Origin of the sequence: Mycobacterium sp. ST-F2 (assembly GCF_001905655.1) — a bacterium.
GTDB lineage: Bacteria > Actinomycetota > Actinomycetes > Mycobacteriales > Mycobacteriaceae > Mycobacterium.
In genome coordinates, this window is sequence record NZ_JMHT01000017.1 from 54,397 (window position 1) to 155,340 (window position 100,944).

At 67.2% G+C, this 100,944-nt stretch carries 98 protein-coding genes and 2 pseudogenes; 37 read left to right on the forward strand and 63 right to left on the reverse strand.

Translation table 11 applies throughout. From position 1 onward, the window contains the following. Positions 1-174 precede the first annotated feature (174 nt). Both EB75_RS07840 and EB75_RS07845 read left to right on the forward strand, forming a co-directional pair. On the forward strand, positions 175-1,134 hold the full coding sequence (locus tag EB75_RS07840) for a sigma-70 family RNA polymerase sigma factor (protein WP_020101848.1): 960 nt from the start codon (positions 175-177) through the stop codon (positions 1,132-1,134). Between the two features lie 186 nt (positions 1,135-1,320). Next, complete coding sequence (locus tag EB75_RS07845; RefSeq protein ID WP_073694865.1) at positions 1,321-2,010, forward strand: iron-dependent transcriptional repressor DtxR; 690 nt, start codon at positions 1,321-1,323, stop codon at positions 2,008-2,010. Positions 2,011-2,027: 17 nt separating this feature from the next. Here the strand turns inward: EB75_RS07845 and EB75_RS07850 are convergent, their stop codons facing one another. After that, positions 2,028-3,092, reverse strand: coding sequence for a DUF4192 domain-containing protein (locus EB75_RS07850; RefSeq protein WP_073694866.1), 1,065 nt, complete (start codon positions 3,090-3,092; stop codon positions 2,028-2,030). A gap of 178 nt (positions 3,093-3,270) precedes the next feature. On the opposite strand from EB75_RS07850, the gene sthA reads away from it, so the two are divergent. Then, positions 3,271-4,677, forward strand: coding sequence for a Si-specific NAD(P)(+) transhydrogenase (gene sthA / locus EB75_RS07855; protein ID WP_168176005.1), 1,407 nt, complete (start codon positions 3,271-3,273; stop codon positions 4,675-4,677). On the opposite strand, the gene EB75_RS07860 is transcribed toward sthA, so the two are convergent. Beyond that, positions 4,674-5,483, reverse strand: a complete 810-nt coding sequence (locus EB75_RS07860; protein ID WP_286150115.1) for a trypsin-like serine peptidase — start codon at positions 5,481-5,483, stop codon at positions 4,674-4,676. The genes sthA and EB75_RS07860 overlap by 4 nt on opposite strands. A 197-nt stretch (positions 5,484-5,680) precedes the next feature. Between EB75_RS07860 and EB75_RS07865 the strand changes: the two genes are divergently transcribed. Both EB75_RS07865 and EB75_RS07870 read left to right on the forward strand, forming a co-directional pair. Next, on the forward strand, positions 5,681-6,622 hold the full coding sequence (locus EB75_RS07865) for a proteasome assembly chaperone family protein (RefSeq protein WP_073694941.1): 942 nt from the start codon (positions 5,681-5,683) through the stop codon (positions 6,620-6,622). A 45-nt stretch (positions 6,623-6,667) separates the two neighbouring features. Then, positions 6,668-7,690 carry an alpha/beta fold hydrolase gene (locus EB75_RS07870; RefSeq protein ID WP_073694867.1) on the forward strand — a complete coding sequence of 341 codons (1,023 nt, stop codon included), beginning with the start codon at positions 6,668-6,670 and terminating at the stop codon, positions 7,688-7,690. Positions 7,691-7,706: 16 nt separating this feature from the next. On the opposite strand, the gene nrdR is transcribed toward EB75_RS07870, so the two are convergent. Both nrdR and EB75_RS07880 read right to left on the reverse strand, forming a co-directional pair. Continuing rightward, complete coding sequence (gene nrdR / locus EB75_RS07875) at positions 7,707-8,171, reverse strand: transcriptional regulator NrdR (RefSeq protein ID WP_073694868.1); 465 nt, start codon at positions 8,169-8,171, stop codon at positions 7,707-7,709. Between the two features lie 111 nt (positions 8,172-8,282). Further along, entirely contained in the window at positions 8,283-8,756 is a 474-nt protein-coding gene (locus EB75_RS07880; protein WP_073694942.1) for a LysM peptidoglycan-binding domain-containing protein, read from the reverse strand. A 251-nt stretch (positions 8,757-9,007) separates the two neighbouring features. Between EB75_RS07880 and lexA the strand changes: the two genes are divergently transcribed. Beyond that, positions 9,008-9,718 carry a transcriptional repressor LexA gene (gene lexA / locus EB75_RS07885; protein ID WP_073694869.1) on the forward strand — a complete coding sequence of 237 codons (711 nt, stop codon included), beginning with the start codon at positions 9,008-9,010 and terminating at the stop codon, positions 9,716-9,718. Between the two features lie 66 nt (positions 9,719-9,784). On the opposite strand, the gene EB75_RS07890 is transcribed toward lexA, so the two are convergent. The 3 genes from EB75_RS07890 to EB75_RS07900 all read right to left on the reverse strand — a co-directional run bounded on the left by EB75_RS07890 (position 9,785) and on the right by EB75_RS07900 (position 14,827). Next, entirely contained in the window at positions 9,785-12,025 is a 2,241-nt protein-coding gene (locus tag EB75_RS07890) for an LGFP repeat-containing protein (RefSeq protein WP_073694870.1), read from the reverse strand. Between the two features lie 174 nt (positions 12,026-12,199). After that, entirely contained in the window at positions 12,200-13,357 is a 1,158-nt protein-coding gene (locus EB75_RS07895) for an acyl-CoA dehydrogenase family protein (RefSeq protein ID WP_073694871.1), read from the reverse strand. Positions 13,358-13,462: 105 nt separating this feature from the next. Next, a complete protein-coding gene (locus EB75_RS07900) occupies positions 13,463-14,827 on the reverse strand; it encodes a DEAD/DEAH box helicase (RefSeq protein WP_073694872.1) in 1,365 nt (454 codons plus the stop codon). A 409-nt stretch (positions 14,828-15,236) separates the two neighbouring features. Between EB75_RS07900 and EB75_RS07905 the strand changes: the two genes are divergently transcribed. Then, positions 15,237-16,811 (forward strand): PE-PPE domain-containing protein, encoded by a 1,575-nt coding sequence (locus EB75_RS07905; RefSeq protein ID WP_073694873.1) that lies wholly within the window; start codon positions 15,237-15,239, stop codon positions 16,809-16,811. Position 16,812: 1 nt separating this feature from the next. On the opposite strand, the gene hflX is transcribed toward EB75_RS07905, so the two are convergent. From hflX to EB75_RS07925, 4 genes are read right to left on the reverse strand one after another with little or no spacing between them, the layout of a single operon-like run. After that, positions 16,813-18,222, reverse strand: a complete 1,410-nt coding sequence (gene hflX, locus EB75_RS07910) for a GTPase HflX (RefSeq protein WP_073694874.1) — start codon at positions 18,220-18,222, stop codon at positions 16,813-16,815. Between the two features lie 27 nt (positions 18,223-18,249). Further along, positions 18,250-19,140: a diaminopimelate epimerase gene (gene dapF / locus EB75_RS07915; RefSeq protein ID WP_073694943.1), complete on the reverse strand. Its 891-nt coding sequence runs from the start codon at positions 19,138-19,140 to the stop codon at positions 18,250-18,252. A 4-nt stretch (positions 19,141-19,144) separates the two neighbouring features. Beyond that, the gene (gene miaA / locus EB75_RS07920; protein WP_073694875.1) at positions 19,145-20,059 is read right to left on the reverse strand and encodes a tRNA (adenosine(37)-N6)-dimethylallyltransferase MiaA; all 915 of its coding nucleotides are present in this window, start codon (positions 20,057-20,059) and stop codon (positions 19,145-19,147) included. Next, positions 20,056-20,739: a class III extradiol ring-cleavage dioxygenase family protein gene (locus tag EB75_RS07925; protein ID WP_073694876.1), complete on the reverse strand. Its 684-nt coding sequence runs from the start codon at positions 20,737-20,739 to the stop codon at positions 20,056-20,058. The genes miaA and EB75_RS07925 overlap by 4 nt, the downstream gene beginning before the upstream one ends. A 140-nt stretch (positions 20,740-20,879) precedes the next feature. On the opposite strand from EB75_RS07925, the gene EB75_RS07930 reads away from it, so the two are divergent. Beyond that, positions 20,880-22,208 carry a DUF349 domain-containing protein gene (locus EB75_RS07930; protein ID WP_073694877.1) on the forward strand — a complete coding sequence of 443 codons (1,329 nt, stop codon included), beginning with the start codon at positions 20,880-20,882 and terminating at the stop codon, positions 22,206-22,208. Here the strand turns inward: EB75_RS07930 and EB75_RS07935 are convergent. Both EB75_RS07935 and miaB read right to left on the reverse strand, forming a co-directional pair. Then, a complete protein-coding gene (locus tag EB75_RS07935) occupies positions 22,198-22,806 on the reverse strand; it encodes an Rv2732c family membrane protein (RefSeq protein WP_082762343.1) in 609 nt (202 codons plus the stop codon). The genes EB75_RS07930 and EB75_RS07935 overlap by 11 nt on opposite strands. Further along, positions 22,794-24,344: a tRNA (N6-isopentenyl adenosine(37)-C2)-methylthiotransferase MiaB gene (miaB, locus tag EB75_RS07940; protein ID WP_073694878.1), complete on the reverse strand. Its 1,551-nt coding sequence runs from the start codon at positions 24,342-24,344 to the stop codon at positions 22,794-22,796. Before miaB ends, EB75_RS07935 begins: the two co-directional genes overlap by 13 nt. A 163-nt stretch (positions 24,345-24,507) precedes the next feature. Between miaB and EB75_RS07945 the strand changes: the two genes are divergently transcribed. The 4 genes and pseudogenes from EB75_RS07945 (at position 24,508) to EB75_RS07955 (ending at position 27,652) form a co-directional block, all read left to right on the forward strand. Next, positions 24,508-25,236: an amino acid ABC transporter ATP-binding protein gene (locus tag EB75_RS07945; RefSeq protein WP_073694944.1), complete on the forward strand. Its 729-nt coding sequence runs from the start codon at positions 24,508-24,510 to the stop codon at positions 25,234-25,236. Positions 25,237-25,301: 65 nt separating this feature from the next. Then, positions 25,302-26,060 (forward strand): annotated as a pseudogene (locus EB75_RS29895) (glutamate ABC transporter substrate-binding protein); the annotation flags it as partial. A 33-nt stretch (positions 26,061-26,093) separates the two neighbouring features. Next, positions 26,094-26,774, forward strand: coding sequence for an amino acid ABC transporter permease (locus EB75_RS29900; RefSeq protein WP_286150123.1), 681 nt, complete (start codon positions 26,094-26,096; stop codon positions 26,772-26,774). Beyond that, the gene (locus EB75_RS07955; RefSeq protein ID WP_073694879.1) at positions 26,774-27,652 is read left to right on the forward strand and encodes an amino acid ABC transporter permease; all 879 of its coding nucleotides are present in this window, start codon (positions 26,774-26,776) and stop codon (positions 27,650-27,652) included. The genes EB75_RS29900 and EB75_RS07955 overlap by 1 nt, the downstream gene beginning before the upstream one ends. On the opposite strand, the gene EB75_RS07960 is transcribed toward EB75_RS07955, so the two are convergent. Further along, positions 27,622-28,239 (reverse strand): TetR/AcrR family transcriptional regulator, encoded by a 618-nt coding sequence (locus EB75_RS07960; protein WP_073694880.1) that lies wholly within the window; start codon positions 28,237-28,239, stop codon positions 27,622-27,624. The genes EB75_RS07955 and EB75_RS07960 overlap by 31 nt on opposite strands. 119 nt (positions 28,240-28,358) lie before the next feature. Here EB75_RS07960 and EB75_RS07965 point away from each other — a divergent pair, with 119 nt between their 5' ends. Together EB75_RS07965 and EB75_RS07970 are read left to right on the forward strand one after the other, a co-directional pair. Further along, positions 28,359-29,114 carry a 3-oxoacyl-ACP reductase family protein gene (locus EB75_RS07965; protein ID WP_073694881.1) on the forward strand — a complete coding sequence of 252 codons (756 nt, stop codon included), beginning with the start codon at positions 28,359-28,361 and terminating at the stop codon, positions 29,112-29,114. 106 nt (positions 29,115-29,220) lie between these two features. Then, on the forward strand, positions 29,221-30,066 hold the full coding sequence (locus EB75_RS07970) for a hypothetical protein (RefSeq protein WP_073694882.1): 846 nt from the start codon (positions 29,221-29,223) through the stop codon (positions 30,064-30,066). Here the strand turns inward: EB75_RS07970 and recX are convergent. The 7 genes from recX to EB75_RS08005 form a co-directional block, all read right to left on the reverse strand. Further along, positions 30,063-30,596 carry a recombination regulator RecX gene (gene recX / locus EB75_RS07975; protein ID WP_073694946.1) on the reverse strand — a complete coding sequence of 178 codons (534 nt, stop codon included), beginning with the start codon at positions 30,594-30,596 and terminating at the stop codon, positions 30,063-30,065. The two genes, EB75_RS07970 and recX, sit on opposite strands and share 4 nt — an antisense overlap. Next, complete coding sequence (gene recA / locus EB75_RS07980) at positions 30,565-31,617, reverse strand: recombinase RecA (RefSeq protein ID WP_020101876.1); 1,053 nt, start codon at positions 31,615-31,617, stop codon at positions 30,565-30,567. The genes recX and recA overlap by 32 nt, the downstream gene beginning before the upstream one ends. Positions 31,618-31,783: 166 nt before the next feature. After that, positions 31,784-32,557 (reverse strand): SDR family oxidoreductase, encoded by a 774-nt coding sequence (locus EB75_RS07985; protein WP_073694947.1) that lies wholly within the window; start codon positions 32,555-32,557, stop codon positions 31,784-31,786. 17 nt (positions 32,558-32,574) lie between these two features. Next, positions 32,575-33,369: an SDR family NAD(P)-dependent oxidoreductase gene (locus EB75_RS07990; RefSeq protein ID WP_073694883.1), complete on the reverse strand. Its 795-nt coding sequence runs from the start codon at positions 33,367-33,369 to the stop codon at positions 32,575-32,577. Further along, positions 33,366-34,727, reverse strand: coding sequence for a WS/DGAT/MGAT family O-acyltransferase (locus tag EB75_RS07995; protein ID WP_073694884.1), 1,362 nt, complete (start codon positions 34,725-34,727; stop codon positions 33,366-33,368). Before EB75_RS07995 ends, EB75_RS07990 begins: the two co-directional genes overlap by 4 nt. 119 nt (positions 34,728-34,846) lie before the next feature. Beyond that, positions 34,847-35,041: a DUF3046 domain-containing protein gene (locus tag EB75_RS08000; protein ID WP_073694885.1), complete on the reverse strand. Its 195-nt coding sequence runs from the start codon at positions 35,039-35,041 to the stop codon at positions 34,847-34,849. A 9-nt stretch (positions 35,042-35,050) separates the two neighbouring features. Next, the gene (locus EB75_RS08005; RefSeq protein WP_073694886.1) at positions 35,051-36,226 is read right to left on the reverse strand and encodes a glycosyltransferase; all 1,176 of its coding nucleotides are present in this window, start codon (positions 36,224-36,226) and stop codon (positions 35,051-35,053) included. Between the two features lie 60 nt (positions 36,227-36,286). Here EB75_RS08005 and EB75_RS08010 point away from each other — a divergent pair, with 60 nt between their 5' ends. Beyond that, on the forward strand, positions 36,287-36,724 hold the full coding sequence (locus tag EB75_RS08010; protein WP_061006862.1) for a limonene-1,2-epoxide hydrolase family protein: 438 nt from the start codon (positions 36,287-36,289) through the stop codon (positions 36,722-36,724). Positions 36,725-36,745: 21 nt separating this feature from the next. After that, positions 36,746-37,186 (forward strand): DUF5313 domain-containing protein, encoded by a 441-nt coding sequence (locus tag EB75_RS08015; RefSeq protein ID WP_061006852.1) that lies wholly within the window; start codon positions 36,746-36,748, stop codon positions 37,184-37,186. Between the two features lie 6 nt (positions 37,187-37,192). On the opposite strand, the gene pspM is transcribed toward EB75_RS08015, so the two are convergent. The 4 genes from pspM to pgsA all read right to left on the reverse strand — a co-directional run bounded on the left by pspM (position 37,193) and on the right by pgsA (position 40,071). Continuing rightward, on the reverse strand, positions 37,193-38,017 hold the full coding sequence (gene pspM, locus EB75_RS08020) for a phage shock envelope stress response protein PspM (RefSeq protein ID WP_073694887.1): 825 nt from the start codon (positions 38,015-38,017) through the stop codon (positions 37,193-37,195). A gap of 24 nt (positions 38,018-38,041) precedes the next feature. Continuing rightward, on the reverse strand, positions 38,042-38,851 hold the full coding sequence (pspA, locus tag EB75_RS08025) for a phage shock protein PspA (RefSeq protein WP_061006850.1): 810 nt from the start codon (positions 38,849-38,851) through the stop codon (positions 38,042-38,044). A gap of 181 nt (positions 38,852-39,032) precedes the next feature. Next, positions 39,033-39,356, reverse strand: a complete 324-nt coding sequence (gene clgR, locus EB75_RS08030; RefSeq protein ID WP_061006849.1) for a transcriptional regulator ClgR — start codon at positions 39,354-39,356, stop codon at positions 39,033-39,035. A gap of 130 nt (positions 39,357-39,486) precedes the next feature. Beyond that, a complete protein-coding gene (pgsA, locus tag EB75_RS08035) occupies positions 39,487-40,071 on the reverse strand; it encodes a CDP-diacylglycerol--glycerol-3-phosphate 3-phosphatidyltransferase (RefSeq protein ID WP_073694948.1) in 585 nt (194 codons plus the stop codon). Positions 40,072-40,126: 55 nt separating this feature from the next. Between pgsA and EB75_RS08040 the strand changes: the two genes are divergently transcribed. After that, complete coding sequence (locus EB75_RS08040) at positions 40,127-40,648, forward strand: amino-acid N-acetyltransferase (RefSeq protein ID WP_061006848.1); 522 nt, start codon at positions 40,127-40,129, stop codon at positions 40,646-40,648. Here EB75_RS08040 and EB75_RS08045 read toward each other — a convergent pair whose 3' ends face one another. Then, positions 40,649-41,167: a DUF4282 domain-containing protein gene (locus EB75_RS08045; RefSeq protein WP_073694888.1), complete on the reverse strand. Its 519-nt coding sequence runs from the start codon at positions 41,165-41,167 to the stop codon at positions 40,649-40,651. A 109-nt stretch (positions 41,168-41,276) separates the two neighbouring features. Continuing rightward, entirely contained in the window at positions 41,277-43,913 is a 2,637-nt protein-coding gene (locus EB75_RS08050; RefSeq protein ID WP_142239482.1) for a DNA translocase FtsK, read from the reverse strand. A gap of 180 nt (positions 43,914-44,093) precedes the next feature. Between EB75_RS08050 and EB75_RS08055 the strand changes: the two genes are divergently transcribed. From EB75_RS08055 to EB75_RS08065, 3 genes are read left to right on the forward strand one after another with little or no spacing between them, the layout of a single operon-like run. Then, positions 44,094-44,414, forward strand: a complete 321-nt coding sequence (locus EB75_RS08055) for a putative quinol monooxygenase (protein ID WP_073694889.1) — start codon at positions 44,094-44,096, stop codon at positions 44,412-44,414. Positions 44,415-44,416: 2 nt separating this feature from the next. Beyond that, positions 44,417-45,244, forward strand: coding sequence for a mycofactocin-coupled SDR family oxidoreductase (locus tag EB75_RS08060; protein ID WP_073694890.1), 828 nt, complete (start codon positions 44,417-44,419; stop codon positions 45,242-45,244). A 1-nt stretch (position 45,245) separates the two neighbouring features. After that, positions 45,246-46,118, forward strand: coding sequence for an SAM-dependent methyltransferase (locus EB75_RS08065; protein WP_073694891.1), 873 nt, complete (start codon positions 45,246-45,248; stop codon positions 46,116-46,118). Here the strand turns inward: EB75_RS08065 and EB75_RS08070 are convergent. Together EB75_RS08070 and dapA are read right to left on the reverse strand one after the other, a co-directional pair. Further along, positions 46,115-47,794, reverse strand: a complete 1,680-nt coding sequence (locus EB75_RS08070; protein WP_168176003.1) for a ribonuclease J — start codon at positions 47,792-47,794, stop codon at positions 46,115-46,117. The two genes, EB75_RS08065 and EB75_RS08070, sit on opposite strands and share 4 nt — an antisense overlap. Next, positions 47,791-48,693, reverse strand: a complete 903-nt coding sequence (dapA, locus tag EB75_RS08075) for a 4-hydroxy-tetrahydrodipicolinate synthase (RefSeq protein ID WP_073694892.1) — start codon at positions 48,691-48,693, stop codon at positions 47,791-47,793. Before dapA ends, EB75_RS08070 begins: the two co-directional genes overlap by 4 nt. A 133-nt stretch (positions 48,694-48,826) precedes the next feature. Between dapA and EB75_RS08080 the strand changes: the two genes are divergently transcribed. After that, positions 48,827-49,225, forward strand: coding sequence for a VOC family protein (locus EB75_RS08080; RefSeq protein WP_073694893.1), 399 nt, complete (start codon positions 48,827-48,829; stop codon positions 49,223-49,225). Positions 49,226-49,439: 214 nt separating this feature from the next. Then, positions 49,440-49,838 carry a histone-like nucleoid-structuring protein Lsr2 gene (locus EB75_RS08085; RefSeq protein ID WP_073694894.1) on the forward strand — a complete coding sequence of 133 codons (399 nt, stop codon included), beginning with the start codon at positions 49,440-49,442 and terminating at the stop codon, positions 49,836-49,838. A gap of 170 nt (positions 49,839-50,008) precedes the next feature. On the opposite strand, the gene EB75_RS08090 is transcribed toward EB75_RS08085, so the two are convergent. From EB75_RS08090 to EB75_RS08130, 9 genes and pseudogenes are all read right to left on the reverse strand, one after another. Beyond that, entirely contained in the window at positions 50,009-50,392 is a 384-nt protein-coding gene (locus tag EB75_RS08090; protein WP_073694895.1) for a hypothetical protein, read from the reverse strand. Positions 50,393-50,420: 28 nt separating this feature from the next. After that, the gene (locus tag EB75_RS08095; RefSeq protein ID WP_073694896.1) at positions 50,421-51,644 is read right to left on the reverse strand and encodes a hypothetical protein; all 1,224 of its coding nucleotides are present in this window, start codon (positions 51,642-51,644) and stop codon (positions 50,421-50,423) included. After that, positions 51,644-51,943 (reverse strand): type VII secretion target, encoded by a 300-nt coding sequence (locus EB75_RS08100; protein ID WP_073694897.1) that lies wholly within the window; start codon positions 51,941-51,943, stop codon positions 51,644-51,646. Before EB75_RS08100 ends, EB75_RS08095 begins: the two co-directional genes overlap by 1 nt. Positions 51,944-52,189: 246 nt before the next feature. Beyond that, a pseudogene (locus tag EB75_RS08105) lies at positions 52,190-55,366 on the reverse strand (type I restriction endonuclease subunit R); the annotation flags it as partial. After that, a complete protein-coding gene (locus EB75_RS08110; RefSeq protein ID WP_073694898.1) occupies positions 55,363-56,415 on the reverse strand; it encodes a PDDEXK nuclease domain-containing protein in 1,053 nt (350 codons plus the stop codon). The pseudogene EB75_RS08105 and the gene EB75_RS08110, both read right to left, overlap by 4 nt. Then, on the reverse strand, positions 56,402-57,406 hold the full coding sequence (locus tag EB75_RS08115) for a 5'-nucleotidase (protein ID WP_073694899.1): 1,005 nt from the start codon (positions 57,404-57,406) through the stop codon (positions 56,402-56,404). Before EB75_RS08115 ends, EB75_RS08110 begins: the two co-directional genes overlap by 14 nt. Beyond that, positions 57,407-58,558: a restriction endonuclease subunit S gene (locus tag EB75_RS08120; RefSeq protein ID WP_073694900.1), complete on the reverse strand. Its 1,152-nt coding sequence runs from the start codon at positions 58,556-58,558 to the stop codon at positions 57,407-57,409. It lies immediately after the preceding gene. Continuing rightward, positions 58,551-60,161: a class I SAM-dependent DNA methyltransferase gene (locus EB75_RS08125; protein ID WP_073694901.1), complete on the reverse strand. Its 1,611-nt coding sequence runs from the start codon at positions 60,159-60,161 to the stop codon at positions 58,551-58,553. The genes EB75_RS08120 and EB75_RS08125 overlap by 8 nt, the downstream gene beginning before the upstream one ends. Next, positions 60,161-62,029 carry a hypothetical protein gene (locus EB75_RS08130; RefSeq protein ID WP_286150116.1) on the reverse strand — a complete coding sequence of 623 codons (1,869 nt, stop codon included), beginning with the start codon at positions 62,027-62,029 and terminating at the stop codon, positions 60,161-60,163. Before EB75_RS08130 ends, EB75_RS08125 begins: the two co-directional genes overlap by 1 nt. Before the next feature lie 185 nt (positions 62,030-62,214). On the opposite strand from EB75_RS08130, the gene EB75_RS08135 reads away from it, so the two are divergent. Further along, complete coding sequence (locus tag EB75_RS08135; protein ID WP_073694902.1) at positions 62,215-63,633, forward strand: Fis family transcriptional regulator; 1,419 nt, start codon at positions 62,215-62,217, stop codon at positions 63,631-63,633. A 32-nt stretch (positions 63,634-63,665) separates the two neighbouring features. Continuing rightward, entirely contained in the window at positions 63,666-64,106 is a 441-nt protein-coding gene (locus tag EB75_RS08140) for a hypothetical protein (RefSeq protein ID WP_073694903.1), read from the forward strand. Positions 64,107-64,327: 221 nt separating this feature from the next. Here the strand turns inward: EB75_RS08140 and EB75_RS08150 are convergent, their stop codons facing one another. Continuing rightward, positions 64,328-65,524 carry a winged helix-turn-helix domain-containing protein gene (locus EB75_RS08150; RefSeq protein ID WP_073694952.1) on the reverse strand — a complete coding sequence of 399 codons (1,197 nt, stop codon included), beginning with the start codon at positions 65,522-65,524 and terminating at the stop codon, positions 64,328-64,330. A gap of 140 nt (positions 65,525-65,664) precedes the next feature. Here EB75_RS08150 and EB75_RS08155 point away from each other — a divergent pair, with 140 nt between their 5' ends. The 3 genes from EB75_RS08155 to EB75_RS08165 are packed head-to-tail and all read left to right on the forward strand — an operon-like array spanning position 65,665 to position 71,091. Beyond that, positions 65,665-67,698, forward strand: coding sequence for a toprim domain-containing protein (locus EB75_RS08155; protein WP_073694905.1), 2,034 nt, complete (start codon positions 65,665-65,667; stop codon positions 67,696-67,698). A 12-nt stretch (positions 67,699-67,710) separates the two neighbouring features. After that, positions 67,711-69,852 carry a DNA gyrase subunit A gene (locus EB75_RS08160; protein ID WP_073694906.1) on the forward strand — a complete coding sequence of 714 codons (2,142 nt, stop codon included), beginning with the start codon at positions 67,711-67,713 and terminating at the stop codon, positions 69,850-69,852. A gap of 6 nt (positions 69,853-69,858) precedes the next feature. After that, positions 69,859-71,091 (forward strand): DUF4303 domain-containing protein, encoded by a 1,233-nt coding sequence (locus tag EB75_RS08165; protein ID WP_073694907.1) that lies wholly within the window; start codon positions 69,859-69,861, stop codon positions 71,089-71,091. On the opposite strand, the gene EB75_RS08170 is transcribed toward EB75_RS08165, so the two are convergent. Next, positions 71,079-71,537: a dihydrofolate reductase gene (locus EB75_RS08170; RefSeq protein WP_073694953.1), complete on the reverse strand. Its 459-nt coding sequence runs from the start codon at positions 71,535-71,537 to the stop codon at positions 71,079-71,081. The two genes, EB75_RS08165 and EB75_RS08170, sit on opposite strands and share 13 nt — an antisense overlap. Positions 71,538-71,683: 146 nt before the next feature. Further along, positions 71,684-72,484, reverse strand: coding sequence for a thymidylate synthase (locus tag EB75_RS08175; protein WP_073694908.1), 801 nt, complete (start codon positions 72,482-72,484; stop codon positions 71,684-71,686). A gap of 42 nt (positions 72,485-72,526) precedes the next feature. Here EB75_RS08175 and EB75_RS08180 point away from each other — a divergent pair, with 42 nt between their 5' ends. Continuing rightward, a complete protein-coding gene (locus EB75_RS08180) occupies positions 72,527-73,267 on the forward strand; it encodes a dienelactone hydrolase family protein (RefSeq protein WP_073694909.1) in 741 nt (246 codons plus the stop codon). Positions 73,268-73,311: 44 nt separating this feature from the next. Then, a complete protein-coding gene (locus EB75_RS08185; RefSeq protein WP_073694910.1) occupies positions 73,312-74,229 on the forward strand; it encodes an HpcH/HpaI aldolase/citrate lyase family protein in 918 nt (305 codons plus the stop codon). Here the strand turns inward: EB75_RS08185 and EB75_RS08190 are convergent. Genes EB75_RS08190 through dapB form a run of 4 tightly spaced genes read right to left on the reverse strand, consistent with a single transcriptional unit; the run spans position 74,223 to position 76,423 of the window. Further along, positions 74,223-74,702 (reverse strand): hypothetical protein, encoded by a 480-nt coding sequence (locus EB75_RS08190; RefSeq protein WP_073694911.1) that lies wholly within the window; start codon positions 74,700-74,702, stop codon positions 74,223-74,225. The genes EB75_RS08185 and EB75_RS08190 overlap by 7 nt on opposite strands. Before the next feature lie 59 nt (positions 74,703-74,761). Next, the gene (locus EB75_RS08195) at positions 74,762-75,211 is read right to left on the reverse strand and encodes a flavodoxin family protein (RefSeq protein WP_073694912.1); all 450 of its coding nucleotides are present in this window, start codon (positions 75,209-75,211) and stop codon (positions 74,762-74,764) included. Continuing rightward, complete coding sequence (locus tag EB75_RS08200) at positions 75,208-75,678, reverse strand: tetratricopeptide repeat protein (protein ID WP_073694913.1); 471 nt, start codon at positions 75,676-75,678, stop codon at positions 75,208-75,210. Before EB75_RS08200 ends, EB75_RS08195 begins: the two co-directional genes overlap by 4 nt. 10 nt (positions 75,679-75,688) lie before the next feature. Beyond that, complete coding sequence (dapB, locus tag EB75_RS08205) at positions 75,689-76,423, reverse strand: 4-hydroxy-tetrahydrodipicolinate reductase (RefSeq protein WP_073694914.1); 735 nt, start codon at positions 76,421-76,423, stop codon at positions 75,689-75,691. A 36-nt stretch (positions 76,424-76,459) separates the two neighbouring features. Here dapB and EB75_RS08210 point away from each other — a divergent pair, with 36 nt between their 5' ends. Beyond that, complete coding sequence (locus EB75_RS08210; RefSeq protein ID WP_073694915.1) at positions 76,460-77,362, forward strand: NAD-dependent epimerase/dehydratase family protein; 903 nt, start codon at positions 76,460-76,462, stop codon at positions 77,360-77,362. On the opposite strand, the gene aldR is transcribed toward EB75_RS08210, so the two are convergent. Beyond that, positions 77,363-77,887: an HTH-type transcriptional regulator AldR gene (gene aldR, locus EB75_RS08215; protein ID WP_073694916.1), complete on the reverse strand. Its 525-nt coding sequence runs from the start codon at positions 77,885-77,887 to the stop codon at positions 77,363-77,365. It lies immediately after the preceding gene. Positions 77,888-77,974: 87 nt separating this feature from the next. On the opposite strand from aldR, the gene ald reads away from it, so the two are divergent. Both ald and EB75_RS08225 read left to right on the forward strand, forming a co-directional pair. Further along, positions 77,975-79,081 (forward strand): alanine dehydrogenase, encoded by a 1,107-nt coding sequence (gene ald / locus EB75_RS08220; RefSeq protein WP_073694917.1) that lies wholly within the window; start codon positions 77,975-77,977, stop codon positions 79,079-79,081. Positions 79,082-79,191: 110 nt separating this feature from the next. Continuing rightward, positions 79,192-79,731, forward strand: coding sequence for a DUF4334 domain-containing protein (locus EB75_RS08225; RefSeq protein ID WP_073694918.1), 540 nt, complete (start codon positions 79,192-79,194; stop codon positions 79,729-79,731). Between the two features lie 51 nt (positions 79,732-79,782). Here the strand turns inward: EB75_RS08225 and EB75_RS08230 are convergent, their stop codons facing one another. The 4 genes from EB75_RS08230 to EB75_RS08245 all read right to left on the reverse strand — a co-directional run bounded on the left by EB75_RS08230 (position 79,783) and on the right by EB75_RS08245 (position 85,052). Continuing rightward, a complete protein-coding gene (locus tag EB75_RS08230) occupies positions 79,783-81,135 on the reverse strand; it encodes a M16 family metallopeptidase (protein WP_286150117.1) in 1,353 nt (450 codons plus the stop codon). Further along, positions 81,113-83,386 carry a polyribonucleotide nucleotidyltransferase gene (locus tag EB75_RS08235; protein WP_073694920.1) on the reverse strand — a complete coding sequence of 758 codons (2,274 nt, stop codon included), beginning with the start codon at positions 83,384-83,386 and terminating at the stop codon, positions 81,113-81,115. The genes EB75_RS08230 and EB75_RS08235 overlap by 23 nt, the downstream gene beginning before the upstream one ends. 331 nt (positions 83,387-83,717) lie before the next feature. Further along, positions 83,718-83,987: a 30S ribosomal protein S15 gene (gene rpsO / locus EB75_RS08240; protein WP_020101924.1), complete on the reverse strand. Its 270-nt coding sequence runs from the start codon at positions 83,985-83,987 to the stop codon at positions 83,718-83,720. Positions 83,988-84,077: 90 nt separating this feature from the next. After that, entirely contained in the window at positions 84,078-85,052 is a 975-nt protein-coding gene (locus tag EB75_RS08245) for a bifunctional riboflavin kinase/FAD synthetase (protein WP_073694921.1), read from the reverse strand. Positions 85,053-85,132: 80 nt separating this feature from the next. Here EB75_RS08245 and mntR point away from each other — a divergent pair, with 80 nt between their 5' ends. Then, positions 85,133-85,843 carry a manganese-binding transcriptional regulator MntR gene (gene mntR / locus EB75_RS08250; RefSeq protein WP_073694922.1) on the forward strand — a complete coding sequence of 237 codons (711 nt, stop codon included), beginning with the start codon at positions 85,133-85,135 and terminating at the stop codon, positions 85,841-85,843. Between the two features lie 4 nt (positions 85,844-85,847). Here the strand turns inward: mntR and EB75_RS08255 are convergent, their stop codons facing one another. Genes EB75_RS08255 through pptH form a run of 4 tightly spaced genes read right to left on the reverse strand, consistent with a single transcriptional unit; the run spans position 85,848 to position 89,331 of the window. After that, the gene (locus EB75_RS08255) at positions 85,848-86,825 is read right to left on the reverse strand and encodes a DUF2804 domain-containing protein (RefSeq protein ID WP_073694923.1); all 978 of its coding nucleotides are present in this window, start codon (positions 86,823-86,825) and stop codon (positions 85,848-85,850) included. Between the two features lie 9 nt (positions 86,826-86,834). Continuing rightward, complete coding sequence (truB, locus tag EB75_RS08260) at positions 86,835-87,737, reverse strand: tRNA pseudouridine(55) synthase TruB (protein WP_073694924.1); 903 nt, start codon at positions 87,735-87,737, stop codon at positions 86,835-86,837. Next, the gene (gene pptT, locus EB75_RS08265) at positions 87,734-88,393 is read right to left on the reverse strand and encodes a 4'-phosphopantetheinyl transferase PptT (protein WP_073694925.1); all 660 of its coding nucleotides are present in this window, start codon (positions 88,391-88,393) and stop codon (positions 87,734-87,736) included. The genes truB and pptT overlap by 4 nt, the downstream gene beginning before the upstream one ends. After that, positions 88,390-89,331 (reverse strand): ACP phosphodiesterase PptH, encoded by a 942-nt coding sequence (pptH, locus tag EB75_RS08270; RefSeq protein ID WP_502689347.1) that lies wholly within the window; start codon positions 89,329-89,331, stop codon positions 88,390-88,392. The genes pptT and pptH overlap by 4 nt, the downstream gene beginning before the upstream one ends. Positions 89,332-89,495: 164 nt before the next feature. On the opposite strand from pptH, the gene EB75_RS08275 reads away from it, so the two are divergent. Then, positions 89,496-90,071, forward strand: a complete 576-nt coding sequence (locus EB75_RS08275; RefSeq protein ID WP_073694954.1) for a DUF3558 domain-containing protein — start codon at positions 89,496-89,498, stop codon at positions 90,069-90,071. Between the two features lie 30 nt (positions 90,072-90,101). On the opposite strand, the gene EB75_RS08280 is transcribed toward EB75_RS08275, so the two are convergent. From EB75_RS08280 to EB75_RS29905, 3 genes are read right to left on the reverse strand one after another with little or no spacing between them, the layout of a single operon-like run. Next, the gene (locus tag EB75_RS08280; protein WP_073694927.1) at positions 90,102-90,503 is read right to left on the reverse strand and encodes a type II toxin-antitoxin system VapC family toxin; all 402 of its coding nucleotides are present in this window, start codon (positions 90,501-90,503) and stop codon (positions 90,102-90,104) included. Then, the gene (locus EB75_RS08285; RefSeq protein WP_073694928.1) at positions 90,500-90,745 is read right to left on the reverse strand and encodes a type II toxin-antitoxin system VapB family antitoxin; all 246 of its coding nucleotides are present in this window, start codon (positions 90,743-90,745) and stop codon (positions 90,500-90,502) included. The genes EB75_RS08280 and EB75_RS08285 overlap by 4 nt, the downstream gene beginning before the upstream one ends. A 50-nt stretch (positions 90,746-90,795) precedes the next feature. Further along, positions 90,796-91,623: a hypothetical protein gene (locus EB75_RS29905; protein WP_286150118.1), complete on the reverse strand. Its 828-nt coding sequence runs from the start codon at positions 91,621-91,623 to the stop codon at positions 90,796-90,798. A 241-nt stretch (positions 91,624-91,864) separates the two neighbouring features. On the opposite strand from EB75_RS29905, the gene EB75_RS08295 reads away from it, so the two are divergent. Both EB75_RS08295 and EB75_RS08300 read left to right on the forward strand, forming a co-directional pair. Further along, positions 91,865-92,437, forward strand: coding sequence for a Uma2 family endonuclease (locus EB75_RS08295; protein ID WP_073694956.1), 573 nt, complete (start codon positions 91,865-91,867; stop codon positions 92,435-92,437). 56 nt (positions 92,438-92,493) lie between these two features. Next, the gene (locus EB75_RS08300) at positions 92,494-94,137 is read left to right on the forward strand and encodes a CocE/NonD family hydrolase (RefSeq protein ID WP_286150119.1); all 1,644 of its coding nucleotides are present in this window, start codon (positions 92,494-92,496) and stop codon (positions 94,135-94,137) included. On the opposite strand, the gene EB75_RS08305 is transcribed toward EB75_RS08300, so the two are convergent. Next, entirely contained in the window at positions 94,126-94,674 is a 549-nt protein-coding gene (locus EB75_RS08305; protein WP_073694929.1) for a DUF1802 family protein, read from the reverse strand. The genes EB75_RS08300 and EB75_RS08305 overlap by 12 nt on opposite strands. After that, a complete protein-coding gene (locus tag EB75_RS08310; protein ID WP_073694958.1) occupies positions 94,671-94,937 on the reverse strand; it encodes a DUF2277 domain-containing protein in 267 nt (88 codons plus the stop codon). Before EB75_RS08310 ends, EB75_RS08305 begins: the two co-directional genes overlap by 4 nt. Before the next feature lie 71 nt (positions 94,938-95,008). Here EB75_RS08310 and EB75_RS08315 point away from each other — a divergent pair, with 71 nt between their 5' ends. After that, positions 95,009-95,758 (forward strand): enoyl-CoA hydratase, encoded by a 750-nt coding sequence (locus tag EB75_RS08315; protein WP_073694959.1) that lies wholly within the window; start codon positions 95,009-95,011, stop codon positions 95,756-95,758. A 204-nt stretch (positions 95,759-95,962) separates the two neighbouring features. Here the strand turns inward: EB75_RS08315 and EB75_RS08320 are convergent, their stop codons facing one another. The 4 genes from EB75_RS08320 to infB all read right to left on the reverse strand — a co-directional run. Beyond that, positions 95,963-97,261, reverse strand: coding sequence for an MATE family efflux transporter (locus EB75_RS08320; protein ID WP_073694960.1), 1,299 nt, complete (start codon positions 97,259-97,261; stop codon positions 95,963-95,965). 91 nt (positions 97,262-97,352) lie between these two features. After that, positions 97,353-98,360, reverse strand: coding sequence for a DHH family phosphoesterase (locus tag EB75_RS08325; RefSeq protein WP_286150120.1), 1,008 nt, complete (start codon positions 98,358-98,360; stop codon positions 97,353-97,355). Next, positions 98,329-98,805, reverse strand: coding sequence for a 30S ribosome-binding factor RbfA (rbfA, locus tag EB75_RS08330; protein WP_073694930.1), 477 nt, complete (start codon positions 98,803-98,805; stop codon positions 98,329-98,331). The genes EB75_RS08325 and rbfA overlap by 32 nt, the downstream gene beginning before the upstream one ends. A 33-nt stretch (positions 98,806-98,838) precedes the next feature. Continuing rightward, positions 98,839-100,944 (reverse strand): translation initiation factor IF-2 (gene infB, locus EB75_RS08335; RefSeq protein WP_073694962.1); only part of this gene is annotated, 2,106 nt, incomplete at its 5' end.

Consider the following 100,944-nt stretch of genomic DNA (forward strand, 5'->3'; position numbering starts at 1 on the left):
CCGCCCCGGCCGACCCTGAGTTTCATTCTTTCTCCTTTCTAAGGACATTCTCAGGTCGACGCGAGAAAACCGCAGGTCAGAGGCCATGAGCGGAGAGCGCCTCGGGAACTTCTCCTGCCGCTCGGGCGTTGAAGCCAGTGACAGTTCGAGCTGAGCACGAGCAGGAGGCCGCAAATGGCAAAAGCCACCACAAGCCGTATCGATTCCGACCTTGACGCCCAGAGTCCCGCCGCGGACCTGGTGCGCGTCTACCTGAACGGCATCGGTAAGACCGCCCTGCTCAACGCCGAGGACGAGGTGGAACTGGCCAAGCGCATCGAGGCAGGCCTGTACGCGGCCCACCTGCTCGAGACGAAGAAGCGTCTCGGCGACAACCGCAAGCGTGACCTGGCGGCCATCGTTCGCGACGGTGAAGCTGCGCGCCGGCACCTGCTCGAAGCGAACCTGCGCCTCGTGGTCTCGCTCGCCAAGCGCTACACCGGCCGGGGCATGCCGCTGCTGGACCTGATCCAGGAAGGCAACCTGGGCCTCATCCGCGCCATGGAGAAGTTCGACTACGCCAAGGGCTTCAAGTTCTCGACCTACGCGACCTGGTGGATTCGTCAGGCGATCACCCGAGGCATGGCCGACCAGAGCCGCACCATCCGGCTTCCCGTCCACCTGGTGGAGCAGGTGAACAAGCTGGCCCGGATCAAGCGTGAGATGCACCAGAGCCTGGGACGTGAGGCCACCGACGAAGAGCTCGCCGAAGAGTCGGGCATCCCCGTCGAGAAGATCAACGACCTGCTCGAGCACAGCCGCGACCCGGTGAGCCTGGACATGCCGGTCGGCACCGACGAGGAAGCTCCGCTCGGCGACTTCATCGAGGACTCCGAGGCGCTCTCCGCCGAGAACGCCGTCATCTCGGAGCTGCTGCACACCGACATCCGGCACGTGCTCGCCACCTTGGACGAGCGCGAGCAGCAGGTGATCCGGCTGCGGTTCGGCCTGGACGACGGGCAGCCCCGCACCCTGGATCAGATCGGCAAGCTGTTCGGCCTGTCCCGCGAGCGGGTCCGCCAGATCGAACGCGAAGTCATGTCGAAGCTCCGCAACGGCGAGCGTGCCGAGCGACTGCGGGCCTACGCGAGCTGATTGTTCCGCCACACAACTGCACCCCACTGGTGCCCGCCGGATTACCCGGCGGGCACCGTTTTTTGTGGCCGGCACGCCCGCGGTTGCGCGCAGCGCGAATCGCACCGCCGATCGGCCGTGCTGGATGCCTGTTGACCCGGTCAAACCGGTAAGCTGGGCACCGGCGGAGGCCTGGAGGAATTTGGCATGAACGATCTGATCGATACGACCGAGATGTACCTGCGGACGATCTACGACCTCGAAGAAGAGGGCGTGGTGCCGCTGCGTGCGCGCATTGCCGAACGCCTCGAGCAGAGTGGCCCCACCGTCAGCCAGACGGTGTCGCGGATGGAGCGCGACGGACTGCTGCATGTCGCCGGTGATCGCCACCTGGAACTGACCGAGAAGGGCCGCTCGCTGGCGGTGTCGGTGATGCGCAAGCACCGGCTGGCCGAACGGCTGCTGGTGGACGTCATCGGCTTGCCTTGGGAGGAAGTCCACGCCGAGGCATGCCGCTGGGAGCACGTCATGAGCGAGGACGTCGAGCGCCGGCTGGTGCAGGTACTCGACAACCCCACCACGTCGCCGTTCGGTAACCCGATCCCCGGCCTGGCCGAGCTCGGCGTCATGCCGACCGGCGACTCCGACGTCAGCCTGGTTCGGCTCACCGAGCTGCCCACCGGATTGCCGGTCGCGGTCCGGGTGCGTCAGCTGACCGAACACGTCCAGGGTGACGCCGAGCTGATCGCCCGGCTCAAAGATGCCGGCGTCGTGCCGGATGCCCGCGTCACGGTGCAGGCCACCGAGCACGGCAGCGTCCTGATCGTCATCCCCGGACACGAGCAGGTCGAGTTGCCGCACCAGATGGCGCACGCAGTCCGGGTCGAGAAGGTCTGATCCCGGGCCCACCAGGCTCACGCCGACCTGCCGAAGACTCTGCGCGGCGGCATCTGCACGCCGAGCCGCTCGGCCAGCTTGTACCCGGTGAGCGCCAATTCGCGGATCTTGTCCGGACGCATGCCGGATTGCAGGGCGGAATCGAGCATGCCCGCCATCCGGTGCCCGCTGTCCACGTCCAGCGCGGCCTGCAGCGCCACCCCGGCGAGCGGCCCGTCACCCCGGGCATAGGCACTGAACGCCAACAACACCAGCGCCTCCACCCGCCACGGCGCAGGCAGCGTTCGAGCCAGCGATGCCCACACCGCCTCGGCTGACGCGGCGTTCTCGCCGACCGCCAGCGCATACAACGCGTCCCGCACCCGCGAATCGGCGACCGCGCAGGCCAGGCGTACCGCGTCGTCATCGGGCAATGGCGTGCCGTCCACCTGGCGGCCCGCGCAGGCCACCGCGTGCTCGACGTCGGCACGCACCGCGGCCTCGGGGCGACCAGGGGCATGCAGCGTGGCAGCACGCTTTTCGAGCGCCGGCCGCAGCGCCTCGGCACGCCGCGCATCGGTGACGGCGACAACCTCGACGAGGTCCGCACGCCGCGCGTAGAGGCGGCGGCCGTCGAGCACCGCGGCCATGGTGACCGGCGACGACTCGGGATCCTCGACGACGCCGACGTTGCCGCAGCCGTCGGCGCAGTACCAGCGGCCACCGGCGGCCACCCGGTCGACGACGTGGACCGCGAACAGTTCGATGCCGTGATCGGCCAGCGCTTCCTCGAGTTCCTGACTCACGTCGCGGTACATGTCGGCGCACACCAGGCAGTCGACGCTGTGCTCGTCGACGACCACGCCGATGGCCGCGTCGGCGTCCGCCGCGGCGGCCATGTCGGACAGATGCCCGAGCGCGTCGGGCAAGGCATCGAAGAATCCTTCCGACAGGTCCACCCGCAGGACCGCGCCCATCTCACCGCCGACGACGGTGACGAGCACCAGGGATTTCTCCGGCGCAAACCCCAGCACCGCGGGTACCGCCGCGATCAGGGCGCCGGGCCGGTTCAGTTGGAAATCGAATGAGCTGAAAGTTGTCATGACCAGAACGTGGCAGCACGGTCCGTCAGGAATCGCCGGGCGAGCAGACCGGCGAGCCGGTCTGTGGATGAACTCGGATCTGTGGATAACCGGCGAGTTCGAGGTGTTTCCGCAAAGTTCGCCGGTGATCGGGCTGCGTGATCGGGCGCACCGTGCCAACCTGGCTGTCATGGGTTCCATGCAGGAGTTCGACCTCGTCGTCATCGGGTCCGGTCCAGGTGGCCAGAAGGCCGCCATCGCCGCGGCCAAGCTGGGAAAATCCGTCGCTGTCATCGAACGCGGGCGGATGCTCGGCGGCGTCTGCGTCAATACCGGCACCATTCCGTCCAAGACGCTGCGCGAGGCGGTCGTCTACCTCACCGGGATGAGCCAGCGCGAACTGTACGGCTCCAGCTACCGAGTGAAAGAACGGATCACGCCCGCCGATCTGCTGCGCCGGACCACCCATGTCATCGGGCGCGAGCAGGACGTGGTGCGCAACCAACTGCTGCGCAACGGCGTCGAGCTGTTCGAAGGGCACGGCCGGTTCCTCGACGCCCATACCCTGGTCATCGAGGACCCGACGCGCGGCGAGAACATCACCATCCAGGCGCGCTACGTCGTCATCGCGACCGGGACCAAACCGGTGCGCCCGGCCGGCGTGAAGTTCGACGAGGAACGCGTGCTGGATTCCGACGGCATCCTCGACCTGAAGAGCCTGCCGCAGTCGATGGTGGTCGTCGGCGCGGGCGTGATCGGCATCGAGTACGCGTCCATGTTCGCCGCGCTGGGCACCAAGGTCACCGTGATCGAGAAACGACCGACGATGCTGGACTTCTGCGATTCGGAGATCATCGAGTCCCTGAAATTCCACCTGCGCGACCTGGCGGTGACATTCCGGTTCGGTGAAGAGGTGACCGCGGTCGACGTCGGACCGGCAGGCACCTTGACCACTCTGGCCAGCGGCAAGCAGATCCCCGCCGAGACGGTGATGTACTCCGCCGGCCGCCAGGGCCAGACCGAGCACCTCGACGTCCAGCAAGCCGGCCTCGAGATCGACAGTCGGGGAAGGATTTTCGTAGACGACAACTACCAGACCAAGGTCGACCACATCTACGCCGTGGGTGATGTCATCGGCTTCCCCGCGCTCGCCGCGACCTCCATGGACCAGGGCCGGTTGGCCGCGTACCACGCGTTCGGCGAACCCTGTAAAGGCATGACCGATCTACAGCCGATCGGCATCTACTCCATTCCGGAGGTGTCGTACGTCGGGGCCACCGAGGTCGATCTCACCGACAGCTCGATCCCCTACGAAGTCGGCGTGTCGCGCTACCGTGAATTGGCGCGTGGCCAGATCGCCGGTGACTCGTACGGCATGCTCAAGCTGCTGGTGTCCACCGAGGACCTCACCCTGCTCGGCGTGCACATCTTCGGCTCCAACGCCACCGAGCTTGTCCACATCGGCCAGGCCGTGATGGGCTGCGGCGGCACCGTGGAGTATCTGGTCGACGCGGTGTTCAACTACCCGACCTTCTCCGAGGCCTACAAGGTCGCCGCCCTCGACGTGATGAACAAGCTGCGGGCGCTGAACCAGTTCAAGAGCTAGGGGCCGCAGCCGTCATCGGGTGCACCGCCGGCGCGGTCGGCGGGCCCGCCCTCGAGCGCGCGCTGATACAGCAGCTGGACCTGCACGTCGAACGGCGCGGAGTACGACAGGTCGTTGCCGCTGCAGCCGCCACCCTGCAGACCGCCGACCACTCCCCTGACCGTGGCCCCGGACACCCACGGCGATCCGCTGGTGCCGTCGACCAAGCCGGGGCAGCGCAGCGCCGGGTACCCACGGTCGGGGCGTGACGTCGGCCCGCTACACCTGACCTGCACCCCACCATCTCCGAGCGGGTATCCCGTCACCGTGATCGGAACGTCCGGGCCCGGTGCCGCGCCGAGCACGAAGCCGCCGCCGGTGCGGCGTTCCAATGTGTCGGTCGCCGCCAGTCCGCCATGGCTGACCCGGGCGATCGCGAAATCCGCGGCCGGGTCCTGCCGCCGCACCCACCGGGGATCCAGGTACACCGCGTCGATGTGCCAGAAGTCGCCGGGCACGCCGGCGCCGCGGTAGCCGGGCGCGAACGTCGCGTCGTACGAGGCATCCAGGCAGTGGGCGGCGGTGATGATCAGGTTCCCCGCCAGCGAATCGAGTACCGCGCCAGTGCAGGTGTGCACCGAGTCGCTGCCGAGGAACACCGCTCCGACGCGCGGGTCCGGAGCCGCGTCGATCTCGGCGGCGCGCGGGGCCGTCTCGATCGCGGGCACATTGCACGCCGTGGCCAGCAGCGCGACGAATGCGCTCACAGCCAGTCGCGTGCCGAGCATCTCTCGGATCTTGCCCGATACCACCTGCCCGAGCAGCACCTGGTGCACCATGGGCGTTCAGCGGGGTGGCACTGGGAACAACGCAAGAATGCGCGACACTTGTAGGAGAGACGCATCCCGCGGCGCAATGCGGGCGAGGCAGTACGGCAAGGAGTGTGAAGGTGAGCGAGCACGGCGGGAGCGACCAGCGGCCCGACAACGGTCGGGGCCAGCAGTACCAGCCCGAGCAGAGCGGCATGTACGAGCTGGAGTTCCCCGCGCCGCAACTGTCCGCCGCCGACGGCCGCGGGCCGGTGATGGTGCACGCCTTCGAAGGCTTCTCCGATGCGGGCCATGCCATCAAGCTGGCCGCCGAGCACCTCAAGGACACGCTCGACACCGAGCTGGTTGCCTCGTTCGCCATCGATGAACTGCTGGACTACCGCTCGCGTCGTCCGCTGATGACGTTCACCACCGATCACTTCACCAAGTACGACGATCCCGAGCTGAACCTGTACGCGTTGCACGACACGGCCGGGACACCGTTCCTGCTGCTCGCCGGCATGGAGCCGGATCTGCGTTGGGAACGTTTCATCACCGCGGTGCGGTTGCTCTGCGAGCGACTCGGGGTCCGCCAGGTCATCGGGCTGGGCGCCATCCCGATGGCGGTCCCACACACCCGGCCGGTCACCATGACCGCGCATGCCGGCAACAAGGAGCTGATCGCCGACCACACACCATGGGTCGGCGAGGTGCAGGTCCCGGCCAGTGTGTCCAACCTGTTGGAGTACAGGATGATCCAGCACGGCCACGAAGCACTGGGCTTCACCGTGCACGTGCCGCACTATCTGGCGCAGACCGCGTATCCGCCGGCCGCCGAGGCCTTGCTGGGCGAGGTCTCCCGGATCGCGTCACTGCAGATTCCGCTGAACGCGCTGGCGGAGGCCGGCGCCGAGGTGTACACGAAGATCAGCGAGCAGGTCGAGGCCAGCTCCGAAGTCGCTCAAGTGGTCACTGCACTGGAACAACAGTACGATTCGTTCGTCGCTGCTCAGGAAAACAGGTCGTTGCTGGCACGTGACGAGGAACTACCCAGCGGCGACGAACTCGGCGCCCAGTTCGAACAGTTCCTCGCCGAACAGTCCGGTGACGGTTTCGCCGATCCCGATCAAGGCGACGACGGCACCGCCGGCGACTGACCCACGCGGTCGGCCTCGTCGACATGATGGGAAGGAGCTGGGACGATGCCAGACGGAAAGCCCAACCTGCACTCGGTGCGTGACGTGACGCCCCGGCTGGAATACCGCACCATCCACGGTTACCGGCGGGCCTTCCGGATAGCGGGGTCTGGACCGGCGATCCTGCTGATCCACGGCATCGGCGACAACTCCACCACGTGGGAAACCGTGCAGACGCGCCTCGCGCAGCGCTTCACCGTCATCGCCCCGGACCTGTTGGGCCACGGCCAGTCCGACAAGCCGCGCGCCGACTACTCGGTGGCGGCGTACGCCAACGGCATGCGGGATTTGCTCAGCGTGCTGGACATCGAACGGGTGACGGTCGTCGGCCATTCGCTGGGCGGCGGTGTGGCCATGCAATTTGCCTATCAATTCCCGCAATTGATCGATCGGCTGGTGTTGGTCGGTGCCGGCGGTGTCACCCGCGACGTGAACATCGCACTGCGGCTCGCGGCGCTGCCATTGGGCACCGAGGCCCTGGCATTGTTGCGAATCCCGTTGGTACTGCCCGCTCTTCAGCTCGCCGGGCGTCTCGGCGGGGCACTGCTCGGGTCGACCGGACTGGGGCACGACCTGCCGAACGTGCTGCGGATCCTCAATGACCTGCCCGAGCCCAAGGCCTCATCTGCCTTCGCCCGGACCCTGCGTGCGGTGGTCGACTGGCGCGGTCAGGTGGTCACGATGCTGGACCGATGTTATTTGACCGAAGCCATTCCGGTGCAATTGGTTTGGGGCACCCAGGATGCAGTCATCCCGGCAGCCCATGGAGAACTGGCACACGCCGCGATGCCGGGTTCCCGGCTCGAGTTCTTCGACAACTCGGGACATTTCCCATTTCATGACGACCCCGATCGATTCGTGAAGCTCGTCGAGGACTTCATCGACACGACCGCGCCGTCGGTCTACGACCGCGATGCCCTGCGCGGGCTCCTGCAGACCGGCGTCACCGCGAAGTCGATCGACGCCCCGATGGACACGAAGGTTGCGGTGCTCGACGCGCTCGAGGCCGACGAACGCAGCGCGACCTAGCGGCAGTCTGCGGCTGTCAGCCCGACGAGGGCACACCGCGGTGTGCCCGCAGCGCCTCGATTTCGCGTTCGAAGTCTTCGGCGGACGAAAACGACCGGTACACCGACGCGAAGCGCAGGTAGGCGACCTCATCCAGGTCACGCAGTGGACCGAGGATGGCCAACCCGACCTCATGACTCGGCACTTCGGGAGATCCGGTGGCCCGCACCGCATCTTCGACCTTCTGCGCCAATTGGTTCAGAGCGTCGTCGTCGACCTGCCGACCCTGGCAGGCGCGCCGTACGCCTTTGATCACTTTGTCGCGGCTGAACGGTTCCGTGACGCCGCTGCGCTTGACCACCGCGACCACCGCGGTTTCCACCGTGGTGAACCGCCGACCGCATTCCGGGCACGACCGGCGACGCCGAATCGCCTGCCCTTCATCGGCTTCCCGTGAATCGACCACACGCGAGTTCGGATGCCGGCAGAACGGACAGTGCATCACCGCTCCTTCGCCGCACCGACAATCGACCGTTTCGAACGGTCTCGAGCCTACCCGTGCCGCTCGGACCCGGCCGGGCGCCGTGCCGATGGAGGTGCGCACGGAATGTCCTCAGCCGACCGGGGCGATCAGCGTCTGGCCGGCGTCAAGGGCGACAGACGGCAGTTTGTTCAGTTCCTTGATGCGGTCGACGACCGCGCTGACGGGAGCGTCCGGCGCCACCCGCCGGGCGACCTGCTGGATGGACTCCCCGGTCTGCACCCTGACCACGGCCAGCTGCGTGGGCACCGACTCCGTCGACGCGGCCGGCTGGACGGCCTCCCCGAACTGCGCCACCAGGCCCAGCCACACCGTGATGCCCGCCGCGACCAGCGCCAGCACCACCGTCGTCAACGGGGTGATCGGGTGGCGCCGGTGCGAGGCGCGGGAAGTCAGCACGCCGGTGCCCCGGTGACGGAAGGCCGCGCCCGAGGGCCGGGAAGCGGCCGGACGCAGCCGGGCCTGCCGGTGCCGGTTCACATCGCCACGGCGCGGCACGGCGCGGACGACGACGTCGGTCGGGTATTCGCGGGTGATGACGGTCATGTCGGTTCCTCTCAGGAGTTCGTACATAGGTTCGATCGCTCTTGTGTTCGACTATATCGCCCAAATGTTCGAACGGTAGAACATGTGATCGAACTGTTGCGAACGATACGACTGCCCACCGACAAGTTGCGTTCCGCGACTTCGACGGCGCCTTTCGCGGGCCCGCGCCCCGTGCCGCGCGCGACACGCCGAGCCATCCGATCTCGAACACATGTTTGATGAATCGTGTCCGCTGGGCTAGATTCGTACCCATGAGCGACAGCACCGATACCCCGGACGGCACCGCCCGCACCCCCGACGCCTCGCCGGGCGGGCGGTCCAGCAGCCTCACCGAGCGTCAGCGGACCATTCTCGACGTCATCCGCACCTCGGTGACCACGCGCGGTTACCCGCCCAGCATCAGGGAGATCGGCGACGCCGTCGGCCTGACCTCCACCTCATCGGTGGCCCACCAGTTGCGCACGCTGGAGAAGAAGGGCTATCTGCGCCGCGACCCGAATCGGCCGCGCGCCGTGGACGTCCGGGGCGCCGACGACGCGACGGGCGCCACCATCACCACCGATGTCGCCGGTTCCGATGCACTGCCCGAACCGACCTTCGTCCCGGTTCTCGGCCGGATCGCCGCCGGCGGCCCGATCCTCGCCGAGGAAGCCGTCGAAGACGTCTTCCCGCTCCCCCGCGAACTCGTGGGCGAGGGCTCGCTGTTCCTGCTCAAAGTGGTCGGCGAGTCCATGATCGACGCCGCGATCTGCGACGGCGACTGGGTCGTCGTGCGGCAGCAGAACGTGGCCGACAACGGCGACATCGTCGCGGCGATGATCGACGGCGAAGCCACGGTGAAGACCTTCAAGCGCACCCGGGGTCAGGTGTGGCTGATGCCGCACAACCCGGCGTTCGACCCGATCCCCGGCAACGACGCGGTCGTGCTGGGCAAGGTCGTGACCGTCATCCGCAAGATCTGACTCCGGCCGCACCTATGGTTGGGCCCCGCTGCAGTCGCTCGCAGCGGGGCCCAACCATAGGTGCGGTCAGCCGCGGATGAAACCGTTCGTGACCGCGAATTCCTCACTGGCAAACCAGATTTGGACGGGTGCATCGTCGTATCCGGCCGAGCCCGGCACCCAGTACAGGCCCGACTCGGTGTTGGCCTTGATGTTGTAGCCCTGCGGCGGCTCCGCACCGGTCGCGACGCGGAACGACATCTGCGCGGTCTCCGGTTCCTCGGCGCCCAGGGCATGGTGCCGCCCGCTGGCCGGGCCGGCCGCGACGGTCTCCGCTGCTGGAGCGTCGTCGGTTTCAGCCGCAGCCTCGGTGGCCTCGGCCGGCTCGGCCTCGGCGGCCTGCTCCTCGACCACGGGCTCAGCCTCAGCCTCGGGAGCGGGCTCGTCACTGCCTTCAGACTCGACCGCAGCGGCATCTGGAGCAGCCCAGGCGCGGTCACCCGGGTCCCGTGGCCGCAGGCCCGCAAATCCGGCCAGCCCGGCGGCGGTCAGGCCCGCTGCCGCGCCACCGCGGCGCAGGGCCTCCGGAAGTTGCACCGACACCGTCGGTTCATCGACGGCGTCGGCGGCGGCCTCGTCGCCATCCGCCGCCGGTTCGGCGGGTTCAGTGGGCTCGGCAGCATCCACAGGCTGGGCTTCGGTTTCGGCCTCGAGCTCGTCCTCGGACGGCTCCTGCGCAGGCTGTTCGGCGGTGAAGTCGGGGTACACCGTCGGCGCGGTGTCGATGACGTCTGGATTGCTCTGGAACTGGGGACCGCCGGGCGCAACGTCGAAATGCCCGCCCTCGGGCGCCAGTTCATCGCCGTGCTCGGAGTCGTCGCCGTACTCGGTGTCGGCGCCACCGTCCGCGTACTGCGGGTCGCCGTACTCCCCGTCTCCGAACTCGTGGTCGTCGTAGTCGTATGCATCCTCGTCGTCGAAGGCTTGCGCCGCAGCGCGGTGCCGACGCCGCAGCAGTGCCGCAATGACGATGCCGACCACCACCAGCAACAGCGGAATGATCGCCAGCAGCCACCACCACTGGAACTGGTACCACTTGCCGGACTCCGAGGGCTGGGCGGACCCGCTGCTGGGCAGGTCGACGCTGGGCACCTGCAGACCGCTCAGCTGCGACGCCAGGTCTGCCGGCTCGGTGCTGAACGCATTGCTCGCCTTGTTCCACGAGATCGAGCCACCCGTGAACTTCTGGCTGACGGTGTCGCCGCTCACTGTTTGGTCGGCAGTCGGCGCGCCGAGCTTGCCGGTGGCCCCGCCGAGCTTGGCCCACGCGGCGTTCATGGCGCCGCGGACGATGAACGCCCCGTGGTCGGGCGTCCAGAAGATGGTCGGGTTGTCTGCCGCGGCGAAGGTCGCCACGCGACTGGTCGGTGCGATGCCGCCGTCGGTCTCGTTGCCGGCCGGGAATCCGAGGTCGCCCTGCGGTCCACCGGCCGCACGGTACTTGGCCAGCACATCGCCGGTGACGGCGTGGGCACCGGTCGCCGGCGAATAGAAGATGGCGCCGCCGGCGAAGTTCTGCGCGACGCCGTCGCCGACCTTGTACTGGGCGCCCTGCTCGTCGCCGAGGGGGCCCTGCGGACCGCCGGCGGCCCGGCGGGCCGCGGCGATGGCCGACGTCGCATCGCCCGGCACGTCCAGCCCGGTCAGCTGACCGGCCAGGTCCGCGGGCGTGGTGGTGAATGTCTTGGTCTTGGCGTTCCAGCTCACTTCACCGCCGGTGAAGGTCTGGGAGACGACGTCGCCCTTCCACGTCTCGTCCGCGGTGGGCACGCCGAGGGTGCCGGCCGAGCCGCCGAGCTTGTCCCATGCGGCATTGATCGCGCCGCGGACCACCCAGGCGCCGTTGTCCGGGGTCCAGAAGATGACGGGCTTGTCGGCCGCGCTGAACGTGCTGTTGCGGCTGTCGGTGGCCTTGCCGGCGCCTTCGTCGATGGTCGGGAAGCCGAGATCGCTGTCAGCAGCGCCGCCCAGCGCCTGGTACTTGTCGAGAATTGCGCCGTAAATCAGATGGGCGCCGGTGTGCTCGGTGTAATAGATCTTTCCGCCCGCGAAGTTCTGTGCAAAGCCCGCGCCCACCTGGTAGACGTCACCGTCCTTGGCGCCCAACTCACCGCCGTCACCGCCCGCGGCATCCCACGTATGCGAGATGGCCGCGTCGGCGGCATCGCTTTCCGGTGTCGCGATTGCCGTCGGAGCCATGAGCAATGCCACCGCGACCGAAAGGGCACCAATACCGGCCCATCCGCCACGGGTTCGCAGCCCGGTCATCGAATTCCTCCCGCGGTCGGCAAAACTGAAGAACACAAATTCCGTCAGACAAACTCTCTTGATCGAGAGATTCTGTCAACTTTGCTTCAGTTCATGCCCATAGTGCGGGATATCCGGCAGTGACGCACGTGTGTGTCGCGGTTCATTTGCGAATGAATTCGCGTGGGAATTCGGCTAAACGCCCAATCCGCGGCCGATGATCTCCTTCATGATCTCGGTGGTGCCGCCGTAGATCGTCTGGATCCGCGAATCGAGGAACGCCCGCGCAATGGGATATTCGCGCATATACCCGTAGCCGCCGTGCAGCTGCAGGCAGCGATCGACCAATCGGACCTGCGCCTCCGTCGAATACCATTTGGCCATCGCCGCCTGGTCGATTGTCAGCTTTCGATCGAGATGAAGGCGAATGAACTCGTCGACCATGATTCGCACCGCGGTGGCCTCTGTCGCCAGTTCGGCCAACACGAAACGGCTGTTCTGGAAGCTGCCGATCGGCTTGCCGAACGCCTTACGCTCCTTGGCGTATTGCAATGTCGATTCCAGGACGGCCTCCATGGCCGCGGCCGCCATCACGGCGATCGAAATGCGCTCCTGGGGCAGGTTCTGCATGAGATAGACGAATCCCATGCCCTCCACACCGAGCAGGTTCTCGGCCGGGACTTTGACATCGGTGAAGGACAATTCCGCGGTGTCCTGCGCGTCGAGGCCGATCTTGTCGAGATGACGGCCGCGCTCGAAGCCCGGCATGCCGCGCTCGACCACGAACAGGCTGAAGCCCTGTGCCCCCTTCTCCGGATCGGTCTGCGCGACGACGATCACCAGGTCGGCGTGAATACCGTTGGTGATGAAGGTCTTCGAGCCGTTGAGCACGTAGTGATCGCCGTCCTTGACCGCGCGGGTCTTGATGCCCTGCAGGTCACTGCCGGTGCCCGGCTCGGTCATGGCGATGGCACAGATGAGCTCGCCGTTGCAGAAGCCGGGCAGCCAACGCTGCTTCTGCTCCTCGTTGGCCAGTTCGAGCAGGTACGGCGCGATGACGTCGTTCTGCAGCGGGAACCCGAGACCGCTGTGCCGCCCCATCGCGGTTTCCTCGGTGACGATGACGTTGTAGCGGAAGTCGGGGTTGCCGCCGCCGCCGTACTCCTCCGGCACGGCCATGCCGAGGAAGCCCTGCTTACCGGCCTCGCGCCAGACCTCGCGGTCGACGATCTTGGCCTTCTCCCATTCCTCGCGGTAGGGCTCGGCGTGCCTGTCGAGGAACGCGCGGTACGACTCCCGGAACAGTTCGTGTTCGGGTTCGAACAACGTGCGGTCGTACTTGATGACACCCATGCGAGACCTCCGGTACTGGATAAGTTGGCAACAACTTATCCCAACCGGGCGGTTGGTTGTGAGCGGGCCCACACCCGGCGCGTCGCCAGGCGTGGGCTGGTGGGGCTAGCGGGACTGCTGGCTGCGTCCCGACTGCGAGCGACCCGCCTGCGAACGACCGCTCTGGGTGCGGCCGGGGGCCTGCAGTCCACCACTCGAACGTCGGCGACGACGCTGCGCCTGGCCTGCGGTCGCGGTCTTGGCCGGACGGCTGCCGCCGCGCGGCGCGGGAGCTTCCTTGGGTGCCGGTGCCCGGTACGGTGCGATCTCGCCGACCAGCGCCTGCACCGGCGCCGAATCAGCGACGACTTCCTGCGGCCGGGCGGTGATGCCGGCCTTGCGCAGCAGCTGCTGGGCATCCTTGCGCTGCTCGGGCAGCACGACGGTGACGACGTCGCCGGCGCTGCCGGCGCGGGCCGTCCGTCCCGAACGGTGCAGGTAGGCCTTGTGCTCGGCCGGCGGGTCGACGTGCACGACGAGCTCGACCTCGTCGACGTGGACGCCGCGAGCGGCGATGTCGGTGGCGACGAGCACGCGCGCCTCGCCGGTGCTGAACGCCGCGAGGTTGCGGTCACGCGCGGGCTGGGACAGGTTGCCGTGCAGGTCGACCGACGGCACGCCGGCCTCGGTGAGCTGCCGGGCCAGCTTGCGGGCCTGGTGCTTGGTGCGCATGAACAGGATGCGCCGGCCGGTGCCCGACGCCAGCCGGTGCACCAGAGCATTCTTCTCGGCCGCACCGGAGACGTGGAACACGTGGTGGGTCATGGCCGGCGGCGGCGCGTCGATCTCGTCGACCGAGTGGGTGATCGGGTCGGACAGGAAGCGGCGCACCAGCTTGTCGACGCCGTTGTCGAGCGTCGCGGAGAACAGCATGCGCTGCCCGCCGGCGGGCGTCGCCGCCAGAATCCGGGTGACGCCGGGCAGGAAGCCGAGGTCGGCCATGTGATCGGCCTCGTCCAATACGGTGACCTGCACGGCGTCCAGGCTGACCAGCTTCTGCTTCATCAGGTCTTCGAGACGGCCCGGGCAGGCGATGACGATGTCCACGCCGCCACGCAGCGCGTCGACCTGGCGGTTCTGTGACACGCCACCGAAGATGGTGGTCACCTTCAGTCCCACGGCCGTGGCCAGCGGTTCGACGGTCGCGGCGATCTGAGTGGCCAGCTCACGGGTCGGGGCCAGCACCAGACCGGTGGGTCGTGACGGGCGTCGCGACGTGCCGGCGAGCCGGGCCACCAGCGGGATGGAGAAGGCGAGCGTCTTGCCGCTGCCCGTGCGGCCGCGGCCGAGCACGTCGCGGCCGGCCAGGGTGTCGGGCAGGGTGCTGACCTGGATGGGGAACGGCGCGGCGATGCCGCGGCCGGCGAGAGAGGCGACGAGCGCCTCGGGGACGCCGAGCTCAGCGAACGATGATGATTGTTCTGCAGACATGGACAAATACAGCCTTTCCGGCACGGAGGGTCGACAATGCCGGCGGCAGTATCGGTCGCCGCGAGAAGTGCTGGTGCAGATGGACTGACACGGCTCTCAGCCGTTCCACGACGTGATCAGCGGACGCGTCCGGGGAGGGAGCACAGCTGATGTTGTTGATGAGCTTAGTGCCGAACACGGCCCGTCTCTGACCACGGCAACCGAAGCGGCCGATTGCGGGCCGAAAAGCCTTGTCCCGCAATCGGTATCACGATGGTGTGATTTCACCCACGATCGTGTACCGGCGTACCGGAAAATCGACACGCCCGACAAAATTTCGGCAAACGTCCGGTACCGGTCCGGTCACAGTGCGACGATGCGAATCGGGTGCCGATTACCGGGGTCGGCGACGTTCGAAGGGGGGCGAGCGATGCGCACTTTCGGACGCACCATTCCCGCAGCCGTGGCCGTGATGCTGACAGTGCTGAGCACCGTTCTGCTGGGCGTGGTGTCGATGGTGACGGCCGCGTTCACGCTCGCCGCGACCGCGCTGATCGTCCCGGGCACCGGCACCCCGAACGCCAACGTCGTGACCGGGTACAAGGAGAACGCGACCGACTACTACATCGCACCGTTCAACCTCAACGGACAACTCCAACCGGTGTGCACCAGCACCAATGGCTGCACGCTGGCGGGTATCAACTACCCGGCCCAGTTCTGGCCGATCCCGCTGCCCGGCTGGGGTGGCCTGTCCGGCGCCAAGTGGAACGACTCAACAGGTCAGGGCATCGCCAACCTGGATGCCACCCTGACGCCGCTACTGCAGACGGCAACGCCCGGGAATCCCGTCATCATCTTCGGCTACTCGCAGGGCGGCAACATCGTCAGCCGCGAGAAGGCCACCCTCAGCGGCCTCACCCAGGCCCAGAAGGACTCGCTGGCCTTCGTCATGATCGGCAACACCAACCGGCCCAACGGCGGCCTGTTCGAACGGCTGGCCTTCCTCGGCACCGTGCCGATCCTCGACGTCACCTTCGGCCTGCCGGCACCCACCAATACCGGTATCAAGACCACCGACATCGCGTTCGAGTACGACGGCGTGTCCGACTTCCCGCTGTACCCGATCAACCTGCTCGCCGACCTCAACGCGATCGCCGGATTCTGGTACACCCACGGCACCTACCTGGCGCCGAACGCCAACAGCGATCCCGGCGAGATCCCTGATCTCGAGTACACGCCCGAAGAGCTCGACGCTGCGTTGAAGGACCCGGCGAACCAGACCGTCTACGGTGACACCACCTACATCACGATCCCGACCAAGACTCTGCCGCTGGTACGGCCGTTCCTGGAGTTCGGCGGCTTCACGCACACCAGCTTCATCGTCAAGCCCCTGGTCGACCTGGTCTCCCCCGTGCTGCGCGTGCTCATCGACACCGGCTACGACCGCAGCCTCAGCCCGGGCGTGCCGGCGCCGTTCCGGTTGATCCCGCTGATCAACCCGATCACGCTGACGGTGGACCTGGTCAAGGCCGCCGGCGAAGGCGTGAAGGCGGCGATCAGCGACATCACCGGCGGCAAGGTGCAGCTTCCGATCGCCGCGACCACCCCGGCCCCGGCGCCGACCACCGTCGCGGCCCTGACCGGGTCCAGCGCACCGAAGGCCGGGTCCGCCACCCCGACCGGCGACACCAAGCTTGCGCCCGTCACCACACCCAAGCTGTCAACGGATCCCAAGGACGCCGACACGAAGATTGCCGACGTCAAGGACAGCGACACCAAGACGACCGACCCGAAGGCCACAGATCCCACCCCGGAAACCACCGATCCGAAACAGGACCCGAAGCCGGCCACCGACCCGACCACCAACCAGGGTCCGGCCAAGGACGGCCAGACCGGCGCCACCGACAAGATCAAGAAGCCGAAGAAAGTCAAGGCCCCCAAGACCCCCAAGCCCGCGAAGCCGGCCGCAGAGCAGGCCGACAAGCCGGCCAAGGCCGCCGCCTGAACTAGGCGGTGACGAATTCGCCGAGGCTGGCAGCGAGCGCCATCGGCACCCAGCCTTTGATCCGCGTGCCCTCGGCGGTGTGATCGGTGGCCTCGATGCGGCCTTCGGCATGCACGCGGGCCACCAGGTCGCCCCGGTCGTAGGGAATGGTCACGTCGACGGCGGCATCGGTCGGTTCGACCAGTTCACACATGCGCATCCGCAGCCGGTCCAGACCGTCGCCGGTGTGTGCCGAGACGAACACGGCGTCCGGCAGCGCCCGGCGCAGATGGGCCAGCGCCAGGTCGCCGGCGGCGTCGGTCTTGTTGACCACCAACAACTCTCGTGGTGCGGCGATGTCGTACTCGGCCACCACCTCGCCCACGACCTTGCGCACCGCGTTGATCTGCGCCAGCGGATCGGCGTCGGACCCGTCGACGACGTGGACCAGCAGGTCGGCGTCGACAACCTCCTCCAAGGTGGAGCGGAACGCCTCGACCAGCTGCGTCGGCAGGTGCCGCACGAACCCGACGGTGTCGGTCAGGGTGAAGGGCCGGCCGTCGTCCAACTGGCCGCGGCGCGTGGTCGGCTCGAGGGTGGCGAACAGCGCGTTCTGCACCAGCACGCCGGCCCCGGTGAGGGCATTGAGCAGGCTGGACTTGCCGGCGTTGGTGTAGCCGACGATCGCGATCGACGGGGTGTCGCTGGCCCGGCGGCTGTGCCGCTGGGTATCGCGAATCTTCTTCATGTCCTTGATCTCGCGGCGCAGCTTGGCCATGCGCTCGCGGATCCGCCGCCGGTCGGTCTCGATCTTGGTTTCACCGGGGCCACGGGTACCCACACCGCCACCGGCGCCGCCCGCGCGACCACCGGCCTGCCGGGACATCGACTCACCCCAACCGCGCAGCCGCGGCAGCATGTACTCCATCTGGGCCAGCGACACCTGGGCCTTGCCCTCGCGGCTGGTGGCGTGCTGGGCGAAGATGTCGAGGATCAGCGCGGTGCGGTCGATGACCTTGACCTTGACCACCTTTTCCAGCGAGTTCAGCTGGGCCGGGCTCAGTTCGCCGTCGCAGATGACGGTGTCGGCACCGGTGGCGAGGACGATCTCGCGCAGTTCCAGGGCCTTGCCGGAACCGATGTAGGTCGAGGCGTCCGGCTTGTCGCGCCGCTGGATCAGGCCTTCGAGCACCTCGGAGCCCGCGGTCTCGGCGAGGGCGGCCAGTTCGGCGAGGCTGTTGTCGGCGTCGGCCGCCGATCCGTCGGTCCACACACCGACCAGCACCACGCGTTCGAGGCGAAGCTGGCGGTATTCGACTTCGGAGATGTCGGCCAGCTCGGTCGACAGACCGGCGACGCGGCGCAGTGCCGCACGGTCTTCGAGCGCGAGTTCACCGACGCTGGGTGTTTCGGGATTGAAAGGTGACGTCATAGGTAGTTATCGATGGTGCCCGCAAAGTCAGCGGGACGCATCTGAATTTCCTTCGTTCTCATGCCACCATTCGGCGGCCAGCTCACCGTGGGCCAACAGCACCGACGGCCCGCGCAGGTAGCTGGTGGTCTCGGTGATGGTCACGCTGACCTCGCCACCAGGGATCACCACCCGCAGGCTGCCGGTGTCGACACCGGTGTGGTTCAGAGCTGCCAACGTGGCGGCGACGGTTCCGGTTCCGCAGGAACGGGTTTCGCCCACCCCACGCTCGTGCACCCGCATCGCCACCATGCCCTCGGACGGCGCGGTCAGGATCTCGACATTGACGCCTTCGGGGAACTGGTCGGCGTCGAAGGACACCGGGGCGGCGACATCCAGTGCGTTGAGCCCGGCCACGTTCAACGACGGGTCGACGCAGGCCAGGTGCGGGTTGCCGACGTCGACCGCCAGGCCGGCGAAGGTGCGTCCGGCGACGACGGCCTTACCGTGCCCATACGAGCGGGCCTTGCCCATCTCGACGGTCACCTCGGCGTCGACGGCGCCGGCGCCGTGCAGCACCACCGGACGCGGCCCGGCCAGCGAGCCGACCACGAATTCGTCGCGGTGCTCGAGCCCCGACGCGCGCAGGTAATGCGCGAAGACGCGGACGCCGTTACCGCACATCTGCGCGATGGAGCCGTCGGCGTTGCGGTAGTCCATGTACCAGTCGTCGGCGGCGACACCGTCGGGCAGTTGATCGAAGACGCCGGCGCTCTGGGCGGCCCCGGCCTTCGTGACGCGCAGCACGCCGTCAGCTCCCAGTCCACGGCGCCGGTCGCACAGCGCAGAGATGACCGCGGGAGTCAGCGTCAGTTCGGCGTCGACATCGGGCAACACCACGAAGTCGTTCTGGGTGCCGTGCCCTTTGGAAAACCGCACACTCTCAGGATACGTGGCGCCACCGACGGACCACGGCGGCCGCGTTCCCGTCAGCATCGCCCGCCAGCCAGGTGATCCGGTGATCGCGGCGGAACCAGGAGCGCTGCCGTCGCACGTAGCGGCGCGTGCCGATGAATGTCCGCTCCTGCGCCTCGGCCATCGCGGCCTCATCGCCGCCGGCCGCCAGCGCCTCGAGTACCTGCGAGTAGCCGAGTGCCCGGGCCGCCGTCGTCCCGTTGTGCAGGCCTCGGGCCTGCAGGGCCACCACCTCGTCGACCAGCCCCGAGTCGAACATCAGGTCGGTGCGCCGCTGCAGCCGGTCATCGAGAATCTCTGTGTCCCAATCCAATCCGACGATGAGCGTGTCCCACCGCGGGGCGCCGATCTGCGGCGCCGAGGCCGCGAACGGCCTGCCGGTGAGTTCGACGACCTCCAGCGCCCGCACGATCCGGCGGCCGTCGGTGTTCAGGATCGACGCGGCGGCCTCGGGGTCGACCCGCGCCAGCTCGCCGTGCAGGGCCGTGACCCCGACCTCGGCCAGCCGCTCCTCCCAGCGGGCCCGGACAGCCGGATCGGTCGCCGGGAACGACCACTCGTCGAGCAGCGACTGGATGTACATCATCGAGCCGCCGACGATCACCGGCACGGCGCCGCGCGCGGCGATGGCCTCGACGTCGGCCGCCGCGGCCGCCTGGTAGTTCGCGACCGTGGCGGTCTCGGTGACATCCAGCACGTCGAGCTGGTGGTGCACGATGCCGCGCCGTTCGGGCACCGTCAGCTTGGCGGTGCCGATGTCCATGCCTCGGTAGAACTGCATCGCGTCGGCGTTCACGATCTCGCCGCCCAACTGTTCGGCGAGGTCCAGCGCCAGGGCCGATTTGCCCGTGCCCGTGGGGCCGACGACCGCGATGGGCCTCACTGCGGGGTCCAGGTGCCGACGAAGTAGCCGACACCGTAGGGCGCGCCGCGGTACAACTCGGTCGCCTTCGGGTCGGGTCCGGCCAGCCCGGCCAGCACCTGGTAGGCGACGCGGCCCAGCACGCCGGACAGATCGGCGATGGCGGCGACGTCGCCGGCGGCGAGCGCGTCGTCCCACTGTGCTTGTCGCGCAACGGAATCCGGGTCGAAGCCGCCGGGCGCCGCTGCCGTCAGGGTGTTCGCGCCGTCGGCGATCACCAGCGCACCCACCGGTTCAGTGGCCGCGTCGAGCTCGGTGCGCAGGGCACGACCGTTCTCCACTGCCGCGTCCGGCACCAGGTCATCGGCGAAAACCCGTACGTCGACGGTCGCGTCCGGATTCGCGGTCCCCCGCAGCCAGCCGGCGATCAGCGCGCACAACGGCAGCGGCTCCACGGTGCCGGTCGTGCCGGGCGCGAACGTCACCCGGACGTCCGCGCCGTAACCGGCGAACGTACCGACCGCGCCGGCGGCCACCCGACCGTCGTGCGACCCGACTCCGATCGCGACCCACCGGGACGGCAGGACCTGCGCCGCGCCGCGCACGGCAGTGGTCAGCTCGGCCAGTTCCGCAGCAGCTCCGGAGGCCAGTTCAGGCACCAGAACGGGGGCCGACGGGACGATGGCGATCGCGCTGAGCACGCGTCCACGCTAACGAGTCCGGCAAACGCCTGCGCAGACGGCGGGTCGACCTGTTTGAATAGCGTGCGAGTACCAGATGACGGCGCCGCGTCGCGCGGCAGAAGCGTGGGTCACCCACGCGCGGGCATGAGGAGCACGAGATGACCACCACCGAACCCGGCAACACCCCGAAACCGACTCCTCGGCCCGGTCCCCCGCGCCCCGGCCCCAAGCCGAGCGCCATCCCGCACCATCCCCCGGCCCCGCCTGTGGCCGCGCCCCCGACGTGCGATCCGCACCGGTTCGGCCGCGTCGACGACGACGGCACCGTGTGGCTGATCACCAGCGCCGGAGAGCGCAAGATCGCGTCGTGGCAGGCGGGCGACGCCGAGGCCGCGTACGCCCACTTCGGCCGCCGATACGACGATCTGAGCACCGAGGTCGCGCTGCTGGAGCACCGGCTGGGCAGCGGCAGCGGCGACGCCCGCAAGATCAAGTCGGCCGCCGCGACGCTGCTGGAATCGCTTCCGGAGGCCTCGGTACTGGGCGATGTCGACGCCCTGACCACCCGGCTGACCACCATCGTCGAACAGGCCGGCGCCAGCGCGCAGGAGGAGCGGGCCAAGCGCGACGAGCACCGGGCAGCGCAGACCGCCCGCAAGGAAGCCCTGGCCGCGGAGGCCGAGGAGATCGGCGCCAACTCGACGCAGTGGAAGGCCGGCGGCGACCGGCTGCGGGCCATCCTCGACGAGTGGCGGACCATCACCGGCCTGGACCGCAAGGTCGACGACGCCTTGTGGAAGCGCTATTCGGCGGCCCGCGAGGCCTTCAACCGGCGCCGCGGCTCGCACTTCGCCGAGCTCGATCGCGAGCGGGTCGGCGTGCGGCAGGCCAAGGAGGCCCTGTGTGAACGCGCCGAGGCGCTGTCGGGCTCCACGGACTGGGGCGCGACGGCGTCGACGTTCCGCGATCTGCTGACAGAGTGGAAGGCCGCCGGCCGCGCCGCCAAGGACGTCGACGACGCGCTGTGGAAGCGGTTCAAGGCCGCCCAGGACACGTTCTTCGCTGCCCGCAACGCGGTCAACGCCGAGAAGGACGCCGAGTTCAACGCGAACGCCGACGCCAAGGCCGAGCTGCTGGCGGAGGCCGAGAAGATCGACATCAGCGATGTCGACGCGGCACGTGCCGCGTTCCGGGCCATCGGCGACAAGTGGGACGCCATCGGCAAGGCGTCGCGCGACCGCGCCCCGGAACTGGAGCGCCGGCTGCGGGTCGTCGAGAAGAAGATTCGCGATGCCGCACAGAGCGGCTGGAGCGACCCGGAGGCGCAGGCCCGGGCCGACCAGTTCCGCGAGCGGGCCGAGCAGTTCGAGCGTCAGGCCGAAAAGGCCGAGGCCGCGGGTAAGGCCAAGGACGCCGAGAAGGCGCGCGCCAGCGCGGCGCAGTGGCGTGAGTGGGCCGACGCGGCTTCCGCCGCGATCAAGAAGTAGGTTCGTCCGGTCCGTCGAGCAGCCCGCGCTTCTGCTGCTCGGCGGTCGACTCGCGGCGCTGTGCCTCGGCGGCCAGCTGCACCGCGGTGCGTGACCACACCACGCGGGCCCAGTGGAACGTCAGCAGGATGACGGCGATCCAGGCCAGGTAGAGCCCGAATCCGGGGCCCGGGTACGGCTTGACGACGGTGTTGCGCGACCAGATGGCGAGCATGCCGAGGAAGCACGACACGGCGGAGCCGGCCAGCGCGATCCAGGCCAGGCCCCAGCGGCGGGTCAGCAGCGCCAGCATCGAGAAGCCGACGCTGAACACCAGGATCAGCCACACGAACACCCGCGACGGCAGCAGGATCTTCGCGTCGAGCGCGACCTGGTCGCCGAGCAGCACGTCGAAGCCCTTGACGGCGCCGGTGTGCGGCAACACGAACGACAGCAGGATCACGAAGACGCAGATCGCCACGACCATGGCGCGGCCGCCCGGGTCGATCTCCCGGGCGATGCGCTGCTCCGCGGCATCGATGTCGCCCTTGAATTCCTCGAATTCGCCGTTCGAGCCGCCGGTCGGCTGTTCGGGCTTGGTGTCGTTCATCGTGAACATCCCTGCTCTACGGGCGTGACGGGCGGCGCGCCGATCTGCGGCATGCCCAGGCCTACGCCGGTGGTGGGTTTGCGGCCCGCGGCGTGCGCGTCACCCGCGCGGGTGCGGCGGTGGCTGATGATCGGCGTGTCGGCGATCAGGTGGTGCGGCGCCGCACCGGTGACGGTCGTGGTGACGATGTCGCCCGGGCGGATGTCGGCGTCACCCGGGGCGAAGTGCACCAGCCGGCCGTCACGCGCGCGGCCCGACATCCTCTCGGTGGCCGAATCCTTGCGGCCTTCGCCGGTGGCCACCAGCAGCTCGACCTCGCGGCCGACCTGGGCCAGGTTCTCCTCCCATGAGATGCGCTCCTGCAGCTCGATGAGTCGCATATAACGTTCGGAGACAACCTCTTTCGGGAGTTGGTCCGGCAGCTCGGCGGCCGGCGTACCCGGCCGCTTGGAGTACTGGAAGGTGAAGGCGCTGGAGAACCGGGCACGTTCGACGACGTCGAGGGTGGCCTGGAAGTCCTCTTCGGTCTCCCCCGGGAACCCGACGATGATGTCGGTGGTGATGGCCGCGTGCGGGATGGCGGCGCGCACCCGCTCGATGATGCCGAGGTACTTCTCGGCCCGGTAGGACCGGCGCATCTCCTTGAGGATGCGGTCGGACCCCGACTGCAGCGGCATGTGCAGCGTCGGGCAGACGTTCGGGGTGGCCGCCATGGCTTCGATGACGTCGTCGGTGAACTCGGCGGGGTGCGGCGACGTGAACCGGACCCGCTCGAGGCCCTCGATGTCGCCGCAGGCGCGCAGCAGTTTGGCGAACGCGCCGCGATCGCGCTCGATGTCGGTCCAGGCATCCGGGTTCTCGCGGAGTCGTTCGTCCTGCGAGAACGAGACGCCGTACGCGTTGACGTTCTGGCCCAGCAGCGTGATCTCCAGGACGCCCTGGTCCACGAGGGATTGCACCTCGGCAAGGATGTCGCCCGGACGCCGGTCGACCTCCTTGCCGCGCAGCGACGGCACGATGCAGAACGTGCAGGTGTTGTTGCAGCCCACCGAGATGGAAACCCAAGCGGCATAAGAGGATTCACGCGTGGCCGGCAGGGCCGAGGGGAATTCCTGCAGGGCCTCGACGATCTCGACCTGAGCCTCGCGGTTGTGCCGGGCCCGCTCCAGCAGCACCGGCAGCGAGCCGATGTTGTGCGTACCGAACACCACGTCGACCCACGGCGCCTTGCTCAGGACCGTGTCGCGGTCCTTCTGCGCCAGGCAGCCGCCGACGGCGATCTGCATGTTCGGATCGGCTTCCTTGCGCGGCGCGAGGTGGCTGATGTTGCCGTACAGCTTGTTGTCGGCGTTCTCCCGGACCGCGCAGGTGTTGAAGACCACGACGTCGGCGTCGGCGCCGTCGTCGGCGCGCCGGTAGCCGGCGTCTTCCAGCAGGCCGGCGAGCCGCTCGGAGTCGTGGACGTTCATCTGGCACCCGTAGGTGCGGACCTGGTAGGTACGCCCCGCGCCGGAACCCGTAGCGGCCTCCGTGACGTCAGCTTCCACGTCTGGAGTCGCTGTCGAAATCACGTGCCAATCGTACGGGCGGCGCGTTTTATACCAAATTTGCCGAAGGGATTCCGGTTTTCTGTGAGAGATCCGCGCGTCGGGGCTTACCTGGGTAGGGTCTGTGAGCATGGTCACCGGCGAGCCGTCACCTGCCACCCCGATGATCTCGGTCAAGGGGGTCAACAAGCACTTCGGTGCACTGCATGTGCTGAAGGACATCAATCTCGAAGTGCCCCGCGGACAAGTGGTGGTGCTGCTCGGGCCCTCGGGTTCGGGCAAGTCGACCTTGTGTCGCACCATCAATCGGCTGGAGACCATCGACTCCGGCTCGATCCACATCGACGGTGAGCTGCTGCCCGAAGAGGGCCGCAAGCTCGCCACGCTGCGGTCCGAGGTCGGCATGGTGTTCCAGTCCTTCAACCTGTTCGCGCACAAGACAATTCTCGACAACGTCACCCTGGCGCCGATGAAGGTGCGGGGGAAGAACAAGGACGAAGCCCGCAAGAAGGGGCTCGAACTGCTGGAGCGGGTCGGGGTCGCCAATCAGGCCGACAAGTACCCGGCGCAGCTGTCGGGCGGTCAGCAGCAGCGCGTCGCGATCGCCCGGTCCCTGGCCATGGGCCCTAAGGTCATGCTGTTCGACGAGCCCACCAGCGCACTGGACCCCGAGATGGTCAACGAGGTGCTGTCGGTGATGACGTCCCTGGCGACCGACGGCATGACCATGATCGTGGTGACGCACGAGATGGGCTTCGCCCGCCGGGCGTCCAACCGGGTGGTCTTCATGGCCGACGGCACCATCGTCGAGGACGCCGAGCCCGACGAGTTCTTCACCGCCCCGAAGTCCAACCGCGCCCGGGACTTCCTGGGCAAGATCCTGGACCACTGATCGTGGAACGATCGATTGGGCAGAGGTTCGTGACGCGCACGCTCCGCTGTCTTGCCGCGGTCACCGTGCTGATCGTGGCGCTGCTGTCGCTGAGTGCGTGCGGCGCCGACAGCAAGAAGATCACCATCGGCACCAAGTTCGACCAGCCGGGCCTGGCCGCGAAGAAGCCCGACGGCACGTTGGCCGGCTTCGACATCGATGTCGCGACCTACGTGGCCGGGCAGCTCGGCTACAAGCCCGACGACATCGAGTGGAAAGAGGCCCCGTCGGGTCAGCGCGAGAACCTGATCCAGAACCACCAGGTCGACTTCATCGTCGCCACCTACTCGATCACCGACGCCCGCAAGCAGAAGGTGTCGTTCGCCGGTCCGTACCTGGTGACCGGCCAGAGCCTGCTGGTGCGCGCCGACAACAACGAGATCACCAGCGTCGAGTCGCTCCAGAACCACAAGAAGCTGTGCTCGGTGTCGGGTTCCACACCGGCACAACGCATCAAGGACAAGTACCCGGGCGTGCAGCTGCAGCAGTACGACACCTACTCGGCATGCCTCGAGGCGGTGAAGACCGGAGCCATCGACGCACTCAGCACCGACGAGGTGATCCTGGCCGGCTACGCGGCACAGACCCCGGGCGCCTTCAAACTCGTCGGCAAGCCCTTCTCGGTGGAGAAGTACGGCATCGGACTACTCAAGGGCGACAAGGCATTACGCCAGAAGATCAACGACGCCATCGAGAAGATGCAGAAGTCCGGCGAGTGGCAGGCCGCGTTCGACCGCAACCTGGGCCCGGCCGGACTGACCGCGCCGCCGCCTCCCCCGCTGGATACCAACATCGGCGCCGCCGGCGGAGCGAAGCACATCGACCTGTGGGGCACCTACGGCGGCAAGATCGTAAAGGCGTTCTGGACCACCATCCAGCTGGCATTGCTCGCCGCGGCCGGAGCGCTGATCCTGGGCACGGTACTGGCCGCGATGCGGCTGTCACCGGTGCCCGTGCTGCGGTGGCTGGGTACGGCGTACGTCAACGTGGTCCGCAATACCCCGCTGACGCTGATCATCCTGTTCTGTTCGTTCGGCATCGGCAACACGCTGCGCATCACCCTGGTCGATTCGCATTCGCCAACAGCCGTGGTGGACAGCAACTTCCGGCTTGCGGCCCTCGGTCTGACGGTCTACACCGCGTCTTTCGTGTGCGAGACGTTGCGCTCCGGCATCAACACCGTGCCGCTGGGCCAGGCCGAGGCCGCCCGTTCGCTGGGGCTGAGTTTCGGGCAGAACCTGCGGATGATCCTGCTGCCGCAGGCTTTTCGCGCGGTCATCAACCCGCTCGGCTCGGTGTTGATCGCATTGGTGAAGAACACCACGATCGCCTCGGCCATCGGTGTCGCCGAGGCCGCGCTGCTGATGAAGGAGATGATCGAGAACACCGCGGCGCTGCTCGCGGTCGGCTCGATCTTCGCCGCGGGTTTCGTGGTCCTGACGTTGCCGTTGGGGCTGTTGTTCGGTTGGTTGGGTAAGCGATACGCGGTGGTGCGGTAATGAGCGAAGCTTCCGTCCTCTACGACGCCCCGGGTCCGCGGGCGCGGCGGCGCAACCTGTTGTTCGCCGCCGTCATCGTCGCGGTGATCATCGCGATGGCCGGCTGGGTGCTGTGGCAGTTCGAGTCCAAAGGCCAACTGACCGCAGCGAAGTGGCATCCGTTCCTGACCGCGAACCTGTGGACGACGTACGTGCTGCCCGGCGTGGCAGGTACGTTGACGGCGGCCGCGGTCTCGATCGTGCTGGCGCTGGTGCTGGGTCTGGCGTTGGGCATGGGCCGGTTGTCCGATGCCCGCCCGGTGCGGTGGGTGTGCTCGGTGTTCGTCGAGTTCTTCCGCGCCGTCCCGGTGCTGATCATGATGCTGTTCGCGTATTTCCTGTTCGCGCTGTACGACGTCTTCCCGTCCCGGCAGCTGGCGCTCGCCGGTGTGATCACGGGGCTGACGCTGTACAACGGCGCGGTGATCGCGGAGATCGTGCGGGCCGGCGTGCACGCGCTGCCCCGCGGCCAGCGGGAGGCCGCGGTCGCGCTGGGCCTGCGGCCCGGTCAGACGCTACGGCTGATCCTGCTCCCCCAGGCCGTGACGTCGATGCTGCCGGTGCTGGTGTCGCAGATGGTGGTGGTGCTCAAGGACACCGCGATCGGCTACCAGATCACCTTCGTCGAGATGGTCCGGCAGGGCACGAACATCGGTTCGGCGTACAGCAATTACATCCCCGCGCTGTTGGTGATCGCGGCGCTGATGATCAGCCTCAACTTCGCGCTGTCGGCGCTGGCGACGCGGCTGGAAGCCCGGCTGCGGCAGTCGCGACGGACCCCCGATCCGCTGCCCGTGAACACGGGCGTTCAGGAGGACGCGCCGGGCACCCCGGCGTGAGGCGCTTCCGGCCAGGCACGTAGGGCCTGATCGGCCACCGCGTGCAGCTCGTCGCGGTCGGCGCCACCGTTGGCCTGTACCGCCAGGCCCTGACAGACCGCGCTGATCCAGCGGGCCAGCCGATTCGGGTCCGCTCCTGGTAGCTCACCCACAAGCTGAGCAGCCCTGAACCGCTCCGCCAGCTCGGCGATCCCGTCCTCGCGGAGCTGGGCCAGCTCGGCATGCAACTCGGTTGCCTCGTCCCCGGCAGCCAGCGCGCTCTGCACCAGCAGGCATCCCCGCGGTCCCGCTGTCCCGGACGACGCGTCGACGGCACCGTGCACCGTGGCATAGGCGGTATCCCACGCGGTGGGCAGGGCGAGCGCACGTTCGGCATATCCCCCCGGACCGGCCTGGTAGCGCCGCACCGCGGCACGGAAGAGGTCTGCCTTGGAACCGTATTCGGCGTACAGGCTGCGGCGGTTGACACCCGTTGCGTCCGTCAGGTCGCTGATGGACACCCCGTCATAGCCGTGCGCCCAGAACAACCGCATCGCGGTGTCGAGGACCCGCTGCGGGTCGAATTCGCGGGGCCTGCCGATCGCCATGAACCCTCCGGGTGTGATCTGGGCCACAGTTCGGAATGAAGCCCCGCTCTAGCGGCTTGTGCTGAGCGTACTTAGTAACCGATCGGTTCGAAAGAATCATCCCACGACTTGGAGAGCTCATGAGCACCACCTCGGAAGCACCACTTGCCGGCCGGCGCGCACTGGTCACCGGCGGTTCCCGCGGCATCGGCGCGGCGACCGTGCGCCGGCTCGCCGCCGACGGCGCAGCGGTCGCGTTCACCTACCAGTCGTCGCCCGATGCCGCGCAGGACCTGGTCGACGAACTCGAAGCGACCGGCGCAAAGGTAGCCGCGATCAAGGCCGACAGTGCGGACGCGCTGGCCGTCGCCGCCGCGGTGGACGAAGCGGTCGAGCGGCTCGGCGGCCTGGACATCCTGGTCAACAACGCCGGCGTCGCGCAGGGCGCGCCCATCGAGTCGTTCCCCCTGGAGGACTTCGACCGGATGCTGGACATCAACGTGAAGGCGGTGTTCGCCGCGATTCAGCGCGCCGTGCCGCATCTGGGCACCGGCGGCCGGATCATCACGATCGGCAGCGTGAACGCCGACCGGGTGCCGACGGTCGGGTTCTCGGTGTACGCCCTCACCAAGGCCGCGGTCGCCGGACTGACGCGCGGCCTGGTGCGCGAACTCGGCCCGCGCGGCATCACCATCAACACCATCCAGCCGGGACCGGTCGCCACCGACATGAACCCCGACACCGGCGACTTCGCCGACGAACTCCGGCCGCTGATTGCGACCGGCCAGTACGGGCAGCCGCGCGACATCGCCAGCGCCGTCGCCTACCTGGCGCATCCCGAATCCGGGTTCATCACGGGCGTCACCTGGAACATCGACGGCGGCTTCGTGATCTGACGTCCGAGGTCGACTGACCGCCCGCGGGGTTCACGATTGAAGTGAACCCCGCGGGCGCGCATGTCGTGTCCCTAGAGGAGATTCAATCGATCCCGGGAGGCGCGTCATGAGTGTCGAGGTTCACCCGTCGCCGTCGTATCCGAGCCAGACCGTCGCGGCACTGAGCGCCGCGTGCCTGGTCGCGGCATCCGCGGTGGTCCCAGTTGCCGCCGGCACCGCTCATTCGGTGCCCGTTCTGGCCCCACCGAGCATCTCGCTGACCGCACTACCGCTGCCGCTCGAGCTGGTCAACCAGCAGGTGATGTTCAATACGGCGTTGTTCGTCGACTGGGTCACCACCGGCGCTGCGCTGGTCCAACGCCAGCTGCAGGTGCCGGGTGCACTCGTGGCCGACCTTCGCGCCGGCGTTCCACCGCAGACCGCGGCGGCTCGGGCCCTCACCGCCATCGCCGACATCGAATTCGAAGCGGGCCGCGACCTCATCGGCTACGCCCAGGACATCGCCGTCTTCCAGCTGCAGTTCCGGGCCACCACGCTGTCGGCGATCCCGCCGTTCAACAACGGACCCGGTCAGCAGTTCGTCGTCGACACCACCGCGTTCGGCCTCAAGCTGACGCAGCAGTTGGCCGATTTCGCGCGGGGTGTGGTCACGTCGGTGGAGCAGTTCACCCACAACGCGCTGCACACCCCACTGCCATTCACCGCGACCACTGTCACGCCGACCGCGGCCATCGACACCCCGAATAACCCGGTCACCCCGAAGGCGGCCATCACCCTGAAGACACCAACGGCACAACAGGATTCGGCATTCAGCCCGAAACTGCCCAAGCTCCCGAAGCCGCCCGCACCCAAGTTCTCGGCACCCAAGTTCTCCGTGCCGAAGTTCTCGGCGCCGAAATTCACTCCGCCCAAGGTCCACAAGCCGCAGCCCAAGGGACCGTCGAAGGACTAGACCGCGCGGCGCTGACGCTCCTGCGTGAGTTGGGTGTTGACCACATCGAAGGCCATGCCCTGGCTGTAGCCGCGACGTGCCAGCATCGCGACCAGCCGCCGGGTCACCTTCATCTCGTCGTCGAGGTTTTCCCGTCGCAGTTTTGTGGCAACCAGTTCCTCCGCGCGCACCCGCCATTCGCCCGCGTCGACGCTGTCGAGCGTCTCGGCGATCACCTCGGCGTCGATGCCCTTGGTCCTCAGTTCAGAGGCCAAGGCGCGCTTGCCTTTTCCCGCATTGGTGCGACGTTCCCGCACCCACTGCTCAGCGAAGGCGACGTCGTCGACCAGACCGACCTCGGTGAGCCGGTCCAGCACCTGGCCGCTGATGTCCTCGGGGAAGCCGCGCTTGGTCAGCTGGGTCTCGAGTTCGGCCCGGCTGCGCGCCCGAGTGGTGAGCAGACGCAGGCATAGGTCCCGCGCCTGCTCCTCACGCCGCTGCGGCTGCCCTGGCTCGGCCTCAGAAGTCGACCGGGGCGGGAAGGACGTCATCAGCCGCACCATCGGTCAGCACTGCCCCGATACCGAGCTTCTCCTTGATCTTCTTCTCGATCTCGTTGGCAGCGTCCACGTTCTGCAGCAGGTAATTGCGGGCATTCTCCTTGCCCTGCCCCAGCTGCTCGCCGTCGTAGGTGAACCACGAACCCGACTTACGGATGAAGCCGTGCTCGACACCCATGTCGATGAGCGAGCCCTCGCGCGAGATGCCGCGGCCGTAGAGGATGTCGAACTCGGCCTGCTTGAACGGCGGCGCCACCTTGTTCTTGACGATCTTGACGCGGGTGCGGTTACCGACCGCGTCGGTGCCGTCCTTGAGCGTCTCGATGCGGCGCACGTCCATACGCACCGAGGCGTAGAACTTCAAAGCCTTACCACCCGTGGTGGTTTCGGGCGAACCGAACATCACGCCGATCTTCTCGCGCAGCTGGTTGATGAAGATGGCGGTGGTGCCGGAGTTGTTCAGCGCACCGGTCATCTTGCGCAGCGCCTGGCTCATCAGGCGGGCCTGCAGGCCGACGTGGCTGTCACCCATCTCGCCCTCGATCTCGGCGCGCGGCACCAGGGCGGCGACCGAGTCGATGACCAGGATGTCGATGGCGCCGGAACGCACCAGCATGTCGGCGATCTCCAGCGCCTGCTCACCGGTGTCGGGCTGGGATACCAGCAGCGCGTCGGTGTCGACACCGAGCTTCTTGGCGTACTCGGGGTCCAGCGCGTGCTCGGCATCGATGAACGCCGCGATGCCGCCGGCTGCCTGGGCGTTGGCCACGGCGTGCAGGGCCACCGTGGTCTTACCGGAGGATTCCGGGCCGTAGATCTCGATGACGCGGCCGCGCGGCAGGCCGCCGATGCCGAGGGCGACATCCAGGGCGATGGACCCGGTCGGGATGACCGAAATCGGTTGGCGGGTCTCTTCTCCCAGCCGCATCACCGAGCCCTTGCCGAAGCTCTTGTCGATCTGTGCCAGCGCGAGCTCGAGTGCCTTCTCGCGATCCGGGGCCTGTGCTGCCATGGGTGGTCTCCGTCCTCGTGGGTGTCCGTTGATCGGGTTTCCGATCGGTTGGCCGTGACGCTAGATGAGGCCACCGACAAAAAATTTCCGACGAACTGAGATGGAGGCTAACGAACAGGTGTTCGAGATTGTGGGAGGCACGCCGAACACGGCGCGTCGCGGCCGATCAATGCCCGGTCGCGCGTTTGTTCACCTCCCGCAGCACCCAGGACGGGACGAATTCGGCGACCGTCATCAGCGCCCTGGCCTGCAAGCCGACCGCGTGGTGCACGCCCTGCGGCAGCAGCGGCCTGCTCTCGATGGTCTTCAGGATGGAGTCGGCGACGTCGTCGGCCGTCAGGGACACCCCGAGCGCCCGCGTGCTCCCGGTGTCCACACCCGTCACCATGTCGGTGGCGACGAACAGCGGCCAGACCGCGCTGACCTTGATGTCGTCGTCGGCCCACTCCAGCTCCAGGGCCTCGGTGAGACCCCGGATGGCGAACTTCGACGCCGAATACGCCGCCAGTTCGGCCTGCCCGTAGATGGCCGACGCCGAGCAGAGGTTGATCACGTGGGCGCCCCGGGTCGAGCGCAGATACGGGTACGCCAGATAGCAGCCGTTCATGGTGCCGCCCACGTTCACGTCGACGATGTTTCGCTGTTCCGCCAGCGGAAGATCGACGAAATTGCCCGAGCTGAGGATGCCGGCATTGTTGATCAGCACGTCCAGCCGACCGCCGGTGAGCTCACCCAGTTCGGCGAGCCGGGTGGTCCAGGCCTCGGCGTCTTGAATGTCCAGGGTGTCGACGATGGCGTCGGGTCCCAGCTCGCCCCGCAGGGTCTCGAGTGCGGCCTGGTTGCGCCCGTAGGCCGCGACCCGATAGCCGGCCCGGTCCAGCCGCAGCGCGGTCGCCCGGCCGATTCCGGCTGTCGCACCGGTGATCACCACAGTCTTCATCGGATTCTCCTCGAAGCTCACAGCGAACGCTGGCGCCGCAGGCCCAACGTCCTCATCAGGGATAGGGCGCGCAGGCCGGCGGCCGGCGCCACGTCGGTGCTCCGCGCGATCACGCCGCGCCAGCGCGGCACCACGCGGAAGATCTGGTGGGAGTCCATCAGTTCCAGGGCAGCCCGCGCGATGTCGTCGGCAGCCAGCGGCTTGGGTCCCGAAAACAGCAGCGCCGCACCGGGATCGTGGGCCCGGGCGGTGACCATCTCGGTGTTCACCACATCGGGGCACAGCGCGCGGACCCGGATCGGCAGCCCGGCGCTGCGCAGTTCGCCCTGCAACGACGTGGTGTACGACAGCACCGCCGCCTTGCTCGCCGCGTACACGGCCAGGCCGGGCACCGGCGTGAGTGCCGAGATGGAGGCGATGTTGAGGATCACGCCGCCGCGCGCCCCCATGGCGTTGACGGCCGCCATGCAGCCCGCCATCATGCCGCGGACGTTGACGTCGAGGGTCTGGATGACGTGCTCGGCGGGCTGCTCCCAGGAGTTACCGGCGTGCAGCACGCCGGCGTTGTTGACCCACACCGCAATTCGGCCCTGCTCAGCGGCCAGCGCGGCGATCGCCTCGTGGCCCGCGACGTCGCGCACGTCCTGGGCCAGGCCCCACGCACCGCGCCCGACGGTCTCGGCGGCGCGCGCGGCGGCGTCGCCGTCGACGTCGGTGATCAGTACGCGGTGTCCTTGCGCGGCAAGGGCTTTCGCTATGGCCAGGCCGATCCCCCGACCGGCTCCGGTGACCACGGCAATGGTGGCGCTCATCGCTGTGCCACCGCCGCGTCGCGCAGCTCATCAAGTGCCTCACCGAGGTACACCGCGATGTACTGCAGGTGCGGGAGGGCGTCGCGGCTGCCGATCACCCCGATGTTCAGCTGCCCGTCGTAACTCACGCAGGTGATGTTGAGGCCGAGGCCTTGAAAGGGCAGCGAGACCGGGTAGAAGGCCTCGAGCCGCGCGCCGTCCAGGTAACGGGTCTCGGCCGGCCCCGGGACGTTGGAGATGGTCACGTTCATGGGTGGTCGTGGCAACCGCGTGACCTGACCGCTCAGGACCGTCGCCACGGTAGGCGCCATGGTCAACAGCGTGAAAGTCGGGCGCACTGTGCTCGGCATGCTGCGTAGGTGGTCCTTGGCGGCACCCATGGAAGCCCGGATCGCCGCGAGCCGCTCGACGGGGTCGGCGACGTCCGTCGCCAGGCTCGACCACAGGAACCCGACAGCGTTGCCGCCCTCCTGGCCCTCCTCACGAAGGTTGACCGGCACCCCCGCGATCAGTGGACGATCCGGCAACGCGTCGAGGTCTTCGAGATATCGACGCAGCGCCGCGCCACATACCGCCAGAAAGATGTCGTTCACCGACGCGTCCTCGCGTTTGGCCACGTCACGGATCGTGCCGAGGTCCAACTGCTGGGTCGCGACGCGACGCGCATTGGTGACCCGGCCGTTCAGGATGGATGCCGGCGCTTCGAAGGGCAGCCGGACATGGTCCGGCCCACTACGACGCAATGCCAGGCTGACCAGCCCGCGTCCCAACTCGACAGGCGTGCGCCACAGCGCGAGCGACTCCCGCTCCGTCTTACGTCGGGGCCGACGGGCCGTGGTCGTGGTCGGCTGTTGCCACGGCGCCCGCCATTCGCCGTCCGGCGTTGTGGCCAACTGGTCGGTCACGAGCCTGTTGCCGTTCACGCCGTCGGTGAGCCCGTGGTGGATCTTCACGTAGATGGCAAACCGGCGATCCGACAGTCCCTCGATGACATGGCAGGTCCACAAGGGTCGGGTCCGGTCGAGGACCGTGCCGTGCAGATGCGAAACCAACTCCCCGAGCTCGCGCTCGCCGCCGGGGGCGGGCAACGCGGTATGCCGGACGTGATACTCCATGTCCAGCTGCTCGACGACCTCCCACGCGGGCACGGCCGCCGAGAGCAGCCCACCGGCGAGCACCAGGTTGAAGGGCTTGCGCAATGCGACGGGCTCACGGAAGGCCGCAACCACCTTGGCGACGAAATCTGGACCGGCGTCCTCGGGCAGCGAATAGATCTGCAGGCCGGCAACATGCATCGGGGTGTCCGGCGTCTCGACGCGCAAGAATGTCGAGTCCAGCAGCGGCAGTCGGGTGCTCACGTCGTCCTTCTCTCGTGGGGTACCCGAAGAACGCTATGAGCCGGCGGTAGCTACCACCATGTCGTCGCCCCACAAACACTGTGGCGCGGGTAGTCCCGAGAGACCAAATGAGATTGCGGTCACCACTGATCGCGCGGGACGTCGAAGTCCGCGCACAGGGCCCGCCAGACATCGCGGGGTTCGACACCGGCTTCGATCGCCTCAGCCGCGGTGCGCCCACCAAGGACGGCCAGCACGTGGTCCTTCACCAACGCGGCACCGCGCGCCGCACCGAACTGGTCTTCGATCAGCAGGGTGAATTCGGTCAGTCGCACCGCACCAACCTACTCAGCACCGCCGCCGAGCGCCGCACGGCACACGACCACCGGGTCGGCGACGTCGGCTCCGCTGTCACCGGCCCGGCGCGCCGCCTCGCGATAGGACGGCGTCGACAGGACCCGCTCGACCGCAGAGACCAGCGCGTCCGCTGTCGCCGGCCGGATCAGCTCACCACTGCCTTGCCGCACAACCCGATTGGCGATCTCCCACTGGTCACCGCCCCCGGGCACCACGACGAGCGGCACCCCGGCGAGCAACGTCTTGGACACGATGCCGTGCCCGCTGCCACAGACCATCACATCGGCCTGCTTGAGCAGTTCGTCCTGCCGGCCGAGCCCGACCGCGGCCCAGGGCGGCACGGGACCGTCGGCGCCGCGCAGCCGGGAGACCACGACGCGCGCGCCGTCGGGGAGCGTCTGCCCCGGGATCAGCGTCTCCAGCGCCAAGTCGTCCAGGCCCTGCATCCCGGTCGTCGCGGTCGACGGCGCCACCACCACGACCGGCCCCGCGCCGGGCGGCACGTCCAGCACCGCTGCCGTCGGCTCGAAGTGCAGCGGCCCGACGACGACGGCCTCTGCCGGCCAGTCCGGGCGGGGCACCTCGAGCTCCGGCAGCGTGGCGATCAGCCGCCGCGCCGGCCCGGGATCGGTTGCGGGCAAACCGATTCCGATGCGCGCCGCGGACCGCTGCCGGTGCCCCTCACGGATCGAGCGGGCCGTGAAGAACCGCAGCATGGCGTCCCGCAGGCGACCGCGCACGCCGACGCCGGGCGCCAGGCCACTGCCCAGCGGCGGGAGCCCCTTCGACGGCAGGTACAGCGGGTGCGGGGTCAGCTCGACCCACGGCAGACCCATCATCTCGGCGGCCATGCCGCCGCAGGCCGTGATGACGTCGGACACCACCAGGTCGGGTCCCAGCTGCCGCAGTACCGGCGCATTGAGCACTGCCATCCGCGCGGCCCGCTCGTGGATCTTGGCGCCCGAATCAGCGTCGTCGTCGCCGCCCTCGGGGTCCAGCCCGAGCAGCTCCCGCGCGTCGACGCCGGCGTCTCGTGCGGTGTCGAGCCATTGCCGCCCGGTCAGCAGCACCGGGGTGTCACCGGCCGCCAGAAACCGCAGGCACAACGCGATCGCCGGAAAGGCATGGCCGGGGTCCGGCCCGGCAACCACGGCGACACGCATCGGGTCACCCTGTCACACCGGCCCCTGTGCGCCGGCGGGCAGGCGCATTACGGTGGCCGTATGACACAGAGCACACCGGCTTTGACCCAGACCAACGCCGAGATCGTCGAATCCTTCCTGTACGCGCTGCAGGCCGAGGACATGGACACCGCCGACCGCCTGCTCGACGACAACCTCGTCTACGAGAACGTCGGGCTACCGACCATCCACGGCCGCAGCCGCGCGATGAAGCTGTTTCGCCCAATGAAGAAGAGCCCCGTCAGCTTCGAGGTCAAGTTCCACCGCATCGTCGGCGAAGGCACCACGGTGCTCAACGAGCGCACCGACGCGCTCGTCATCGGGCCCGTCCGCCTGCAGTTCTGGGTCTGCGGGGTCTTCGAGGTGCACAACGGCAAGATCACGCTGTGGCGCGACTACTTCGACATGTTCGACATGGCCAAGGCCACGGTGCGCGGCCTCATCGGCGCCGTCATCCCGGGCCTGCGTCCGACCATGTAGCCAGCGGTAAAATCGGCCACCATGGCCAATGAGAATCGCCCGAAGCCCAACGCCTGGCAGTACATCAAGTACAGCTACGGCGGCCGGCTGCCCGACTCGATGCGGGCGTGGGTGACCGAGGATCTCATCGGCAAGGGCGCGACACTGCGGATCGTCATCCGGATGTTCGTCCCGGCGTTCCTGATTTTGATCCCGATCTGGTTCCTGCCCGAGCTGCTCGGCATCACGGGCGGCTCGGACATGGTCATCCGCCTCAGCGCGACGGTGCCGATCCTGATTCCGGTGATCTACTTCTCGCACGCCCTGAACAAGATCTGGCGCCGCCACATGCTCGTCAAGCACGGCATCGACCCGAAACTCCTCGAAGATTCGTTGCGGCAGAAGAACGCCCACATCCACGCGGCCTACGAAGAGCGGTACGGTCGCCGGTCCGACGACGGCACGGGCAGCACCACGATCTAGCGGCCGTCAGGCCTGCCGCAACCGTCCGAGTTCGTCGAAGGCCTGCGCCCAGGCACTGAGCCGGTCGGTGGCGGCGACCAGTTCGCTGCGGTAGCGCTGCTCGGACATCGACCGCGCCGAGCCCGCACCGCTGTTCGCCGCTGACACCAATTGCGCTGCCGCCGTGGCGATGTCGCTGTACTGCTGCACGCCGGCGTCGAGCTGCGCGGTGTAGGCCTGGATGGTCGGGGCCAGATGCGCCCGCGACTGCGGCACCGAGCCGGCCGCGCGTTCCATCGCGACGACTTCCCCGGCAGTACCGGCCAGTGCCGCCGCCGACACATTGGCCGCCGCGGTCACCTCGGCGATCTCCGCGGCGGGCAGCAACTGGCCGCGCTGGATGACGCTCAGCAGGGAATACAGGCCGCGTTCGGCCGCGGCGAGGGTCTCCATGGGTCGCCGCGCCGCCGAGCCTCTCGGCGGCAGCGACCGTGATGTCCGGGCCGGCGGCAAAGGCTCGCCGCGCAGCCAGCGGTACCGCAGGAAGCACAGGGTGGCCAGGAAGGCGGCGCCGCCGGCGATGGGGCCGGTGATGATCAGCACCCAGAACGGCGTGCTCCAGGCCGCCAGCAGCGCCGTCAGCCCGATCCAGAAGGCGGCGGCGCCGGCGAACAGCCAGCCCAGCCGCAGCGCCCAGCGCCGCTTGCGCAGCAGCCGGGCCCGGGGGTCGGCGGCCGCGCCGAGGCGCCGGGCCACCAGATCGGACAATTCGGCAGCGGTGTCGATGCCGCGTTGCAGGACCGCCTGCCAGCCCCGGGTCTCCCCGGGACGACCGGCTGACTGGGCGTTCACCGCTGCCCCCTCACATCTCGAAAGTTACTGCGACAGCGGGTTTTCCGGAGCCGGGTTGGCTGCCGGAGCCGCGGGCGTGGCGGGCGCGGCGGCACCGCCGGACGGCAGGGAGTTGCCCTGCATCGAGGCACGGATCTGCTCGAGGCGCGAATGCCCGGCCATCTGCACGCTGGCCTGCTGGACCTCCATCATGCGGCCCTGAACGGAGTTCTGCGCCAGCTCGGCAGAGCCCATGGCGTTGGCGTAACGACGCTCGATCTTGTCGCGCACCTCGTCGAGGCTGGGCGTGTTGCCCGGCGCGGCGATCTCGGTCATGGAGCGCAGCGAAGCGCTGACCTGCTCCTGCATCTTCGCCTGCTCGAGCTGCGACAGCAGCTTGGTGCGCTCGGCGATCTTCTGCTGCAGCACCATGGCGTTCTGCTCGACGGCCTTCTTGGCCTGCGTCGCGGCCTGCAGCGACTGGTCGTGCAGCCCCTTGAGGTCCTCGACGCTCTGCTCGGCGGTCACCAGCTGGGCGGCGAAGGCCTCGGCGGCGTTGTTGTACTCGGTGGCCTTGGCGACGTCACCGGCCGCGGTGGCCTGGTCGGCCAGGGTCAGTGCCTGCCGCACGTTGGCCTGCAGCTTCTCGATGTCGGCGAGCTGACGGCTCAGGCGCATCTCCAGCTGGCGCTGGTTGCCGATGACCGAGGCGGCCTGCTGCGTCAGGGCCTGGTGCTGGCGCTGGGCCTCCTCGATCGCCTGCTGAATCTGCACCTTCGGGTCGGCGTACTCGTCGACCTTGGAGCTGAACAGCGCCATGAGGTACTTCCAGGCTTTGACAAAGGGATTGGCCATGAGATCGGTCCGCCTTCGTGTCGTTCGTTGATTCGGGATCGGTTGTCAGGTTGCCGGCCACACCGGTGGCAGCGCGTCTACAGCCAACCTAGTGGGTATGGACAGCCCGACGCAGCCCGCATGCAGGATTACGGCGCGGCGCGTGCCATCCGTGTCTTGCTGCGGGTCAGGCCCCGGCGACTCAGGCAACCGCCATGGCGAGATGCTGCGGGATGACGACCTTGGTGGCGACGTCGATGTTGGCCACCGTGCGGTCGGCCTCGGCGCGCTCGGTGTGCAGCATCTGCTCGGCGGCGTCGGCCAGCACCTGGGACAGCGGCACGTCCAGGGCGCCGCAGATGGCGCCCAGCAGCTCGCTCGAGGGTTCCTTGCGGCCCCGCTCGACCTCGGACAGATAACCCAGGCTCACCCGAGCACCGTCGGACACCTCGCGCAGTGTGCGTCCCTGCCCGGTACGGGCCTGACGCAGCACGTCGCCGATGACCTCACGCAGTAATGTCGTCATCGCGTTTCCCCTTCGCCCTGAAGTAACAGCAGCCGCGCAGCCCGGCCGGACCACCCGTTCTACACGGTCTTGTAGGCACCAACGCGGCGACGCACCGCTTTGGTTCCCGAGGGGACGAATCAAGGTCGAATCAGGAACGGCGAAACGCCGAGACGGCGTAGTCGATGCCGGTCAGCACCGTCAGCACGACCGCGGCCCACATGAACACCCAGGCGGTGGTCAGCCACGGGGCGGGCCAGGCATGCAGGGGCAGGACGAACAGGCCGATGGCCACGGCCTGCACCAGCGTCTTGAGCTTGCCGCCGCGGCTGGCGGGGATGACGCCGCGCCGGATCACCGCGAAGCGCAACAGCGTCACCGCGAGCTCGCGGGCGAGGATCACGATGGTGATCCACCACGGCAGGTCGCCGAGCATCGACAGCCCGATGAGCGCCGCCCCGATCAGGGCCTTGTCGGCGATGGGATCGGCCAGCTTGCCGAACTCGGTGACCATGTCGAAGCTGCGGGCGATCTCACCGTCGAACCGGTCCGTGATGACAGCGGCCGCGAACACGACGAAAGCAATGATGCGCCAACGCGTTTCGTGACCGTCGCCGACGAAGAGCGCCGCCAGGAACACGGGCACCAGCACAATGCGCAGGCCGGTCAGCAGATTGGCGATGTTCGCCACGCCGGCGCGCGAGGCGCGCGGGTCGGTATCTGGCTGGCCTGTCATCGACACAGGATATCCGGTCACCTACCGGGCGATACGCAGCCGATACCCTCCACATGTGAGCGACGCACCGAAACCCGGCACCACAGGGCTGGTGGTTCGCCGCGCCCGGACTTCCGACGTACCGGGAATCAAGGCCCTCGTCGACATCTACGCAGGAAAGATCCTGCTCGAGAAGAACCTGGTGACCCTCTACGAGGCGGTCCAGGAGTTCTGGGTGGCCGACCTGGACGGCGAGATCGTCGGCTGTGGCGCATTGCACGTGCTGTGGGCCGATCTCGGCGAGGTGCGTACCGTCGCGGCCCATCCCAAGGTGCGTGGCATGGGCGTCGGGCACGCGGTGGTCGCCAAACTGCTCGACGTGGCCCGGGACCTGCAGCTGCAGCGCGTCTTCGTGCTGACCTTCGAGACCGATTTCTTCAGCCGGCACGGCTTCAAGGAGATCGAGGGCACGCCCGTCACCGCCGAGGTGTACGAGGAGATGTGCCGCTCGTACGACACCGGTGTGGCGGAGTTCCTGGACCTGTCCTACGTCAAGCCGAACACCCTGGGCAACACCCGGATGCTGGTCACGCTGTAGCTAGTCGGCGCCTTCGGCTGCCGCGTTCCGGCGCGCCACGATGCGGTCGCGCATGTCCATGATCGCGGCCCGCCGACGGGACCGTCCGCCACGGCCGAACGACGGCAGCGTCGGGATCACCTCGATCTTGTCCGACACCCCGATCATCAGCTCGGCGATCTCCAACACCAGCTCGTTGAGCTCGTCGACCTGCTGACCCATCGCCATGAACGCGCTCAGCGACTCCAGGACCACGCGCGCCACCAGCACGATCGCGACGCAGGTGACCGGACCGGCGAGCACCAGCCAGAACACGCCGAGCACTGCGGACAACTCGAACGCCACCACGGCGCCCGCGAGATACAGAACCACCGCACCGGCGATCACCAGCCCGTACAACAGCGGAACCACGTGCTGCGCCGTCGACTTCCGGAACCCGAAGTCGGTGAACGCCGTCAGCGCGGGCCACCTGCGGCCACCGGATTCGAGCTCGGTGTCGAGCTCCGCGTCCGTTGCTGCGCTGCGCGAAATGTCAACCACGGCAAAGCCTCCTTAGGAGTCCAGCCTCCCACAGTCGGAGCCGTCAGCGACCGATCGTCGTTGTTATCCGCACCGCCGATCAGCCCGGGTGTGACGTCGGCAACAGCGGTCAGAAACCGGGGTCGTCGCCCATCGAACCGTTGGCGTCCGAGCCGCCCTGGATCAGCATCAGCGTGCCGGCGAGCTCATCGGGCTTGACCAGGACCTCACGGGCCTTGGAGCCCTCGGACGGTCCGACGATGCCGCGGGTCTCCATCAGGTCCATCAGGCGGCCGGCCTTGGCGAACCCGACCCGCAGCTTGCGCTGCAGCATCGAGGTCGACCCGAACTGGCTCGACACGACCAGCTCGACGGCCTGCAGGAAGACGTCCATGTCGTCGCCGATGTCGCTGTCGATCTCGCGCTTCTCGACGGTCTTGACCGTGACGCCGTCGATGAACTCGGGCTGGGCCTGCTGCTTGGTGAAGGCGACGACGGCCTGGATTTCGTCGTCGCTGACGAACGCACCCTGGACCCGGATGGGCTTGGGCGCCTCCGACGGCTGGAACAGGCCGTCGCCCTTACCGGTGAGCTTCTCGGCGCCGATCTGGTCGAGGATGACGCGCGAGTTGGTCGCGTTGGTGACGCCGAATGCCATGCGGGACGGCACATTTGCCTTGATCAGACCGGTCACGACCGACACCACCGGCTGCTGGGTGGCCAGCACCAGGTGGATGCCCGCGGCGCGGGCCTTCTGGGTGATGCGGACGATGGCGTCCTCGACGTCGCGCGGCGCCTGCATCATCAGGTCGGCCAGCTCGTCGACGACGCACAGGATGTACGGATAGGTCTTGTAGACCCGCTCGCTGCCCAGCGGCGCGGTGATCTCGCCCGAGCGCACCTTCTTGTTGAAGTCGTCGATGTGCCGGACACCGCTGGCGCTCATGTCCTGGTAGCGCTGCTCCATCTCCTCGACCAGCCAGGCGAGCGCGGCGGCGGCCTTCTTCGGGTCGATGATCACGGGCGTGATGAGGTGCGGAATACCTTGGTACGGCGGGAATTCCACCATCTTGGGGTCGACCAGGATCATCCGGACCTCGTCGGGGGTGGCGCGCTGCAGCAGCGACACCAGCATCGAGTTGATGAAGCTCGACTTACCCGAACCGGTGGAGCCGGCCACCAGGAGGTGCGGCATCTTGGCCAGGTTGTAGCTGATGAAGTGGCCTTCGACGTCCTTGCCGATGCCGAACACCATCGGGTGGTGGTCCTTGCGGGTGCTCGGCGCGTTCAGCACGTCCTTGAGCCGCACCATCTCGCGGTCGCTGTTCGGCACCTCGACACCGACCAGAGACTTACCGGGGATCGGCGCGAGCAGGCGGATGTGCTCGTTGGCCACCGCGTAGGCGAGGTTGCGCTGCAGCTGGGTGAACCGCTCGACGCGGACACCCGGCCCGAGCTCGATCTCGTACCGGGTGACGGTCGGGCCGCGCTGGAAGCCGACGACCGTGGCGTCGACCTTGAACTGCTCCATGACCTCGGAGATGGCCGACATGATGCGGTCGTTGTCGCGGCCGACACGCTTCGGCGGGTCACCGTCGGACAGCAGGTCCAGCGGCGGCAGCGTGTAGTCGCCCTCGATGACGCGGTCCAGCGACAAGCCGTCGTCCTGCGCCTTTTCCAGGGCCTTGGCCTTGGTGGGCACCGGGTCCGCGACGTTCTGGGCCTTGCGGCGGCGCGCCGGCTTGGCGGCCGGCTCGGGCGCGGTCGGCGCTTCGTCGGCGGCGGGCTCGACGGGGTAGTTGTCCATCGGCGTGCGGCCCAGCGGGCGCGTCATGGCCGCGGTGGTCTGGTCCGAGCCGGGCCAGGCCTCGGGTTCGTCACGCGAGTAGGTCGGGTCGTCGTAGTAGCCGTCCGAGAAATCGTCGGCGAAGTCGTCCACGAAACCGGCCGACGCGTCGTCGTAGTCCTCGTCGTGCTCGCCGCGCAGGCGGCCGGAGACCATGTAGCGCAGCGTTTCCGGCAGCTCCCGGATGGTCGTGCCGGTGACGAGCAGCAGGCCGAACAGCACGCCCATGATGAGCAGCGGCGTGGCGATCCAGACGGTCAGCCCGTCCGAGAGCGGCCCGCCGATGACGAAGCCGACGAAGCCGGCGGCGCCGCGGCGCTCCCCCGGCTCGGTGGGCGCGCCGGCCCAGATGTGCCACAGGCCCAGAACGGGCAGCCCGATCATGACGGCGCCGAGGATCAGCCGGGGCCGGGCGTCGGGGTTCGGATGGGTGCGCATCAGCGTGACGGCCAGTGCGAGCAGCAGCACCGGCAGCACCACGACCGCGGCTCCGATGACGGTGCGGACGCCGTAGTCGATCCAGGCGCCGACCGGGCGCGCCGCGCCGAACCAGGAGCTCGCGGCGATGAGGAAGGCGACGCCGAGCAGTGCCAGCGCGATGCCGTCACGGCGGTGTCCGGGCTCGAGTTCGCGGGCCCGGCCGACGCTGCGGGCGGTGGTTCCGGCGCCCTTGGCGAGCATCAGCCAGCCGGCGCGGGCGCCACGACCCACCGCGGCGCCGGCGGTGGCGACCGGCGATGGATGCGGCGCGGGTTTGCGGGCCGGCTTGCGGGCGGGCGATTTCGGGGCCGGCGGACGTGCCGGCCGGCCCGACTTTGCACTGCCTGACTTCGATGAACGCGCCCCCGAACCGGCTGCGCCACGATTCGCCGACCCGGCCTTGGCCCGGTTAGCTGAGCTCGTTGCGGTTTTACTCGCCATGGCTGCCAGCCTAGTCGCAATCACCCCATCTGCACCATCTGCCACACAAGTAACGCTTGGGTCACGACCAGGTCCGCATATCTGCTGGTCACGCAGCAGTGGGAGCCACGTCACACGCGCCGCGCGGGCCGGTCTAACGTGGACACCTGTCTAGGTCAGCTAGCTATCGAGGAGTTCTTCATGCCCGTCGTTGTCGTCGCCACCATGAAAGCCAAGCCCGAGTCCGTCGACCTGGTCCGCGCCGCGTGCGTCGAGGCCGTCGACGCCGTCCACGGCGAGCCGGGCTGTGAGCTCTACTCGCTGCACGAGGCCGACGGCGGCACGTTCGTGTTCGTCGAGCAGTGGGCCGACGCGGATGCCATCAAGACCCACAGCACCGCCCCGGCCATCGGCAAGCTGTTCGGCGCCATCGGCGAGCACCTCGACGGCGCGCCCGACATCAAAATGCTCGCGCCCGTGGTCGCCGGCGATCCGGCCAAGGGCCGGCTGCGGGGGCAGTAGCCATGGGTGAGCTGAGCGGCAAGGTCGCCTTCATCACCGGCGCGGCGCGTGGCCAGGGCCGCGCGCATGCGGTGAAGCTGTCGTCGATGGGCGCCGACATCATCGCCGTCGACCTGTGCGACCAGATCGCGTCGGTCCCCTACCCCATGGCCACGCCCGACGATCTGGCCGCGACGGTGAAACTGGTCCAGGACAACGGCGCACGGATCGTCGCCGGCCAGGCCGACGTCCGCGACCGCGATGCCCTCAAGACCGCGCTCAAGGCCGGCGTCGAGGAACTCGGCGGACGGTTGGACATCGTCATCGCCAACGCCGGGATCGCGCCGATGGCCGGTGAAGACGCCTGGCAGGACGTCATCGACGTCAACCTGACGGGCGTGTACAACACGCTGGACGTGGCGATGCGGCCGATGGTCAAGGCCGGCAACGGTGGATCGATCGTGCTGATCAGCTCGGTGGCCGGACTGGTCGGGCTGGCCTCACCGATGGCCGGGTCGGTGGGCTATGCCGCCGCCAAGCACGGCATGGTGGGACTGATGCGGGTTTACGCGAATCTGCTTGCGTCGCAGAACATCCGGGTCAACTCGATCCATCCGGCCGGGGTCGACACCCCGATGATCGACAACGAGTTCACCCGGAAGTGGTTGAGCCAGTTGACCTCCGACTCCGAAGCGGCCAAATCAGCGCCGAACATGACCAACGCGTTGCCCGTGCAGGTGCTCGAGGCCGAGGACATCGCCAACACCGTGGCGTGGCTGGTGTCGGACGCCGGGCGGTACATCACCGGCGTGACCCTGCCGGTGGACGCCGGCTTCGTCAACAAGCGCTGACATGGCCCGCAATGCCGCGGCGCAGACGGCTTTCGGGCCGATGGTGCTCGCCGCGATCGAGCAGCACGAGCCGCCGGGTCGTCGTCTGGTCGATGACGACCTGGCGGCATCGTTCCTGCCGCCGGGCCTTCGCACACTGGTGGCGGCCACCCGGTGGTCGCCGGTGCGCAGCGCCATCATGGCCGCGTCGGACCGGTCGGCGCCCGGCATGTGGGCCGGCATCTTGTGCCGTAAGCGCTACGCCGACGACAACCTGATCGCGGCACTCGGCGACATCGACGCCGTGGTGATCCTGGGCGCGGGCCTCGACACCCGGGGCTGCCGACTGGCGAGCCGCAGCGCCATCCCGGTGTTCGAGGTGGACCAGCCGCTCAACACCGAGCGCAAACGCGCTGTGCTGAACCGGGTCCTCGGCACTCCCCCACCGTCCGTCCACCTGGTCGCCGTGGACTTCGAGCACGACGACCTGATGGCCACCCTCGCCGCTGCGGGGTACCGCCGTGATGCCCGCACGTTCTTCATCTGGGAGGGCGTCACGCAATACCTGACCGCTGAGGCGGTCGATGCCACGCTCGCGCAACTACGGTCCGCGCCGGCGGGCAGCCGACTCGACTTCACCTACGTGCAGCGCGATTTCATCGACGGCGTCGACATCGCCGCCGCGCCATCGCTGTACCGCCGGTTCCGCGAGCGCAGCGAGGTCTGGAAGTACGGACTCCGACCCGACGAGGTCGACCGGTTCCTGGACGGATACGGCTGGCGACTGCTCGACCAGTTGGGGCCGGACCAGGCGCGTGACCGCTATGTGCGCCCGACCGGCCGGGCGCTGCCGACCTCGAGTCTCGAGTGGTCGGCGCTGGCCCGGAAGATTTAGACCTCGAGGACGGTCGGCACGATCATCGGCTGGCGCCGGTAGGTCTCGCCGACCCATTTGCCGACGGCCCGGCGGACCGCCTGGGCGATGCGCGCGGGGTCGGTGACCTGCTCGGCGACAAGGGTTTCCAGCGCCGTCTGCGCCTTCTCGGCGCCCGGCTCGAGAGCCTTGGGGTCCTCGGAGAAGCCCCGCGAGTGCAGGTGCACCGGGACCACGGGCTTGCCGGTCTCGCGGCTGATCACCACGGTGACCGCGATGAAACCCGAAGTCAGCGTGAGCCTTTCGCCCAGCGTGGCGTCACCGACGTCACCCAGCACCAGGCCGTCGACGAACACCTTGCCGACCGGCACGGCGCCGGCGATCCGGGCCTGCCCGTTGATCAGGTCGACGCTGACGCCGTTCTCGGCGAGGACGACGTTCTCCTCCGGCACCCCGGTGCGGATCGCGAGTTTGGCGTTGGCGCGCAGGTGCCGCCAGGTGCCGTGCACCGGCATGACGTTGCGCGGCCGCACCCCGCGGTAGAGGAACAGCAGCTCGCCGGCGTAGGCGTGGCCCGAAACATGCACGCGCACTTGCTGATTGGTGACGACGCGGGCGCCGATCTTGGCCAGCGAGTCGATCACGCCGTAGACGGCTTCCTCGTTGCCGGGGATCAGCGAGCTGGACAGGATGATCAGGTCGCCGGCGGTCAGCGTGATGCTGCGGTGCTCGCCGCGGGACATCCGGGACAGCGCCGCCATGGGCTCGCCCTGCGTGCCGGTGGTGATCAGCACGACGCGGTCGGCGGGCAGCAGTTCGGCCGCACCGATGTCGATGACGTCATCGTCGTGGACGTTGAGGAAGCCGAGTTCCTTGGCGATCCCCATGTTGCGGACCATCGACCGGCCGACGAAGGACACCTTGCGGCCCAGCGCCACGGCTGCGTCGATGATCTGCTGCACGCGGTCGACGTTCGACGCGAAGCACGCCACGATGACGCGGCCGTCCGCGCCGCGGATCAGCCGGTGCAGGTTGGGGCCGACCTCGCTCTCGGAGGGGCTGACCCCGGGGATCTCGGCGTTGGTCGAGTCGCACAGGAACAGGTCGACGCCCTGTTCACCCAGCCGGGACATCCCGGGCAGGTCGGTGGGCCGGCCGTCCGGCGGCAGCTGGTCGAGCTTGATGTCACCGGTGTGCAGCACCGTGCCGGCGCCGGTGTGCACGGCGATGGCGAGGGCGTCGGGAATCGAGTGGTTGACCGCGAAGTACTCGCACTCGAACACCCCGTGGGTGCTGCGCTGCCCCTCGGCGACGATCTGCATGTTCGGCTTGAGCCGGTGCTCACGGCACTTGGCGGCCACCAGGGCCAGCGTGAACCGCGAGCCCACCACGGGGATGTCCGGCCGCATCTTGAGCAGATACGGAATGGCGCCGATGTGGTCCTCGTGCGCGTGGGTGATCACCAGCGCCTCGATGTCGGCCAGCCGGTCCTCGATGTGCCGGATGTCCGGCAGGATCAGGTCGACGGCGGGCTCGTCGTGCGTCGGGAACAACACGCCGCAATCGATGATGAGCAGCCGGCCGAGATGCTCGAAAACGGTCATGTTGCGGCCGATTTCGCTGATGCCGCCCAGGGCCGTCACACGCAGACCGCCCGGCTCCAACGGGCCGGGCGGTGCGAAGTCGGGTCTGGTCACGCAAGCACCGACGCGGTACGGAGGTCGACCGCCAGCCGGTCGCGTTGTTCGGGCGTGGCGGACACCTGAGGCAACCGCGGGCCGCCGGCTTCGATGCCGAGCAGCCGCAGTCCTTCCTTGCTCATGGTGACGCCGCCCAGTCGGTTCTGCGCCTCACCGAGCGAGTGCAAGCCCACGTGAATCTTGCGTGCAGTCGCGATGTCGCCGGAATTGAAGGCCGACAACATGTCCCGCAGCTGGCTTGCGGCCACATGGCCCCAAACGCTGATGAATCCGGTGGCGCCCATGGCGAGCCACGCCAGATTCAGGGTGTCGTCGCCGGAGTAGTAGGCCAGTCCGGTCTCGGCCATCATCTGCGCACCGCCATTGAGATCGCCCTTGGCATCCTTGACCGCGACGATATTCTGATGCGCCGACAGCGTCCGGATGGTGTCCCATTCGATCGGTACCGCCGAACGCGGCGGAATGTCGTAGAGAACGACCGGCAGGTCGGTGGCATCGGCGACCGCGGTGAAGTGCGCAACAAGTCCGGCCTGCGGCGGCTTCGAGTAGTACGGCGTCACCACGAGCAGGCCGTGCGCACCGGCGGCGGCGCTGGCCTTCGCCAGGTGGATGCTGTGCGCGGTGTCGTAGCTGCCCGCGCCGGCGATGATTCGGGCCCTGTCGCCCACCTCGTCGAGAACCGCCTCGAGCACGGCGATCTTCTCGTCGTCGGTCGTGGTCGGCGATTCACCGGTGGTGCCGGAGACGACGAGGCCGTCGCACCCGGAGTCGACGAGGTACTTGGCTACCTTTTTCGCACCAGCCAGATCAAGCGAGCCGTCCGGGCCGAACGGCGTCACCATGGCAGTCAGCACGGTGCCCAAGCGTGCGCTGACGTCGATTCCGGTGGTGGTCACGGGCGACAAGATTACTCGCTGGTTCGACGGAGTTTTAACCGCCGCCCGGTGTTCGTGCCGTCAGCCGCCCCTCTCGGCGGGCTACCTGCCGCAACAGGTGCTTGCCCACCGAGCTCGGGGTTACATTCGAAAAATGCTGGGCCACCTTGGCGTAAACGTTCCCGACCTCGCGGCCGCGAAGAATTACTACGACGAATTCATGCCGTTGGTCGGTTTTGAGCCATACATTGCCGCCGACGATGAGTTCGCCTTTCGCCCCGCAGGCGGCAAACCTGGAACCTTCCTGTTCTTCTATCCCGCAGCCCAGGAAGGACCGTACTCACGACACCGTACCGGGCTGCAACACCTTGCTTTTATGGTCAAGACCCGATCGGCCGTTGAGCGCGTCCATCAGTTCGTACAGCGCGTCGGTGGCGAGGTGCTGCACGCGCCGCAGTCGTTCCCACAATATCCGCAGCCCTACTTCGCAATGTTCTGGCTGGACCCGTTCGGGCTCATGCTGGAAACGGTCTGCCATCACGACCGGGAATGACCAAACCTGGATCTCACCTGATATCGAATTAGTTTGGCGCCGAGGTACTTTCCCGTTGCTCAATAATATCGACGCGTGCGCAGAAAAAACCTGTGTAAGTGCTTTGAGACACCACGACACCATGATCGAAACCGCAAAATGACAGCAAGAGCGTGCCCTCACGAAGTGTTATCGTTACACTTCCGGCCGAACCCCCGATAAAAGGAGCACATTCGTGGCCGAACGCATTGTCGTCCAACTCGTCGACGATATTACCGGCGCCGAGATCACCGACGATTCCGGCGAGCGGATTAACTTCTCGGTGCGCGGCGTCGATTACCAGATCGACCTTTCTGCCGCCAACGTGGCGAAATTCGAAAAGGCGTTGGCGCCGTATCTCGACGCAGCAACCAGGGTCGGTGGCCGGCGCGCCCGGACTCAGAAGGCTGCAGAGCCCACCAGCCGCCCCGCCAAGAGCACGTCACGTGGTCGCGGCAGGAAGGCTGCCAAGGGCGCGTCGTCGAAGGAGCAGCTCGCCGCGATCCGGGAATGGGCGCAGGAGAACGGCTACGACGTCGCAGCCCGCGGGCGCATCAAGTCCGACATCGTCGAGGCGTACCACGCGGCGCAGTAGCCGTGGTCGGAGCGGATCGCCGATGACACCTGAGTCAGAGGCGATCCGTCGCCGAAGCGTCGAGGATCAATTCATGGTTCCCGCGGGCCCCTCCGCTGGGCACCCGCAAGCACACCGGCTCCACACCTGTCGCGTGTGCCTTCAGCTGCCGGTGGCGCCCGAAGCACCTGTCATTGTCGCTGTCGCGCCTTGGCGGCCACCCGTTCCCCCGCGTCGGTGAGGTTGATCCAGATCCTGTACTCCCATTCGATTCGGTCCTCGTACCGGTCAACGAAGAGTGCGGTGAACCGTGCCATCACCTCATCGACGCTGCCCGACCACGGCTTGAATCCAGGGTCATCTCGCCCAGGGATGTCCCCCACCACCACAAGTCCATCGACCAGCAGCGATCGCACAGTGTCGACCACCAATTGCTGGTAGGGAGCGAGAGCATCGGCTGACGCGCCATTCGCGATACATGCCAGAACGTCGGCCATGGACACGTAGTCGTCGAGCCCCATGCCCAGGATGTCGTCACGCAATGTTTCCTGCGCACTGGTCTGTTGTTCTGTCATCACCTCACGCTCCTCGTGTTCATCATCGTCATGAGTGCCCCTCGAAGTCACGCGGATTCTCTTCCGGGTCGTCAACGCCCAGGATCGGGAAATGGTGGTGGATGCTGCCGGGTGGGTGCACCGGCTGCGGTCCGAATGGTTCTGCTGACGGTCCGCCCCATCCCCTCGCCCCGATCTCGGGGGCCCGTTCGGTGACAGGCGGTCTCGGCGAGCTCGGTTCTGCGGGTATTGCTTTCGGCGCCTGCGGCTCGATCGGTGGCGCCTTGGGTGCGGGGATTTCCGGAATGCCGCCGGTCTTCGGGTTGATGTGCACCTTCCAGTGTTCTGCCCCGTTGGCGCTCTTGAGATCGATGTCGAGGGAGTTGGTGCCGGTCGATTTCGCGGCGAAGCGTTCGCCGACTTCGCTGCCGTCGGGGAGGACCTTCCACGCACCCCTACCTGGGTCTCCGTAGCGGTTCTGGCCGTCGACGCCGCCCTGCGTCATCCACCGTTTCAGGGCCTGCAAATCATCGGGCGTGCGAACCTCCCTGATGTTGGGCTGGCTCCCTTGCGGCAGCTTGTCCAGCACGCCTTTCATATCTGCGGCGTTCGGGCCCGGTGGCACGGCAGGCGTAGGCGGCGGTACATCCTCCCTAATCCCATATCCCGCCGCCTGCACCACCGGTTCGTGATCGTTCGCCAACGGGCCCGGTGCCGCCGGCGCACCCTCTGGTTCGGTGAACTTCATGCCCTCCAACGGCGCCAACGCCCCGCTGATCTGCGTGGCGATCGCCTGGTCGATCGCTACAAGTGCCTGCACGCGGGCACTGATTTCGGTGGCGAAGGCCTGCGCCTGCTGTTGCCGGGCAGCGGTGTTGCGCAGCAGGCTGCCGGCGGACTTGTCGGTGACCGAGAAGTCTTGTCCGACAGCGAATCCGGCATCTTCGGCTTCGGCAATCGCGTCGAGCACCTGACGTTTAGCCCAGGCGATGTCGCCAGCTCCATTGGTGGCACGACTGGCCGCTGCGTATAACGCATCGCCCGCACCCCGGACTTTCACCAGGTCGCCCCAGCTGCGCTCGGCCGCGGCATCGGCGGCGGTTCCTTCCCAGGCCGTCCCGCCGGGTCGCAGCATGCCGGTGTGGATGGTCTCGAAGTGGCTTTCCCAGTGCGCCGCGGTCGACCGCCAGCGTGTGGCGGCGACCTCAAGGTGGGTAGTGCCCCAGGATTCGACGTCGGAGCGGGACAGGGCCCCACCGCTAGCCGCAGGCATCAGACCTGAACGGTGGTGGTGATCGACTGCGCGCTGTCGCTGTCGGTGCCGGCGTACTTCCCCGCCGCGGTACACAGCGTGGTACCGGTCGCGGTGGCGCGCTCGGACAGTCGGGCGGCGATCGCATCGATCAGGGCATGGCCCTGGGCAACAGCCGCGGTGGTTGCCTGGGTCAGGTGGCCTGCGGCCGAGGGCGCTGCGGCGCGGAACGCTGCGGCGCGGATCGCTGCGGCCGCGGTGTCGCAAACACCGGCATGGGACAGCAGGCCATCACTGTCGACCGTGACGTGCTCCCCCACGATTTGCAGTCTAAGACTGCCCGAGATGTGTGGCCGACGCCATTCACGCCCGGGCCGCCGCCCATCAGACCCCAGATTGGTACGCATCTAGACCAAGCCCGACGCAAAACCGCAGGTCAATGCGCAATCCGACCGACGGCTGGGAAATCCCGGTCAGAGGCGATCTGCAGCCAAAGCGTCGATGATCGATTCACGGTTCGCACCCGGCGTTCCGTGGGCATCACTGGCCTCGTAGGGCGCAGTGCGCGCGCCCGCATACTCGGGCGCAAGCACCTCCATCTGCTCCATCACCAGCTTGATCGCCGCCGGCTGCTTGTCCGGCGGGTACTTGTACTTGACCAGCAGACGCTTGATGGACGATCGGAGTTTGGCCCGAACGTCGTCACGCACCGTCCAGTCGGTCTTGGTGTCGCGCTGCATCACCGCCACCAACTCGCGCGCGATCTGCGCCAGGACATCTTCTCCCTGGAACTCGACGGCGGATTCGTTCTGGGCGACGGCGTCGTAGAACGCCAGCTCGTCGTGCGACAACGGCGGTGAGAAGCGCTGTCCACGGTTCCCTTCAGCGGCGACCTCCCGCGCCATTTCGATCAGCTCGGCAATAACCTCAGCCGACGTCAGCTGCTGGTTGGTGTACCGCCGCATGAGCTCAGAAATGCGCTCGGAGAACGCCCGTTGACGCACCACGTTGCCCTTGGTGGATCGCGTCGCTTCTTCGGTGAGCACCGCGCGCAGCGCTTCGATCGCCAGATGCGGATTAGTCGCAGACTTGGCCTTGTTCTCGAAGTCAGCATCCAACTCGTCGAGGGACGGCTTCGGCAGACCGGCAGCCTGGTAGATATCGACAATCTCCCCAGATGCGGTCGAACCCGCAACAAGCGTCGACAGCATGCGTTTGATGTCTTCGGGAATCGGCTTACCCTCAGACTGCCGAAGCTGGGCATCGAACTTGGCCAGGTAGATCCGCACCTCTTCGTAGAACCGGACGGTTTGGCGCAGCTTGTCCAGCGTCTCGCTGCCCGCGCAGAGTGCCCATGCCCGGGCTAGTTGGTTGGCCAGCAACCGGTACCGCTCACGCAGTGTGGGTTCGCCGTCAGAAACTTGGTTGCCCGGCGTCGCTGGATCGCTGAGGTAGTTGGTCAGGGCGGTGGCGGCCTTCATCCAACCGGTTGTCGAAGACGTAGCGGCGATCCGTCGCCAGTCGAATCCGGCACATAGCTCGTCGAGCTGGGCGATGAGTCGCTCGGTGAGTGCCACCGCTTCGTCGACGTTCTTGCCGACAGGTTTTTCCTTCTGGTCGTCGACGGTGTACTCGGCCAGAGCCGCGTTGAGGTTCTCGACGAGTGGGGCGTAGGCGACCAGCATCCCGTCCCGTTTTCCACGGAAAGTGCGGTTGACGCGGGCGAGTGTCTGCATCAGCAAGGCACCCTTCAACGGCCGATCCAGGTAGAGCGTATGTAGCGGCGGAGCGTCGAAGCCCGTAAGCATCATGTCCTTGACGATGACGAGCTGAAGTTCGTCATCGGGGTCCCGAAGGCGTTGCTGAATCGTCTTGTTCTGCGCCTCGCGCCGCACGTGCTTGGCCACAAGACCCTGGTCCTGCGCGGTACCCGAGTACACGACCTTGATGGCACCCTTGTCGATCGCATCGTCTGCCCACGACGGTCGCAGTGCCACAATCTCTTCGTAGAGTCGGGCGCAGATCTCCCGTGTGGCGCCGACGATGAGCGCCTTGCCGGGACTCGAGATGAACTTTTGCATCTCCGTAGATCGAACGTCCCAGTGCGCCAGGATGTCTGACGCGAGTGCAGCGAGCCGTTGCGGAGCGCCGTAGACCGCGTTGATGACCGCCACCGACTTCTCGATCTGCGCGCGTTCGACGTCATCGAGTCCGAGAGTCGCCTCATCAGCGGCTCGGTCGAGATCGTCCTCGGTGATGTCCTCGGCAAAGCCAACCTTGATCAGTCGGGGCTCGAAGTAAACAGGAACCGTCGCACCGTCTTTCACTGCGCGAGTCAGGTCGTAGACGTCGATGTACTCGCCGAAGACATCCTTGGTGTTGCGATCCGAGAACGAAATCGGTGTGCCAGTGAACGCGATGTACACAGCATTCGGCAGTGCGTCGCGGATGTGGCGGGCGTATCCGTCAAGCTGGTCGTAGTGGCTGCGGTGCGCCTCGTCGACCATGACGACGATGTTGCGCCGGTCTGACAGCAGCGGGTGTTCGCTTCCGGCGTTCCGCTCGGCCTTGGTCAGGTCGAATTTCTGCAAGGTGGTGAAGTAGATGCCGCCAGTCGTACGATTGCCGAGCTCGTCACGTAGTTCAGTACGTGAGGTGATTTTGACCGGCGATTCACGCAGCAGCTGAGAACGATTGAAGGTCTCGAACAGCTGGCTGTCGAGTTCTTTGCGGTCGGTAACGACGATGACGGTTGGGTTCTTCAGCTTCGGTTGCAGCGCGACGAGGTGAGCGTAGAGCTCCATCTCCATGGACTTGCCGGAGCCCTGGGTATGCCAGACGACGCCGGCCTTCCCATTGCTCTCGAATGCCTGGACGGTTGTGCCGATGGCCTTAGTGACCGCGAAATACTGGTGCGGCTTGGCAATTCGCTTGGTCAACCCGTCCGCCTTGGAATCGAACGCGGTGAAATTGCGTAACAACTGCAGGAAACGTTCGGGGTTGAACAACCCCTCGATCAGGTACTCCAGTTCGGTGCCGCCGTGTTCGTCGTCGAGGGCGGCGCCGGACTTGACCGGCTTGCCATCGTCGTCAACGTTCCATGGCGCGAAGTGTTCGAGCGCGGTGAACGGAGTCCCGTACCGAGCGGTGATGCCGTCGCTGATGACGTTGAACGCCGCGAAGCGGAAGGCCATCGGGAACTCACGCAGATACGTTTGAAACTGGCTGTGCGCCGCAGCCAGATCGGCATGCTTGGACCCGGCCTGCTTGAGTTCAAAGAACACCAGCGGCAGCCCGTTGACGAACAGTACGACGTCGAAGCGGCGCTCGTGTTCGGCGGTGCGGACCGTAACCTGTTGCACCGCAAGCAGTTCATTGTCTTCAGGACGATGACCGACCAGCCGGATGGTCGGGTTCTGCTCCAAGCCGTCCGCGTCGATGTAACTGATGCCGCGGTAGCCGCCCACCAAATAGTCGTGCAGGCGGTGATTCTCCTGCATGGGGTCTTGTGATGCAGGCTGGGCAATCGCCGCAAGAGCCTGCTCCAAATACTCAAATGGGACACCCGGGTTCAGGGTCCGCATGCGCGCGAGCGTTCGACCCTTGAGTACCAGGTCATCCCAGGCATCGCGGCCATCGTCGGTTCCCGGCGCGATCTGAGCGCCCTTGAGCGGCAACCATTCTTGCCGGCCGAGAGCCTCTAGCGCGAGTTGCTCCCAGTCCGCTTCGCTGAACATGCTCATGGTTCTCCGTCCTCGGCCAGCTCGGCTTCGAGTTGTTCGATGCTCGGTAGGCCCGATTCCAGTTCGGCGGGCAGGCTTTCAGTGATCGCGGTCTTCCACTCGGCGACGCCGATCGGCATGGTGTAGCCCCGCAGGGCGTACTCGGCGACCACGTTGTTCTTCGTCTTGCACAGCAGCAAACCGATGGTGGGCTTGTCATCGCCATGCCTGAATTTGTCGTCGATCGCGGCCATGTAGGTGCCGAGTTGGCCGATGTAACCCGGCTCGAAGTCACCGACCTTCAACTCGATGACGACGTAGCACCGCAGCCGCAGATGGTAGAAGAGCAGATCCAGGTAAAAGTCCGCATCACCGACCTCAAGGTGCACCTGGCGCCCGACGAACGCGAATCCCTGACCAAGTTCGAGCAGGAACTTCTCGACGTGAGCGGTCAGCGCATGTTCGAGGTCTCGTTCCCGGCGGATGTCGGCGTTGCCGACGAAGTCGAAGAGGTACGGGTCGCGCGTCGACTGCTGAGCCAAGTCGGAGTCTGCCGGTGGCAGGGTATTGGCGAAGTTGGAGATGGCCTTGCCAGCACGCCGGTGCAACTGTCCTTCGATGTGGTGCACCAGGACATTGCGGCTCCAGCCTTGGTCCATGGCACGCTCGGCGTACCATAGCCGCACGTCAGCAGCGTCGAGCTTCTCCAGCAACGCGATGTGGTGGTACCACGGCAATCTTGCAAGCGGTGCTTGCAAGATTGCGTTCTCCGACCAGACCGCGGCGAAGGTTCGCATGTATCTGAGGTTGCGGGGCGAGAACCCCTTGGCGCCCGGGAACCGGTCACGCAGGTCGGCCGCCAAGCGATCGACGACCCGGGCGCCCCAGCCCTCGAACTCCATACGCGCGACGATTTCGCTACCAACCTGCCAGTACGTGGCGACCAATTCTTGGTTGGCAGCGGCGATGGCACGCTGACGTCCAGCCTGGACGCGACCCGCAACCGCGTCGAGTAGTTCGGGGTACCAATCCGGGATTGGAGCCGGACGCCGATCGTCACCCGGCGACATCAGCCAGCTCCGGTTCTAGTGCGCCGTGAGGTGGAAACGCGACATCTGTGTTCGCCACCGATTTCGCGATGTTGGCGACGCCGTACGGGATATGTACGCCGGCGATGTACTCGACCGCGCCATCGAGGTGCACCTGTTGATCATCGAAGAAGATATGTGGGCGAAGAACTTTCAGGACTTTCGACTTATCGATGCCGCCGAGGAAGAAGGCGTCGTTGACGTTGACACCCCACTCGCTCATGGAATGGACCGGCCGTTCGTGGGCGGGTGCGTTCCGTGCCGTGATCAATGAGATCCGGAGCCGCGGCAAGTACGACGGGTCGCCGATCCTGCGCTCCTCTTCGAGGGTTTGAATACGGTTCAGATCCGCCAGCAGCGGCTGCAGTAGACCGGGAGCAAGCGCCACACGACTGTTCTGGTCCTCATGCTCGAAGTACTCCTCGATTCCTTCAGCTTCCCGATACACCCGCTCCGAATGATCATCTGCTAGAACACCATCGAAGTCGAATGCCACGCGAAGCGTAGGGTCAGCATCGTCGTAGGTCGCGGACGAGGGCAGCACATGGCCCGCGGGGAATCCCGCCTTGATAGCCGCATCGACATCGCCCCGATTTCCGGTGAGGAACAGTGACATTTCGAACGCCTCGATGTAGGCGTGGGGGGATTGGCCTTGCGTGAACACCGATCGGGTGATGCCCAAACCGTGAGCCCTGACCGACCGCATCACCCGCAACCCGGTCATCGGATCGTTGTGCGACAAGATGATTACTTCAACAAGTGGATTGCCGGGGCGGAGATCGTTGAGGTTCACCAGGCGTTGGATGAACGGGAACGCGACGCCAGGTTGCAGGGTTTCGTCGATCCGCTCGTCTTGGTAGACGCGGTACTTCGCTTCACCGTGCTGTTTGAAGTAGGCGTCTGACTCCGAGAGGTCAAAGAGTGCGCTGGAGGCGACTCCCACAACCAGGCGGTCATCGAGGTTGTACGGCATCTAAACCATCTCCTCGACGATCGATTCTGCCGTTCGTACTGCGAGCTTTCCCGACATCAACAGTGGCAATAGTTGATCGCGCGTTCGTACCAACCTGTCATTCTCAATCCGAGTCGCCTCGAATATCGTTATCAGGCTGTTCTGCACTTCACCACAGCGTCGTTGATCACTAATTGACAATAGAGGCAACGTTAGTGAGCGGACGTCGCGAAGACTGACGTACGGCGCCATGTCGCTCTTATTCATCAGCGTCGCCGCCTGACGTTGCAGATCATCGCTCCGAAACCATCCACTTAGGTAGCCGGGGTCAACCTGGCAAGCATCTGTTACTCGAAAAAAACAGACCTGCGGGCTATAAACGACGGGTTCGACCGCGTCAGCGACGACAGCCACTCTCCCCACGGTTCCCTTGGTCGTGAGCACGATGTCGCCAGGCCGCGATGCTTTCGACCCGATCTGCCGTGAATAGTCGCTCGAGACATAGTCCCCGCCGCTCGGATATAGATACGAATCCCGCACGTCGCCCGCCCGCAAGATCCGTAACCCGGGACGTCCGTGCTCAATCTTTTTCGTCCTGTAACCGTCACTGAACTCGATCGCCCTGATATCCGCCAACTCTCCGATAGTCAACATCCGTGACTCATTCGCCGCCACGGCCTCAAGAAAAAGAGTCCCAGCAAGATCTAGTAACGCTTGCGCGATTCTGTCGTTCACGGTGAGCTTGTCGTCAAGCGCAGCAAGTATGCTCGCGATCGACCTCTGAACCGTGACAGGCGGCCGCAGCACAGGAATGTTCTTCAGAAAGTTACGATTCAGGGACGGCTGAGCGCTACCGGAATTGAAGCCGGTAAAGTCGATCGTCTGCAACAATCGGAAAACCCACTGAGAGTCGTTTCCTTTGAAGTCCTTTACGAACAGACACGTATTCAGTGGCCAGTATGCACCTGCGACGTAAGTCGCAGTGCCGATTGCTGCGCCACTTCGTCCAATCGCGACACCTGGGCCGTCATAGGCTGCGCGATCGTGTGTTCCAGTGATACCGAACGATCCGATAACAGGTACGTCCCCAGGATTCCTCTCGGAAGCGGGCAGATCGTGCCCACGTTGAAGTTCCACGACGTCCTCGAACTGCACTAACTGCCACTCATCCATCGAGCCGCTCCAACTGTTCCCGAACGACCTGCTCCAACCGAGCCGACTCGTCAAACGCCGCAAGCAGTTCTGTCTTCAGTCGTGCGATCTTCTCTTCGATCGGCTCGCCATCGTCCTCGACTTCGGCAGCACCGACATACCGACCTGGCGTCAGCGCATAATCGGCGTCCTTGATCTCCGCCAACGTCGCCGACTTACAGAAGCCCGGAACATCTTCGTAGACAACACCCTTCGCCGCAGCCGAGGAAGATCCACGCCACGCATGGAAGGTGTCGCCAATCTTCACAATGTCGTCATTCGACAGCGCACGCTCGGCGCGGTCGACCATGTAGCCCATCTCTCGGGCATCGATGAACAGCACTTGCCCGGTGCGATCGACAGACCCCTGTTTGCCCGCCGCCTTGTCCTTGGCAAAGAACCAGACGCAAACCGGAATACCGGTGCTGCGGAACAGTTGGGTTGGCAGTGCGATCATGCAGGACACCAGATCAGCTTCGACAATCTGGGCCCGAATCTGGCCTTCTCCGTTGGAGTTCGACGACATCGACCCGTTGGCCATAACCACGCCGGCCTTACCGCCGGGTGCCAACTTGTACAGGATGTGCTGGATCCAGGCGTAGTTGGCGTTGTTGGCCGGCGGCACCCCGTACCGCCATCGAGGGTCTTCCTCGTTGCGCGACCAGTCCTTGATATTGAACGGCGGATTGGCCAGTACATAGTCCATCTGGGTCTCGGCGTGCTGATCACGGGCGAAGGTATCGCCCCAGCGCGCGCCGAGGCCCTTGTTGTCGATGCCGTGGATAGCGAGGTTCATCTTCGCCATGCGCCAGGTCTCCTCAATGGACTCCTGGCCATACACCGCAATATCTTTCGGGTCGCCGTCGTGCTCGTAGATGAAGCGGTCGGTCTGCACGAACATGCCGCCCGAACCACAGCACGGGTCATACACCCGGCCCTTCGACGGCTCTAAGACCTCGACCAGGACTCGCACCACGCTCGGCGGCGTGAAGAACTCTCCACCCCGTTTGCCTTCCGCGCGGGCGAAGTTCCCGAGGAAGTACTCGTACACCTCGCCCATCAGGTCGCGTGCGCGACCGTCGCCCTGACGACTGAACCGCGCGCTGTTGAACAGGTCGATCAGCTCGCCGAGTCTGCGCTGATCGATGTTGTCTTTGTTGTAGATGCGCGGGAGCGTGCCACCCAGCGTCGGGTTGGCCTTCATCACGGCGTCCATGGCCTCGTCGATCAGCTGACCGATGGTCTTGGCGTCGCGGCCTTTCGCGTTCTCGGCAAGGAACGTCCACTGCGCGGTCGGTGGCACCACGAAGACGCCATAACCCTGGTACTCCTCAGGGTCGTCGATCAGATCTTCGATCTGATCTGCTTCCATACCGTCGGCCACCAGCTCCGCCCGAATCGCCTCGCGCCGTTCGTCATACGCATCCGAGACGTACTTCAGGAACACCAGGCCCAGGATCACGTCTTTGTACTGGCTGGCGGACAGTGACCCACGGAGTTTGTCCGCGGCCTTCCACAGCGTGTCCTTGAGTTCCTTCATGGTCGACGGCGCCTGGGGCTCGTCGGCCTTCTTACGGGGTGGCATCAGTTTCCTCTCTGCGGTGCATCTGCACCGACGGTCATGGGTGCGGCGTCGAGGGTCAGGGCTCCCGCGGCGACGCCGTCGATCAATGCGCTGGTCAAGTCTTTTGCAGCGGCGGCTCTCTGCCGGAGCTCACGCTCGAAGGCATCCACCTCAGCCAGCGCCTCTTCGAGTCGTTGTGCTTCTGCGCCGGTCATTACTGGAACCGACCAGCTCTGCCACTCCGATGGCGCTGCAGGCAGTCGGTTGATCGCGGCGGCCAGTAGTCGCGGCCCGATCTCCGCAGTCGCCTCAAGTCGAAGAATACGGGCCGGGGACGCCACCATCGACCCACCGCGCACGTCCACCCAGGCCTGCGGTCGCGGATGCTCCACGAACACAACATCGCCAGGATTGGTACGGGCCGATCGCGGATAGCGTTGCTCGGCGTCGACGGGATCAAAGCGGGCGGCCCCCGATACAGGCTCCGGCAAAACGTTGACGGTGCCGTTGGGATCCGCGAAGGCCAGGTCAATCCGGTTGCCTCGCTTAAGAGTCAGCTTTCCGTCCGCCCTCAACTGGCCGAGTGACCGCTGTGCGACCTGAAGCCGTCCGGGAGACGGCTGCACGAGAACGTCCAAGGGCGCCAGCGGCACGCTGGTGGTCAGCGTCGCGGCGTGAACCGCTTCGACATGATTCCCGGTGTTGAGCAGCCTCATCCGCGGTGGTTGCACACCGCGTGGAACGAGAGCGCCACCGGCCAAAATCGTCGACACGTCGCCGAGACGGCCGTAACGGAATGCCCTACCTGATTCACCCGACAACGCCGCCGCAACGTCGGCAGCCACATCGTCGTTCGCAATAGTGTCGGCAGCGCACAGATCTCCCACCACAGGGCGCTGCCGACGAGCGTCGCCCAGACAAACCCAGAGTGCCAAGCTCTGTCGATGCGCCTCACGCCAGTAGCCGCGCGGAAGCCGAAGTGCGGCAACCACATTCTCGATACGAAGCACACTTGCCCGCCTGCCCTGCAGCGGCCCGGTCAAGTCGTCGGCGAGGATTGACGCCGGCCCGACGACGATCGCGATATGACCTGCCTCCAAGTCAAGGACCACGTCGTCCACCGCGTCGAGCACATCGGCCGGTTCGCGACCGACAACTGACGTGAATGAGAGTAATGTCGGCCGCGATGGTTCGCCCAGTTGCACACCGCGAATGAGAGCGCGGCGTGCGATACCCCGCTCGGTCGTCGTGATTGCGGTAGCGGCCTCGCCGGCGACGTCGAGGGACAACTCACTGCCATCCACACTCAGCGCCACACCGTCTCCGCCGAGATAAACAACACACGCGCTGACGACGCTCGCAATCAAATCCGTTGCAGCAGAAGACAGATTCCGCGCAGCCTCCCTCCGGCCGAGCTGCCCTTCCTCTACCCGTTGCAAGGCGTCGACGGCGCCGAATGACGCCGCCAGAAGCTGGTCTGTGTAGTCGAGGACCGCATCAGCGGCATGGAGACGACTGAGCTCACGCAACAGGATGCGATCATCCGGGTCGCATTCCGCGGCACGCCGCACCCGGTAGGCATGCGAGGTGCCGGCCAGATCCTCACCGGTAAGGACATGCCAAGCCAACAACGTCACGACATCCTCAAGCGCCGCCTCGATGGGTACAGCGATTGCCGGAGCGTCATCGACAACATCTGGGTTGTTGCCCCGGCCGGTCCGCTTGAGGTACTCAACGACGTCGGCTACGTCGAACCGATCTTGACCATCAACCCGCTCGATGGCGGTAGGAAAGGGATGAGACACGCCGCGAACAAGCGGTCGATTTCGCCATGTGCTGACAACCGCGCGGCGTACCTTGGCGAGATCGGCCATGTCCTGCAACGTCATCGTCGGCATATTCACCTCCCCAAGGCCGATTAGCTCCAGCTCAACGTAAGCCTCGGTCCATCTGCGGTCAATGAGCATCACTGATAAGCCCGCTTATCAGATTCAATCATTGTCGATACGAGTCGATTGGCAGCACTCTTGCGTCACCCGCCGGAACCAACCGGCACTCACCGCAAGGAGTAGCCATGAGCAACCCGAACACCGCGCACTTGGACGTCGCCGCCAACGCCGTCGTCATCAACCGGCTGACCGTCCAGGACAAAGACCTCACCCGTGAAGCGCAGCGCTGGACGACCGGGGAACGCGGACCCGTCGTCGATGACGCCGACGTCCTCACAGCAGCCGACATGTCCGCCTTCGTGACCGAAGCGCTCAAGATCGGCGCCCACGCGCTGTCGGCCACCGGCCAATCCCAGGACTCCCGTGCCCTCGAACGAATGATCAAAGAGGTCGGCGACAAGACCGCGGCGACATCGGTTCAGGCAGCCGAACTGACCGACCGCACCGTCAAGGACGCCACCAAGACCATGACGAAGGCCGCCGAGGATGCGAAGAAGGCGATCGTCGAGGCCGACAAGACCAGCCGCAAGGAGTTCACCGATTCGGTGGCCGCGGCGAAGACCGAACTGAGCACCGAAGTCCGCCGGATCTTCGCCGGCGACAGCCCCGAACTGCTCGAGAAGCTCCAACCGCTGCTCGACAAGTTCGGCGCTGACCTGGATGCCAAGAGCTCGGCCAGTATCACCGAAGTTCTGGCCAAGGCGGTCAAGCAGTTCGATCCGACTGACCCGACCTCTCCGATGGCCAAACACACCGCGGGTCTGGAAGCACGTCAACTCCAGCTGACCGAGCTGATCGGCAAGAACCACGCGACCATCGCCCAGAAGGTGGACGAACTCGGCGTGGCGCTCAAGGTCCAAGCTGCGCAGGACAAAGTCAGCAAGGTGACGCCGATCAAGGGCGACACTTACGAGAACCAGGTCAACATCGTGTTGGCCGAGGTCGCGGCGGGCCTTGGTGATGAGTACACCGATACCCGTTCCACCGTTGGGCACCTGCCCCGGTCCAAGAAAGGCGACGGCCTGCTCACGGTCGACGGCGGCCTCGCACGCGTGGTGATCGAAATGACGGACTCGGCCCGTGCGGGGTGGACCGAGTACCTGGACGAGGCCGAGCGCAACCGACAGGCGGCGGCATCGCTCGGCCTCGTCCGAACCACCGACCAGAACGGGGGCCGCTCGATCCGGGTGCTCGGGTCGCGGCGAATCGTGCTCGCGTTCGATCCGACTTCCGACGACCCCGATCTGGTGCGCACCGTCGTGTTGTTGCTGCGAGCCGCAGCCGTGGCCGCCGCCACGCGTCACGGTGCCGAACAGTTGTCCACCGCTGAGGAGAAGATCACCGCGGCCGTCGCCCAGTTGGCCCGCATCGACGACATCAAGAAGGCGGCGAGCTCCATCCACAAGAACGCCGACAAGATCGAGAGCGGCTGCACCGCAGTCACTTCTGGTATCCAGCGGCTGCTGTCGGAGGCTCTCGCGGCACTGGCGGACGTGCAATCCGCTTCGGACATCACCGATACGCCCGGCGACGCCGTCGCCTGATCCGATCACCCCAACTCTGAGAAGGAACAACCATGAACCGCATCGCACTCAACACCATCGTCATCGCCCCGGCCCTTGTCGCTCTGGCGGCTGGATGCGCGGCAACCGAGAAAGCCAGGTCGGGAAGCAGCCTTGCCACCGGATCGTCCGCTGTCACCACCCCGACCAAATCCAAAGCAGCACCGCCTACGCCGGCCGACTTCATCGTCGGCGTGATCATCACCGAACAGAAATGCTTCGGATCGGCCGGCTGCAACTACCACTACACCATCAATCCTCAATACCTCAGCACCAAGCCGCTACCCGACAAGACAACGGTTGTCTTCACCGTCACCGGTGGGGACCAGGATCAGGTCGGCAACTTCATCATCGATGCCAGCGGCACAGCCACGTTCGACCGCGAGACGTCGATCTCGGGCCAGGAGAACGCGAACCTGAAGGCCACCGTCACCCAAGTCATTCCAGGCCGGTGAGTCGGCATGACATACAACACCGCAGTGTTGGACGCGCCGTGTCCCTCGCCATACAAAGATGACTTTCCGAAGGAACGGCAGGCGAGGGCGGCGGTCCGTGCGATGCGCAAACGCGGCAAACGCGGCAGAGGCAAGTACGTCCCGCAACAGCCGTACCGATGCGGTTGCGGGATGTTTCACCTCAACCATGCACAGCGTCGCACTGATGGCCGGCTGAGGATCTAAGCCCGACGCTTCAACTCCGCCACCAGGTCACCGCGCTCCCCGACGGTCACGTCGTCGACGCCGAGCCACGCCGCCATCGACTGCAGCTCCGGCACCAGCGCCGCGGCCACCCGCGCCCGGTCCTGGCCGTCCTCGGCGAACGCACCGACCACATGGAGTGCGTCAGGGGTTCGTTTCAGGTCGACGCGCGCGACCAATTGGCCGTCGAGCAGAAACGGCCAGACGTAGTAACCGAATTGGCGCTTCGCGGCCGGGGTGTAGATCTCGATCCGGTAGTGGAAACCGAACAGTCGCTCGACTCGGGGCCGGAAGAAGATCAGCGGGTCGAACGGGCACAACAGCGCCGTTCCGCGGTCGGTCCGCGGGACTTTCTGCCCGGCACGCAGGTAGGCCGGCACCCCGTCGATCGCGACGGGCTCGAGCTCTCCGGACGCCACCAGCGCCGCCAGCGCGGGCTTCACCTGACGCGCGCCCAGGCGGAAATAGTCGCGGATATCGGCCTCGGTCCCCACACCCAGCGCCCCGGCGGCCTTGAGCACCAACTGCCGGACCGCCTCGTCGTCGGACACCTCCCGGGCCAGCACCTCCGCCGGCAACACCCGTTCGACCAGGTCGTAGTGCCGCGCGAACCCGGCCCGAGTGGCGGTGGTGAGCACACCCGACGACCACAGCGCCTCGGCCACCCACTTGGTGTCACTGCGCCCCCACCACGGCCCCTTGGCGCCTCGGGGTTCGGCCTCGAGGTGGGCCTCGATCTGTCCGGCGGTCGACGGCCCGAGTTCGGCGACGGCGGCGACGATCTTCTCGGCCAGCTCACCGTTGCGTTTGACGATCTCCGTGCCCCAGCGACCGTGGGTGTATTCGCGCATCCGCCAGCGCAGCAGCGGCCAGTCGTCGACCGGCAACAACGCGGCCTCGTGCGCCCAATATTCGATGAGATGCCGCGGCGAGCGCGCACTGTGGCTCCACGCCAGCGCGTCGAGAGCGTCCCGATCGTAGGGGCCGAGCCGGCTGAACACCGGCGCGTAATGCGCCCGGACGCAGACCGATACCGAATCCAGCTGCAGCACTTGTATTCTGGACAGCAAACGCTTCAGGTGTGCCCGGGTTACCGGTCCGGTCGGCTTGGGTTCGTGAAAGCCCTGGGCGGCGACGGCGATGCGACGGGCCTGGACCGTGGTGAGTGCTGCCACTGTCACATCGTGGCGCAGACCACCGACAAACTCGCGCATGGATCTGCAAGGTTGTCGGCCGAACCGCCTACCATTCCTGCGGCACACCCTGTATTGGGGCTTCGGTCGCTCCCGACCGGCCCTGACGGAAAGGACCAGCAGTGAGCTACAACGCTGCGGACATCACCGAACTCGACGATGTTCAGCACACCCGCCTGCGACCGGCGGTCAACCTGGGCCTGGACGTGCTCAACACCGCCTTGCGCGAGCTGGTGGACAACGCGGTCGAAGAGGTCGCCGATCCCAGTCACGGCGGATCCACCGTCACCATCACCCTGCATGCCGACGGCTCGGTGAGTGTCGCCGACGACGGACGCGGCCTTCCCATCGACTCCGACCCCGTGACCGGCAAGAACGGCATCGTCAAGACCCTCGGGACGGCGCGCGCCGGTGGCAAGTTCTCGGCCCACACCGACGCCACCAGCACCGGTGCCGGCCTGAACGGCATCGGCGCCGCGGCCGCGGTGTTCATCTCGGCCCGCACCGACGTCACGGTGCGCCGCGCCGGCAAGACGTACCTGCAGAGCTTCGGCCACGGCTACCCCGGCACGTTCGAGGGCAAGGAGTTCGACCCGAACGCCGAGTTCACCCGTGCCGACAACCAGAAGCTGCGTGGCACGGGCAACCGCAAGCCCGACGCCCACGGCACCACGGTGCGCATCCTGTTCGACCAGGCCGTCGTGCCGGACGCCAGCGTCGACATCGCCGAGGTCCTGCTGCGCGCCCACGCCGCCGCCCGGATGTGCCCCGGTGTGCACCTGACCGTCGTCGACGACGGCTGGCCCGGCGAGGAGGTCCCGCCCGCGTTGCTGCAGCCCTTCAACGGCCCCTGGGGCACCGAAGCGCTGCTGGACCTCATGTGCACCTCGGCAGGCACTCCCCTGCCCCCGGTCCGCGCTGTGGTCGAAGGACGCGGCGAGTACACCACCGGGCGCGGCCCCACCCCGTTCCGCTGGTCGCTGACGGCCGGCCCGGCCGAGCCGACCACCGTGGCCGCGTTCTGCAACACCGTGCGCACCCCCGGCGGCGGCTCACACCTGACCGCCGCCATCAAGGGGCTGTCGGAGGCGCTCGCCGACCGGGCGTCCCGGATCCGGGACCTGGGTCTGGCCAAGGGTGAGGACGGACCCGAACCGCAGGACTTCGCCGCGGTCACCGCGCTGGCCGTCGACACCCGCGCCCCGGACGTCGGCTGGGACTCGCAGGCCAAGACCGCGGTCTCGTCGCGCTCGCTGAACGTCGCCATGGCGCCGGACGTGGCGCGCAGCGTCAACGTCTGGGCGGCGAATCCCGCGAACAGCGAGACGGTGTCGCTGTGGACCAAGCTGGCGCTCGAGTCGGCCCGCGCGCGCCGCAGTGCCGAGGGCGCCAAGGCGCGGTCCCGCGCGGCCTCGAAGGCCAAGGGGCTGGGCACCAACCTCTCGCTGCCGCCGAAGCTGCTACCCAGCCGCGAGACCGGCCGCGGCTCGGGCGCCGAACTGTTCCTCTGCGAGGGCGACTCGGCGCTGGGCACCATCAAGGCGGCGCGCGACGCGACGTTCCAGGCCGCCTTCCCACTGAAAGGCAAGCCGCCCAACGTCTATGGCTTCACGGTGAACAAGGCCCGGGTCAAGGACGAGTTCGATTCCATCGAACGCATCCTGGGCTGCGGCGTGCGCGACAACTGCGACCCCGAGCAGTGCCGCTACGACCGAATCCTGTTCGCCTCCGACGCCGACCCCGACGGCGGCAACATCAACTCAAGCCTGATCTCGATGTTCCTGGACTTCTACCGCCCGCTCGTCGCGGCCGGCATGGTCTACGTGACGCTGCCGCCGCTGTTCGTGGTGAAAGACGGTCAGGAGCGCATCTACTGCCAGGACGAGTCCGAGCGCGACACGGCCGTCGCCGAGCTGAAGGCGCGCTCGAAGCGCCGGGTGGAAGTCCAGCGCAACAAGGGTCTCGGTGAGATGGACGCCGACGACTTCTGGAACACCGTGCTGGATCCACAGCGCCGCACCGTGATTCGCGTGCATCTCGACGACGCCGAGAAGAAGCTGCACCACACCCTGTTCGGCGGGCCGCCCGAGGGCCGGCGCTCGTGGATGGCCGAGGTGGCCGCCGTCGTCGACACCCTTGCGCTGGACCTGGACTAGAAAGAGTCAACTGTGACCTCGACCCTGGACGTTCCTGAGCAGAATCAGGACCTGGTCCTCGACCAGAGCGCCGACGACTACTGGAACCACTACCAGCTGACCTTCGCGCTCTACAGCGTCAGCGACCGCGCCATCCCGTCGGCGTTCGACGGCCTCAAGCCGGGCCAGCGCCGGCTGCTGTACCAGATGCACGACTCGAAACTGCTGCCCGGCAACAAGCCGCAGAAGTCGTCGAAGGTCTGCTCGGCCGTCACCGGCAACCTGCACCCGCACGGCGGCGCGTCGATGTACGGCGCGGCGGCGCTGATGGCCGCCGAGTTCCAGCGCGTGAAAGTCATTGACGGACAAGGCGCTTTCCCGCGCATCCAGGGTGACATCCCGGCCGCCGACCGGTACACCGAGATGCGGCTGTCGGCCCCCGGGGCGGCGCTGACCGCCGAACTCGACGACCACGCGGTGCCGATGGTGCCCACATTCGACGGGGAATGGATCGAGCCCACGATGCTCCCGGCCCAGTGGCCGGTGCTCCTGTGCAACGGCGCCGTCGGCATCGCCGAAGGCTGGGCCACCAAGGTGCCCGCGCACAATCCGCGCGAGATCATGGCGGCCTGCCGGGCGCTGCTGAAGACCCCGAACATGACCGACGACCGGCTGGCCAAACTCATCCCCGGCCCGGACTGGGGCTGTGGGGCGACGGTGGTCGGCACCGCCGGGCTGCGCGAGTACCTCACCACCGGCCGCGGTGCGCTCACCGTGCGCGGCACCCTGTCGGTCGACGGCAAGAACGTCGTGATCACCGAGCTGCCGCCCGGTGTCGCGAGTAACACTGTGCAAGACCGGATTCGGGCGCTGGTCGAGTCCGGCGAGCTGGCCGGCGTCGCCGACATGTCCGACCTGACCGACCGTCGCAACGGGCTGCGGATCGTCGTCACCGCCAAGCGCGGTCACGCCGCCGAGACCATCCGCGACCAGCTGCTGGCGCTGACCCCGCTGGAGTCGACGTTCGCCGCCAGCCTGGTGGCGCTCGACGAGGACCGCGTGCCGCGGTGGTGGACGGTGCGCGAGCTGATCGGCGCCTTCCTGCACCTGCGCGACTCGGTGGTCCTGCACCGCAGCCAGTACCGGCTCGATAAGGTCACCGCCCGCAGGCATCTGGTCGCCGGCCTGATGAAGATCCACCTGGACATCGACGCGGCCGTCGCGGTCATCCGCGGCTCCGACACCGTCGACGACGCCCGCCGCGGGCTGCAGGAGCGGTTCAGCATCGACGAGGAGCAGGCCAATTACGTGCTGGCACTGCAACTTCGACGTCTGACGAAGCTCGACGTCATCGAGCTGCAGGCCGAGGCGGACAAGCTGGATGCCGAATTCGCCGAGCTCACCGAGCTCGTCGCGAACCCCGATGCTCGGCGCGTGGTGATCGACAACGAACTGAAGGAGACGGCGAAGCTGTTCGCCGGGCCCGAATTCGACCGCCGCACGGTCCTGGACTTCGAGGGCACGCCGACGGCCTCGAGTTCCGACGACGACGGCCCGCGTGAGCGAAAAGTCAACGCCAACTGGCGCCTTGACGATCGGGGCGTGTTCTCCGACAGCCACGGCGACCTGCTGTCCGCCGGGCTGGGCTGGGCGGTGTGGACCGACGGGCGCATCAAGTTCACCAACGGCAATGGCCTGCCGTTCAAGACGCGCGACATCCCGGTGGCCCCGGACATCACAGGGCTGCTGCGCTCGGGCGTGCTGACGCCGGGCCATCACCTGGCACTGGTGACGCGGCGCGGCAAGATTCTGCGCATCGACCCGGCCGCGGTGAATCCACAGGGCGCGGCGGGCAATGGCGTGGCCGGTGTGAAGCTGGCCGGCGACGGTGACGAGGTCATCGCCGCACTGCCGATCACGTGCGGTAACGGCGAAGCCATCTTGTCGACCTCCGAAAAGGGCTGGAAGGTAACCGAAGTCGCCGACATCCCGGTCAAGGGCCGCGGCGGCGCCGGCGTGGGCTTCCACCCGTTCGTCGGCGGTGAGGATGCCCTGCTGTCGGCGGCGGTCTCCCCCACCGGGTTCGTGCGCAATGGCAAGACCGTGCGCGCCGAGAAGCGCGCGAAGTCCTCGGTGAAGGGCACGGGCGCCGACGTGACGCCGGCAGAGGCGTAGGCATCTGTGCGGTTCGACTGGGCGGGATTCGAAACCGACCTGACCGCCGCCGCGGTCACGGCGGTGCGCGCGCTGGCCGGCGCGGCCGCAGGGCAACAGCCGTACGCGGTGGCGTTCAGCGAGTTCTACGCTGAGACGACCGGTGTCATCTACCTGCCCAATCTGGCCCTGGCCACCGAGCAGACGGTGCCGGAGCCGTCCTGCCGGTTCAGCCCACCGGACTGGGAGCACCAGGACTACGAGTGGAGCGAGACCGCCGGCGACTGGGGTGACCGGCTGGTCGAGGCGGTGTCGGGCCTGCCACGTGCCCAGTGGGACCAGGCCTGGGAGCGGTTCGCGCAGGCGATGCTGACCATCGCCGCAGGCGTGCGAGCCACGCTGGTGGCCGACGGCACCCTGCCGGCCGACGTCGTCGTCTACCTCGACGACGAGGACGGCGATCTGCTGGTGCGCTCGCTGACATCCGCCGAACTGCAGCGACATTTCCCCGAGTACGTCGCCGCCGCCGCGGCCGAGCACGCGATCCTGGCGCTGCCGGTCGAGCAGCGGGTGGCCGCGCTGGCGGCGGCTGCCGGACTGGTACCCGGACCGCCGGGCGACCTGGGCCAGGAACGCGCACGGGCACTCCTGCTGGAGCTCGGCGGTGCCGCGGTTCCCGTCGCCATCGCGGCGTTGAAGCGCCGGGACACCGCCTGGCTCGGCGCCAAGCTGTTGGCGGACCTCGATGTCGCGTCGCCCGAAGTGCTCGACGCGCTATGGGCGGCGGTGCCCCTGCCCGGCCCCGGCCACGACTGGGCGGCCACCGCGCTGGGACGGCTGGGCTATGGACCCCAGGTGCTGGAGAGCGACCTGCCCGCGGCAACCCGCGCGGCCGCCGTCACGGCGTCGTACCGGTCGTTCCGCGATCACGGCCGCAGCCATCGGCCGCTGGACTACGCGCTGCTGGCCGCCGGGCTCGCCGACCCGAGTGTCGCGGCACTCATCGCGGATGAGTTGGCTCCCGGCCAGGGCTACTGCACGCTGGACGCCGCCGACCTCCCCGGCGCCCGGGCGGGGCTCGACCATGCCGAGCCGCTGATCCGCCGGCACGCCGTCGTCGTCCTCGGTGAACTGATCGGCCCCATGGGACCCGAGGGTCTGGACCCCGACGACGTCGCGGCGCTGAGCGCCCGGATCACCGACCTGGCCGCCCACGATCCCGACCCCGACGTCCGGCGGCTCGCCGGCTACCGCCGATAGGTGCAGAAGCGGTAGCGCAGGCCGGTCTTGCTGGTCTGCCACTCGCTGTGCGTGACGGTCCAGGAGTCGTCCAACGCCGGCGCGAAAGCGTCGCCGTCGGGCACGTCGACGTCGATCTCGGTGACCTCGCACAGCGTCGCCGCCGGCAGCGCCAGAGCGTACAGCTGCGCTCCGCCCATCACCCAGCCGTCGATCTCGGCGGGCAACGACGTCACCACCTCGGCGCCTTCGGCGACATAACCCGCGTCGCGGCTGACGACGACGTTGCGGCGGCCCGGCAGCGGGCGGAACCGCTCCGGCAGCGACTCCCAGGTGAGCCGGCCCATCACGACCGTGGAGCCGAGTGTCAGTTCTTTGAAGTGCGCCATGTCCTCGGGCAGCTGCCAGGGGATGTCGTTGTCGCGGCCGATGACACCGCCGTTGCCCTGCGCCCAGATCAGCTTCACCGCGCCGTCCCCCTGCGTGTCGCAGTCGGCGTGTCGGCTCTCCTGTGGCACTTGCGAATTGAAGCGGTCAACTTTCCTTGACTGGTCAGGGAAAGTTGACGGGTCCAAATCGAACATGTCACCAGAGCCCCCGGGCCCCGACAGCGTCAGACCGCAACGGGAGCCTTGATGGCGGGGTGCGGGTCGTAGTTGACGATCGCGATGTCCTCATACTGGTAGTCGAAGATCGAATCACGCGGCGCCAGAACAAGTTCCGGGTACGGCCGGGGCTCGCGGGACAGCTGCAGCTGCACCTGCTCGACATGGTTGTCGTAGATGTGGCAGTCGCCGCCGGTCCAGACGAACTCGCCGACCTCGAGGCCCGCCTGAGCGGCCATCATGTGCGTCAGCAGCGCGTACGAGGCGATGTTGAACGGCACGCCGAGGAACAGGTCGGCGCTGCGCTGGTACAGCTGGCAGCTGAGCTTGCCGTCGGCGACGTAGAACTGGAACAGCGCGTGGCACGGCGGCAGCGCCATCTGGGCGATCTCGCCGACGTTCCACGCCGAGACGATGTTGCGCCGGCTGTCGGGGTTGGTCTTCAGCATCTCGAGTGCGGCGCTGATCTGGTCGACGTGCTCGCCCGACGGCGTCGGCCAGGACCGCCACTGCACGCCGTACACCGGACCGAGTTCGCCTGTCTCCGAGGCCCATTCATCCCAGATGGTCACGCCGCGCTCCTGCAGCCACCGCACGTTGGAGTCGCCGCGCAGGAACCACAGCAGTTCGTAGATCACCGACTTGGTGTGCACCTTCTTGGTGGTCAGCAGCGGGAACCCGGCGGCCAGGTCGTAGCGCAGCTGGTGGCCGAACAGGCTCCGGGTGCCGGTCCCGGTGCGATCGGACTTGGGTGTGCCCTGTTCCAGCACCAGGCGCAGCAGGTCTTCGTAAGGGGTCGGCACAGCCACGCCCTCAGCTTACGTTCCGGGGCGGGGAGTAGAACGGAAGCCATGCCCGTGACCAAGGACACCATCACCACCGCCGACGGCACCTGCGCCGTCACCGTCGCGACCCCCGAAGGCACCGGCCCGTGGCCCGCGGTGGTCATGTACCCCGACGCGGGCGGCCCGCGGCAGACCTTCGACGACATGGCCGCGCGCCTCGCCGCCCTGGGCTACGTGGTGCTGGTGCCGGACATCTACTACCGCGACGCCGGCTGGGCCCCGTTCAACATGGCCACGGCGTTCACCGATGAGACCGAGCGGGGCCGCTTGTTCGGCATGATGCGCAAGGTCACGCAGGACATCATGGCCGCCGACGCGACCGCGTTCTTCGACTATCTGGCCGCCCGGTCGGATGTGGCGGGCGACAAGTTCGGCACCACCGGCTACTGCATGGGCGGCCGCACGTCGTTCATCGTCGCGGGCCGGCTGCCCGACCGGGTCGCCGCGGCGATGTCGTTCCACGGCGGCGGCCTGGTCACCGACACCGAGGACAGCCCGCACCTGCGCGTCGACCAGATCAGCGCGGTGGTCTACGTGGGTGCCGCCGAAAACGACGGGTCGTTCACCGCCGAGCAGGGCGAGATTCTGGACCGCGCGCTGACCGACGCCGGCGTCGACCACACTGTCGAGTTCTATCCCGCCGCGCACGGCTTCGCGGTGCCCGACAACGTCGGCGCTTACGACGAATCCGCGGCGCAGCGGCACTGGGATGCGATGGAGCGGGTGTTCGGCGCGGCGCTGAAGTAACCCCCGGGGCGGGCCCGACTCCCACTGTGCGGGACGATTGACGGGTGTATGACCAGACCAGCACCTACGAACCTGACGCCAACGAGCACGGATCCCGACTGGACCCGGTACTCGCGCGCAGCTGGCTCCTGGTCAACGGAGCGCAATTCGACCGCTTCTCGCCGGCCACCCGGTCCAGCGCCGACATCGTCATCATCGACATCGAGGACGCGGTAGCACCCAAGGACAAGGACGCGGCCCGGGACAACGCTGCGCGCTGGCTCGGCGACGGCAACACCGACTGGGTGCGCGTCAACGGCTTCGGCACGCCGTGGTGGGCCGACGATCTGGAGATGCTGTCCAAGACGTCGGTGGGCGGCGTCATGTTGGCGATGGTCGAGTCGGTCGACCATGTCACCGAGACCGCCAAGCGGCTGCCCAATGTTCCAATCGTCGCGCTGGTGGAGACCGCCCGCGGGCTCGAGCGCATCACCGAGATCGCCTCGGCCAAGGGCACGTTCCGGCTGGCGTTCGGTATCGGCGACTTCCGTCGCGACACCGGCTTCGGCGACAACCCGGCGACGCTGGCCTACGCCCGCTCGCGGTTCACCATCGCCGCCAAGGCCGCACACCTGCCCGGCGCCATCGACGGCCCCACCATCGGGTCCAGCTCGCGCAAACTCAGCGAGGCCACCGCGGTCTCCATCGAGTTCGGTATGACCGGCAAGATCTGCCTGACGCCGGAGCAGTGCGCGACGGTCAACGAGGGACTGTCGCCCTCACTGGACGAGATCGCCTGGGCGCAGGAGTTTTTCGCGGAGTTCGAGCGCGATGGCGGCGAAATCCGCAACGGCTCGGACCTGCCGCGTATCGCCCGCGCCAACAAGATTTTGGATCTGGCGAAGGCGTACGGCATCCACCCGTCGATGTTCGGCGACGACCCTGACCACGTGTCGGCGCCGTCGGACACCTACCACTACTGAGCGGCGTCCCCGGCCTTCTTGTCCCGGTGCAGCACCGAGGAGAACGCCCGGACGATGCCGCGCAGCGCGTACCAGCCGGACAGCGCGGTGAAGACGATCAGCGCGATGAACATCGGCAGCCAGCCGGTGCGGGAGTGCTTGAGGTTCCACCAGATGATGGTGAACAGCACGGCCAGAATGAAGACCAGGATGTCGCGCAACCGGCCCTCGCGGTTGAACGCGTAGCCGATCGCCGTCGACTTGAGCTGGCGGCTGCGGTCCACCGCAGTGATGACCTCGTCGATCCGCATGTCGATGGTGCGCTGCAGCTCTGCGCGACGCTCGGTCTGCTCAGCGGGAATGCGGTCCAGCAGGTCCATGTCGGCCTTGATCGCGGCCCGCACGTCCGGTGGCTTCAGGTTGCCCGCGACGGCGCCGAGCAGCGCGCCTCCGGCCAGTGGCGCGGCTCCCAACGCCAGGTCCGCGATTCCCATGGTCGGCTCCTCACTGATCGACGCAAACGTCAATCACCCTAGCCGACGCCCGGCCGGCGCTACCCCATCAACGTCGCGGCGACTGTTGCGCCCAGGTTCCAGCACGCCTCCACGTCGGCCTTGCCGGGTTTGCCCGAAACCACCACGTACTCAGCCGCTTTCACCCAGCCCAGTCCGGTGGTGATGGAGGTGACCGCCTTCTCGGCGCCCTCGGTGCCCTCGTTGCCGTGCAGCCACAACCCGAACGGCCGGCCGCGGGTCGAATCCAGACACGGGTAATAAATTTGGTCGAACGCGTGCTTCAGGGCACCCGACATGTAGCCCAGATTGGCCGGCGATCCCAACACATAGCCGTCTGCCTCCAGCACGTCGGCAGCCGAAAGCGTCAGCGCCGGACGGCGCATCACGTCGACGCCCTCGATCTCCGGGTCCGTCGCTCCGGCAAGCACCGCTTCGAACATCTCCTGACAATTCGGAGACGGAGTGTGGTGCACGACAAGGAGTTTCATCGTGATGCCTGCTCCAGGCGGACGGCCTTGCGGATGGTCTCGCGGGCCCGCGTCCGGTCCCCCGCGTAGTCGTAGGCACGGGCCAGCCGGTACCAGCCCCGCCAATCATCGGGTGCGGCCTCGACCTCGTCGCGCACCGACTCGAACAATGCGTCGGCGGCGTCGCGCTCGATGCGGCCGGACGGACGCTTAGGCAGCTCACTGATGTCGAGCTCGACGCCCTCGTCGTGCGCCAACCGGGCCAGCCGCTGGTGCGCGAAACCGGCCCGCAGCGTGGCGACCATGGCCCACAGGCCGATCAGCGGCAGCACGAAGATGCCGATGCCCAGCCCGATCGCGGCGGCCTCCCCGGACTGCATGAGGATGACGCCGGAGCGCCCGAGCATCACGAAGTAGACCACCAGCGCGACGCACAGGAATGCGACGACCAGCTGGATACGTAATACCTGCGAACTCGGTTTGGTCATCACCGTCGCGTCACAGCCCCATCAGGGTCTCGATGCCGATGGTCAGCCCGGGGTACTTGGCCGCCTCACGGACGCCGAGCAGCACGCCGGGCACGAACGACGTGCGGTCGATGCTGTCGTGCCGGATGGTCAGCGTCTCGCCCTGCGTGCCGAACAGCACTTCCTGGTGCGCGACCAGTCCGCGCAGCCGCACCGAGTGCACGGGAATGCCGTCGACGTCCGCGCCACGGGCGCCCTCCAGACCGGTGCTGGTGGCATCGGGGTTGGGCGGCAGGCCTTTTCGCGCCTCGGCGATCAGCTGGGCGGTGCGGGTGGCAGTGCCCGACGGCGCGTCGGCCTTCTGCGGGTGGTGCAGTTCGACGACCTCGGCCGACTCGAAGAACGGGGCCGCCAGTTTGGCGAAATGCATCGACAACACTGCGCCGATGGCGAAGTTCGGGGCGATGAGTACAGCGACGTCGGGCTTGGCGGCGACCCACTCGCGCACCTGGGCGAGGCGCTCCTCGGTGAAGCCCGTGGTGCCGACGACGGCGTGAATGCCGTTGTCGATGAGGAACTTCAGGTTGGTCATCACGACATCGGGATGGGTGAAGTCGACGACGACCTCGGTGCCGCTGTCGGTGAACAGAGTCACCTCGTCGCCGGCGTCGACCCCGACGGTGAACGTCAGATCGTCGGCGGCTTCCACACCCTCGACGATGGTCGCACCGACTTTGCCTTTGGCACCCAGAACTCCGACTCGCATGAGGTCAACCCTAGCGGCCGCCTTACGATCAGCCCTATGCGCGGCGCCAAGATCCTCATCACCGGAGCCACCGGCCAGGTGGCCACCCCGATCGCCAAAGCCCTGGCGGCCGACAACGAGGTGTGGGGCGTCGCCCGGTTCAACAACCCGCAGGCCCGACAGGACCTGGAGCAGGCCGGCGTCCGCTGCGAGGCCGTCAATCTCGCGGTCGGCGATTTCAGCGCCCTGCCAACCGATTTCGACTACGTCGTGAACCTGGCGGTGGCCAAGAGCGGCCGGTGGGACAAGGACCTTGCGGCCAACGCCGAATCGGTGGGCCTGCTGATGGCGCACTGTCGCGAGGCCAAGGCATTCCTCCACACGTCGTCGGCCGCGGTGTACGACCCGCCGGGCGACGAGCCCCGAAACGAATCCGCGGCACTGGGTGACAACCACAAGCACCTCTTCCCCACCTACTCGATCTCCAAGATCGCGGGCGAGACGGTCGTGCGCACCATGTCGCGTGCGCTCGACCTGCCGACCACCATCGCCAGGTTCAACGTCCCCTACGGCGACAACGGCGGCTGGCCGTTCTACCAGATGGAGATGATCCTGGCGGGCATCCCGATCCCGGTGCCGCCAGGCGGTCCGGCGCAGTACAACCCGATCCACGAAGACGACATCCTGGCCATGCTGCCCAAGCTCCTGGACGCGGCGACGGTGCCCGCCACCACCGTGAACTGGTGTGGCGATCAGACCGTCAGCATCCAGGAATGGTGTGCCTACATCGGCGAGCTGGTCGGCCGCGAACCGGTGTTCGCCGAGGACCCGAACGCGCTGCGCGGCGGCCCGACGGACACCACGCGCATGCACGAATTGATCGGCGGCACCTCGGTGGACTGGCGCGACGGCATCCGCCGGCTGGTGACCAAGTTCCACCCGGAACTGGTCAGCAGCTAGTCACAGCGGCGAGGCGCCCCGCAGGTGCTCGAAGATCAGTGCGGTCTGAGTGCCGGCCACGTCGGCGTCGGCGTTGAGATTCTCCACGACGAACGCGCGCAGGTGCGGGGTGTCGCGCGCGGCGACGTGCAGGATGAAGTCGTCGGCGCCGGCCAGGAAGTAGACGTCCATCACCTGAGGCAGCCGGCGCATGTGGGCGATGAAGTCACGGATGCGCGCCCGGGCACCCGATTGCAGGCTCACCGAGATCATCGCCTGCAGGCCCAATCCGATGGCCGCAGGGTCGATGTCGGCATGGAAACCACGGATCACGCCGAGTTCCTGCAACCGGCGGACCCGGCCGTGACACGTCGACGCGGCGATCCCGACCAGCTCCGCCAACGCGCTGTTGGGCATGCGCGCGTCGGCGTGCAGCGCGGTCACGATCTGTCGGTCGATGTCATCGAGCTCCACCGGCTGAACATCCTTCGACTGGGAGGCCTCTGGAGCCGCCGATTTCGAAGATCGTTCAGTAATAGGTGCCATATTGAGAATTATAGTCACAAATATTGCGGGTAGATCGACGTTTATTCACACTTGAGGCATCACCCCGATCCCCCGAGGAGAACCTCAATGCACGTCGGTATCCCTACCGAAATCAAGAACAACGAGTACCGGGTGGCCATCACCCCGGCCGGCGTCGCAGAACTGGTCAAGCACGGCCATGAGGTGCTGATCCAGGCGGGGGCCGGCGAAGGATCTGCGATCACGGACAACGACTTCAAGGCCGCCGGAGCACAGATCGTCACCACGGCGGACCAGGTCTGGGCCGAGTCCGATCTGCTCCTCAAGGTCAAAGAGCCCATCGCGGCCGAGTACCACCGCATGCGCAAGGGCCAGACCCTGTTCACCTACCTGCACCTCGCCGCGTCGCGCGAATGCACCGACGCTCTGCTGGCGTCCGGCACCACCTCGATCGCCTACGAAACCGTCCAGACCGCCGACGGCCGCCTGCCCCTGCTCGCCCCGATGAGCGAGGTCGCAGGCAGGCTGTCGGCCCAGGTCGGCGCCTACCACCTGATGCGCAGCCACGGCGGCCGTGGCGTCCTGATGGGCGGCGTCCCGGGCGTCGCTCCCGCCAACGTCGTCGTCATCGGCGGCGGTACGGCCGGCTTCCACGCGGCTCAGATCGCCAGCGGCATGGGTGCCCAGGTCACGGTCTTCGACGTCAACCTGGACACCCTGCGCCGGATCGACGCCGAGTTCAACGGCCGTATCCACACCCGGTACTCCTCGAGCCTGGACCTGGAAGAGGCCGTCAAGCAGGCCGATCTGGTGATCGGCGCGGTGCTGGTCCCCGGCGCCAAGGCGCCCAAGCTCGTCACCAATTCGACTGTGGCCCACATGAAGTCGGGCTCGGTGCTGGTCGACATCGCGATCGACCAGGGTGGCTGCTTCGAGGATTCGAAGCCGACGACGCACGACGATCCGACGTTCGCCGTCCACGATTCGGTCTTCTACTGCGTCGCGAACATGCCGGGCTCGGTGCCGCGCACGTCGACCTACGCACTGACCAACGCAACCCTGCCCTACGTGCTCAAGCTCGCCGACCAGGGTTGGCAGGCGGCGTGCCGTGGCGACGCCGCGCTGGCCAAGGGCCTGTCGACGCACGACGGTCAGCTGCTGTGCGGCCAGGTCGCCGCGGACCTGGATCTGCCGCTCGGCCACGTCGAGTACTGAAAAAGCCTGATACCCATCGCCCGGCCAGCGCAACGTCGCGCCGGCCGGGCGATGACTTTCGCGCGGCTCGCGACTGCCATTCTTGACACGTGTCAAGTATCGTCGTAGCCATGCTCTTGCAGGAATTGCTGCCCACCCCGCCGACAACGACGGCCGAAGCCCTCGAGATCTTCGACGCCGCGCCGGCCGTCGAACCCGACTTCATGATCGGCACGTGGCACGGTGCGGAAGTGCCTACCGGACATCCGATGGACGGGCTGCTGGAAGCCACTGGCTGGTGGGGCAAGCAGTTCGTCGACACCGAGACGGTGCACCCGCTGCTGTTCCCCGACGCTTCCGGCCGGTCGCTGTGGCCGCTCAACCCGGTGCTGGCATTCTCCGGCCTCGGCCTCGCATCCAGAATCCCGATGCTGCACCGGCTTCCCGTCGCCAAGGCCATCACCGCGCTACGCCCACTTTTGCAGGCCCGCTCGGCAAAGGCACGCCTGAGGACCACCCGCTACCGCGGAGTCGACACCGCGACAATGGTTTACGACCAGCTGCCCATCAACGACGTCTTCCGCAAGCTGTCCGACGACGCCGTCCTGGGCGCCATGGATCTGCGCGGCATAGCGCAGCCGTACTTCTTCGTCCTACGCCGCGAAAGGTGATTTGTGCACGAAAATCCGCGCCGAACGCGGATTTTCGTGCACAAATCCCAACTAGCCGATGGAGCGCAGCTGCTTGGGCAGTGAGCGCTTGGACCGGTGCGGGCCCAGCACCGCAGCGCCGAAGGGCCGCGTCAGCAGTTCGCGCGCAACAGCATTGACCTCTTCGAGCGTCACGGCGTCGATCGACGCGAGGGTGTCCGAGATCGACTTGTGGTTGCCGTAGTTCAACTCGGCGCGCCCGATGCGGTGCATCCGGGAACCGGAATCCTCCAGCCCGAGCACCAGACCGCCGCGCATCGAGCCCTTGGCAATACGCAACTCGTCGGCGGTGATACCTTCGCGCGCAACATCTTCCAGCACGTCGGTGGTCACGCGGACCACCTCGTCGAAGCGGTCCGGCAGGCACGCCGAGTACACCGACAGTGCACCGGCATCGGAGAACGTGTCGATCGTGGAGTACACCGAGTAGGCCAGTCCGCGGTTCTCGCGGATCTGCTGGAACAGTCGCGAACTCAGTCCACCGCCGAGCGCGGTGTTGAGTACCGACAGCGCCCAGCGGTGCTCCCAGTTGCGGCCCGGCGTGCGCACGCCGAGGTACATGTGGGCTTGCTCGGAGTCACGTTTGACGAACTGCAGCGTCGGCGTCCCGGGCACCCGGCCGGCACCCTTGCGAGGCGGTACAGGCTTGCGACCGCGGACCAGGTGCGGCCGAAACTGCCTGCGCACCAACGACACAACCTCGTCGTGGTCGATGTTTCCGGCGACCGCGACCACCATCCGGTCCGGCGTGTACCGGCGGACGTGGAACGAGTGCAGCTGGTTGCGGGTCATCGAGGTAATCGACTCGACACTGCCGATCACCGGACGGCCCACCGGATGCGTGCCGAACATGGAGCCGAGGAAGACGTCCGCGAGGGTGTCCTCCGGATCGTCGTCGCGCATGGCGATCTCTTCGAGCACCACGTCGCGTTCCAGCTCGACATCGGCTGCGGCACAACGCCCGTTGAGCACGACATCCGACACCAGGTCGATTGCCAGCTCGAGGTCACTGTCCAGCACGTGCGCGTAGTAGCAGGTGTGCTCGCGCGCGGTGAAAGCGTTCAGCTCACCGCCGACGGCGTCCATGGCCTGCGCGATCTCAACGGCCGTGCGCGACGGCGTCGACTTGAACAGCAGGTGTTCCAGGAAGTGCGCGGCACCGGCCACACTCGGGCCCTCGTCGCGCGACCCGACGTTCACCCACACGCCGACCGACGCCGAATGGACGTGCGGCAGATGTTCGGTGACGACCCGCAGCCCGCCGGGGAGGTTGGTCTTGCGCACAGCGGCCGGGGCCTGCAGCGATGTCGCTGCAGAACCCCGGCCGTTGCGCGTTGTCGATTTAGGAGTTTGCAGGCGCGGCATCTGCCGGTGCAGTCTCCGACTCGGCGGCCGGAGCGGCAGCAGCTGCTCCGTCACCGTCTTCATCCACCAGGATCAGCGAAATCTTCTGACCCTTGCCACGGTTGTCCGCCGAGATGTCCGCGATCTCCACGCGCAGCTTGTCGCCGACGTTCACGACGTCCTCGACCTTCGCGACGCGCTTGCCCTTGCCGAGCTTGGAGATGTGCACCAGACCGTCGCGGCCCGGCAGCAGCGAGACGAACGCACCGAAGTCCGTCGTCTTCACCACGGTGCCGAGGAACCGCTCACCGATCTTGGGCAGCTGCGGGTTGGCGATGGCATTGATCTTGTCGATCGCCGCCTGCGCCGCCTCGCCGTTCGAGGCGCCGACGAACACGGTGCCGTCGTCCTCGATGGAGATGTTCGCACCGGTCTCCTCGGTGATCTGGTTGATCACCTTGCCCTTGGGCCCGATCACCTCGCCGATCTTGTCGACCGGAACCTTGATGGTGGTGATGCGCGGCGCGTACGGGCTCATCTCGTCCGGCTCGTCGATGGCCTCGGCCATGACGTCCAGGATGGTCAGACGCGCGTCCTTGGCCTGGGCCAGGGCACCGGCCAGCACCTTGGACGGGATGCCGTCCAGCTTGGTGTCCAGCTGCAGGGCGGTGACGAAGTCCTTGGTGCCGGCGACCTTGAAGTCCATGTCGCCGAAGGCGTCTTCGGCGCCCAGGATGTCGGTCAGCGCGACGTAGCGGGTCTCACCGTCGACCTCGTCGGACACCAGACCCATGGCGATACCGGCAACCGGGGCCTTCAGCGGCACACCGGCGTTCAGCAGGGCCAGGGTCGAGGCACAGACCGAACCCATCGAGGTGGAACCGTTGGAGCCCAACGCTTCCGAGACCTGACGGATGGCGTACGGGAACTCCTCGACGCTCGGCAGCACCGGCATCAGGGCCCGCTCGGCCAGCGCGCCGTGGCCGATTTCGCGGCGCTTCGGCGAGCCCACACGGCCGGTCTCACCGGTCGAGTACGGCGGGAAGTTGTAGTGGTGCATGTAGCGCTTGGTGGTCTCGGGACCGAGCGAGTCGATCTGCTGAGCCATCTTGATCATGTCCAGCGTGGTGACACCCATGATCTGGGTCTCGCCGCGCTCGAACAGCGCGCTGCCGTGCGCCCGCGGGATCACGGCGACCTCGGCGCTCAGGGCACGAATGTCGGTGATGCCACGGCCGTCGATGCGGAAGTGGTCGGTCAGGATGCGCTGGCGGACCAGCTTCTTGGTCAGCGAGCGGAACGCCGCGCCGATCTCCTTCTCGCGGCCGGCGTACGTCTCGGCGAGACGCGAGAGCACCTCGACCTTGATCTCGTCGGTGCGCTCTTCGCGCTCCTGCTTGCCGGCGATGGTCAGCGCCTGCGACAGCGCGTCGGTGGCCACCGCGGCGACGGCCTGGAAGGCGTCGTCGGCGTAGTCGGGGAACAGCGGGAACTCGCCGGTCTCCTTGGCTGCCGCGTCAGCCAACTCCTGCTGGGCGGTGCACAGCGCCGCGATGAACGGCTTGGCGGCCTCCAGGCCCTCGGCCACGACGGCCTCGGTGGGGGCACCGGCGCCACCGGCGATCAGGTCGATGACGTTGTCGGTGGCCTCGGCCTCGACCATCATGATCGCGACGTCACCTTCCACCTTGCGGCCGGCGACGACCATGTCGAAGACAGCCTTCTCGAGCTGCTCGATGGTCGGGAACGCCACCCACTGACCCTCGATCAGCGCGACGCGGACGCCACCGACCGGGCCGGAGAACGGCAGGCCGGAGATCTGGGTGGACGCCGACGCGGCGTTGATGGCCACGACGTCGTACAGGTCCTTGGGGTCCAGGCTCAGCACGGTGACCACGACCTGGATCTCGTTGCGCAGACCCGAGACGAACGACGGGCGCAGCGGCCGGTCGATCAGGCGGCAGGTCAGGATCGCGTCGGTGGAGGGGCGGCCCTCACGACGGAAGAACGAGCCGGGGATGCGGCCCGCGGCGTACATCCGCTCCTCGACATCGATCGTCAAGGGGAAGAAGTCGAAGTGGTCCTTGGGGCTCTTGCTCGCCGTGGTGGCCGACAGGAGCATGGTCTCGTCGTCCAGGTAGGCGACGACGGAGCCGGCGGCCTGACGTGCGAGGCGGCCGGTCTCGAAGCGGATGGTGCGGGTGCCGAAGCTCCCGTTGTCGATGACGGCGGTCGACTCGAAAATGCCGTCTTCAATTTCAACTGCAGACATGTATGTCGCAATTACCTCTCTCGGGCCCGCCCTATGCGGGATTCCGTATTTTCTGGTTCCTCTTTGTTACAGCTGTCGCATCGTCACACGCGAGCATCCAGAAAACCCGAAAACCATCCCGCAAACTGCTGACGGCCGTCGATCGAAGCGGCCGGGAGTCATACCCGACAGCCACTACCGAAGACCGCCCCACGAGGTTCAGGCGGACGCTGTGTGACGTTCCGACGTCTTGGGCCCTAGGCCCAAAACAGTTTCATGTTACTACCCGTACCAATAGCCATCGCCAGGCCTGCCGGAGCAGACCTGGCGATGGGAGTGAATCAGTGGTGCGTCAGCGACGCAGACCCAGACGCTCGATCAGCGAGCGGTACCGCGCGACGTCGACCTGAGCGACGTACTTGAGCAACCGGCGGCGACGGCCGACCAGCAGCAGCAGGCCACGCCGGCTGTGGTGGTCGTGCTTGTGCTGCTTGAGGTGCTCGGTCAGGTCCGAGATGCGCTTGGTCAGCAGGGCGACCTGAGCCTCCGGCGAGCCGGTGTCGGTCTCATGCAGGCCGTACTGACCCAGGATCTCTTTTTTCTGCTCGGCAGTGAGTGCCACGAAACAACTCCATCAATTCGGTCCGCGAAGAACAACGAGGGCGCGGCCACCGCGAACTGCAGCACGCGCGTCGGGCAGTTTATCAGGAAGCTACTGCGGAACCAGAATCGTGCGAGCCCGCTGGGTATCGCGATCCATGGCCACGACCAGGTCGTCCACCGAATCGAACTTCTCCTGGCCGCGGATGCGCGAAACGAAATCGACCGCCACGTGCTGCCCGTACAGGTCTGCCTCGGTGTCGAGCACGAAGGCCTCGACGGTGCGGGTGCGGCCGGAGAACGTCGGATTGGTGCCGACGGACACCGCGGCCTGGTAGCGCTCCCCCGGCGTCACGGTGCCGACCGACGGGCCGTGCCCCAGGACTGTGAACCAGGCGGCGTAGACGCCGTCGGCCGGGATCGCCGAGTGCATCGGCGGGGCGACGTTGGCGGTCGGGAAGCCCAGCCCGCGGCCGCGGCCGTCACCGCGGACGACGACGCCCTCCACGCGGTGCGGCCGGCCCAGCGCTTCGGTCGCGGCGGCCATGTCGCCGGCGTCCACGCAGGACCGGATGTAGGTGGACGAGAACGTGACGGTCTCGGCCTGGTGATGCTCGGCCACCAGCGAGATGCCCTCGACGGCGAAGCCGAAGCGCTCGCCGGCCTTGCGCAGCAGCGGCACGTTGCCGCCGGCCTTCTTGCCGAAGGTGAAGTTCTCGCCGACCACGACCTCGAGGACGTGCAGCCGCTCGACGAGCAGTTCGTGCACGTACCGCTCGGGGGTCAGCTTCATGAAGTCGGTGGTGAACGGCATGACGAGGAAGACGTCGACGCCGAGTTCCTCGACCAGCTCGGCCCGGCGGGTCAGCGTCGTCAGCTGCGCGGGATGGCTACCGGGCAGCACCACTTCCATGGGATGCGGATCGAACGTCATCAGCACCGTGGGTACCCCGCGGGACCGACCGGCCTTCACCGCATGGCTGATCAGCTCGGCATGCCCACGATGTACGCCGTCGAACACCCCGATGGTGACCACACATCGGCCCCAGTCCGTGGGGATCTCGTTCTGCCCACGCCAGCGCTGCACGCCCGCTAGCCTACGGCGCGCCGCTACGGCAGGCACCGTGAGATCCCCGGATCAGGTGACGATTGCCTAAACTTTGTGCTGTGAGTCCTGCAGAAGACACTGGCAACCCGCCAGATTTATCCCCGGTTGCGCAGGACTACCTCAAAGTCATCTGGACCGCGCAGGAGTGGTCGCGCGAGAAAGTCAGCACGAAAATGCTGGCTGAGCGCATCGGGGTGTCGGCCTCCACGGCGTCCGAATCGATCCGCAAGCTCGCCGACCAGGGCCTGGTGCACCACGAGAAGTACGGCGCCGTGACGCTCACCGACACTGGACGCAGCGCGGCGCTCGCGATGGTCCGCCGCCACCGGTTGATGGAGACCTTCCTGGTGCGCGAGCTCGGCTACGGCTGGGACGAGGTGCACGACGAGGCCGAGGTGCTCGAGCACGCGGTGTCAGACCGGATGCTGGACCGCATCGACGCCAAGCTCGGGTACCCGACCCGGGACCCGCACGGCGACCCGATCCCGGCGGCGAACGGTCAGGTGCCGACTCCCCCGGCCCGGCAGCTGTCCGCGTGTTCGGACGGTGACGCCGGCACCGTGGCCCGGATCTCCGATCACGACCCGGAGATGCTGCGGTACTTCGACAGCGTCGGCATCACGCTCGACTCACACCTGCGGGTGGTGGCCCGGCGCGATTTCGCCGGGATGATCTCGGTGGCCGTCACGGCGGCGGACGCCGCGGACGACGATGCGACCACCGTCGACCTGGGTAACCCTGCGGCGGAAGCGATCTGGGTCGTCGCCTAGCGCCTCACCAGACCAGGCTGACCTGCTCCGCCCAGCCCAACAGGCGCTCGATCGCGATGGTCTGCCCGTCGTCGGTGCGAATACGTCCGTCGTAGCGGCCGAAACACTGGTGCGTGCCGGGTCCGGGGTTTCGGTCGTGGAACGGCGTGAAGACCAGGTTCACCTGATCCCCGTCGGGTGTGCGGATGGACCACGGCGCGAGGTAGTCGGTGTACTGCCAGTCCAATTCGGTACCGATCTTGGTGAGCCGACCGTCGACGCAGAGGGCGTTCTCCGTCATGCCGGTGCCGACTGTCCATTTGCCGCCCAGCTGCAGGCCGACGACATGGCCGTCGGTGTGGCCGGAGGCGGCGCCCCAGTTCCACCGCACCAGCGCCGGCCAGCGCCCCCGGCCGTGGTCGAGGACGCCCCAGCCGCCCGTGAAGTCGTAGCTCTGCTCGCCGAGGTGCACCGTGCCCGACGCCGGCCGCGCGGTGTGCTTGGCGGTGTATTGAAATTTGCGGTCGCTCCACGGCACGACGACGCTCAGCGTCTCGTGTCCGGGCGGCAAGGCCACCGTCAGGTCACCGGTCAGCGGGCCGTGAGCGGTCTTGCAGGAGAACTGAATCCGGGTGCCATCGGGTCCATCGGTCAGGTCGATGGTGACCGAGCCGTGGGCGCTGGCCGGGCCGCCGCCCAGGCTCGTCGGCAACGTCACCCCGCGAGCCAGCGGCAGCACATCGTTACAGTTGACCTCGCGCCCACCGTATTCGAGGAAGTAGATGTTGTTGACTGCCAGGTAGTCGAGGCTGGACACCGTGACGGCGACCAGATGGGTCGGCGTCGTGATGCACCAGTACTCCCAGCGTTTGGTGCGCCCCCAGCCGCGTAAGTTGCAGCGGTGCAACGGGGTTCGGGTCCAGCCCACCGCGTCACGGTTGAGCCGGCCGGACGGCGTGCACAGGTCGACGGGCCGAGTGATCTCGGGCTCGTGGGTGGCCATGCGCCGACGCTACAACGTGGCCGGACGCAGCACCACGACGCTGCTGGTGCGTTTGGGCCCGTCCTCCAGCAGCGCGATCACCTGCCCGTCGGGTGCCGTGGCGGCGTACGTGCCGTCGATACCGGCCGGCTTCAGTGCCCGGCCGTGCCGGGTGTCCTCGGTCTCGGCGTCGGTGAGGTCGCGGCGCGGGAAGCCCAGCAGGCAGGCGGCGTCCAACGAGTAGCTCAGTTCCGCGGCATCGGTCAGCTGTTCCAGCGTGCGCGCCTCGTCCAGTCCGTAGCGGCCAACCTTGGTGCGCCGCAACACCGTCAAGTGCCCACCCACGCCGAGTGCGGCACCGACGTCACGGGCCAGCGCCCGGATGTAGGTGCCCGACGAGCAGTCCACCGTGACGTCGACATCGACGAAGTCCTCGACGCGGCGGACCGCGTCGACCGAGAAGCGTTCGATCCGCACCCGGCGGGCCGCCAACTCCGGCGCCTTGCCTTCACGCACCAGCTTGTACGCCCGCTCGCCGTCGACCTTGATGGCGCTGACCGCCGACGGCACCTGGTCGATCTCGCCCCGCAGCGCCGCGACCGCGGTCTCGATCTGCTCGTCGGCGACGTGGGCAGCCGAAACCGTCTGCAGCACTTCACCTTCGGCGTCCTCGGTCGACGTGGTCTGGCCGAGCCGGATGGTCGCGAGGTACTGCTTGTCGGTGGCGGTCAACAGGCCCAGGATCTTGGTGGCCCGCTCGATCCCCACCACCAACACACCGGTGGCCATGGGATCCAGCGTCCCGGCATGCCCGACCTTGCGGGTGCCGAACAACCGGCGGCACCGGCCGACGACGTCGTGGCTCGTCATCCCGGCGGGCTTGTCGACGATCACCAGACCCGGCGGCGGCGCGGGCTTCGCTGCTGCCTTCACAACGAGATCGCCGTCAGGACAAGGCCGTTGGACACTGTGAAGCGTCCGGGAAGTTCGGTCAGTGGCGGCCCGGACTCGGCCGCGGGGTCGATCAGAATCCGGGACAGGAACGTGCCCGAACTGCCCGTGGAATCGAGCTCGAACGTGATGTGCGCGTCCTCGAAACCCAGCCACCGGTGGGTCAGCGGGAACCACGCCTTGTACGTCGCCTCTTTGGCACAGAACAGGATTCGGTCCCAGTGCAGGTCACCTTCCAGCGTCGCGACGGCGTCCTGTTCGGCCGGCAGCGCGACGGCGCCGAGCACTCCCTTGGGCAGCACCCCGTGCGGTTCGGCGTCGATACCGACCGACCGCACCTCTGTGGACCGCGCCACCACCGCGCCGCGGAAACCTTCGCAGTGCGTGAGGCTTCCGACGATCCCGTCGGGCCAGCACGGTTCGCCCTTGTCCCCCTTGAGAATCGGGACCGGACCGACATCGAGCTTGCCCAAAGCCTCCCGGGCGCACTGCCGTACCGTGATGAACTCGTTGCGACGCTTGGCCACCGAGCGGGCGATCAGCGGCTCTTCCTCGGGCAGCGGCGTGAGATCGACAGCGTCGGAATACCTCTCGGCGGTGGCCACCACATCGGGCAGCACCTGGGTCAGCAAGGTCACAGTCGCCTCGAGTTGATTCGGTCCTGCATTTTCTGCGCGTGCTCCCGCATTTCCTGGGTGATCTCGAAGTGACCACCGAAATCGTTGAGGTAACCGGGTGGGTACTGGGGGTCCGGCAGAATCTGCCGCATCCAGCGATAAGGCTTGCGGCGTCGCCACTCTCGCGGATAGCCGACCGAGACTTCTTCGAACCGCACCCCGTCGTAGTAGGTCGTGCGCGGGATGTGCAGGTGGCCGTACACCGAGCAGACGGCGTTGTAGCGGGTGTGCCAGTCCTTGGTCGCGGTCGTGCCGCACCACAGCGAGAATTCCGGATAGAACATGGCGTCGCAGGGTTCACGCACCAGCGGGAAATGGTTGACCAGAACCGTGGACTCCATCCAGTCCAGGTCATCGAGCCTCTTGCGGGTGATGTTCAGCCGGTCCCGGCACCAGGCGTCCCGCGTCGCGTACGGCTCGCTCGACAGCAGGAACTCGTCGGTGCCGACGACGTTGCGCTCTTTGGCCAGGGCCAGCCCCTCGGCCTTGGTCGCGGTGCCGGCGGGCAGGAAGCTGTAGTCGTACAGCAGGAACATCGGCACGATGGTCGCCGCGCCGCCCGGGCCGGTCCACACCGGGAACGGATGCTCGGGGGTCACGATGCCCATCTGGTCGCACATGTCGACCAGGTAGTCGTAGCGGGACTTCCCGAAGATCTGCATCGGGTCTTTGTTGGTGGTCCACAGTTCGTGGTTGCCCGGCACCCAGATGACCTTGGCGAAGCGCTTGCGCAGCAGGTCCAGGGACCACCGGATGTCGTCGGTGCGCTCGGCGACGTCGCCGGCGACGATCAGCCAATCGTCCCGCGAGGCCGGGTGCAGCGACTCGGTGACCGGTTTGTTTCCGGTGTGCCCGATGTGCAGGTCACTGATTGCCCAAAGGGTCGGCTGGGTCGACACAACAATTCAGGGTACTTGGACGGCAGCAACCCCCGTTGTCGTGCCAACCGTCCCGCGCAGCGGGAGAAACTAGAACAGGTTCTCCCATCCTGTTCGGTGTGACGCAGGCGACTTGTAGACTCCCCGCAGTATTGCTCGGAGTTAAGAGGGGTGTCATGGCATCGATGGCCGGAAAACTACGTCTGGTGTCGGCGTTGTGTGCGCTCGTGACGGCAGGCGTTGTGGTCACCCAGACGAACCCGGTGACGCCCACCGGTGGCGACAACGTGGAGCTGCGCTACACCTCTGCCCCGATCAGCAGCACCATCAAGTCGCCGATCATCTCCACCGTCAACCCGAGCCCGTTCGACCCGTGCGACCAGATTCCGCTCGACGCCATCAACGGCATGGGCCTGGGCTTTACCCCGCCCGACCACGAAGACGGCCTGCGCTGCCACTACGACGCCGGCAACTACCAGATCGCCGTCGAGCCCATCGTGTGGCGCACCTACGAGCAGACGCTGCCTGCCGACGCCGTCGAGCTCAACATCGCCGGGCACCGCGCCGCCCAGTACTGGGTCATGAAGCCGACCGACTGGAACGACCGCTGGTGGGTGACCTGCATGATCACCTTCAAGACGAGCTACGGCCTGATCAACCAGTCCATGTTCTACTCGCCGATCGAGTCGCCGGACCGCCCGGACTGCCTGCAAACCAACCTGCAGCGCGCCAACCAACTGGTGCCGTTCTACAAGTTCTGATCGCGAGGCGACGGCCGTGCGTCACCACACCTAGCTGGACTCGAGCGCCGACCGAACGCCTGTGTGCCCGAAGTCGTTGCCCTTCCACAACAATGGCTCGCGACAGTCGATCGCCAGTGCATATGCGAAGCAGTCACCGAAGTTGAGGCCCGCGGGATGGCCACTGCCTTTGCCGAAGTCGCGATAGGCGTGGCGGGCCAAATGTGCCTGGCGCTCGGTGACCGGCTCGATAATGACCCCTGCGGTGTCGAGCAGTTCGTCCAGCTTAGAACTCAGCGCAGGGTCCTGGTCCCGGTCCACGATGATGCCGCATTCAACGTAACTTCCTGCCGAGAGCCTTAGGGGCGCACCAGCCGCGATCGCACGGGAGTACACGGCCGCGTCGTCCTCGTCTCGCAGGATGGCGATGATTGATGACGTATCGACGATCATTTGGGAAGTCCCAGTTCGTCGTACAACAACTCGCCGTGGTCGATGAGCTTTGTCTCCTGACTCATTCGACTTGCTGCCTCCCGGCCGATCGCCAGCAATCGCTCTGCCAGATCATCGGCCTGCAATCGTCGCAGCCGATCGTTCACCGCTGTCGCGACGGCCTGCGCCTGCGACTCGCCGGTGATCCTCGCGATCTCTTTCACGGCCTCATGGACGGCCGGATCTTTGATGTTCAGCGCCATGATTGGTACCTTCCTACCCCTTCGATGGTACCAATGGGTATCGGCGGCGGTCATGCCGATTTCACCTGGCGTGGCCGCGCACGCTCATAGGCCGCCGCGAACCGGGCCCATTGGTCGGCACTCGGAGGGACAGCAGCGTAGCTGCGGTCCATACCGCATGCTCTCTCGCGCAACCAGTTCAGAACGTGGTCGAAGTCTGCAGCCTCGATCGGGGGCAACCTCAGCGCGTCCCCGCACGCGGCGAGCTGCTCTTCGTAACGGTCCTCCCAGCATTCGGTCCGCCAGCCGCTCCACAACTCCGGCAGCGCCCGGAACACACCCAGGACGTCGGCGGTATTCCACACTCCGACCGTGTTTCGGGGGACATCGATGTGCACCCCACCTTCGGGGATCTTGCCCAGCTTCAGTCGCTGGACGCCTCTACCCGGCAATTTGTCGAGCAGCGCCGGCCCGTGCCACGCCTTGCTGTCGCCCCACCACAATGGCCACATCCGCAGGTCCCCCGCCGCGTCGATGACGGAAACCAAGTGGCACAACCCATTTCGCGATTTCGCCAGCTTCGGCATGGCGATGCCGTCCAGTGGGGGCAGCGCAAAGTCCTTCCCGACGTATCCCCCGATCTCGACGGTGCCGTCATACGCGTAGCAGATCTCATAGCCCACCCACATATCGGCGAGCGCCGCCAGGATGGTCCGCCGGAACGGCATGTCCACCATGAGGTTGTCGCCGAAGAACACGACCCGCCGCCGATCGAAATCGAAGACCGCACCACCGTCGCACCACAGCGGATCGGTCCACCCGTCAGGCGATTCCCGCCGCTGCAGCGATTCCAGGAATTCCAGCGCCAGGTCCGGCCCGCCGATCAACATATCCACCATGCGGCAGCCCTCACAATGCGAGTAAACGTACTGCCACTCTTGGTCTTTCACGACAACAATGTTCGCTCGATTGCCCATCGGATCCCCCCGCCTCGTCGGGTGCGGCCACGCGCCGCACCGGTTGAATACGGTCTACTCCCGGGGTCCGACAGATTTGTCGGTGTGCTCCGCAAGACTCGGAGTCGATCGCCGATGCGCGTAATCTGCAAATATTCGATTTCACTCGCGAGAGGAGGCAGCGGTGTCCGACCTTGCTGATGTGCCCCGCGACCTCCTGAGCCTGGAGCAGTGGGATGCGCTGGATCTCGACCCGACGCGGCGGTGGGAACTCACCGAAGGGACCCTCAGCATGTCGCCGCGCCCACGACTCTGGCATCAGCGCATGTCGACGAGACTCATCAGTCTCCTTCAACACCACCTGCCGGACGGACTCGAAGCCCTTCCCGAGATCGAGGTAGTGACCAAGGCGTCGTTTCCGCCGAGTGTCCGCGATCCCGACATCGTCATCGTCCGCGATCACGTGTTCGAGGAGCGACAGAGCGCCCGGGTCGCGGCAGCCGACGTGGCGCTCGTCATCGAAATCGTCTCGCCGGGTTCGCGCGGAACGGACCACGTCATGAAACTGCACGAGTACGCCAAGGCCGGCATCGAAAACTACTGGATCGTCGACCCCGACGCGCCGACCGAAGACCGATTTCTCGCCTACCGACTCGACGGCGAGGCCTATCGACGAGTCGCAGCACTCAACGGAGACCGGGTACGTGTGACCGCGCCCGCAACAATGGAATTCACGCTCAGCCAGCTCACGGACTGACGCCGCCGCCACGCTCACGCCGTCACCGTTGCCGGTGGATCGGTACTCTCCGAATAGTGAGCTCCCGAATCTCCCGCCATAGCTCCCGATTGCTCAGCCGCATCCTCGATGTCCCGCCCCCGACGACGGACTACACCGTCAGCCGCGTCCTCACCCCGATGCGCGACGGTGTCGAACTGGTCGGCAGCCACTACGCCCCCACCGGTACCGCCAAGGGCACCCTCCTGGTGCGATGCCCCTACGGCCGCGGCTTCCCGTTCGGCCCGGTGTTCGGCGCGACGTACGCCCGCCGCGGCTATCACGTGCTGCTGCAGAGTGTGCGCGGCACATTCGGCTCCGGCGGCGAGTTCGAACCGATGGTCAACGAGATCGCCGATGCCGTGGACACCGCCGCCTGGCTGCGCGACCAACCGTGGTTCACCGGGTCATTCGCCACGATGGGGCTGTCCTACCTGGGCTTCACCCAGTGGGCACTACTCAGCGATCCCCCGCCCGAGCTGAAGGCCGCCATCATCACCGTCGGCCCGCATGACTTCGCCGAATCAGCCTGGGGTACCGGCGCATTCACGCTCGACAACTTCCTGGGTTGGAGCGACATGATGGCCCACCAGGAGGACGCCCGACTGGCCGTCGGGGTCCGGCAGTTCCGGGCACCACGCCTGGTCGCCCGCACCCACACCCAGGCGCCGGCCGGCGCCGCCGGACGTCGGCTATTGGGTAGCGGAGCGACCTGGTACGAATCGTGGCTGAGCCATCCCGACGGCTCCGACCCGTTCTGGGACTCCATGGCCCTGGCCGACACACTCGACAAGGTCGACGTTCCGGTCTTGCTGATCGGCGGCTGGCAGGACCTGTTCCTGGAGCAAACCCTCGACCAGTTCCAGCGCCTGCACGGGCGGGGCGTGCCCACCGCGGTCACCATCGGGTCGTGGACCCACAGCCAGGTGATGACCCGCGGCGGCGCGACGGTGCTGCGCGAATCGCTGGCGTGGCTCGACACCCATCTGACTGAAACCACCCCGGCACCCGAACGGGCGGCCGTGCGCGTCGAGGTCAACGGTCAGGGCTGGCTCACCATGCCGGACTGGCCACCGGCCGCCACCGAACTCGAGTTGTATCTGCAGCCCGCGCACCGACTCGGTGCCACCGCGCCCGCCGACACCGCGCCGTCGTCGCGGTTCACCTTCGATCCCGCGGCGCCGACGCCCACGCTGGGCGGCCGGTTGCTGTCGTCGGCCGCGGGCTATCAGGAGGACTCCGCCCTGAGCCGACGACCGGATGTCGTCGACTTCACCGGTGAGCCGCTGACCGAAGACCTGTACCTGGTCGGAAACCCGGTGATCGAGCTGACCCAGTCGTGCGACAACCCCAACCGGGACATCTTCGTCCGGCTCAGCGTGGTCGACGCAAAAGGCAAGTCCCGCAACATCAGCGATGGATTCCGCAGGCTCACAACACCTTCCGACGAGCCCGAAACCGTGCGCCTGGAGCTCGACGCCGTCGCACACCGGATCCCGGCCGGGTCCCGGCTGCGGGTGATCGTCGCGGGCGGTTGCCACCCGCGCTACGACCGGAATCTCGGTACCGGCGAACCCGTCATCTCCGGCGAGCGCATGGTGCCGGCCACCCACGCAGTGCACCACGGCGCGGGCGGGGTGTCCCGGCTGCTGTTGCCGAAGGTCGCGCTGTCAGCCGACTGAGTCGCGCACCCGCTGGGCAATGGCGGCCAGCGCCGCGTCGTCGTACACCGGCGGGCCCCACTCGGGCGTGACGGGCAGATCCACCCAGCTGCGGCAGCCGGCGTAGTCGGGGGTACGCGGCAGGCGCATCGGTGTCACGAGCGGTTTGGCCTGCACCACCAGGACCGTCAGCCGGTGCCGGGGCCGGAAATCCAGCCGGTCGTTCTGTACGGATTCAGTGGTCCAGATGTGCAGATCGGCGATCGCATCCAATCCGTCCGGACGCTCAACCGCCACGGCGGCAACGACTTTCGCACCGCCGCGCAATACCACCTCGGTGTCGGTGCTGTCCCCCGCCGTCCGTTCGAGAAGATCGGTGAACTCGGGCCGGACCCGCGCCGCATGGCTGTGCTCGACTGTCGGGAAGAACACGAACTCCGGCACCGATACCTCAAAACGCTTTTCCCCGATACCGCCCTTGCGCAGCAGCACCGTCTGGCGACCGTCGAGCAGCGCCTGTACCGCCGCGCCCCACTCCTTGAGCGCGGGCGAATTCACTTGGCGGCCAACCTCGCCTGCACCTCGGGCCGCCGCAGCGGCGGCACCGTCTTGGGCGGCTGCCGACGGGCAGGCAGCTGGCTCAGCAGTCGCTGGGTGACGGCCGTGACCTCCGCGACCGCGGCTTCGAAGGCGTCGACGTTGGCGGCGGTGGGACGGGTGATCCCGCTGACCTTGCGGATGTACTGACGCGCGGCGGCCTCGATCTCCTCGGCCGTGGCGGCCGGCTCCAGGCCACGCAGTTCGGTGATGTTGCGGCACATGGCCTCCACGATAGGCGCGTCCGGGCCGCAAGTTACGGTGTCGGTGGGTGACCGCCAAGCAAGGAGCCAACGTGACCGACGTCCTACTGATCGACACCACCGACCGGGTTCGCACCCTGACGCTGAACCGGCCGAAGTCCCGGAACGCGCTGTCCTACGAGCTGCGCGATGCCTTCTACGGCGCGCTGCGCCAGGCCGAGGCCGACCCGGACGTCGACGTGGTGATCCTGACGGGCGCCGACCCGGTGTTCTGCGCCGGTCTGGACCTCAAGGAACTCGGCGAGGGCGCAGACCTGCCGGACATCTCGCCGAAGTGGCCGAACATGACCAAGCCCGTCATCGGTGCCATCAACGGCGCGGCCGTCACCGGCGGCCTGGAGCTGGCGCTGTACTGCGACATCCTGATCGCCTCGGAGAACGCCAAGTTCGCCGACACCCACGCCCGCGTCGGACTGCTGCCGACCTGGGGCTTGAGTGTGCGGCTGCCGCAGAAGGCCGGTGTCGGCCTCGCCCGCCGGATGAGCCTGACCGGCGACTACCTGTCGGCGGCCGAGGCGCTGCGCGCCGGACTGGTCACCGAGGTGGTGCCACACGATGAGCTGCTCCCGACCGCGCGCCGCGTCGCGGCCTCGATCGTCGGCAACAACCAGAACGCCGTGCGCGCGCTGCTGGACTCGTACCACAAGATCGACGGCTCGCAGACCGACGCCGGGCTGTGGATCGAAGCCGCGTCGGCCCGCAAGTGGATGGACGCCTCCAGCGGCAACGACATCGCCGCCAACCGCGACGCCGTCATGGCGCGCGGCCGCACCCAGGTCTAGTAGCTGTTCCCTCTCCCCTCGAGCCGGCCTGGGGGCACCTCCCGCTTGCGGGGGAGTTTGTACACCGACACGCCGCTCCAGCTGTACAAGAACGTCCCGCTCACCGGCGATGAGCGGGACGTTTTTGTACGGGAACCACGGCGTGTCGTGTGCAGACACGGCCGCTCGCGAGAGGTGGGTGACGACGCCTTTCGGGCGACCTGCTCACGCCCAGCGGCCGGACAGCGCGCGCCAGCCGACGAAGACGAGCCGCAACACCAGGAACGTGCTCAACCCGGACCAGATGCCGGCCAGGCCCCAGCCGAACGCCAGGGACAGCCAGATCAGCGGCAGGAAGCCGACGAGCCCGCTGATCAGGGTGGCGTTGCGCATGAACTTGGCGTCACCGGCGCCGAGCAGCACCCCGTCGAGGGCGAACACGATTCCGGCGATGGGCAATTGGGCCACCATGAACCACCACGGGATGCCGATCTGGTCCCGCACCGCGTGGTCTGCGGTGAACACTGCGGGCAGCACGCCGGAGCCCACTGCGAACACCGCCGCCAGCGCCGTCGCCGCGGCGGCCGAATAGACCGTCACGCGCCGCGCCACCGTCTTCGCATGCGCCGGCTCCCCCGCGCCGAGGGCCGCGCCGACGAGCGACTGTGCCGCGATGGCCAGTGAATCCAGCACCAGTGCAAGGAAATTCCACAGCTGCAGCACCACCTGATGCGCGGCGACGGCGGCCGCACCGAACCGGGCCGCGACCGCGCCGGCAGACAGGAAACACACCTGGAACGCCAGGGACCGCAACACGAGATCGCGGCCCATGGTCAATTGAGCGCGCAGCACGTCGGGCCGCAGGCGCAGCGAAACCCGTTCGGACAGCAGCGCATACCCGAACAACGCCGCGGCGATCCACTGCCCGACCAGGTTGGCCACCGCCGAACCGACGAGGCCGAGACGCGGCAGTCCCAGCCAGCCGAACACCAACAGCGGGCACAGCACCGCTGAAATACCCACGCCGACAAGCACATACCGCAGCGGACGGACCGTGTCCTGCACACCGCGCAGCCAGCCGTTGCCGGCCATGGAGATCAGGATCGCGGGTACGGCCAGGATCGCGACACGCAACCAGGGCAGCGCGGTCTCGGCGATGCCACCCCGAGACCCGGCGATGGCCGTGAGCAGAAAGGGCGCCAGCGCCTGCACCACCACCACGATGAGCACGCCGACAGCCAGCGCCAGCCAGGTGGCCTGCACGCCCTCCCCGACCGCACCGGCCCGGTCACCGGCGCCGAAGCTCCGGGCCGACCGCGACGTCGTGCCGTACGACAGGAACGTCAGCTGTGAGCCGACAAGGCTGAGGATCAGGCCGCCAACCGCCAGACCCGCCAACGGCAGCGCGCCGAGTCGGCCCACCACCGCAGTGTCGAGCAAGAGATAGATCGGCTCGGCGGCGAGCACCCCGAGCGCAGGGAAGGCGAGCCCCGCGATGCGCCGGCCGGTTACCTCGGTGGTCATGACGCGCACGCTCGCCGGCCGCGAGCGGCACGAATATGCACGCCGAACACGGCGTGTCGGCGTACAAACACGGCCGCTCGCGGGAGAGGGATCAAGAGAGCGCGGCGATGAGGGCCGCGACGACGTCGTCGGCGGTTCCGGTCGGTGAGTAGCCCGCCGCGAACCGGTGGCCGCCTCCGCCGAACGAACTCGCGAGCACCGACACGTCGACCTCGGTCTTGGCCCGCAGGGACACCGACCACTGCCCCGGCTCGATCTCTTTGAGCACCGCCGCCACCTCGGCCTCGGACGTGGTCCGCACGATGTCCACGATGCTCTCGACTTCTTCCGATCGTGCCGCCGCGTACTCCCGGTGCGACACAACGGCATACACCAGGCCCTTGCCGCCGGCGGCGTCGGGCACCAGGGACGCTGTCGACAGCACCCGGGACAGCATGGGCAGCCACGAATACGGGTGGGTGTCGAGCAGCGCACGGCTGACCGCGGCATTGTCGACGCCGATGTCGATCAGCCGCGCCGCCAATCGGTACGCCCGGGGACTGGCCCAGCGGAACGAGCCGGTGTCGGTGGTCAGCCCGGCGTACAGGCAGTGCGCCACCGGCAGCTCGATCGGCTTGCCCCAGGCGTCCAGCAGCTCGGCCACCAGCATGGTGGTCGAATCCGCCGATGGGTCAACGTAATTCGCGGTACCGAACAACCGGTTGGAGGCATGGTGATCGATCACCAGCACCTGCCGCCCGGGCGCCGCCAGCTTGGCCAGCGACCCCAGCCGGTTCACGCTCGGGATGTCGACGGTGACCACCAGGTCGGCGTCGGTACGCATCTGGTCCGGCGGCACCAGCAGGTGCCCGCCGGGCAGCGTCTGCAGCGAGTCCGGCACGGTCGCGGGCGCGGCAAAGCCGACCTGCACGTCCTTGCCGGCTTCGCTGAGAACCAGTGCGAGCGCGAGGCCCGCCCCGATGGTGTCGGCGTCGGGGTACACGTGGGCAACCACGCTGACGCTGTCGACCGCACCGAGCAGATCAGCCGCACCGCGCGCGTCAACCCGCGCGCCGTGCGGCCGAATCTCAGTCGTCGGTTCGATCGCGGTCACCTGCATCCTCGGAATCGCTGTCCCCCACCACACGGTACGGATCGGCGTCACCGGCGTGCTTCGCGCCCTCGCGGATGCGCGCCACGTCCTCGTCAGCGGCACGGGCCCGGGCCAGCAGCTCTTCCATCTTCAGAGCCGCGTCGGGCACGGTGTCGCGCTCGAAAGTCAGCGTGGGCGTGAACCGAACCCCGGTTCCCGCACCGACTTTCGAGCGCAACGCACCCTTGGCCTTCTCCAGGGCAGCCGCGACGCCGGCGTAGTCCGGCTCCTCGTCGAGGCTGGTCCCGATCACCGTGTAGTACAGCGTGGCGTCGTGCAGATCACCGGTCATCTTGGCATCGGTGATCGTCACGCCGTCGAGCCGTGGATCCTTGATCTCGTACTCGATCGCCGAAGCGACGATGGTCGAGATGCGCTTGGCCAATCTTTTAGCCCTGGCCGGATCAGCCACGCTGCCCTCTGTTCTTCGCGCAAGCGCTCATCACTACGTACGAGCCTTCTCGACGAGTTCGTACGTCTCGATGACGTCGCCTTCCTTGATGTCGTTGTAGGTCAGCGTCAGACCACATTCGTAGCCTTCGCGCACCTCGGTGGCGTCATCCTTCTCGCGCTTGAGCGAAGACACCGTGAGGTTCTCGGCGATGACGATGTTGTCGCGCAGAAGGCGGGCCTTGGCGTTACGCCGCATGATGCCCGACTGCACGAGGCAACCAGCGATGTTGCCGACCTTCGACGACCGGAAGATTGCGCGGATCTCGGCGCGGCCGAGCTCCTTCTCCTCGTAGACCGGCTTGAGCATGCCCTTGAGCGCGCTCTCGATCTCGTCGATGGCCTGGTAGATCACCGAGTAGTACCGGATCTCCACACCCTCGCGGTTCGCCAGCTCCGTCGCCTTGCCCTCGGCACGGACGTTGAAGCCGATGATGATCGCATCCGAAGCCGACGCCAGGTTGACGTTGGTCTCGGTGACGCCACCGACACCGCGGTCGATGACGCGCAGTTCCACCTCGTCGTCGATCTGGATGCCCATCAAGGCCTCCTCGAGCGCCTCGACGGTGCCCGAGTTGTCGCCCTTCAGGATCAGGTTCAGCTGGCTGGTTTCCTTCAGCGCCGAATCCAGGTCTTCCAGGCTGATGCGCTTGCGCGAACGTGCGGCCAGCGCATTGCGCTTACGCGCGCTGCGCCGGTCGGCGATCTGCCGGGCGATGCGGTCTTCGTCGACGACGAGGAAGTTGTCGCCGGCGCCGGGCACCGAGGTGAAACCGATGACCTGGACCGGACGCGACGGGAACGCCTCTTCGACGTCCTCGCCGTGCTCGTCGACCATGCGGCGGACGCGGCCGTAGGCGTCGCCGGCGACCACCGAGTCACCGACGCGCAGCGTGCCGCGCTGCACCAGCACCGTGGCGACCGGGCCGCGACCGCGGTCCAGGTGCGCCTCGATGGCCACACCCTGGGCCTCCATGTCGGGGTTGGCCCGCAGGTCCAGCGAAGCGTCCGCGGTCAGCAGCACGGCTTCGAGCAGACCGTCGATGTTGGTGCCCTGCTTGGCCGAGATGTCGACGAACATGGTGTCGCCGCCGTAATCCTCGGCCACCAGGTTGTACTCGGTCAGCTGCGCACGGATCTTCTGCGGATCCGCGCCTTCCTTGTCGATCTTGTTGACCGCCACCACGATCGGCACATCAGCGGCCTGAGCGTGGTTGATGGCCTCCACCGTCTGCGGCATGACGCCGTCGTCGGCCGCGACCACGAGGATCGCGATGTCGGTGGCCTTGGCACCACGGGCACGCATGGCGGTGAACGCCTCGTGACCCGGGGTGTCGATGAACGTCACCAGACGCTCGTTGCCGTCCAGCTCGGTCAGCACCTGGTAGGCGCCGATGTGCTGGGTGATGCCACCGGCCTCGCCCTCACGGACGTTGGCCTTACGGATCGTGTCGAGCAGTCGCGTCTTACCGTGGTCGACGTGGCCCATGACGGTGACCACCGGCGGCCGGCTGGCCAGGTCGTCCTCGTCGCCGGCGTCCTCGCCGTAGGTGAGGTCGAACGACTCGAGCAGCTCGCGGTCCTCGTCCTCCGGGGACACGACCTGCACGACGTAGTTCATCTCGCTGCCCAGCAGCTCGAGGGTGTCGTCACCCACCGACTGGGTGGCGGTCACCATCTCGCCCAGGTTGAACAGCGCCTGCACCAGCGAGGCCGGGTTGGCGTTGATCTTCTCGGCGAAGTCGCTCAGCGACGCGCCACGAGCGAGGCGGATGACCTCGCCGTTGCCGTGCGGCAACCGCACGCCACCGACGATCGGCGCCTGCATGTTCTCGTATTCGGCGCGTTTTGCGCGCTTCGACTTACGTCCACGACGGGGTGCGCCACCGGGACGCCCGAAGGCACCCGCGGCACCGCCGCGCTGACCGGGACGACCGCCGCCACCACCGGGGCCACCGCCACCGGGAGCACCGCCGCCGCCACCGGGACGGCCGCGGAAGCCACCGCCGGCACCGGCACCTGCGCCGCCACCGGCGCCGCCGCCGCGGTAGTTACCGCCGCCACCGGCACCACCGGGACGAGGGCCACCACCGGGACGCGG

Coding starts and splice junctions, on each gene's coding strand:
- EB75_RS07840 (WP_020101848.1), top strand. CDS start 175: ATGGCAAAAGCCACCACAAGCCGTATCGATTCCGACCTTGACGCCCAG.
- EB75_RS07845 (WP_073694865.1), top strand. CDS start 1,321: ATGAACGATCTGATCGATACGACCGAGATGTACCTGCGGACGATCTAC.
- EB75_RS07850 (WP_073694866.1), bottom strand. CDS start 3,092: ATGACAACTTTCAGCTCATTCGATTTCCAACTGAACCGGCCCGGCGCC.
- sthA (WP_168176005.1), top strand. CDS start 3,271: ATGCAGGAGTTCGACCTCGTCGTCATCGGGTCCGGTCCAGGTGGCCAG.
- EB75_RS07865 (WP_073694941.1), top strand. CDS start 5,681: ATGTACGAGCTGGAGTTCCCCGCGCCGCAACTGTCCGCCGCCGACGGC.
- EB75_RS07870 (WP_073694867.1), top strand. CDS start 6,668: ATGCCAGACGGAAAGCCCAACCTGCACTCGGTGCGTGACGTGACGCCC.
- nrdR (WP_073694868.1), bottom strand. CDS start 8,171: ATGCACTGTCCGTTCTGCCGGCATCCGAACTCGCGTGTGGTCGATTCA.
- EB75_RS07880 (WP_073694942.1), bottom strand. CDS start 8,756: ATGACCGTCATCACCCGCGAATACCCGACCGACGTCGTCGTCCGCGCC.
- lexA (WP_073694869.1), top strand. CDS start 9,008: ATGAGCGACAGCACCGATACCCCGGACGGCACCGCCCGCACCCCCGAC.
- EB75_RS07890 (WP_073694870.1), bottom strand. CDS start 12,025: ATGACCGGGCTGCGAACCCGTGGCGGATGGGCCGGTATTGGTGCCCTT.
- EB75_RS07895 (WP_073694871.1), bottom strand. CDS start 13,357: ATGGGTGTCATCAAGTACGACCGCACGTTGTTCGAACCCGAACACGAA.
- EB75_RS07900 (WP_073694872.1), bottom strand. CDS start 14,827: ATGTCTGCAGAACAATCATCATCGTTCGCTGAGCTCGGCGTCCCCGAG.
- EB75_RS07905 (WP_073694873.1), top strand. CDS start 15,237: ATGCGCACTTTCGGACGCACCATTCCCGCAGCCGTGGCCGTGATGCTG.
- hflX (WP_073694874.1), bottom strand. CDS start 18,222: ATGACGTCACCTTTCAATCCCGAAACACCCAGCGTCGGTGAACTCGCG.
- EB75_RS07930 (WP_073694877.1), top strand. CDS start 20,880: ATGACCACCACCGAACCCGGCAACACCCCGAAACCGACTCCTCGGCCC.
- EB75_RS07935 (WP_082762343.1), bottom strand. CDS start 22,806: ATGTTCACGATGAACGACACCAAGCCCGAACAGCCGACCGGCGGCTCG.
- EB75_RS07945 (WP_073694944.1), top strand. CDS start 24,508: ATGATCTCGGTCAAGGGGGTCAACAAGCACTTCGGTGCACTGCATGTG.
- EB75_RS07955 (WP_073694879.1), top strand. CDS start 26,774: ATGAGCGAAGCTTCCGTCCTCTACGACGCCCCGGGTCCGCGGGCGCGG.
- EB75_RS07960 (WP_073694880.1), bottom strand. CDS start 28,239: ATGGCGATCGGCAGGCCCCGCGAATTCGACCCGCAGCGGGTCCTCGAC.
- EB75_RS07965 (WP_073694881.1), top strand. CDS start 28,359: ATGAGCACCACCTCGGAAGCACCACTTGCCGGCCGGCGCGCACTGGTC.
- EB75_RS07970 (WP_073694882.1), top strand. CDS start 29,221: ATGAGTGTCGAGGTTCACCCGTCGCCGTCGTATCCGAGCCAGACCGTC.
- recX (WP_073694946.1), bottom strand. CDS start 30,596: ATGACGTCCTTCCCGCCCCGGTCGACTTCTGAGGCCGAGCCAGGGCAG.
- recA (WP_020101876.1), bottom strand. CDS start 31,617: ATGGCAGCACAGGCCCCGGATCGCGAGAAGGCACTCGAGCTCGCGCTG.
- EB75_RS07985 (WP_073694947.1), bottom strand. CDS start 32,557: ATGAAGACTGTGGTGATCACCGGTGCGACAGCCGGAATCGGCCGGGCG.
- EB75_RS07990 (WP_073694883.1), bottom strand. CDS start 33,369: ATGAGCGCCACCATTGCCGTGGTCACCGGAGCCGGTCGGGGGATCGGC.
- EB75_RS08005 (WP_073694886.1), bottom strand. CDS start 36,226: ATGCGTGTCGCCGTGGTTGCCGGGCCGGACCCCGGCCATGCCTTTCCG.
- EB75_RS08010 (WP_061006862.1), top strand. CDS start 36,287: ATGACACAGAGCACACCGGCTTTGACCCAGACCAACGCCGAGATCGTC.
- EB75_RS08015 (WP_061006852.1), top strand. CDS start 36,746: ATGGCCAATGAGAATCGCCCGAAGCCCAACGCCTGGCAGTACATCAAG.
- pspA (WP_061006850.1), bottom strand. CDS start 38,851: ATGGCCAATCCCTTTGTCAAAGCCTGGAAGTACCTCATGGCGCTGTTC.
- clgR (WP_061006849.1), bottom strand. CDS start 39,356: ATGACGACATTACTGCGTGAGGTCATCGGCGACGTGCTGCGTCAGGCC.
- pgsA (WP_073694948.1), bottom strand. CDS start 40,071: ATGACAGGCCAGCCAGATACCGACCCGCGCGCCTCGCGCGCCGGCGTG.
- EB75_RS08050 (WP_142239482.1), bottom strand. CDS start 43,913: ATGGCGAGTAAAACCGCAACGAGCTCAGCTAACCGGGCCAAGGCCGGG.
- EB75_RS08055 (WP_073694889.1), top strand. CDS start 44,094: ATGCCCGTCGTTGTCGTCGCCACCATGAAAGCCAAGCCCGAGTCCGTC.
- EB75_RS08060 (WP_073694890.1), top strand. CDS start 44,417: ATGGGTGAGCTGAGCGGCAAGGTCGCCTTCATCACCGGCGCGGCGCGT.
- EB75_RS08065 (WP_073694891.1), top strand. CDS start 45,246: ATGGCCCGCAATGCCGCGGCGCAGACGGCTTTCGGGCCGATGGTGCTC.
- EB75_RS08080 (WP_073694893.1), top strand. CDS start 48,827: ATGCTGGGCCACCTTGGCGTAAACGTTCCCGACCTCGCGGCCGCGAAG.
- EB75_RS08090 (WP_073694895.1), bottom strand. CDS start 50,392: ATGACAGAACAACAGACCAGTGCGCAGGAAACATTGCGTGACGACATC.
- EB75_RS08095 (WP_073694896.1), bottom strand. CDS start 51,644: ATGCCTGCGGCTAGCGGTGGGGCCCTGTCCCGCTCCGACGTCGAATCC.
- EB75_RS08110 (WP_073694898.1), bottom strand. CDS start 56,415: ATGTCGCCGGGTGACGATCGGCGTCCGGCTCCAATCCCGGATTGGTAC.
- EB75_RS08115 (WP_073694899.1), bottom strand. CDS start 57,406: ATGCCGTACAACCTCGATGACCGCCTGGTTGTGGGAGTCGCCTCCAGC.
- EB75_RS08120 (WP_073694900.1), bottom strand. CDS start 58,558: ATGGATGAGTGGCAGTTAGTGCAGTTCGAGGACGTCGTGGAACTTCAA.
- EB75_RS08125 (WP_073694901.1), bottom strand. CDS start 60,161: ATGCCACCCCGTAAGAAGGCCGACGAGCCCCAGGCGCCGTCGACCATG.
- EB75_RS08130 (WP_286150116.1), bottom strand. CDS start 62,029: ATGACGTTGCAGGACATGGCCGATCTCGCCAAGGTACGCCGCGCGGTT.
- EB75_RS08135 (WP_073694902.1), top strand. CDS start 62,215: ATGAGCAACCCGAACACCGCGCACTTGGACGTCGCCGCCAACGCCGTC.
- EB75_RS08140 (WP_073694903.1), top strand. CDS start 63,666: ATGAACCGCATCGCACTCAACACCATCGTCATCGCCCCGGCCCTTGTC.
- EB75_RS08180 (WP_073694909.1), top strand. CDS start 72,527: ATGCCCGTGACCAAGGACACCATCACCACCGCCGACGGCACCTGCGCC.
- EB75_RS08190 (WP_073694911.1), bottom strand. CDS start 74,702: ATGGGAATCGCGGACCTGGCGTTGGGAGCCGCGCCACTGGCCGGAGGC.
- EB75_RS08195 (WP_073694912.1), bottom strand. CDS start 75,211: ATGAAACTCCTTGTCGTGCACCACACTCCGTCTCCGAATTGTCAGGAG.
- EB75_RS08200 (WP_073694913.1), bottom strand. CDS start 75,678: ATGACCAAACCGAGTTCGCAGGTATTACGTATCCAGCTGGTCGTCGCA.
- dapB (WP_073694914.1), bottom strand. CDS start 76,423: ATGCGAGTCGGAGTTCTGGGTGCCAAAGGCAAAGTCGGTGCGACCATC.
- EB75_RS08210 (WP_073694915.1), top strand. CDS start 76,460: ATGCGCGGCGCCAAGATCCTCATCACCGGAGCCACCGGCCAGGTGGCC.
- aldR (WP_073694916.1), bottom strand. CDS start 77,887: ATGGCACCTATTACTGAACGATCTTCGAAATCGGCGGCTCCAGAGGCC.
- ald (WP_073694917.1), top strand. CDS start 77,975: ATGCACGTCGGTATCCCTACCGAAATCAAGAACAACGAGTACCGGGTG.
- EB75_RS08225 (WP_073694918.1), top strand. CDS start 79,192: ATGCTCTTGCAGGAATTGCTGCCCACCCCGCCGACAACGACGGCCGAA.
- EB75_RS08230 (WP_286150117.1), bottom strand. CDS start 81,135: ATGCCGCGCCTGCAAACTCCTAAATCGACAACGCGCAACGGCCGGGGT.
- EB75_RS08235 (WP_073694920.1), bottom strand. CDS start 83,386: ATGTCTGCAGTTGAAATTGAAGACGGCATTTTCGAGTCGACCGCCGTC.
- EB75_RS08255 (WP_073694923.1), bottom strand. CDS start 86,825: ATGGCCACCCACGAGCCCGAGATCACTCGGCCCGTCGACCTGTGCACG.
- EB75_RS08275 (WP_073694954.1), top strand. CDS start 89,496: ATGGCCGGAAAACTACGTCTGGTGTCGGCGTTGTGTGCGCTCGTGACG.
- EB75_RS08280 (WP_073694927.1), bottom strand. CDS start 90,503: ATGATCGTCGATACGTCATCAATCATCGCCATCCTGCGAGACGAGGAC.
- EB75_RS08285 (WP_073694928.1), bottom strand. CDS start 90,745: ATGGCGCTGAACATCAAAGATCCGGCCGTCCATGAGGCCGTGAAAGAG.
- EB75_RS29905 (WP_286150118.1), bottom strand. CDS start 91,623: ATGGTGGATATGTTGATCGGCGGGCCGGACCTGGCGCTGGAATTCCTG.
- EB75_RS08310 (WP_073694958.1), bottom strand. CDS start 94,937: ATGTGCCGCAACATCACCGAACTGCGTGGCCTGGAGCCGGCCGCCACG.
- EB75_RS08320 (WP_073694960.1), bottom strand. CDS start 97,261: ATGACCACCGAGGTAACCGGCCGGCGCATCGCGGGGCTCGCCTTCCCT.
- EB75_RS08325 (WP_286150120.1), bottom strand. CDS start 98,360: ATGCAGGTGACCGCGATCGAACCGACGACTGAGATTCGGCCGCACGGC.